110 protein-coding genes and 9 pseudogenes (1 of these 119 only partly in view) are annotated in these 112,797 nt (G+C 58.9%); 57 read left to right on the top strand and 62 right to left on the bottom strand.

Translation table 11 applies throughout. The features are described 5' to 3' along the window. From MKZ91_RS20875 to MKZ91_RS20865, 3 genes are all read right to left on the bottom strand, one after another. Positions 1-595 carry the 5' portion of a hypothetical protein gene (locus MKZ91_RS20875; protein WP_336172952.1) on the bottom strand. The gene continues 1,028 nt to the left of window position 1, outside the view, so only the first 595 of its 1,623 coding nucleotides appear in the window; the start codon lies at positions 593-595; the stop codon falls past the left edge of the window. Continuing rightward, a complete protein-coding gene (locus MKZ91_RS20870; protein WP_336172951.1) occupies positions 592-1,692 on the bottom strand; it encodes a protein kinase domain-containing protein in 1,101 nt (366 codons plus the stop codon). The genes MKZ91_RS20875 and MKZ91_RS20870 overlap by 4 nt, the downstream gene beginning before the upstream one ends. A 184-nt stretch (positions 1,693-1,876) precedes the next feature. Continuing rightward, positions 1,877-3,181 carry a PAN domain-containing protein gene (locus MKZ91_RS20865; protein WP_336172950.1) on the bottom strand — a complete coding sequence of 435 codons (1,305 nt, stop codon included), beginning with the start codon at positions 3,179-3,181 and terminating at the stop codon, positions 1,877-1,879. Between the two features lie 231 nt (positions 3,182-3,412). Between MKZ91_RS20865 and MKZ91_RS20860 the strand changes: the two genes are divergently transcribed. Continuing rightward, positions 3,413-4,111: an SH3 domain-containing protein gene (locus MKZ91_RS20860; protein WP_336172949.1), complete on the top strand. Its 699-nt coding sequence runs from the start codon at positions 3,413-3,415 to the stop codon at positions 4,109-4,111. A gap of 468 nt (positions 4,112-4,579) precedes the next feature. Here the strand turns inward: MKZ91_RS20860 and MKZ91_RS20855 are convergent. Then, positions 4,580-4,714: pseudogene (locus tag MKZ91_RS20855) on the bottom strand (integrase core domain-containing protein); the annotation flags it as partial. 279 nt (positions 4,715-4,993) lie between these two features. Here MKZ91_RS20855 and MKZ91_RS20850 point away from each other — a divergent pair. The 3 genes and pseudogenes from MKZ91_RS20850 to MKZ91_RS20840 form a co-directional block, all read left to right on the top strand. Then, complete coding sequence (locus MKZ91_RS20850; protein ID WP_336172948.1) at positions 4,994-5,362, top strand: YciI family protein; 369 nt, start codon at positions 4,994-4,996, stop codon at positions 5,360-5,362. Continuing rightward, positions 5,359-6,561 carry an RNA polymerase sigma factor gene (locus tag MKZ91_RS20845; protein WP_336172947.1) on the top strand — a complete coding sequence of 401 codons (1,203 nt, stop codon included), beginning with the start codon at positions 5,359-5,361 and terminating at the stop codon, positions 6,559-6,561. Before MKZ91_RS20850 ends, MKZ91_RS20845 begins: the two co-directional genes overlap by 4 nt. Before the next feature lie 103 nt (positions 6,562-6,664). Next, positions 6,665-6,899 (top strand): annotated as a pseudogene (locus MKZ91_RS20840) (IS6 family transposase); the annotation flags it as partial. Here MKZ91_RS20840 and MKZ91_RS20835 read toward each other — a convergent pair. From MKZ91_RS20835 to MKZ91_RS20810, 6 genes are all read right to left on the bottom strand, one after another. Continuing rightward, a complete protein-coding gene (locus MKZ91_RS20835) occupies positions 6,872-7,135 on the bottom strand; it encodes a helix-turn-helix domain-containing protein (RefSeq protein WP_336172946.1) in 264 nt (87 codons plus the stop codon). The pseudogene MKZ91_RS20840 and the gene MKZ91_RS20835 sit on opposite strands and share 28 nt — an antisense overlap. A 233-nt stretch (positions 7,136-7,368) precedes the next feature. After that, a complete protein-coding gene (locus tag MKZ91_RS20830) occupies positions 7,369-7,482 on the bottom strand; it encodes a DUF3095 family protein (protein ID WP_336172992.1) in 114 nt (37 codons plus the stop codon). Continuing rightward, complete coding sequence (locus tag MKZ91_RS20825) at positions 7,482-8,507, bottom strand: DUF3095 family protein (protein ID WP_336172945.1); 1,026 nt, start codon at positions 8,505-8,507, stop codon at positions 7,482-7,484. Before MKZ91_RS20825 ends, MKZ91_RS20830 begins: the two co-directional genes overlap by 1 nt. Positions 8,508-8,829: 322 nt before the next feature. Then, positions 8,830-9,606: an IS21-like element helper ATPase IstB gene (istB, locus tag MKZ91_RS20820; protein WP_060521043.1), complete on the bottom strand. Its 777-nt coding sequence runs from the start codon at positions 9,604-9,606 to the stop codon at positions 8,830-8,832. 18 nt (positions 9,607-9,624) lie between these two features. Then, the gene (istA, locus tag MKZ91_RS20815; protein ID WP_060521044.1) at positions 9,625-11,178 is read right to left on the bottom strand and encodes an IS21 family transposase; all 1,554 of its coding nucleotides are present in this window, start codon (positions 11,176-11,178) and stop codon (positions 9,625-9,627) included. Positions 11,179-11,420: 242 nt separating this feature from the next. Next, positions 11,421-12,323, bottom strand: coding sequence for a LysR family transcriptional regulator (locus MKZ91_RS20810; protein ID WP_336172944.1), 903 nt, complete (start codon positions 12,321-12,323; stop codon positions 11,421-11,423). 109 nt (positions 12,324-12,432) lie between these two features. On the opposite strand from MKZ91_RS20810, the gene MKZ91_RS20805 reads away from it, so the two are divergent. From MKZ91_RS20805 to MKZ91_RS20765, 9 genes are all read left to right on the top strand, one after another. After that, a complete protein-coding gene (locus tag MKZ91_RS20805; protein WP_113554843.1) occupies positions 12,433-13,455 on the top strand; it encodes a D-cysteine desulfhydrase in 1,023 nt (340 codons plus the stop codon). Between the two features lie 2 nt (positions 13,456-13,457). Next, positions 13,458-14,666: a DegT/DnrJ/EryC1/StrS family aminotransferase gene (locus MKZ91_RS20800; protein WP_113554844.1), complete on the top strand. Its 1,209-nt coding sequence runs from the start codon at positions 13,458-13,460 to the stop codon at positions 14,664-14,666. Continuing rightward, positions 14,663-15,388 (top strand): aspartate/glutamate racemase family protein, encoded by a 726-nt coding sequence (locus tag MKZ91_RS20795; RefSeq protein ID WP_336172943.1) that lies wholly within the window; start codon positions 14,663-14,665, stop codon positions 15,386-15,388. Before MKZ91_RS20800 ends, MKZ91_RS20795 begins: the two co-directional genes overlap by 4 nt. A 50-nt stretch (positions 15,389-15,438) precedes the next feature. Then, a complete protein-coding gene (gene tauA, locus MKZ91_RS20790) occupies positions 15,439-16,431 on the top strand; it encodes a taurine ABC transporter substrate-binding protein (protein WP_113554846.1) in 993 nt (330 codons plus the stop codon). Positions 16,432-16,492: 61 nt separating this feature from the next. After that, positions 16,493-17,284 (top strand): ATP-binding cassette domain-containing protein, encoded by a 792-nt coding sequence (locus MKZ91_RS20785; RefSeq protein ID WP_113554847.1) that lies wholly within the window; start codon positions 16,493-16,495, stop codon positions 17,282-17,284. A gap of 38 nt (positions 17,285-17,322) precedes the next feature. Next, on the top strand, positions 17,323-18,150 hold the full coding sequence (locus MKZ91_RS20780; RefSeq protein ID WP_336172991.1) for an ABC transporter permease subunit: 828 nt from the start codon (positions 17,323-17,325) through the stop codon (positions 18,148-18,150). Positions 18,151-18,165: 15 nt separating this feature from the next. Next, entirely contained in the window at positions 18,166-19,476 is a 1,311-nt protein-coding gene (hisD, locus tag MKZ91_RS20775) for a histidinol dehydrogenase (protein ID WP_113554849.1), read from the top strand. Beyond that, positions 19,476-20,312 (top strand): alpha/beta fold hydrolase, encoded by an 837-nt coding sequence (locus MKZ91_RS20770; protein WP_336172942.1) that lies wholly within the window; start codon positions 19,476-19,478, stop codon positions 20,310-20,312. The genes hisD and MKZ91_RS20770 overlap by 1 nt, the downstream gene beginning before the upstream one ends. A gap of 16 nt (positions 20,313-20,328) precedes the next feature. After that, positions 20,329-21,366, top strand: coding sequence for a YeiH family protein (locus tag MKZ91_RS20765; RefSeq protein WP_113554850.1), 1,038 nt, complete (start codon positions 20,329-20,331; stop codon positions 21,364-21,366). Between the two features lie 284 nt (positions 21,367-21,650). Here the strand turns inward: MKZ91_RS20765 and MKZ91_RS20760 are convergent. Further along, a pseudogene (locus tag MKZ91_RS20760) lies at positions 21,651-22,105 on the bottom strand (transposase); the annotation flags it as partial. Positions 22,106-22,993: 888 nt separating this feature from the next. On the opposite strand from MKZ91_RS20760, the pseudogene MKZ91_RS20755 reads away from it, so the two are divergent. After that, a pseudogene (locus MKZ91_RS20755) lies at positions 22,994-23,323 on the top strand (alpha/beta fold hydrolase); the annotation flags it as partial. A 213-nt stretch (positions 23,324-23,536) separates the two neighbouring features. On the opposite strand, the gene MKZ91_RS20750 reads toward MKZ91_RS20755, so the two are convergent. Further along, the gene (locus tag MKZ91_RS20750; protein ID WP_336172941.1) at positions 23,537-24,577 is read right to left on the bottom strand and encodes a LacI family DNA-binding transcriptional regulator; all 1,041 of its coding nucleotides are present in this window, start codon (positions 24,575-24,577) and stop codon (positions 23,537-23,539) included. 243 nt (positions 24,578-24,820) lie between these two features. Here MKZ91_RS20750 and MKZ91_RS20745 point away from each other — a divergent pair, with 243 nt between their 5' ends. From MKZ91_RS20745 to MKZ91_RS20685, 13 genes and pseudogenes are all read left to right on the top strand, one after another. After that, positions 24,821-25,897: an ABC transporter ATP-binding protein gene (locus tag MKZ91_RS20745; RefSeq protein WP_336172940.1), complete on the top strand. Its 1,077-nt coding sequence runs from the start codon at positions 24,821-24,823 to the stop codon at positions 25,895-25,897. A 40-nt stretch (positions 25,898-25,937) separates the two neighbouring features. After that, on the top strand, positions 25,938-27,173 hold the full coding sequence (locus tag MKZ91_RS20740; RefSeq protein ID WP_113554853.1) for an ABC transporter substrate-binding protein: 1,236 nt from the start codon (positions 25,938-25,940) through the stop codon (positions 27,171-27,173). A 64-nt stretch (positions 27,174-27,237) separates the two neighbouring features. Next, positions 27,238-28,173, top strand: coding sequence for a carbohydrate ABC transporter permease (locus MKZ91_RS20735; RefSeq protein WP_336172939.1), 936 nt, complete (start codon positions 27,238-27,240; stop codon positions 28,171-28,173). A 3-nt stretch (positions 28,174-28,176) separates the two neighbouring features. Further along, on the top strand, positions 28,177-29,031 hold the full coding sequence (locus MKZ91_RS20730; RefSeq protein ID WP_275027696.1) for a carbohydrate ABC transporter permease: 855 nt from the start codon (positions 28,177-28,179) through the stop codon (positions 29,029-29,031). After that, entirely contained in the window at positions 29,028-30,764 is a 1,737-nt protein-coding gene (gene araD / locus MKZ91_RS20725; RefSeq protein WP_336172938.1) for an L-arabinonate dehydratase, read from the top strand. Before MKZ91_RS20730 ends, araD begins: the two co-directional genes overlap by 4 nt. A gap of 11 nt (positions 30,765-30,775) precedes the next feature. After that, a complete protein-coding gene (locus tag MKZ91_RS20720) occupies positions 30,776-31,579 on the top strand; it encodes an HpcH/HpaI aldolase family protein (protein ID WP_113554856.1) in 804 nt (267 codons plus the stop codon). Between the two features lie 10 nt (positions 31,580-31,589). Next, complete coding sequence (locus MKZ91_RS20715) at positions 31,590-32,474, top strand: SMP-30/gluconolactonase/LRE family protein (protein WP_112977066.1); 885 nt, start codon at positions 31,590-31,592, stop codon at positions 32,472-32,474. A gap of 8 nt (positions 32,475-32,482) precedes the next feature. After that, positions 32,483-33,241, top strand: a complete 759-nt coding sequence (locus MKZ91_RS20710; RefSeq protein ID WP_112977067.1) for an SDR family NAD(P)-dependent oxidoreductase — start codon at positions 32,483-32,485, stop codon at positions 33,239-33,241. A gap of 11 nt (positions 33,242-33,252) precedes the next feature. Next, on the top strand, positions 33,253-35,244 hold the full coding sequence (locus tag MKZ91_RS20705; RefSeq protein WP_112977068.1) for an alpha-glucosidase: 1,992 nt from the start codon (positions 33,253-33,255) through the stop codon (positions 35,242-35,244). Between the two features lie 2 nt (positions 35,245-35,246). Beyond that, on the top strand, positions 35,247-36,017 hold the full coding sequence (locus tag MKZ91_RS20700) for a TSUP family transporter (RefSeq protein ID WP_112977069.1): 771 nt from the start codon (positions 35,247-35,249) through the stop codon (positions 36,015-36,017). Continuing rightward, entirely contained in the window at positions 36,014-37,483 is a 1,470-nt protein-coding gene (locus MKZ91_RS20695; protein WP_113554860.1) for an NAD-dependent succinate-semialdehyde dehydrogenase, read from the top strand. The genes MKZ91_RS20700 and MKZ91_RS20695 overlap by 4 nt, the downstream gene beginning before the upstream one ends. 2 nt (positions 37,484-37,485) lie before the next feature. Next, positions 37,486-37,698, top strand: a pseudogene (locus MKZ91_RS20690) (FAD-dependent oxidoreductase); the annotation flags it as partial. 115 nt (positions 37,699-37,813) lie between these two features. Then, positions 37,814-38,893, top strand: a complete 1,080-nt coding sequence (locus MKZ91_RS20685; protein ID WP_255381578.1) for an alcohol dehydrogenase family protein — start codon at positions 37,814-37,816, stop codon at positions 38,891-38,893. A gap of 240 nt (positions 38,894-39,133) precedes the next feature. On the opposite strand, the gene MKZ91_RS20680 is transcribed toward MKZ91_RS20685, so the two are convergent. Then, positions 39,134-40,012 (bottom strand): LysR family transcriptional regulator, encoded by an 879-nt coding sequence (locus MKZ91_RS20680; RefSeq protein ID WP_112977072.1) that lies wholly within the window; start codon positions 40,010-40,012, stop codon positions 39,134-39,136. Between MKZ91_RS20680 and MKZ91_RS20675 the strand changes: the two genes are divergently transcribed. The 6 genes and pseudogenes from MKZ91_RS20675 to MKZ91_RS31640 form a co-directional block, all read left to right on the top strand. Next, positions 39,995-41,743, top strand: coding sequence for a GMC family oxidoreductase (locus MKZ91_RS20675; protein ID WP_336172937.1), 1,749 nt, complete (start codon positions 39,995-39,997; stop codon positions 41,741-41,743). The two genes, MKZ91_RS20680 and MKZ91_RS20675, sit on opposite strands and share 18 nt — an antisense overlap. 18 nt (positions 41,744-41,761) lie before the next feature. Beyond that, positions 41,762-42,970: a mandelate racemase/muconate lactonizing enzyme family protein gene (locus MKZ91_RS20670; RefSeq protein ID WP_112977074.1), complete on the top strand. Its 1,209-nt coding sequence runs from the start codon at positions 41,762-41,764 to the stop codon at positions 42,968-42,970. Positions 42,971-42,997: 27 nt separating this feature from the next. Further along, positions 42,998-44,428, top strand: coding sequence for an aldehyde dehydrogenase family protein (locus tag MKZ91_RS20665; RefSeq protein WP_112977075.1), 1,431 nt, complete (start codon positions 42,998-43,000; stop codon positions 44,426-44,428). A gap of 94 nt (positions 44,429-44,522) precedes the next feature. Beyond that, positions 44,523-45,842 (top strand): MFS transporter, encoded by a 1,320-nt coding sequence (locus MKZ91_RS20660; protein ID WP_113554862.1) that lies wholly within the window; start codon positions 44,523-44,525, stop codon positions 45,840-45,842. Positions 45,843-45,937: 95 nt separating this feature from the next. Beyond that, complete coding sequence (locus tag MKZ91_RS20655; RefSeq protein WP_442892320.1) at positions 45,938-46,837, top strand: NAD(P)-dependent oxidoreductase; 900 nt, start codon at positions 45,938-45,940, stop codon at positions 46,835-46,837. Positions 46,838-46,998: 161 nt separating this feature from the next. Beyond that, a pseudogene (locus tag MKZ91_RS31640) lies at positions 46,999-47,148 on the top strand (IS6 family transposase); the annotation flags it as partial. Between the two features lie 83 nt (positions 47,149-47,231). On the opposite strand, the gene hydA reads toward MKZ91_RS31640, so the two are convergent. From hydA to MKZ91_RS20630, 5 genes are all read right to left on the bottom strand, one after another. Next, the gene (hydA, locus tag MKZ91_RS20650; RefSeq protein ID WP_336172935.1) at positions 47,232-48,668 is read right to left on the bottom strand and encodes a dihydropyrimidinase; all 1,437 of its coding nucleotides are present in this window, start codon (positions 48,666-48,668) and stop codon (positions 47,232-47,234) included. Between the two features lie 23 nt (positions 48,669-48,691). Next, complete coding sequence (locus MKZ91_RS20645; protein WP_336172934.1) at positions 48,692-49,963, bottom strand: cysteine desulfurase-like protein; 1,272 nt, start codon at positions 49,961-49,963, stop codon at positions 48,692-48,694. 29 nt (positions 49,964-49,992) lie between these two features. Then, positions 49,993-50,742, bottom strand: a complete 750-nt coding sequence (locus tag MKZ91_RS20640) for an amino acid ABC transporter ATP-binding protein (RefSeq protein ID WP_255381566.1) — start codon at positions 50,740-50,742, stop codon at positions 49,993-49,995. Next, positions 50,742-51,413: an amino acid ABC transporter permease gene (locus MKZ91_RS20635; RefSeq protein WP_112977457.1), complete on the bottom strand. Its 672-nt coding sequence runs from the start codon at positions 51,411-51,413 to the stop codon at positions 50,742-50,744. Before MKZ91_RS20635 ends, MKZ91_RS20640 begins: the two co-directional genes overlap by 1 nt. 63 nt (positions 51,414-51,476) lie before the next feature. Next, positions 51,477-52,274 carry an ABC transporter substrate-binding protein gene (locus MKZ91_RS20630; RefSeq protein ID WP_113554867.1) on the bottom strand — a complete coding sequence of 266 codons (798 nt, stop codon included), beginning with the start codon at positions 52,272-52,274 and terminating at the stop codon, positions 51,477-51,479. A gap of 155 nt (positions 52,275-52,429) precedes the next feature. On the opposite strand from MKZ91_RS20630, the gene MKZ91_RS20625 reads away from it, so the two are divergent. Continuing rightward, positions 52,430-53,155: a FadR/GntR family transcriptional regulator gene (locus tag MKZ91_RS20625; protein WP_113554868.1), complete on the top strand. Its 726-nt coding sequence runs from the start codon at positions 52,430-52,432 to the stop codon at positions 53,153-53,155. Positions 53,156-53,800: 645 nt separating this feature from the next. On the opposite strand, the pseudogene trpB reads toward MKZ91_RS20625, so the two are convergent. The 5 genes and pseudogenes from trpB to folE form a co-directional block, all read right to left on the bottom strand. Next, positions 53,801-55,019, bottom strand: a pseudogene (gene trpB, locus MKZ91_RS20620) (tryptophan synthase subunit beta). A gap of 363 nt (positions 55,020-55,382) precedes the next feature. Beyond that, positions 55,383-55,544 (bottom strand): DUF2256 domain-containing protein, encoded by a 162-nt coding sequence (locus MKZ91_RS20615; protein WP_306299910.1) that lies wholly within the window; start codon positions 55,542-55,544, stop codon positions 55,383-55,385. Positions 55,545-55,589: 45 nt separating this feature from the next. Next, positions 55,590-57,152 carry a cryptochrome/photolyase family protein gene (locus MKZ91_RS20610; RefSeq protein WP_112977383.1) on the bottom strand — a complete coding sequence of 521 codons (1,563 nt, stop codon included), beginning with the start codon at positions 57,150-57,152 and terminating at the stop codon, positions 55,590-55,592. A 41-nt stretch (positions 57,153-57,193) separates the two neighbouring features. Next, complete coding sequence (locus MKZ91_RS20605) at positions 57,194-57,901, bottom strand: SDR family NAD(P)-dependent oxidoreductase (RefSeq protein WP_226020871.1); 708 nt, start codon at positions 57,899-57,901, stop codon at positions 57,194-57,196. A 40-nt stretch (positions 57,902-57,941) separates the two neighbouring features. After that, positions 57,942-58,550: a GTP cyclohydrolase I FolE gene (gene folE / locus MKZ91_RS20600; protein ID WP_112977384.1), complete on the bottom strand. Its 609-nt coding sequence runs from the start codon at positions 58,548-58,550 to the stop codon at positions 57,942-57,944. 144 nt (positions 58,551-58,694) lie between these two features. On the opposite strand from folE, the gene MKZ91_RS20595 reads away from it, so the two are divergent. Next, a complete protein-coding gene (locus MKZ91_RS20595) occupies positions 58,695-59,303 on the top strand; it encodes a Urease operon accessory protein (protein ID WP_112977385.1) in 609 nt (202 codons plus the stop codon). Between the two features lie 150 nt (positions 59,304-59,453). Here the strand turns inward: MKZ91_RS20595 and MKZ91_RS20590 are convergent, their stop codons facing one another. Together MKZ91_RS20590 and MKZ91_RS20585 are read right to left on the bottom strand one after the other, a co-directional pair. After that, positions 59,454-60,026 carry a response regulator transcription factor gene (locus MKZ91_RS20590; RefSeq protein WP_162770801.1) on the bottom strand — a complete coding sequence of 191 codons (573 nt, stop codon included), beginning with the start codon at positions 60,024-60,026 and terminating at the stop codon, positions 59,454-59,456. Between the two features lie 57 nt (positions 60,027-60,083). Then, positions 60,084-60,302 (bottom strand): hypothetical protein, encoded by a 219-nt coding sequence (locus MKZ91_RS20585; protein WP_336172933.1) that lies wholly within the window; start codon positions 60,300-60,302, stop codon positions 60,084-60,086. On the opposite strand from MKZ91_RS20585, the gene hemH reads away from it, so the two are divergent. Next, positions 60,292-61,365: a ferrochelatase gene (gene hemH, locus MKZ91_RS20580; protein ID WP_255381555.1), complete on the top strand. Its 1,074-nt coding sequence runs from the start codon at positions 60,292-60,294 to the stop codon at positions 61,363-61,365. The two genes, MKZ91_RS20585 and hemH, sit on opposite strands and share 11 nt — an antisense overlap. A gap of 562 nt (positions 61,366-61,927) precedes the next feature. Here hemH and MKZ91_RS20575 read toward each other — a convergent pair. Next, positions 61,928-62,809: a LysR family transcriptional regulator gene (locus MKZ91_RS20575; RefSeq protein WP_112977419.1), complete on the bottom strand. Its 882-nt coding sequence runs from the start codon at positions 62,807-62,809 to the stop codon at positions 61,928-61,930. A gap of 156 nt (positions 62,810-62,965) precedes the next feature. Between MKZ91_RS20575 and MKZ91_RS20570 the strand changes: the two genes are divergently transcribed. Beyond that, positions 62,966-64,516 carry a proton-conducting transporter transmembrane domain-containing protein gene (locus tag MKZ91_RS20570; protein WP_336172990.1) on the top strand — a complete coding sequence of 517 codons (1,551 nt, stop codon included), beginning with the start codon at positions 62,966-62,968 and terminating at the stop codon, positions 64,514-64,516. Positions 64,517-64,520: 4 nt separating this feature from the next. Further along, positions 64,521-66,932 (top strand): YbcC family protein, encoded by a 2,412-nt coding sequence (locus tag MKZ91_RS20565; RefSeq protein ID WP_336172932.1) that lies wholly within the window; start codon positions 64,521-64,523, stop codon positions 66,930-66,932. 193 nt (positions 66,933-67,125) lie between these two features. On the opposite strand, the gene MKZ91_RS20560 is transcribed toward MKZ91_RS20565, so the two are convergent. From MKZ91_RS20560 to MKZ91_RS20550, 3 genes are read right to left on the bottom strand one after another with little or no spacing between them, the layout of a single operon-like run. Next, positions 67,126-67,386 (bottom strand): hypothetical protein, encoded by a 261-nt coding sequence (locus MKZ91_RS20560; protein WP_112977414.1) that lies wholly within the window; start codon positions 67,384-67,386, stop codon positions 67,126-67,128. 56 nt (positions 67,387-67,442) lie between these two features. Further along, positions 67,443-68,894, bottom strand: coding sequence for a cryptochrome/photolyase family protein (locus MKZ91_RS20555; protein ID WP_113554565.1), 1,452 nt, complete (start codon positions 68,892-68,894; stop codon positions 67,443-67,445). Between the two features lie 27 nt (positions 68,895-68,921). Then, positions 68,922-69,419 carry a TspO/MBR family protein gene (locus MKZ91_RS20550; protein WP_113554566.1) on the bottom strand — a complete coding sequence of 166 codons (498 nt, stop codon included), beginning with the start codon at positions 69,417-69,419 and terminating at the stop codon, positions 68,922-68,924. A gap of 358 nt (positions 69,420-69,777) precedes the next feature. Here MKZ91_RS20550 and MKZ91_RS20545 point away from each other — a divergent pair, with 358 nt between their 5' ends. Then, the gene (locus MKZ91_RS20545; protein WP_112977418.1) at positions 69,778-70,335 is read left to right on the top strand and encodes a fasciclin domain-containing protein; all 558 of its coding nucleotides are present in this window, start codon (positions 69,778-69,780) and stop codon (positions 70,333-70,335) included. Positions 70,336-70,951: 616 nt separating this feature from the next. On the opposite strand, the gene MKZ91_RS20540 is transcribed toward MKZ91_RS20545, so the two are convergent. The 4 genes from MKZ91_RS20540 to MKZ91_RS20525 all read right to left on the bottom strand — a co-directional run bounded on the left by MKZ91_RS20540 (position 70,952) and on the right by MKZ91_RS20525 (position 73,409). Continuing rightward, a complete protein-coding gene (locus MKZ91_RS20540; RefSeq protein ID WP_336172931.1) occupies positions 70,952-71,419 on the bottom strand; it encodes a GNAT family N-acetyltransferase in 468 nt (155 codons plus the stop codon). Positions 71,420-71,609: 190 nt separating this feature from the next. Beyond that, positions 71,610-72,014 (bottom strand): DUF2177 family protein, encoded by a 405-nt coding sequence (locus MKZ91_RS20535; RefSeq protein WP_336172930.1) that lies wholly within the window; start codon positions 72,012-72,014, stop codon positions 71,610-71,612. Between the two features lie 13 nt (positions 72,015-72,027). Then, positions 72,028-72,699 (bottom strand): ChrR family anti-sigma-E factor, encoded by a 672-nt coding sequence (locus MKZ91_RS20530; protein ID WP_060583120.1) that lies wholly within the window; start codon positions 72,697-72,699, stop codon positions 72,028-72,030. Continuing rightward, positions 72,696-73,409 carry a sigma-70 family RNA polymerase sigma factor gene (locus tag MKZ91_RS20525; RefSeq protein ID WP_336172929.1) on the bottom strand — a complete coding sequence of 238 codons (714 nt, stop codon included), beginning with the start codon at positions 73,407-73,409 and terminating at the stop codon, positions 72,696-72,698. Before MKZ91_RS20525 ends, MKZ91_RS20530 begins: the two co-directional genes overlap by 4 nt. 89 nt (positions 73,410-73,498) lie before the next feature. On the opposite strand from MKZ91_RS20525, the gene MKZ91_RS20520 reads away from it, so the two are divergent. From MKZ91_RS20520 to MKZ91_RS20510, 3 genes are read left to right on the top strand one after another with little or no spacing between them, the layout of a single operon-like run. Then, positions 73,499-74,857, top strand: a complete 1,359-nt coding sequence (locus MKZ91_RS20520) for an NAD(P)/FAD-dependent oxidoreductase (RefSeq protein WP_336172928.1) — start codon at positions 73,499-73,501, stop codon at positions 74,855-74,857. After that, the gene (locus MKZ91_RS20515; protein ID WP_336172927.1) at positions 74,854-75,663 is read left to right on the top strand and encodes a DUF1365 domain-containing protein; all 810 of its coding nucleotides are present in this window, start codon (positions 74,854-74,856) and stop codon (positions 75,661-75,663) included. The genes MKZ91_RS20520 and MKZ91_RS20515 overlap by 4 nt, the downstream gene beginning before the upstream one ends. Continuing rightward, positions 75,650-76,864 (top strand): cyclopropane-fatty-acyl-phospholipid synthase family protein, encoded by a 1,215-nt coding sequence (locus MKZ91_RS20510; RefSeq protein WP_336172926.1) that lies wholly within the window; start codon positions 75,650-75,652, stop codon positions 76,862-76,864. The genes MKZ91_RS20515 and MKZ91_RS20510 overlap by 14 nt, the downstream gene beginning before the upstream one ends. A 6-nt stretch (positions 76,865-76,870) precedes the next feature. On the opposite strand, the gene MKZ91_RS20505 is transcribed toward MKZ91_RS20510, so the two are convergent. The 4 genes from MKZ91_RS20505 to MKZ91_RS20490 all read right to left on the bottom strand — a co-directional run bounded on the left by MKZ91_RS20505 (position 76,871) and on the right by MKZ91_RS20490 (position 80,012). Next, positions 76,871-77,677 (bottom strand): SDR family NAD(P)-dependent oxidoreductase, encoded by an 807-nt coding sequence (locus MKZ91_RS20505; RefSeq protein WP_336172925.1) that lies wholly within the window; start codon positions 77,675-77,677, stop codon positions 76,871-76,873. Between the two features lie 71 nt (positions 77,678-77,748). Next, positions 77,749-79,056, bottom strand: coding sequence for an MFS transporter (locus MKZ91_RS20500; protein ID WP_336172924.1), 1,308 nt, complete (start codon positions 79,054-79,056; stop codon positions 77,749-77,751). Continuing rightward, the gene (locus MKZ91_RS20495) at positions 79,053-79,556 is read right to left on the bottom strand and encodes a DUF3833 family protein (RefSeq protein ID WP_336172923.1); all 504 of its coding nucleotides are present in this window, start codon (positions 79,554-79,556) and stop codon (positions 79,053-79,055) included. Before MKZ91_RS20495 ends, MKZ91_RS20500 begins: the two co-directional genes overlap by 4 nt. Positions 79,557-79,622: 66 nt before the next feature. Further along, a complete protein-coding gene (locus MKZ91_RS20490) occupies positions 79,623-80,012 on the bottom strand; it encodes a hypothetical protein (protein WP_336172922.1) in 390 nt (129 codons plus the stop codon). Between the two features lie 453 nt (positions 80,013-80,465). On the opposite strand from MKZ91_RS20490, the gene MKZ91_RS20485 reads away from it, so the two are divergent. The 3 genes from MKZ91_RS20485 to MKZ91_RS20475 all read left to right on the top strand — a co-directional run bounded on the left by MKZ91_RS20485 (position 80,466) and on the right by MKZ91_RS20475 (position 82,084). Then, positions 80,466-80,882, top strand: a complete 417-nt coding sequence (locus MKZ91_RS20485; RefSeq protein ID WP_336172921.1) for a SyrB-like regulator — start codon at positions 80,466-80,468, stop codon at positions 80,880-80,882. Between the two features lie 120 nt (positions 80,883-81,002). Then, entirely contained in the window at positions 81,003-81,512 is a 510-nt protein-coding gene (locus MKZ91_RS20480) for a hypothetical protein (protein WP_336172920.1), read from the top strand. Between the two features lie 32 nt (positions 81,513-81,544). Next, on the top strand, positions 81,545-82,084 hold the full coding sequence (locus MKZ91_RS20475) for a hypothetical protein (protein ID WP_336172994.1): 540 nt from the start codon (positions 81,545-81,547) through the stop codon (positions 82,082-82,084). Positions 82,085-82,138: 54 nt separating this feature from the next. Here MKZ91_RS20475 and MKZ91_RS20470 read toward each other — a convergent pair. From MKZ91_RS20470 to MKZ91_RS20455, 4 genes and pseudogenes are all read right to left on the bottom strand, one after another. Beyond that, positions 82,139-82,331: pseudogene (locus tag MKZ91_RS20470) on the bottom strand (cold-shock protein); the annotation flags it as partial. 22 nt (positions 82,332-82,353) lie between these two features. Further along, on the bottom strand, positions 82,354-82,827 hold the full coding sequence (locus tag MKZ91_RS20465) for a helix-turn-helix transcriptional regulator (RefSeq protein WP_336172989.1): 474 nt from the start codon (positions 82,825-82,827) through the stop codon (positions 82,354-82,356). A 594-nt stretch (positions 82,828-83,421) separates the two neighbouring features. Next, positions 83,422-83,856 (bottom strand): hypothetical protein, encoded by a 435-nt coding sequence (locus MKZ91_RS20460; RefSeq protein WP_336172919.1) that lies wholly within the window; start codon positions 83,854-83,856, stop codon positions 83,422-83,424. Continuing rightward, complete coding sequence (locus tag MKZ91_RS20455; RefSeq protein ID WP_336172918.1) at positions 83,849-84,562, bottom strand: ParA family protein; 714 nt, start codon at positions 84,560-84,562, stop codon at positions 83,849-83,851. The genes MKZ91_RS20460 and MKZ91_RS20455 overlap by 8 nt, the downstream gene beginning before the upstream one ends. Before the next feature lie 641 nt (positions 84,563-85,203). On the opposite strand from MKZ91_RS20455, the gene MKZ91_RS20450 reads away from it, so the two are divergent. Genes MKZ91_RS20450 through MKZ91_RS20440 form a run of 3 tightly spaced genes read left to right on the top strand, consistent with a single transcriptional unit; the run spans position 85,204 to position 88,227 of the window. Continuing rightward, complete coding sequence (locus MKZ91_RS20450; RefSeq protein WP_113399155.1) at positions 85,204-85,605, top strand: plasmid mobilization protein; 402 nt, start codon at positions 85,204-85,206, stop codon at positions 85,603-85,605. A 3-nt stretch (positions 85,606-85,608) separates the two neighbouring features. After that, a complete protein-coding gene (locus MKZ91_RS20445) occupies positions 85,609-88,008 on the top strand; it encodes a conjugal transfer protein TraA (protein ID WP_336172917.1) in 2,400 nt (799 codons plus the stop codon). Positions 88,009-88,014: 6 nt separating this feature from the next. Continuing rightward, entirely contained in the window at positions 88,015-88,227 is a 213-nt protein-coding gene (locus MKZ91_RS20440; RefSeq protein WP_113399153.1) for a hypothetical protein, read from the top strand. Positions 88,228-88,356: 129 nt separating this feature from the next. On the opposite strand, the gene MKZ91_RS20435 is transcribed toward MKZ91_RS20440, so the two are convergent. Together MKZ91_RS20435 and MKZ91_RS20430 are read right to left on the bottom strand one after the other, a co-directional pair. Beyond that, positions 88,357-89,109, bottom strand: a complete 753-nt coding sequence (locus MKZ91_RS20435) for a DUF4336 domain-containing protein (protein WP_336172916.1) — start codon at positions 89,107-89,109, stop codon at positions 88,357-88,359. Between the two features lie 128 nt (positions 89,110-89,237). Further along, a pseudogene (locus MKZ91_RS20430) lies at positions 89,238-89,429 on the bottom strand (sulfite exporter TauE/SafE family protein); the annotation flags it as partial. Between the two features lie 123 nt (positions 89,430-89,552). Between MKZ91_RS20430 and MKZ91_RS20425 the strand changes: the two are divergent. Beyond that, positions 89,553-89,846, top strand: coding sequence for a DUF982 domain-containing protein (locus tag MKZ91_RS20425; RefSeq protein ID WP_336172915.1), 294 nt, complete (start codon positions 89,553-89,555; stop codon positions 89,844-89,846). 51 nt (positions 89,847-89,897) lie between these two features. Here MKZ91_RS20425 and MKZ91_RS20420 read toward each other — a convergent pair whose 3' ends face one another. The 13 genes from MKZ91_RS20420 to MKZ91_RS20360 are packed head-to-tail and all read right to left on the bottom strand — an operon-like array spanning position 89,898 to position 102,886. Next, the gene (locus MKZ91_RS20420) at positions 89,898-91,997 is read right to left on the bottom strand and encodes a type IV secretory system conjugative DNA transfer family protein (protein WP_336172914.1); all 2,100 of its coding nucleotides are present in this window, start codon (positions 91,995-91,997) and stop codon (positions 89,898-89,900) included. Continuing rightward, positions 91,994-93,022: a P-type DNA transfer ATPase VirB11 gene (gene virB11 / locus MKZ91_RS20415; protein WP_336172913.1), complete on the bottom strand. Its 1,029-nt coding sequence runs from the start codon at positions 93,020-93,022 to the stop codon at positions 91,994-91,996. The genes MKZ91_RS20420 and virB11 overlap by 4 nt, the downstream gene beginning before the upstream one ends. After that, a complete protein-coding gene (gene virB10 / locus MKZ91_RS20410; protein ID WP_336172912.1) occupies positions 93,003-94,214 on the bottom strand; it encodes a type IV secretion system protein VirB10 in 1,212 nt (403 codons plus the stop codon). Before virB10 ends, virB11 begins: the two co-directional genes overlap by 20 nt. Further along, a complete protein-coding gene (gene virB9, locus MKZ91_RS20405) occupies positions 94,214-95,023 on the bottom strand; it encodes a P-type conjugative transfer protein VirB9 (RefSeq protein ID WP_336172911.1) in 810 nt (269 codons plus the stop codon). Before virB9 ends, virB10 begins: the two co-directional genes overlap by 1 nt. Then, positions 95,020-95,715, bottom strand: coding sequence for a virB8 family protein (locus MKZ91_RS20400; RefSeq protein ID WP_336172910.1), 696 nt, complete (start codon positions 95,713-95,715; stop codon positions 95,020-95,022). The genes virB9 and MKZ91_RS20400 overlap by 4 nt, the downstream gene beginning before the upstream one ends. Positions 95,716-95,740: 25 nt before the next feature. Then, entirely contained in the window at positions 95,741-96,769 is a 1,029-nt protein-coding gene (locus MKZ91_RS20395) for a type IV secretion system protein (RefSeq protein WP_336172909.1), read from the bottom strand. A gap of 16 nt (positions 96,770-96,785) precedes the next feature. Next, positions 96,786-97,013 (bottom strand): hypothetical protein, encoded by a 228-nt coding sequence (locus tag MKZ91_RS20390; protein WP_336172908.1) that lies wholly within the window; start codon positions 97,011-97,013, stop codon positions 96,786-96,788. Further along, positions 97,003-97,704 (bottom strand): type IV secretion system protein, encoded by a 702-nt coding sequence (locus MKZ91_RS20385; protein ID WP_336172988.1) that lies wholly within the window; start codon positions 97,702-97,704, stop codon positions 97,003-97,005. Before MKZ91_RS20385 ends, MKZ91_RS20390 begins: the two co-directional genes overlap by 11 nt. An 11-nt stretch (positions 97,705-97,715) precedes the next feature. Continuing rightward, positions 97,716-98,804 (bottom strand): lytic transglycosylase domain-containing protein, encoded by a 1,089-nt coding sequence (locus tag MKZ91_RS20380; protein WP_336172907.1) that lies wholly within the window; start codon positions 98,802-98,804, stop codon positions 97,716-97,718. Next, entirely contained in the window at positions 98,801-101,260 is a 2,460-nt protein-coding gene (locus MKZ91_RS20375) for a VirB4 family type IV secretion/conjugal transfer ATPase (protein ID WP_336172906.1), read from the bottom strand. The genes MKZ91_RS20380 and MKZ91_RS20375 overlap by 4 nt, the downstream gene beginning before the upstream one ends. 2 nt (positions 101,261-101,262) lie before the next feature. Beyond that, the gene (locus MKZ91_RS20370; RefSeq protein ID WP_336172905.1) at positions 101,263-101,562 is read right to left on the bottom strand and encodes a type IV secretion system protein VirB3; all 300 of its coding nucleotides are present in this window, start codon (positions 101,560-101,562) and stop codon (positions 101,263-101,265) included. A gap of 2 nt (positions 101,563-101,564) precedes the next feature. Beyond that, a complete protein-coding gene (locus tag MKZ91_RS20365) occupies positions 101,565-101,915 on the bottom strand; it encodes a TrbC/VirB2 family protein (RefSeq protein ID WP_336172904.1) in 351 nt (116 codons plus the stop codon). A gap of 11 nt (positions 101,916-101,926) precedes the next feature. Beyond that, the gene (locus MKZ91_RS20360; protein WP_336172903.1) at positions 101,927-102,886 is read right to left on the bottom strand and encodes a lytic transglycosylase domain-containing protein; all 960 of its coding nucleotides are present in this window, start codon (positions 102,884-102,886) and stop codon (positions 101,927-101,929) included. A gap of 159 nt (positions 102,887-103,045) precedes the next feature. Between MKZ91_RS20360 and MKZ91_RS20355 the strand changes: the two genes are divergently transcribed. From MKZ91_RS20355 to MKZ91_RS20335, 5 genes are all read left to right on the top strand, one after another. Further along, positions 103,046-103,654, top strand: coding sequence for a hypothetical protein (locus MKZ91_RS20355; protein ID WP_336172902.1), 609 nt, complete (start codon positions 103,046-103,048; stop codon positions 103,652-103,654). Next, positions 103,651-104,187 carry a thermonuclease family protein gene (locus MKZ91_RS20350; protein ID WP_336172901.1) on the top strand — a complete coding sequence of 179 codons (537 nt, stop codon included), beginning with the start codon at positions 103,651-103,653 and terminating at the stop codon, positions 104,185-104,187. The genes MKZ91_RS20355 and MKZ91_RS20350 overlap by 4 nt, the downstream gene beginning before the upstream one ends. After that, on the top strand, positions 104,184-104,876 hold the full coding sequence (locus MKZ91_RS20345; protein WP_336172900.1) for a thermonuclease family protein: 693 nt from the start codon (positions 104,184-104,186) through the stop codon (positions 104,874-104,876). Before MKZ91_RS20350 ends, MKZ91_RS20345 begins: the two co-directional genes overlap by 4 nt. 99 nt (positions 104,877-104,975) lie before the next feature. Next, on the top strand, positions 104,976-105,545 hold the full coding sequence (locus MKZ91_RS20340) for a hypothetical protein (protein ID WP_336172899.1): 570 nt from the start codon (positions 104,976-104,978) through the stop codon (positions 105,543-105,545). Between the two features lie 18 nt (positions 105,546-105,563). After that, on the top strand, positions 105,564-105,980 hold the full coding sequence (locus tag MKZ91_RS20335; protein WP_336172898.1) for a hypothetical protein: 417 nt from the start codon (positions 105,564-105,566) through the stop codon (positions 105,978-105,980). Positions 105,981-106,086: 106 nt separating this feature from the next. On the opposite strand, the gene MKZ91_RS20330 is transcribed toward MKZ91_RS20335, so the two are convergent. From MKZ91_RS20330 to MKZ91_RS20310, 5 genes are all read right to left on the bottom strand, one after another. Beyond that, positions 106,087-106,236: a hypothetical protein gene (locus tag MKZ91_RS20330; RefSeq protein WP_336172897.1), complete on the bottom strand. Its 150-nt coding sequence runs from the start codon at positions 106,234-106,236 to the stop codon at positions 106,087-106,089. A gap of 597 nt (positions 106,237-106,833) precedes the next feature. Beyond that, positions 106,834-107,592 (bottom strand): SOS response-associated peptidase, encoded by a 759-nt coding sequence (locus MKZ91_RS20325; RefSeq protein WP_336172896.1) that lies wholly within the window; start codon positions 107,590-107,592, stop codon positions 106,834-106,836. A 10-nt stretch (positions 107,593-107,602) separates the two neighbouring features. After that, entirely contained in the window at positions 107,603-107,926 is a 324-nt protein-coding gene (locus MKZ91_RS20320) for a hypothetical protein (protein WP_336172895.1), read from the bottom strand. Then, on the bottom strand, positions 107,905-108,342 hold the full coding sequence (locus MKZ91_RS20315; RefSeq protein WP_336172894.1) for a hypothetical protein: 438 nt from the start codon (positions 108,340-108,342) through the stop codon (positions 107,905-107,907). Before MKZ91_RS20315 ends, MKZ91_RS20320 begins: the two co-directional genes overlap by 22 nt. 84 nt (positions 108,343-108,426) lie before the next feature. Next, the gene (locus tag MKZ91_RS20310; RefSeq protein WP_336172893.1) at positions 108,427-108,603 is read right to left on the bottom strand and encodes a hypothetical protein; all 177 of its coding nucleotides are present in this window, start codon (positions 108,601-108,603) and stop codon (positions 108,427-108,429) included. A 166-nt stretch (positions 108,604-108,769) separates the two neighbouring features. Between MKZ91_RS20310 and MKZ91_RS20305 the strand changes: the two genes are divergently transcribed. The 3 genes from MKZ91_RS20305 to MKZ91_RS20295 all read left to right on the top strand — a co-directional run bounded on the left by MKZ91_RS20305 (position 108,770) and on the right by MKZ91_RS20295 (position 111,089). Next, entirely contained in the window at positions 108,770-109,093 is a 324-nt protein-coding gene (locus MKZ91_RS20305; protein WP_336172892.1) for a sunset domain-containing protein, read from the top strand. A gap of 36 nt (positions 109,094-109,129) precedes the next feature. After that, positions 109,130-110,143 (top strand): non-homologous end-joining DNA ligase, encoded by a 1,014-nt coding sequence (ligD, locus tag MKZ91_RS20300; RefSeq protein WP_336172891.1) that lies wholly within the window; start codon positions 109,130-109,132, stop codon positions 110,141-110,143. A gap of 646 nt (positions 110,144-110,789) precedes the next feature. Then, a complete protein-coding gene (locus MKZ91_RS20295) occupies positions 110,790-111,089 on the top strand; it encodes a thermonuclease family protein (protein WP_336172890.1) in 300 nt (99 codons plus the stop codon). A gap of 221 nt (positions 111,090-111,310) precedes the next feature. On the opposite strand, the gene MKZ91_RS20290 is transcribed toward MKZ91_RS20295, so the two are convergent. Then, the gene (locus tag MKZ91_RS20290) at positions 111,311-112,684 is read right to left on the bottom strand and encodes an ISNCY family transposase (RefSeq protein WP_060517155.1); all 1,374 of its coding nucleotides are present in this window, start codon (positions 112,682-112,684) and stop codon (positions 111,311-111,313) included. Positions 112,685-112,797: the final 113 nt, after the last annotated feature.

Here is a 112,797-nt window from a genome sequence, read left to right as displayed (position 1 = left end):
TTGCGTGAACAAAAAACCTTGCGGCTGACCTGAGGACATAACGATCATCGGGTGAGAGAATTAGTGCACGTTCGATGAGGGCTTCGCTGGGTTTGAGCTGCCCCAAGTTCGCATGTAGGAGCGCCGTTTCAGTAAGACGAAGAGCGTCTCGCGGATTCAGGCGAAGCAGTCTCTTGCGTTTCGCGATCTCCAGGCGCATCCCCGCTTCGCTGATTGGCAGCGCGGAAAGGCTCGGGACAAGCGCACCGTTTATGAAGCGCTGCGCGAACTTCTTAACTGACTCGTTTGAAACATCACTGCGCAGCAGGCTTTTCGCGGCTTCCAGAACAACTCCATCATTCCACGTGTTCGCCACTAGGGCCAAAGACACAAGCTCTTCGGCGTCATACCAGTCGCGCGTTTCGAGCCAAACAGTCTTCCGCTTTTCAAACTCGTTCTCCAGAAACGTATGAGCGTTCCTCAGCAAGTCCGCTTGAATCGGAACTTTCACTGCAGACGCAAACGACGTGAACTCGCCTGTTGCTATCGAGCCCTTGATCGACAGCCAGCGTGGTATCGTATGGCGTGATGCCAATTCGTCATCTGGGGTGATCATATTGCTGTATCTTGCCGAAAGAGTACTTCAGCCTTCTTTGCGAGTTTGTCAAACAAAGACACGTACCGGACAAGTGAGAACTGGTTACCGGAAGTGACTCTGTCAAGCGGGTGGCCGCGAAGCGTAGGGTTAGGATTGCATAGTTCCGAAGCGGCTTTGATTAGCTCTTCATGGAAGGGTCCCGGAAGGTTACCCTCCAACTCTGCTAACATGTCCGTAAAGCATGCCTGCAGCATTGGGAGTGCCATCTCGTAGTCACCTCTCCAAGTTCCCCGAACGCTGAGTGGCCTCTGTGCCACATCCAATCGAGTTAGGAGCTGCTGCGTGCACCCGAAGCCGGTGGCAAAGAAGAAAATCATGCTTCCAAGGAGGTAGAGGTCACAGCCGAGCCGGCGTCGCGCAAAATCTGGATCGATGTGGCCGTACAAGATCTCCGGTGGCGCATATCCCCAATCTCCGGAAAAAGTTAGGTCATCATGGGGACCCGCTGTCCCATCGCACACAGAGCGCCCTAGATCAGCGACACGGAAGTCCTCCTTCTGTCCGAAACTCAGGACGTTGGAGGGTTTTAAATCCTGATGGGCAATTCGTCGCGAATGAAGCTGACTGATACCTACTGCGGTGTGGTGCATGGCCCGAAGCCACCATGCCAAGCGGCCCGCGGAGTTGACCTTTTGAATGCGTCGTCTGACGTCCCCATCAGCCAGCTCGAATATAAGGTAGGGAGCAGCATCTTGAAGGTTCGGGCCGACCGAGACTTGGCCGCTTTCCAGTGCGACTACGACGCGATCCATGTGACCGCCTTGGCAGATCTGGAGCAAACGCGCCTCAAAATTATGAGCTGAAGTAATGTCGTGAAGCGCTTTCAGGACGTTTACTGCTCCCATCGCGGACGAAAGATCTATTGCCTTTAAGAAAGCGCGCTTTCCTTCCTTCTCGGCTATATATGCAACAGAGAAGTGGCCGCCTGTGCCATTGTAATGATCTGTCTTTTGACCATTTACTGGGTCCCAGCCCACCGGTTCGACTATCTCCCAGCCGCTCTCCAATCTTACGCCCAGGAGTCTCCAGGCGCCGGCAAGCATTTCAAGTCCCATGACCTCTCCCTCATCCCCAGAAAATGCAACCCTAGTTTTATATGGGAAGGTGCTCTTCCGCCAGACGGGCAGGAGGCGGGAATGCGTACAATTCACAGGCGTTGTTTAGTACGGTAAGCCGGCGAAAGGCGTGGTCAGCAGTTCTATTCTATTCAAGGTGCTAGATGGTCACTGCGGTCGGTCGTCACTCGAGTCCGACGACTTTTGCAGGTGCGAACGTTTGAAAGCTCTTCACTCCGGAAATCATGCCGGACTTGAAGAGAGGTGTGCCGACGGCGCCTTTCATCCAACACTCCCGCTTTTTCTTGATGTAAGTAAAGGCAACACACCGGTCATTGTCGATGCAGGCCAGTCGGCACTGAAGTGGCGTCGCGTTCGTGATCGACGCGCGAACGCCGAGGTCGCCTCCAGGCAGATCGACATCCTCGAACAGCGCCTTCTTGGGATCGATTGTGCCCATGCTAAATGGCGTTGGGTCTGGATCTGCGCTCGCGAGGAATTTCCCAGAGATAGCGACCGAATTTCCATCCGCGCGACCTTCGTTTGCTTTCAGAAAGCAATTCGGTCCGCGCACAATCTTCGGATTGGCATTGAAGGTGAACGCTTTACAGGTGCCATTCATTTGCAGGCAGGTTGAAGCACATTCAACGACGTCGACCGTCCTCTTCGAGGCGAGGTCATCGCCAAACAGGTCAAGGCCAGTGTAGACGGCGATCCGCGTCGGCTTACGAGCGAATTCTTCAATTGCCGACAGCTTGTCACTCTGACCGGGATCGATAGGCGATGGGTTAGTCGCGGCCACTTGTTGGTTGTTTGGTTCAGGAGTGGGGACTGCGGTTGAGTTTGCCGTCGAGGGTGGTGCGCCCTCGAGACCGACGGCCGGGGTTGTGGAGACCGGCTCGTTCGAGGCCGACGCGGCGCCCTTGCGGTTGAGCTTATAGCGACCGATTTCTTCGCTCGAGAACACATGCATCTGCGACGGAGGCGTCTTGAACATCGTTGTCATGACTTCCGCCGGCGTATCAAAACGAGCGAGCATGTCGATAATGTCGGAAATCGACAGCTGTGCGTTTACCAGGTCGTTCGTTTCACTGGAGATCTGGTGGACGCCAAGCTCACCGTCTACCTGGCGCTCGACACCCGCCATAAAAATAAAGGCGCAGGCCGAATAGCAACCTTTCCCTTTCGGGATAAAGGTGGAGAGGCGCCTCTCATGCACGTCGTCAGCAATCAGCAGTGCCATCTGGACAGCGCCGCCGACGCTGTCGAGCACCAGCAATCTGGCTTTCTGAGAAGCATGCAGCGCCCGCCTGAAATTCAAGGCGGAATAGAGGTCGATCTCGCCCGCGAGGGTGATGACGCTGGGGTCGCTCTCCTCGAATGAGAAGGGACCAAATTTCTTTGTGGCAGCGAGCGCTGGATCACCCACAAGCGAAAGGGCCAGGCAGAATGCCCATATGCGAATGAGGCCGAACGGAAAACTCGGCAAGATTGATACTCCCACGCTCTGTTGATATTCAGAGAACATTGATCAAATTGAAGTTGCAACACAAAAAAGCCGCAACGGTTAACAGAGCGACAGGTCAAGGATCTCGATCGCAGAGTTCCGTGCGTGTTTGAACGATAATGCGGATATCGGTCACGAGCCCGGCTACTATTTCGTGGGCTTGCCGTCTTCCAGAAAGCGTTAAATGATACAACCCAGGGGCGGGGAAGTATCATGCGACGATTTCTTGTTGGCGGGGGCGTAGCTGCAACATTGATCTATTGGCTCGGCACGAATAGCGGCGAGCGAGCGGCGGTCAATGAAACGCGGCTGCCTTCAGCAAGAATTGTCGTGCAAGAACAGAAACCTGGGGCGGCAGGCGGCACCCAAGTCTTCGCGTCTGCGCCTCAGCGAGACAAGTCCTCTGCAACGGTTCAAAGCGCCGACACGGAAGTGATCGCCACGGTTTTCGTGCGCGGCAAGCGTGTCGCCTTACGAGAGGGACCGGGGAAAAAATTCCCGATCCTCGATCGCTACGATGCAGGTCGGCCGGTCCGCTTACTATCTGTCGACGGCGAATGGTCGTATGTCCAAGACGATCTCACACGGCGGGAGGGGTGGATCGCATCACATCTCCTGAGTTCCGACACACCTCGATCGGAGCCAAAGCGCGACAACTCTGCATCCGGAGAGTCCTCCCGTGAAGAGCCAGGCAAAGTCCCGCGCATTTCCGATTCCGTGATCGTGCAGCGCATCATCGCTGAGTCGATCTCCGATTATAGTGGCTCGTGCCCATGCCCGGAGAGTCGCGACCGCGCTGGGCGGCGTTGCGGGCGCAGGAGCGCGTATTCAAAGCCGGGAGGTGCTGCTCCAATCTGCTATCCCAGCGACGTCTCAAGTGCGATGATCGATGCGTTTCGCTCGCGACTGTAGGCTCTGCTATGGACGGCGCTCCGGGGGCCGCCAGCACTCGACGTTCACCGAGGGCCACCGGAGTTCATGATCGATCGAACGCGGAAGTCCAGTGCGGTCAGCGCCTAAACTGCGAAGAAGACGTTAAGCCGCGGCAGCTGCGACTTCAACGAAGGGCTTGTTCATTTGATGTTCCCGCTTTGTGCGTCTAGGATCGCATAATGTATCGACTGGCACTTGCCAGCTTCCCCGGTTCTCGCCGCTCTTTTTGGTGACTGAGTGTTGGTCGTTAGCGCTCAGTATGGTGGTATGGTGGGCCCGGCAGGACTCGAACCTGCAACCAATCGGTTATGAGCCGACGGCTCTCGACGGCCATATTGCCTCATCGCTCCAGTGGGACAGGCAGCTTCACGGGAAAGATTGCGCCGCCGCGCCGCCGCAGTTCGGCTCATATCGCAACTTGCCGTCGTGAGCCTCGAGGATCGTGCGGCTCTCGTGGAATCGGGAATGATTGTAATGCTCGACGAAGGCCGCGATCTGGGCTTGGAGGTCCTCCTGGAAGCAGTGGTTTTCGAGTAGGATGCGGTTCTTGAGTGTCTGGTGCCAGCGTTCGATCTTGCCCTCTTGTTAAGTCGCTCCTTCAACTGCATCTAACCCGAAGTGCAGGCGGCTGCGCTGGTCTACGAGCGACTGGCCCGCGGCGAGCTGGTGGAGCCGTTCGGCAAGGCCGGCCGCCTGGGCGGCCCGTTAAGCTAGTGGCTCATCGTCGGGTCGAACGCGGCACACCGGCCCGAGGGGCGGCCGGTCGCGAAAATTTTTTGGCGCCGCTGTCGATCGGGCGCCCCGCCGCGCATCACCCTGTTAGGAACGCGCACGGTGCGCGGGCCGCCCAAGGAGAACCCCATGCAATACATGCTCATCTTCAACGAGACCACCGCCGAAACCGGCCGCCGCGACGACCCGGCGGCCGCGCCTGCCTACTGGGGCGCGTGGAATGCCTACGTCGGCGCCATGTGGGACAGTGGCATCGTCGTCAGCGGGAACGGACTGCAGTCGCCGCGCACCGCCACCCACGTGCGCGTGGAAGGCGGCAAGCGCCAGGTGCAGGACGGCCCCTTCGCCGACACCCACGAGCACCTGGGCGGCTACTTCATCGTCGAGACGGCCAGCCTCGACGACGCGCTGGAATGGGCCGCGCGGGCGCCTTGCGCATCGGCCGGCAGCGTCGAGGTGCGGCCGGTGCTGCCGCCGCCGACGAACGCGCCGGCATGAGCGACGGTGTAGCGGCGGCGGTCGAGTGCGTCGCTCGTGAGAGCTATGGCCGCCTCGTGGCGCGCCTGGCCTGGCAATGGCGCGACCTAGCCGCGGCCGAGGATGCGCTGGCCGACGCTTTTGCCGCCGCGCTGCGCCACTGGCCCGAGCAGGGCGTGCCGAACGCGCCCGAGGCCTGGCTGGCCGCGGCGGCCCAGCGCCGCCTGCTGCACCACGCCCGCCACGTCCGGCTGACGCTTGACCCGCGCGTCACCGCCCTGCTCGACGAAGCCGAACCCGAGGCGCCCGAGCGCCAAGCCGTGCCCGACGCACGGCTTCAGCTGATGTTCGTATGCGCGCATCCTGCCATCGCGGCCAACGTCCACGCGCCGCTGATGCTGCAGGCCGTGCTTGGGCTGGACGCCAAGGTCGTCGCCAGCGCCTTCCTCGTCTCGCCGGCGGCGATGGCCCAGCGCCTGGTGCGCGCCAAGGCGAGGATCCGCGAAGCCGGGCTGCGTTTCGAGACGCCGGAAGCCCGCGAGCTGCCGGCGCGCCTGGCCGCCGTGCTAGAGGCCATCTACGCCGCCTACACCCTGGGCCGGCACGCGCTGGACAGCCCCGCTGACGACCTGCGCAAGGAAGCCCTCTTCCTGGCCCGCCTCGCCGCGCAGCTGCTGCCGAGGCAGGCCGAGGCCTGGGGGCTGCTGGCCCTCCTGCTGCATGCCGAGTCGCGACGCGCCGCGCAGTTTGATGCCGAGGGCCGCTTTGTGCCCCTGCCGGCGCAGGACCCGGCCGGCTGGCGGGACGATCTCATCCGCGAGGCCGAGGCGGCGCTGTGGACCGCCGCCAGGCTGCGCCAGCCCGGGCCGTTCCAGATCGAGGCGGCCATCCAGTCGGCCCATGCACAGCGCCGCGCCACCGGACAGACACCCTGGCGCGCCATCTCACAGCTGTACGGCGTGCTGGTGCAGCACCACGCCAACCTCGGCGCGCGCGTCGGCCAGGCCGTGGCCCAGGCCGAGGCCGGCGAGCCGGCGGCCGCGGTGGCGCTGCTGGACGCACTGCCTCTTGAGGCCACCGGCTACGCGCCCTACTGGGTGGCGCGCGCCCATGTGCTCGGCTTGGCCGGCGCGCCCGGCCGGCAGGCCGCGCTGCAGCGCGCCATCGGCCTGACCGACGACCCGCGGCTGCGCGATTTCCTGGTCGCTCAGCTGGGCTGAAGCGCCTGCGCGATCGCGGAGCGGGTGAGAAGGGCCTGTCGCGAATTTTTGGGCTTAACTGTATGTTGATCATTTGCGTGCCGCTCCTAAGTTGGAGCGAGCCATGCTTTTGAATGCCATTGCCGAGAAGCTGAAGCGCCGAAGCGCCAATCGAAGGACGATTTCAAACGCAGGCATTTCGAGGCGTGGCTGATCTCACAGGCCGTCGCCTGGTGCTTGCGCTACCCACTCAGCTACCGTGACTCGGAAGAGATGTTTCGCGTACGGGGCTTCGAGGTCGAACATGCACGGTCAACCGCTGGGTTCTCGCCTATGCGCCGTTGATCGAGAAGCGGCTGTCAATGCCGCTCGAATTTTCCCCAAAAAGGGGCCAATTCTTCGATTCACTTGACACTTGCGACCTGGATAGACCGCCAAGCCCTTCCCAGAAGAACCAATCGACCGAAACGCCCAAGTTGTCGGCTATCGCCTGAAGCCGGCTCGACCCAACCCGATTTATGCCTTTGTCGTATTTATGAACCTGTTGGAAGCTTACACCCAGCCTCTCCGCGAGTGTCATCTGGCTCACGCCCATGATTGCGCGCTTAAGTGGAGGGGGCTGCCAAGTCGACAGATTACGTTGCGGGACATTCGCGCGGATCAGCCATGATCCGCTCTTGGGGGCTTTTGGCCACTCAAAGTTCCATTATTCCTCCGCGTCAACCTAGAACCGCTCTCCCGCAAGTGCGGCAAACGCCCACCTCGCCAATCACTAACCCGTAGCTTTGTCTCTGCCCACAAGACGTTCGAAATACTGAACGGACCACCTTAAGTGGAGAACCTTTCCTTCATTAGCCTCGCTGCCAACGTGTATCCACCGGCCGCCCCGTCGATGAAGTGAATATGACCTGGTGAATGGAGGTCCGGAGCGTAACAAGTCATCAAGGCCGAAGTTCTGCTCGTGCAATCCATATCGACAGATCCCATGCATAACGGCATCCTCCAATAGACTTAAGGCTGGCGACGACCGGCTCTGACAAATCTAATGTCATTTTCAAGCCGTCATCGAATTTTCGGAAATCGCAGTTGCGCGAGATTTCGACACGATAAGCCCTTGAGTTGAAACTTCCGAGGGACAGATTCAGGCGGTCTAAAACGATGACCAATATTGTCTGCAACAAGATGAACGTGGATGCCAAATTGCGATTTTGGCGCGCCGCACTTTCGTAAGCGATGCCCTTTGTGATCATGGTAACCGGCGGGCCGTCCGCCGGAAGCGGATGCGCCTCTTGGTCCTCGCTCGCGACAAGACGTATCACCTGCGCTACAAGGTCAGAGAAATCTTGAGACTGGTGCCCTTCGACCGGTGTGACGATCAGGGAGACGATCGAACCTTTACGGGCTCTCACCGGGTCCCAGCGACAGGACAGACCCGTTAGATCCGGTTTCGATCCAGCGAGCGTTCCACCAAGGTTAAATCGTCCGGCCTTCATCTGCGCCTCCGCCCAAGTCGTGCCTCCGCCGCTGAACATGGCGTACGTCACCGCCTCGCTTGGTCGGTAGAGACAGACACGGACGTCGAAGCCTGCCCTCCGGACGGCTATAATTGGAATGAGCGCAACCCTGAGGTCTAAGCGCAATGCCTCTTCGGTCCATGTGCGAAGTTCTGACAGTACCTGTCGAGCGGTGGTGGCATACCTACCTGGAAGGGCGGCGATAGCGCCGTCTCCACCGAAGGCATACGGCATGACCGTGTAGCTACAATGGTTCGAGAGCGCACAGACTACGCCTGCACCTGCCATGTTAACTGCCTTGTAGCGACCTTCTTCAATCGCGGACGTGGAATTGACGACGTCTGCAAGCGCCAAAATCCAATCGTCTGGAAGGGGATGGTAGTTGGACATATCCGCTACATCCGCGAAGGATGATACGGTCGGGATCGTTAAAGGTAATAACGCTCCGCTCATGTCTACTGGAACCTTAACAAAAAGAACAAAAGCGCAGCCGACTGAGGACCGGCTAATGGGTCGTTCGACTACATGCGCAATATATACGCATCATCTTGGAAATTAGTTTCGAAGCGGACGATTTTTTCGTTGGATTGGGAGAAGGGACAAGTCGAAAAGAACGTTCAGGATGCGCGTCATCGGTTCTTTCAACCGATCACTCGCTCGGCGCAGGCTGCGGATTTCGGATTAACGGGACAGCGATTCCGGTAAATCCCGGACAGTCGTTTCACTAAATCGCGGACAGTCTCGCGGGATCGACTTTCGTTCGCCTGGTTTGATGTCATTTGTTATTGATTTCGGCGTTTCGCGTTTCGGTCAAGAGCGAGGTTTGCTTTTGCTTCCTCATGCTATCGCCTTCGAGCGCAATTCGGTGAGAGTTGTGAACGATGCGATCGAGGATGGCGTCAGCGATGGTTGGTTCGCCGATCATCTCGTGCCACTGCGCCACGGGGAGTTGGGCGGTGATCAGAGTTGATTTCCTGCGGTAGCGCTCTTCGAAGATTTCCAGGAGATCCAGCCGCTGCTGATCGCTGAGCGCATGGGTTCCCCAGTCATCCAAGATGAGCAGTTGAACACGTGCGAGCTTGTCGACCAATCGAGGGAACCGACCGTCGAGGCGCGCCAGTGCCAAATCCTCGAAGAGACGAGGCATTCGGACATAGAGAACGGAATAATCGAGGCGGGCTGCTTGCCGTCCGATGGCACAGGCAAGCCAGGTTTTGCCGGTTCCCGTTTGTCCGGTCAGGATCAAGTGCTCATGGGCTTTGAGCCATTCGCCTTGTGCCAGGGAGAGAAGCTGTCTGCGGTCAAGGCCGCGATGGGCGGCGAAGTCGATGTTCTCGATGCAAGCGTCGGGGAAGCGCAATTTGGCGATTGCAAGCCGGTTGGTCAGGCGCTTGTCACCGCGCACGGCCATCTCCCGGTCGAGCATCAGACCCAGCCATTCGTCGCGGTTGAGATCGCTGCCCTCGGGCTGATTGGCCAGTTCACGATAAGCTGCTGCCATGCCGGATAGACCGAGTGCGTGCATCTGGTCGAGGGTTGGATGTGTGAGCATTCAAGTGTCTTCCTTTCTTCACTGGTAATAGGAACTGCCGCGGATGTTGCCATGCGGCGGGGCTGGCTTGACCGGCTCGGCGGCTGGTGGAGCTTGATCGAGGCCGGATTTGAGGATGGTGCTGACGGAGGAATAGCTGGTCGCATTGATCGTCAGCGCCCGATCGCACGCGGCTTCAAGACGCTCAGGTCCGTACCGGCGCGCGAGTGATAGAACGCCTTGAGCGGCGCGGTATCCCTGCTGGGGATGGGGCCTGTCGCGCATCAGCCGTTCGATCAGGATCGCAGCGTTGCGGCCAATCTTTGCGGCCTGCTTGATCAGGCTCGCCGGGGTGGTGTTGGCATAGTGCTGATGCGTCTTGGGCATGTGTTCGTTGACGGTGACGTGACCAGCCCGCTGCGACGTCCGGCGGTGACTGGCGACGCGTTGGTGATCATGGAAGACCTCGACGATCCGGCTTGTGAGCCGGACATCGACCTGGCGGCCAATCAGGCGGTGCGGCACGGAGTAGAAGGCCTTATCGACCTCGACATGATAGTCGGGATGAACCTTTGCCGATTTCCATTCGGAATATTCGAATGGCGTTGCTGGCAAGGGGGCGAGCGCGTCGCGTTCGATCGCTTCGAAGAGTTGATGTCGGGATTTGCCAACACGCCGCATCGGCCGGTTATTGAGATCGTCGAGGAGCTGGCTGATCCGCACATTGAGATCAACGAGGCTGAAGAAGCGCTCATTCCTCAGTCGCGCCAGGATCCAGCGCTCAACGATCAGAACGCTGCCTTCGACCTTGGCTTTGTCCTTCGGCCGTTTTGGGCGGGTCGGCAGGATCGTCGTGTCGTAATGTTCGGCGAATGCTGCAAAAGTGGCGTTGATGGTCGGCTCGAACCACAAGGGCTTGGCAACGCCGGCCTTGAGGTTGTCGCAGACGATCGCTTTCGTTACGCCACCGAAGAAGCTCAAAGCCCGTTGCTGACCCTCGATCCAGTCTGGCAGCCGTTGAGTGAAGCTCGCATAGGCGAAGGTGTACAAAGAGGCCGGCAGAACCGCGACGAAGATCTGCGCCGGCCGGATCTCGCCCGTCGCCGGATCAATGACGGGGACGGTGTGACCAGCATAGTCGGTCTGCATCGCCGCGCCGGCGGTGTGGCGATTGCGGAAAGTGGCGCTGGCGCGCTGTTCGAAAGCGGCGAAGCGCTCACAGAACCAAGTGTATCCATAACCGTTCGGGTGCCGCTCGCGATATTCCTGCCACAACAGCGTCAGCGTCACGCCCTTTCGCTTCAGTTCACTGGCGATCTGGCTCCAGTCAGGCGCGTGCATATCCTGGGGCGGGCGGCCGCGACGATGGAACAGGCGACGCTGCAACACAGCGTCCTCGTCAAGGCCAGGCGGCAACGGCCAGCCCGTCAGCCCGGCCTCACGCGCCCGCAGCAGGTAGGTCGAAATGGTCGTTTTGCTGATCTTCAGCCGTTCCGATATCGCACGAACCGAAAGCCCCTGTTCGTGCGTCAGTCGCAATATCGATCGAATGTCCTTCACGTCAGTAAGTCTCGCCTGCTTCCGTCTCGCCATTCCCCGCACCCCTCTCAAATCGGGGTCCAGAATGGCAAAACGGCGCGTGCGAAAGTCGATGTTTTAATCGCCGAAAGACTGTCCGGGATTTACCGGAATCGCTGTCCGGGAATTAGCGGAAATGCTGTCCCGGATTTAGTGAAATCGCTGTCCGGGATTTAATGGAAACCCTGTCCGCGAATTACCGAAACCCGCACGCAGGCTTCGATAGAGCCACGGATTGAGTGCAAAACGACAAGTGGCTAGGCCGACGCTTCGGCAGTGATCTCGGCCCAAACGGCATTGGTGACCGGTCCCGAGCTTCCCGACAATCTGACCGCCATGATATCAAGCGGAGTGGCTTGCAACATATCGGAAACATCCGCGAGCACGCCCTCACGTATCCGCGGTCTCGCCAACGATTCCGGCACCCAGGCGATGCCGATGCCGGCCGTTGCCATTTCCATCGCGGCAAGCGTCAACGCGGTTTCGGCTATAGGGATCGTCCTGATCGATCCTCCGAGGCGAGGCATGATTAGCCGTCCCATCACTCTTCCGAAGAACACGTCGCCGGGATAGGCAATATACGGAACATCGCCTTGCTCAGCCTGCTCCCGTAGCCAAGCGATTGCAGCTGCCTCGAACACCGGAAGTAGCTGGTCGACACCGATCAAGGCGGATTCGACGTATCCGGCGCTGACTGGGTGCTCCTCACCCGGTACGCGATAGACGATGGCCATGTCTGCCTGGCGTGAGAGAAGCAGCCCGAAACACTCGTCCAGATTGGCGGAGCGTAGGCGCGCATGGATCGCATCGTTCTGTTGTCGCAGCCTTTTGACCAGATACGGTGTCAGCGTCGTGGTAAGCGCGTGCTGGCTGGCAAGGACAACACGGTTGGAGGCGACGCGAGCATCGAGCCTCAGATCGACAACGAGCTGGCGAAGCTCTATTGCCAATCGTTGGATTTGATCATGCTTGTCAGCCATGGTTGGCCGCAACTGCACCGGTTTACGCGTCCGGTCGAACAATTCAATGCCGATATGGTCCTCGATATTCTGAATTCTGCGTGAAAAGGCCGACTGCGTTAGAAACCGACGTTCCGCGGCTTCATGAAACGAACCGGTTTCTGCGACAGCAAGCAAATCCTCAAGCCATTCCAGACGCACGAAATCCTCCTAAAATGCAATATCTGCATTATATGTGGAAAATTTCGAATTTGCATGTGGTATTTTTGCGTGCGACTGTCCGAATAATCAAGTTCTGGAGGTCTTTCGCATGCATCTCGCCCGGTTCCCCCGCGTCTTTCTGGCTCACCTGCCAACCCCCCTAGAAAAGCTCGACCGGCTGAGCCGGGAGCTCGGCGGGCCGGAAATCTGGATCAAGCGCGACGACTGCACCGGCCTTTCGACCGGTGGCAACAAGACGCGCAAGCTTGAATTCCTGATGGCCGAAGCCCAGGCCATGGGCGCGGACACGGTCATGACGCAAGGGGCGACGCAGTCCAACCATGCGCGTCAGACGGCCGCATTTGCCGCCAAGCTCGGTATGGGCTGCCATATCCTTCTCGAGGATCGAACCGGGTCCAACGACGCCAACTACAACGGCAACGGCAACGTCCTGCTCGACCATCTGCACGGTGCAACCACCTCGAAGCGCGCGGGTGGGCTCGATATGCAGGCGGAAATGGATAACGTCGCCGAAAAGCTGCGCGCCGAGGGACGTAAGGTTTACGTGATCCCGGGTGGCGGATCGAACGCGACGGGCGCACTCGGCTATGTCAACTGCGCCTTTGAGTTGGTGTCGCAGGCCAACGACAGAGGCCTTGTGATCGACCACATCGTCACGGCCACGGGCAGCGCAGGCACGCAGGCCGGCCTCGTCACGGGGCTGAAAGCGATTAGCGCCAATATTCCGCTCACCGGCATCGGTGTGCGTGCGCCGAAGGATAAGCAGGAAGAAAACGTCTACAAGCTGGCGCTCCTGACAGGCGAAAAGCTCGGTTGCCCCGGCGTCGTGGAAAGGTCCGATGTCGTCGCCGACAGCAATTATGTCGGGCCCGGCTATGGCATCCCGCGCGAGGATACTCTCGAAGCGATCCGCATGTTTGCCCAGCTCGAAGGTATTCTTCTCGACCCCGTCTATTCGGGCAAGGGTGCCGCGGGTCTGATCGATTATTGCCGCAAGGGCAAGTTCAAGAAGGGAGAGCGGGTCGTTTTCCTGCATACCGGTGGCTCCGCCGCGCTGTTCGGTTACGATGCCGTTTTCGCCCAAGAACAGACCGCAGTCTCGGTGCAATAGCCATGGCGAGACCGCGGTTCACTGGTAGTTTCACGCAGCAACTCCCGATCCCGGAGGAAGGGATCGCCGCTGCTGTTGCCGTCATGCGGTCGGGTCGGCTGCATCGTTACAATACCGGCGTCGGCGAAGAGAGCGAAGCCATGGCGCTGGAGCGGGAATACGCCAGCTGGCAGGGCGCGCGCTTTTGCCTTGCCGTAGCATCGGGCGGGCAGGCGATGCAGATCGCCCTGCGCGCGGCCGGCGTCAAAGCTGGCGAGGCCGTACTGACCAATGCGTTCACACTCGCCCCCGTGCCGGGTGCGATCGCAGGCGTCGGTGCCAGGCCGGTGCTGGTCGAGATCACCGAGAATCTGGTAATCGATCTTACCGACCTGGAAGCCAAAGCGAAGCTTAGCGGCGCGCGTTACCTTCTACTGTCGCACATGCGCGGACACCTTTGCGATATCGAGGCATTGACGGCACTAGCGGCTGAGCTTCGCCTCACGGTAATCGAGGACTGTGCCCATACGATGGGCGCGACGTGGAACGGGCGCCGCTCGGGATCGTTCGGGCATGCCGGTTGCTTCAGCACGCAGACCTACAAGCATTTGAATTCCGGCGAAGGCGGGCTTTTGACGTCGGACGATGCCGAGTTCATGGCCCGCGCCACGATCCTGTCGGGTTCGTATATGCTGTACGAGCGCCACGGCGCGGGACCTGATGCCGCCACCTATTCGGATATCCGGCTCGATACGCCCAACATGTCGGCGCGCATGGACAACCTGCGGGCCGCTCTCCTGCGCCCCCAATTGCGCGCAATCGAAGCCGATATCGACGCGTGGAACGCACGCCACGATCTGGTCGCCGAGAAGCTGGCCGCCAGCCCCGCAATCCGCGTCCCGCATCGACCGGCTGCGGAGCACTACGTCGGGTCTTCCATCCAGTTCCTGCTTCCCGGTATCTCGACTGACGCCGCGCGCAAACTGACGGCGTATCTGGCGGATGTCGGTGTCGAAGTGAAGTGGTTCGGCGCGAATTTGCCCGTCGGTTTTACGTCCGACCATCGTAGCTGGCGCTATATCGGCCAGCAGAAACTGCCCCGCACCGACGAAATTCTGGCAGGTCTGTTCGACATGCGCCTGCCATTGTCCTTCAGCCTCGATGACTGCGCGCTGATCGCCGACCACATACTCGATGCTGTAGCGAATGTGCTTCCGGAGGACAGGGCATGAAGCGTCGGGTCGGGATTCTCGGTGGGATGGGCCCGGAGGCCACGATCCTCGTCATGCAGAAAGTCCTCGCCGCGGTTGACGCCGACGACGATGCAGATCACGTTCCGCTGATCGTCGATCAGAACCCGCAGGTGCCTTCGCGTATCAAACATCTTATCGAAGGGACAGGCTCCGATCCCGCGCCGGTCTTGGCCGACATGGCCCGACGCCTTGCTGCAGGGGGCGCCGAGGCGGTCGCGATGCCGTGCAACACAGCTCATCACTACTCGACAGCAATCCGTGCTGCGGTCGAGGTGCCTTTCCTTGACATGATCGAGCTCTCCGCTGACCGGGCGGCGCAGCTGACTGGCGCAGGGGGACGTCTCGGCATTCTCGCCTCGCCGGCGGTGCAGAAAGTCGGACTGTTCGACGGACCCTTGACCAAACGCGGATTGACGCCGGTTTTTCCGGATTCCGAGGCGGCGGGACGCATGCTCTCGGCGATCCGTCTCATCAAGGCCGAGGGGCCGTGTTCGGCGGCGCGCGACGTTCTTCGCGCGGTCTCTGCTGAGCTGGCCTCACGGGGCGCGGCCGTCCAAATGATCGCCTGCACCGAATTTTCTCTCATTGCCGATGCGGTGGCAGAATCCGCGACCGTCTTTGACACGCTCGACTGCCTTGTCGAGGCAATCGTGCACTTTTCGGGTGCCAGGCCAGCGTCGGCGCCGCGCGATGCGACTTAGCCATGCCTGTAAGAAGCACCCGTCACTGAATCTAATGGAGGAGATATGACATGACTGGTACATTCAGAAAGATCGTTCTGACGACGACGGCCGCTCTGGCCTTGTCCGTCGCCGCCGTCAAGGCTGAAACCTTGACGATCGCCACATTTAGCGATCCCACCCCGATGAACGCTGCCCGCGCACAGAAAGAATTCGAGAAGGCCACCGGCTGGACGATCGACTGGCGCGTGTTCGATTCAGGGACCGACGTGATCGCAGCCATGGCTTCGGGGGACGTCAAAGTGGCCGAACTTGGCTCGTCGCCGCTCGCCATCGCGGCCACCCAAGGCGTGGACCTGAAGATGTTCATGCTGTCCTATGCAATCGGTGACTCCGAGAGCCTCATCGCGCGAAACGGCTCCGGCATCGAGACCCTTGCCGACATTAAGGGGAAGCGCATTGCCGTTCCGGTCGGTTCGACCGCGCACTTCTCGTTGATGGGCGCCATTGCCCATGCAGGATTGCAGCCGACGGACGTCACGGTGATGACGATGAAGCCCGATCAGATCGCGGCCGCCTGGACCCAGGAAACGATCGATGCCGCCTTCATCTGGCCGCCCGCCCAGACCGAAATTCTGAAAACGGGCAAGCGCATTGTTTCGGCCAAGGATACGGCGGAATGGGGCTACCCGACCTTCAATGCCTGGACGGTGGATTCCGCGTTTCTCGCCTCCCACGAAAAGGAGGTTGTCGCCTTCGCCAAGGCGATGGATGCCGCCAATATGGCCTACCTGAAGGATCCCGCCGCCTGGACGCCCGACAACGAGCAGGTCAAGGCGATCGCCAGTGTGACCGGCGCCACCGCCGAGCAGATTCCCGAGATTCTCAAGGGGTACACTTTCATTCCGCTGAAGGAGCAGGTGAGCGACAAGTGGTTGGGCAGTGCGCCGAAGTCGCTCAAATCCACCGCCGACTTCCTGAAATCGGTCGGCAGGATCGACGCCGTGACGGACGACTATTCGAAGTTCGTGACCACCGCGATCGCGCAAGAGGCACAGAAGTAATCCGACAGTCCCGCCCGGCCTCGGGTCGGGCGGGACCTTGCACCGGCCCGGGGAGGAGCCTATGCATTTGAACATCAACGACGTCTCCGTGGTCTACCCCTCGTCCGATGGGCGGCCGCCGGTCTCTGCACTGAGCAAGATCGAGCTGGAGATCGGAGATAACGAATTTGTCGTCGCGCTCGGCGCTTCGGGCTGTGGCAAGTCCACTCTACTCAATCTCATAGCGGGGTTTCTCGCGCCGACGTCCGGACGGCTGATGCTCGACGGGGTCCCGGTCTGCGGTCCGGGTGCCGATCGCGCGGTCGTGTTCCAGAAGCACGCGCTGCTGCCTTGGCTCAATGTCCTGGACAATGTCGCCTTCGGTCTTCAGATCCAGGGTGTCAGCACCGCCGGGCGCCACGAGACGGCCAACAGATTTATCGGCCTTCTGGGGTTGGACGGGTTCCAGAAGTCGCCAGTCTACAAACTATCGGGTGGCATGCAGCAGCGCGTCGGCATCGCACGCGCGCTGACCTGCGATCCCAAGATCCTGCTAATGGATGAACCGTTGGGTGCCCTTGACGCACTGACGCGCGAGAAGGCGCAGGAACTCATCCTGAATATCTGGAACGACACCCAGAAATCCGTGTTCTTCATCACGCACAGCGTCGAGGAGGCGCTGTTCATGGGCACGAAGCTCATCGTGATGTCGCCGCGGCCGGGACGGATCACCCATACATTCGACCTTCCTTTTTCGCGTCAATTCCTTGCCGGAACAGCGGCTCGGGCAGTCAAGGCCTCGCCCGAGTTCATCCGCCTGCGTGAGCAGGTTCTGAAGATCATCTTTGCAGACGAAGAGGCAGTGGCGAAATGACTGAACGAACGAAATCCCACGCACTCCGGCCGCCAGGTCTGGTCGCCCGCTTGTCGCGCGCCCGGCCTACACGACCGGGCGAGATCTATGGCGTGCCCGGACAGGGAAATACGCTTTGGCTGTCCGCGCTCTCGATCGCCTTCTTTTTCTTCGTTTGGTGGCTGGTCACGGCGATGGGGTGGGTCAGGCCGTTGTTCGTACCGTCTCCGGCTTCCATCGTCATGAAGTTCGTGGAGATTTGGAACAACGGTTTTACCGGAACGCCCTTCATCGAGCACGTTCTGATCTCCACCGCGCGCGTCTTTGGCGCCTTCCTTCTGGCCTGCCTCATCGGCCTGCCGCTCGGCCTCGCGATGGGGATGAGCCCTGTCATTCGCGGCATTTTCGATCCGCCGATCGAATTCTACCGCCCCATTCCGCCTCTGGCCTATCTGCCGCTCATGATCATCTGGTTTGGCATCGGCGAGATGTCGAAAATACTGCTGATCTTCCTATCGGTGTTCGCGCCTGTCGTGCTCGGGGCTCGCTCCGGCGTGCGTTCCGCAGCGATCGAGCAGATTCATGCCGCCTATTCCTTCGGGGCAACGCGCTGGCAGGTGATGCGGCATGTGATCATGCCGTCGGCATTGCCCGAGATTTTGACGGCCATGCGCATCGGCATCGGGTTCGGTTGGACCACGCTGGTCGCAGCTGAAATGGTCGCGGCCACCCAGGGCCTCGGTTACATGGTGCTCTCGGCAAGCCAGTTTCTGCAAACGCCTGTCGTCATCCTCGGCATCTTCATAATCGCCATCATCGCTTTCGCGTTCGACCTTCTCATGCGGTTCCTCGAAAGACGCCTCGTGCCCTGGAAGGGCAGAATGTAACGGGAAGTTAAAGCCATGAAATACCTGAAAAAAGCCGCTCGTACTGCCGAAACAGACCAGGCCGATGTCCACGCCGCCGTCACACAGATGCTGGCGGCCATCGAGGCGGGGGGTGAAGAAGCCGCCTGCCACTACGCCCGTGAGCTGGATCGATGGGACGGTGATATCGTCGTCTCGCACGAAGCGCGCAAAGCTGCCGCCGCCCTGGTGCCGGAAAAGCTCAAGGCCGATATCCGCTTCGCGCATGATAATGTGCGCCGTTTCGCAGAGGCACAGCGCGCCACCGCGACTGATATCGCGGTCGAGATCCTGCCTGGTCTCACGTTGGGACAGAAGCAAATTCCGGTTTCTGCCGCCGGCTGCTACGTTCCAGGCGGGCGCTACAGCCACGTGGCAAGCGCGATCATGACGATCACGACGGCAAAGGTCGCCGGCGTGTCCCATATCGCGGCATGTTCGCCGCCGCGCGCCGGCGTCGGCATTCCGCCGGCCATTCTCTACACGATGGATTTGTGTGGTGCCGACGTCATCCTGAACATGGGCGGTGTGCAGGGAGTCGCGGCCATTGCTAACGGCCTGTTCGGGGTCAAAAAGGCCGACATCCTCGTTGGGCCGGGGAACCAGTATGTTGCCGAGGCAAAACGCATCCTCTTCGGGCAGGTCGGCATCGACATGGTCGCCGGACCCACCGACAGCATGGTGGTCGCTGATGCGACCGCCGATCCCGAGTTCGTCGCGTCCGATCTGGTCGGCCAGGCGGAGCACGGCTGGAACTCGCCCGTTTGGCTCGTTACCTCCGATGAGATTCTTGCAAAACGCGTGATGGCGCGCGTGCCAGAGCTGATCGAGGGCCTGCCTGTCCCAAATCGTGACAGCGCCCGAGCCGCATGGGCCGATTTTGCCGAGGTTATTCTCTGCGATGACGCCGAGGAGATGGCTGCGGTCGCCGACGATTATGCGCCAGAACACCTGCATGTTCAGGCGAGCGATCTCGACTGGTGGCTGCAGCGCCTGCGCGCCTATGGCTCACTTTTCCTCGGTGAAGAAACCACGGTCGCATTCGGTGACAAAACGTCCGGTCCGAACCATGTCCTGCCGACCTCAAGGGCGGCGCGCTACACGGGCGGACTGTCGGTACACAAGTTCCTGAAGACTGTAACCTGGCAGCGCGCCACCCGCGCGGCAGCGCGGCCTTTGGCTGAGGCTACTGCCCGGATTTCGCGTCTGGAGGGGATGGAAGGGCACGCGAGGACGGCGGATATTCGGCTCGCGAAATTCTTTCCCGGTGAAGTCTTCGAATTGACGCCTGCGAGCGACGAAGCCTGATGGAACCGATGAGGCAAGGGGAACCCGATACGCCCACGCGGAGGCTTCCCTTCAGGCGCAAGGGCAAGGGGCTGCCTCTTGTCCTCGTGCATGGTTTCCTCGCAGGGAGCGTCATATGGCGGGAGCAGTTGCACGCCTTCTCTGCCGCGCATGATGTCATATGCCCCGACCTTGCTGGGTTTGGCGACAGCTCGGCCCTGACCGCGCTTGACACGATTGAGGGCCATGCCCGCGCCGTGCTGGGCTTAATGGATGATCTCGCGATATCACGCTTCGACCTCCTCGGGCACTCCATGGGCGGAATGGTCGTGCAGGAAATGGTGCGCCTCGCGCCGCAGCGTGTGCGCAATCTCATTCTCTACGGGACAGGACCGCAGGGTGTGCTTCCGGGCCGGTTCGAAACAATCGCGCAGTCGCGTGAACGTTTCCTGCGCGACGGCGTCGCTGAAACCGGCGCGCGGATCGCGGCTACTTGGTTTCTTGATGGGAAGAATGCGAAAGGTTACGAGCGTTGTCGATCAACGAGCAGCAGGGTGAGGATGCAAACTGCGCTGGCCAGTCTAACCGCTTGGGAGGGCTGGGACGGACGCGCCGCGTTGACGAATTTCCGCGCCAGAACACTTGTGCTCTGGGGTAGCCGGGATCGCTCATACGAATGGTCGCAGCCGGAACTACTCTGGCGCTCTATTCCCGGAGCCGATTTAGCGGTCGTACCTGGAGCTGCGCACATTGTGCATATGGAAAAGCCGCGTCTCTTCAATGCAATTGTCGCTGAATTCCTCACAATGGGTTCAATCGAGAGCAATTGTGACACGTCTAATAAGCCGGAATTGTAGGGGCCGGACCGAAGCCATGACATTCGCTACCTCCATCCACGAGCGCATCCGGAGCATACACCCCGGGTTTGCGACCTATTGGCCGGGCTTCGCCGTCACAGCGGCGGTGGCCGTCGCTGCCCAATTCCTTTCCGACCACTACGGCGCGCCGGCCATGCTCATGGCGCTGCTGCTCGGCATCGCCTTTCACTTTCTGTCTGAGGAAGGGCGGTGTGTCGCCGGCATCGATTTCTGTGCCAAGAAGGTGCTGCGCATCGGCGTGGCGCTGCTCGGCATGCGCATCAGCGTCGATCTGCTGATCGGGCTTGGCGCAAGCACGATCCTGCTCCTCATCTCAGCCATCGCTGCGACCATCGGTTTCGGTCTGCTTGCCGCAAAGCTTCTCGGTCGCGGTTGGCGGCTCGCGTTGATCACCAGCGGTTCGGTTGCCATCTGCGGCGCGTCTGCGGCCATGGCGATCGCAGCCGTTCTTCCGAAGAACGAATTCTCCGAGCGCAATCTGATCTTCACCGTGCTTTCGGTCACGGTGCTCTCGACGCTTGCGATGATCGCCTATCCGATTATCGCCCAGACCATGGGGCTCGACGCGCGCGCCACGGGCATCTTCTTCGGCGGCACCATCCATGACGTCGCGCAGGTCGTCGGCGCTGGCTTCTCGGTCTCGCCGGAGGCGGGCGAAACGGCGACGCTCGTCAAGCTGATCCGCGTCACCATGCTGGCGCCGGTCGTCCTCATCTTTTCGCTGTCACTGCGCAAAGTACCGCAGCCTGAGGGCGAGACCGGTAAGCGCCCGCCGCTTTTGCCCGGCTTCGTCGTCGCGTTCCTGATCTTTGCGGCACTCAATTCTTTCGGCTTCGTACCCGAGCTCGTCGCCAAAGCCGGAATGGAAACGTCGCGCTGGGCGCTGCTTGCCGGCATCGTCGCCGTGGGCATGCGGACATCGCTTCGCCGGGTGCTCGATGTCGGCGGCGATGCGGTGGCACTGGTCGTTGCAGAAACCGTCTTCATCGCCCTCTTCATCCTCGTCGGCATTCACTATCTGGGGCACGCCTGATGAAACCGCTCTGAAATATTCTCGGACGGGCTTTTCGCGGCTGGTTCCGCTCGACGCATGTCGTTTGGCACGTCTTTGGTTGCCGCCCCGTTTGGCAAGAAGTTTCTGACTTTTTTGACGTGTGATTAGTGCGGTCTTCTGTCAGGCCCTTCGTTGCGACGCTTGCAAAGGCCGCCGGTCGGTATAGTGCTCTGCGGAGCGGGTCCAAATCTTAAACTCGAGCTTGTAGGCTCAAAGTGCCAAACTGGTTTTCCCGTTCTCAACCGGTTCTATAATGCGCCCATTCAGGTCGTCGACTTTTCACAACCCCGTTGCCGGTCCTGGTTACCGCAGCAGTTTGCTTTCACACCCCGGCATTGCCAGGGCTGGGTCTCGATTTCCTGCCTCGTTAGCATGGCCACCTTGTCCGAGCCATCTTGTTCGCCAGTGCGATCGCCACCAGCATGCGCGGCTTCTCCGCGAGCATCCGCGAGCCACGATCCTTGTACTGGCGGTTTGCGGCCGGCTTAACTCAAGCGCGCCATTGTCCCGATGATCAGGAGCCTACGGATGTCGGCCTGACCAGCCTTCGACACCCGGCCAAGCCTTTCTTTCCCACGAGAAGAGAACTGTGCGGAACGAGGCCGAGCCAAGCAGCAAAGTCACGACCCCATCGGAAGCTCTGCATCACCGGTGCGAAAGCTTCGACGGCCAACGCGGTCAAAGGTCCTACACGCGGCATGGTCTGAAGCCGGCGCGCGGCTTAGCTTCGCCGAGACAGCTCTGTGAGCTTCCTGGCCTTATCTTCGATCCGGGCCGTCTTCTCGCCAATCTGGGCGAGAAGCTCCGGCACAATCTCGGGTAGGCCCAATTCAGTATTTATGGATTGCATATTGCGATGCCGTCGCGACATGCGGCAAAAGGAAAAGAGAGGAGAGGCCACCAGCCGATCGTATATGTGGGTGTCGTTTGGCAGCTAAACGTAAGAATGCGGCCGTTACTTTCTTGGTTGACATTTAATTTGAGATTCCGTGGGCTGGGAATCTCAGATTAAGTGCAGCTGCGAAGACCTCCGCGACTGGCGCTCGCAGTCCAACATCTCTTCTATAGAGCTGCCGAAGCGGGCTTTATTCTCACCCATCATATGGCCACGCAGCATGGAAAGCATCTCCGGCCCAGCTCGCTGGACGATGGCCACACCCGCTAAAAGAGCTGGCCGCAAGTGCAGCGGCAAAATCGGACTTGCTGGGGTAGGAAGTTCCCTCGTTTCCATCTTTAAGACGTCATCGAGATCAGGAATGATGACGCCGAGCACTCTGTAGCTTGACGGTTCGTAGCGATCGGGGAGCGACTTCGGAACGCGCCGCATCAGCAGGAGGCGGGCAATCTCACTTGGCGATAACCAGTTTTGGAACCATGCTCGGCCTCGTCGTTAAGCATCCCTTCTCCCATCAGCGCAGCATGGTGGTAGCCGCTGAAAGGAGAGGGGCGGTCACTCCCGTCAATGGTTTGAAGGCGACCTCCGCAAAGCGGGCAGGTGATCCGCCAGCCGAGATGTTGGCTTCGAAGAATGATGTGCGACCCGTCGACAATTCGGGGACAGCTGCTGCATGATTGCCGAGGCTCGCCGGCGATCAGCCGCCGTGACGGCGGTACCGACATTTCTATTGATCAGCACAAGTTCCATGATCAATTCACGCACGGCGTCAGCGTCGACGACGCTGCTCTCATGGCAGCCGGCCAGCGGCCGATCACTGAGGCTGCATGAACGGAGTAGTCTGGCAAACCGGCTTGGAAGGCGTTGCCCTCGTACTTCATCTACGGCGATGGCGACAAGAACATCCCAGCCAAGGCGCTCGGCTTTATGGCTGAGCGAGGCGGTTCTAAGCGCACGGTCGTCGTCGAAGGCGCATCTCACGTCGTCATGGTCTCGCAGCCCAAGGCCGTGGCCGAACTCATCGAAGAAGCTGCTAAGTAAGCAAGCGAGAATTGAGCAATAGACCGGTCAAGCAAGTGGCCGGTCTTTTCATCGCTTCGCGGCGGCTGTCCGCCAAGGAGCGACGCGTCGTCACGGTCGATGGCTGACTTTGAGCTGACGGGCATAATATGCGCAAGGAAATTTGGACCGGCGAACGTACGGGTCCGGTGATCCGTGACTGCCTCCGGGGGCGGAGCGGGGTGGTTTTCTAATCTAGCTACTGCGGCGATGTTGCAACGTGAACCGGGTATCGATTATGCGCGACTCGGTAAGCTTCTCGCCGTTGAGGTGGTCTTCGATCAACCGCGCGGCTTCACGGCCGATTAGATCGCCGGAGGGGCGAATCGTGGTGAGGGGCGGATTGCATGCAGCGCTGAAGCTGAGATCGCCGAAGCCGACCACGGCCAGCCGGTCCGGCACAGCGATTTTCAGCCGTTCGCACGCGAACAGTGCGCCGACCGCGATGTGATCGTTCGAACAAGCGATACCGTCGGTGTCGGGATGGAGCCGCAAGGCTTCCGCCAAAAGCATTGAGCCGATTTCAGCGGAGGCCGTATCTGGATGTTCGACGACCTTGGCGACCGCGCCCGCGGCGTGCGCAGCCCGAAGAAATCCGTCACAGCGTTGTTTGGCGCGTCGGTCCTGATGCATGCGAGCGCCGAGAAAGACGAGATTGCGGCGACCCTGTTGGATAAGGTGTTCCGCCACCGCGATGCCGACCTGATCGTGATGAAACCCGATGGCTGCGTCGATCTGCGGACCACCGAGCTCCCAGATTTCGATAACGGGAATGGTGACGTTGGCGAGCAGGCGGCGCGTTGCGGGACTGTGTGACAAGCCAGTCAGAACAATGGCTGCCGGTGCCCATGACAACGCCATGCGCACCAGTTCCTCCTCTTCTTGCTCATCGTACTCGGTGTGGCCGAGGATGAGTTGCAGGCGCTGTTTCTTGAGTGCTGTCTGCATAGACGCGACCGTCTCGGCAAAGAACGCGTTGCGCACAGACGGGACAAGGATGCTGACAGCGCGGGAAGACGCCGCAGCAAGTCCCCCGGCCATCAGGTTCGGCACGTAATTGAGTTTCTCGATCGCCCGACTGATTGCTTGGCTCGCCGTACCCGAAACCGCCTCCGGCTTGCGCAAGAAGAGCGACACCGTGGAGGGGGAGACGTTGGCGAGCTCGGCCACGTCGGACATGGTGACGGACTGCATCTTACGGCGATTGCGGGGTGGCTTTCGCATCCTGTCGTCCATGGGTTTCTCCGTAGCGCTATTATCGCACTATTAGCATACTTTTCAGCTGTCTTCAACAGCAATCGCAGTTAAGCGAACATTTAATTAACTGAAAATAAAGCGATTTTTCCTTGGTCTGTGTCGATATTTTCTCGCGATCTGCCGCCGTAAACATTTTTTCAAGTCCATCTTGCTTCGAAAAAATCGTAGCGCTATTATTGATCGTAGTTAAGCCGGATGCCCGGCCGCTGTTGGGAGGGAAGAATGGCTTCTGTCAGCCTGCGAAAGCTGGAAAAAAGTTACGGTTCGCTGCGCATCGTGAAAGGAGTCGACCTTGAGATCGCCGATGGCGAATTCGTCGTCTTCGTCGGTCCGTCGGGTTGTGGAAAGTCCACCACATTGCGCATGGTCGCCGGGCTCGAAAGCATCACTGGCGGCGAGATCCGCATCGGCGAAACGCTGGTCAATCGCCTCCCGCCGCGCGAGCGCGATATCGCCATGGTCTTCCAGGACTATGCCCTCTATCCGCACAAGACGGTGCGCGAGAACATGGGGTTCAGCCTAAAGGTGCACGGCGTTGCGTCGCGCGAGGCCGATCAGCGCGTCAATGAGGCTGCTGAAATGCTTGGCATCGGCCACCTGCTTGATCGCCGTCCAGGTCAGCTTTCAGGCGGTCAGCGCCAGCGTGTCGCCATGGGGCGCGCCATCGTGCGGCGCCCGAAGGTTTTCCTGTTTGATGAGCCGTTGTCCAATCTCGACGCAAAGCTACGCGGTCAAGTGCGCACCGAGATCAAACGCCTGCATCAGCAGATCGGGACAACGATCATCTATGTTACGCACGATCAGGTCGAGGCCATGACGCTCGCCGATCGTATCGTCATTCTCAAGGGCGGCGACATCGAACAGGTTGGCACGCCGGACGAAGTTTACAATCGGCCGCAAAGCGTTTTCGTCGGCGGCTTCGTCGGGTCGCCGGCGATGAACTTCGCCAAAGCGAGAATCCAATCTGGCTTTCTCACTTTTGCCGACGGCAACAAGCTGGCGCTATCTGCCGTTCGGGCGGGACGTGAGGCTGGTCTCGAGGGCCGCGATGTCATCGTCGGCATCAGGCCGGAACATTTCGGTGTGGCCCCGGATCCGGCGGCGACGCTTGCAGCGCGTGTTCAGGTTGTCGAACCGCTTGGTTCTGACACCCTGGTGCATTTTTCGGTTGGCGGCGATGTGCTGACCGCCCGCATGCCGCCCGACACGCGGCCCGAGCCGGGCGCCGAAATCCGCATGGGCGTCGATCCATCGAAAATCAATCTTTTCGATGCCGCGAGCGAACGCGTCATCAACTGAGCGCCAGGCGTTTTGCGTCACCAATCAACGGGAGGATAGAATGAACATCAGGACCATGGCGAGCGTGTTCGCCGCGACCAGCGTGCTTGCATTTTCCATGCCGGCCTTTGCCGACACGGATCTTAAAATCTTCGTTTCCAGTCAGCACCAGCCGGATGTCTGGCGCAAGGTGCTCGACAAATACGAGGCGGCCAATCCGGGCGTCAAGGTGGCGATCGAGACCGGCGGCAACACCTCCGAGGCGCAGGCGCAGTATCTCAACACCGTCATGTCCGCCAAGGACACCAACCTCGACGTGCTGATGCTCGACGTCATCCGCCCTGCGCAATATGCCGCCGCCGGCTGGACCTCTGCCTTCGAGAACAAGGACATGTCGGTCTACCTCCCGGCCTATGCCGGAGCCAATACGGTTGATGGCAAGGTCGTTGCGCTCCCGGCCTTCGCGGACGCGATGTTCCTCTACTACCGCAAGGATCTGCTCGAAAAGTACGGCATCGCTCCTCCCAAGACTTGGGAAGAGTTGGCCGCAGCCGCAAAAAAGGTGGCGGAGGGCGAGAAGAATCCCGATCTCCAGGGCCTCTCCTTCCAGGGCAAGGCCATCGAGGGTGCGGTCTGCACCTTTCTGCTGCCCTATTGGAGCCAAGGGAAGAATCTCGTTGAAAACGGGAAGCTCACCTTTGACCACGATGCGGCCGTGACGGCGCTGAAGCTCTGGAAGGATTTTGTCGATACGGGCGTCGCCAAGAAGAACATTGCGGAAGTTGCCACCGACGACACGCGCAAGGAGTTCCAGGCCGGCAGCGCCGTGTTCGCGGTCAACTGGTCCTATGCCTGGACGCATTTCCAGGGCGCTGAATCGGCTGTAACCGGCAAGGTCGGTGTCACGCGCCTGCCGGCACTCGGCGGTGGCGAGCAGGCGAGCTGCCTTGGCGGCTGGGAATGGGGCGTTTCGGCCTACTCCACCCATCAGGACGAAGCGAAGAAACTGGTCGAATATCTCTCGAGCGAGGACGTCTCGGTGTTCATGGCCGCCAACGGTTCGCTCCTGCCCACCTATGCAGCCGCCTATGGCAATAACGAAGTGCTGAAAGCCGTGCCGTGGTTCGCCGATGCCCTGCAGGTGGTCGAGACCGCCAAGCCACGCCCGGTGACGCCGCGATACAACGAGGTGAGCGAGGTCATCCGCACCACAGTCAACGCGGTGCTCGCGGGCGTCACGACACCGGAGGACGGTGCCAGTCAGATCGAAGCCCGCCTGAAGCGCATCCTGCGCTGATCGCAATCGCCGGAAGGGATTTTCCCTTTCGGCTCCCCAACCTGAATTGTCGGGAGTTGCACCGGTGACGACGACCTCCATCCTCAATGCGGCAAGCAATGCTGACCGCGGACCGCCAGCCTGGACGCGCTGGCTCGACCTTGGCGACCGGGCGCTTGGCGTGGTCTTGCTTGCCCCAGCGGCGATCCTTCTCGCGCTGATCATTGTCTATCCGGTGCTGCGCCTCGGCTACACCAGCTTTTTCAGTCTGTCGCTGACGTCGGGTCTACCCGCGGAATTCGTGGGCCTGGAAAACTACAGCCTTATGCTGGAAGACCCGGTCTTCTGGGAAACGACGTGGAATACCGTCCTGATCACCCTCATCACTGTGCCCGGCGCCCTCCTGGTCGGGCTTGCACTGGCCCTGCTTGCCAATCTCCCTTTCGGCGTGCAGTGGCCAGTGCGCCTTTCTCTGCTGATCCCCTGGGCGCTGCCGCTCTCATTCGCCGGCCTGATCTTTGCCTGGTTCTTCCATTCGGAATACGGCGTCGTCAACGACGTGCTGGTCCGCCTGGGGTTCGAGGGTATCATCTGGTTCAACTCGCCGAATTGGGCCTTCGCCGCGATCTGTCTGACCATCGTCTGGAAGACCTCGTCGTTTATGGCGCTGATCATTCTTGCCGGTCTGCAGACGATCCCGCGCTCCCTGTATGAGGCGGCCGACGTCGACGGCGCCGGCCGGGTTCGCCAGTTCTTCGAGATCACGCTGCCGCTCCTGAAGCCATCGATCGTTGTCGCGCTGATTTTCCGCACCATCACGGCGCTGCAGACCTTCGACATCCCCTACATGATGACGGGAGGCGGTCCCGGCACCTCGACCTCGACGCTCGCCATGTACATCCACCAGAACACGGTCTCTTTCCTCGATCTCGGCTACGGCTCGGCGCTTGCCGTCGTCATGTTTGCCCTGTCGATGTGCGTGACCGCCGTCTATCTGCGCGCCATCCGGACCAAGGAGTAAGCCATGAGTGCCGTCGCCGCCCCCGGACTTTCCGGACTTCTTTCCGGCCGCCCGCTGCGCTTCCTCGCCGGAGCCGTGCTGATCGTCAACGGCATGTTCCCGGCGCTCTGGATACTCTTCACCTCACTGAAGACGGAAGCGGAGCTCACTGCCAAGCCCATCACCTGGGTTCCACACGCTCCGACGCTGGCGAACTACATGCAGGCCTTTTCCGACCAGCCGCTGCATCTGTTCCTTTTCAACAGCTTCATGGTCGCACTGCTGTCCACCTGCCTTACGCTGCTCGTGTCGGTGCTGGCAGCCTATGCACTGGCTCGGCTGGATCTCCGTTACCGTGGCCTCATCCTGTCGCTGATCATCGCCGTGTCGACCTTCCCTCTGGTCACGCTCCTTGTGCCGCTCTTTGAGATCATGCGCACGCTGAACCTCCTCAACACCTGGGTTGCGCTGGTGCTGCCCTATACGGTCCTGTCGCTGCCGGTTTGCACGCTCATGCTCGTCTCCTTCTTCGAAGGAATTCCGCGAGACCTTGAAAACGCGGCGATGATCGACGGCTGCACGCGGCTGGGGGCGCTTTTCAAGGTGGTCGTACCGCTCTGTGCGCCGGGTGTGTTCACCGCCGGAATCCTCGCCTTCGTCAATGCTTGGGACGAGTTCCTGCTGGCGTTGTCCTTCAATTCCAATCCGGCTTTGCGCACGCTTCCGGTCGGCATTCAGCTTTATCAAGGCGAGTTCGCCTTCCCTTGGCCCGTCATCTCGGCCGCGCTGGTTGTCGGCATCGTGCCCGTCGCGGTGCTGATCGTCATCTTCCAGGAGCGCGTCGTCTCGGGCCTCACCGCCGGGGGTATCAAGGGATGACTAGGAGGCTCGACATTTCCGAACTGCGTAGTCAGCGCTGGTTCGCTACCGACGATATGCGCGCCTTCGCGCACCGCCAACGCACGCAACAGATGGGCATGCGGCGCGAGGAGTTCTTGGGGCGGCCCGTTATCGGCATCATCAACACCTGGAGCGAGATGAGCCCCTGCCATGCGCATCTGCGCGATCGGGCCGACGCTGTGAAGCGCGGCGTCTGGCAGATGGGCGGCTATCCCGTCGAGCTGCCAGCGATCTCGGTCGGCGAGGTCATGGTGAAGCCGACCACCATGCTCTACCGCAACTTCCTCGCGATGGAATGCGAAGAACTGTTGCGCTGCCACCCGATCGACGGTGCAGTACTGCTCGGTGGTTGCGACAAGTCGACCCCAGCGCTGCTGATGGGCGCCTTCTCGATGGATATCCCGGTCATCTTCTGCCCGGCTGGACCGATGTCTAACGGCCAGTGGCGCGGTGTTAAGACAGGTGCCGGTACCCATACCAAGAAGTACTGGGACGAGCTTCGAGCAGGCAACATCACCCGCGACGACTGGGTGGATCTCGAGAGCCGCATGACGCGGTCGCCGGGTACCTGCAACACGATCGGCACAGCCTCGACCATGACCTCTATCGTGGATGCCATGGGCATGACGCTGTCCGGCGCTTCCTCCATCCCCGCCGTCGACTCCGGTCATACGCGCATGGCGTCGGCTTGCGGCTCACGCATCGTCGAGATGGTCTGGGAAGATCTGAAACCGTCGAGTATTCTCAACCGCGATAGCTTTCTCAACGGCCTTGTCGCTTACATGGCGCTCGGCGGCTCGACCAACGCGGCCGTGCATCTCATTGCAATGGCCAAGCGCGTCGGCGTCGATCTGACGTTGGACGATATGGCGGCGATGGCCGGCAAGGTGCCGGTCGTTGCCAACGTCTTTCCCTCTGGCGAATACCTGATGGAGGACTTTTACTTCGCCGGCGGCATCAATGCGCTTTTGAAGAAGCTGTCGCGCCACTTGACGCTCGACCGGCCGACCGTCAACGGGCGCACTCTCGGCGAGAACATTGCGGCGGCCGACTGCTGGAACGATGACGTGATCCGCGGCGAGGATGATCCCATCGTGCCGCTCGCCCGTGGCAAGACACTCGAAGTGCTGCGTGGCAATCTCGCCCCGAACGGCGCGGTCATGAAATCGTCCGCCGCCAACCCGAAATTCCTGAAACATGTAGGTCCGGCAATCGTCTTTGACGATCCCCGTACCATGAACCGAACGCTCGATGATCCTGACCTCGACATTACCGAGGATACCGTGATCGTGCTGCGCAATGCCGGCCCGGTCGGCGCGCCGGGCATGCCAGAATGGGGCAACCTGCCGATCCCGAAGAAGCTCTTGAAACAGGGGGTGCGCGACATGGTGCGCGTCTGCGACGGGCGCATGAGCGGCACCCACTATGGGACCTGCGTTCTGCATGTCTCGCCGGAAGCGGCGATCGGCGGCCCTCTCGCTTTGGTCCGGACCGGCGACCTCATCGAACTCGATGTTGCCGCCGGAACGATCAACATGCGTGTCTCCGAGGAGGAGCTTGCTCGGCGCAGGGCTGAATGGAGGCCGTCAGCGCCGGTCTACGAGCGCTCCTTCGCCGCCCTCTATCAACGCCACGTCAGCCAGGCGCATGAGGGATGCGACTTCGATTTCCTGACCGGCACGCAAGCCGTGCCCGAACCGCCGATCTATTAAGGGACGATCCAATGAACAGTAACAATCCCTTCAAGTCCTGGCTGAGCGACAAGTCGCGCGCCACCCCGCTCGGCACCTGGCTGATGGCTGCCGCACCCGCGACGGCCGAAGCGCTTGGTTACGGTGGTTTCGATTTCCTCGTCGTCGACATGGAGCACGTGCCTGTCGAATTCACCGATCTGGCCCATATCTTGCGCGCCATCGGCTGCACGCCCGCGGACGCGGTGGTGCGGCTTGCCTGGAACGATCAGGTGCTTGTCAAGCGCGCGCTCGATGCCGGTGCACGCACCGTTATGCTGCCCTTCGTGCAAAATGCGGAGGAGGCGAAGGCGGCCGCTGCTTATACCCGCTATCCGCCGCTTGGCGTCCGTGGTGTTGCCGCCGTGCATCGCGGATCATGCTTCGGCACGATCCCGAACTACCTAAAATGTGCAAACGACGACATCTGCACCATCGTGCAGCTCGAGACTCCAGAGGCGATCGCGCGCCTGCCGGAGATCGCCGCGGTCGCGGGGATCGACGCGCTCTTTGTGGGGCCGGGCGATCTTTCCGCCGCGATGGGGCATATCGGCAATATCGCCCACCCGGAGGTCCAGGCCCTGATCGAGAAGGCGGCGAAGGACGCGCATGCGGTCGGCAAGCCGGTCGGCATCGTCGGTCCCAACCCTGACATGGTGAAGCGCTTTATCGGTTACGGTTACGATTTCGCGGCCATAGCCTCCGACATCGCCATGATGACCGGCCGTGCAAACGAATGGCTCGCACAGTTGAAGGGCGCGACCGAAGCGCCTGCGACACCAGCGGCGGCTTACTGAGGGCGAGGCTGTGGAACAGGTGTTTGCCCCAGTTCTCGATTTCCAGGCGGCGCTCGGTGAATGCCCGCTTTGGTCGGTTGCCGACCAAATGCTTTACTTCGTCGATATCAAGCGCTGCCGCATCCACCGCTTCGAACCGGCGACGGGCGCGCTTGCGACAATGGAGCTTCCAGAGGAGGTTGGCTGCATCGGTCTGGTCGAAGGCGGCGGCTTCATCGCCGGATTGCGCTCCGGTCTCTGGATGCTTGAAGCCGATGGCACGCCGCGCAGGATGATTGCCGCAAATCCCGAGGACCAGGAAATCAGCCGCTTCAACGACGGGAGCGTCGATCCGGCTGGTCGCTTTGTCGCTGGTACGGTGGACGAAACGCGGCAGAAGGGCTTTGCAAGCCTCTACCGTTACGATGCCAGCGGCCTCACCCGCCTTGCCGAAGGGTTGCTCACGTCGAACGGCGTCGCGTTTTCGCCGGACGGCCGACGGCTCTACCATTCCGACACGCTGCGCTACACGCTCTACACCTATGACTACGACCCGGCGAGAGGTGCGGCGACAAACCGACAGGTCTTCGCCCGCTTCGGCTCCGATAAGGACAAGGGCCGCCCGGATGGTGGCGCCGTCGATACCGAAGGCTGCTACTGGGCGGCTCTTTTCGAAGGTGGTCGCGTGCAGCGCTACGCGCCCGATGGCCGGTTGCTTGCCGAGTACCCTGTTCCCGCCAAGTGTCCAACCATGGTCGCTTTCGGGGGGCCGGATCTGAAGACGCTCTACTGCACCAGCGCGAGCGTTGGCCGGCCGGAAGAAGAGCTCGCCGCCTATCCACTCTCCGGAGCGCTCTTCGCCATGCGCACCGAGGTTGCCGGCCTTGCCCGGCCTCTATTCAACCCAAGCTGCTGAGATCCGCCATGACCTATGACACAGTTCGCTATCGTTCGCTCGAAGGTCGCAACGTCCTGATAACCGGCGGCGCTTCGGGTATCGGAGAGGCCATGGTGGCGGCGTTCCGCAGTCAGGGTTCGCGCGTATCCTTCCTCGATATTGATGAGGACGCCGGCAAGGCGACTGCAGCGAAAACGGGCGCGGATTTCTATGGCTGCGACCTGACGGACATTGCGGCCCTGCGAGACGCGGTGGCGAAGGTCGAGGTGCGAAATGGGACGGTGGACGTGCTTGTCAACAATGCCGGCAAGGACGACCGCCACCGCATGGACGAGGTTGAGCCGGACTATTGGCGACGTATGTTGGCGCTCAATCTCGACCACCAATTCTTCGCCACGCAGGCCGTTTCAAAAGGTATGCGGGAGAAGGGCGGCGGCTCCATCGTCATGATGGGGTCGGTCTCGTGGATGCGCGGCAATCCGGTCATGGTTGGTTACACGACGGCCAAAGCGGCGATCAATGGAATGACGCGTACACTCGCTCGCGACCTCGGACCCTCCGGCATACGTGTCAACTGCATCGTGCCGGGCGCGATTGTTACAGAACGCCAGAAGGCGCTCTGGGCCGGTCCGGAGGAGGACCAGAAATTCATTGATCTGCAATCGCTGAAGTTCCGCCTCGACGCCGGCCATGTTGCTCGCTTGGCGCTGTTCCTCGGCTCGGAAGAAAGCAGCGGCTGCACTGGCGCGAACTTCATCGTCGATGCCGGACTGACCCAGAATTGAGTACGAAACCCATGAAACTTGAGACCACCCCAACCGGCTTCACTCTATCGATCGATGGCCGGGCCATCCTTCGCCATAGCGCGTCTTCCCCTTGCATCTATGCCGGCCATGGCGAAGAACGCATGGAAATGTACCGCGGCAACTTCGAAATCGAGGATTACGTCGTTGAGCGGAGCCCGCTCGCGCACGCCGAAATCGACGGCTGCCGCATAATGCTTTCCGAGGCCGAGGGCCAAAAAATACGTTTGGCCCTGACAGTCCTCGACGGTTCCATCGAACTCACGGCGGTGGATCCATCGGTGAACAGGCTTTGGATCCGTGTCGTTGCCGATCACGACGAACACGTGTGGGGCGGCGGCGAGCAGATGTCCTATTTCGACATGCGCGGTCGTCGCTTTCCGCTCTGGACATCGGAACCGGGCGTGGGCCGTGACAAGACGAGCGAAATTACCTTCAAATCGAATGTCAAGGATCGTGCCGGAGGCGACTACTTTAACACAAATTATCCGCAGCCGACCTTCATCTCCTCGGCTCGCTACGCTTTGCATGTGGAAACGTCGGCCTATTCCGTCTTCGATTTTCGCCGCAAGACGTTCCATGAGATCGAGACCTGGGCGGTTCCGGAACGCATCGAGATCTTCAGCGGAAACACATTCGTCGAGTTGGTCGAAAAGCTTTCGATGCGGTTTGGACGCCAGCCGACGCTTCCCGACTGGCTCTATAACGGCGCGATCGTCGGATTGAAGGACGGGGTGAATTCCTTTGCGCGCCTTCAGAAAATGAAGGAGGCGGGCGTTCGCGTTTCCGGACTGTGGTGCGAGGATTGGGTCGGCTTGCGGCAGACGTCTTTCGGCGCCCGGCTTTTTTGGGATTGGCAAGCAAACGAAGAAAGATACCCAGGACTGAGGCAGCGCATAGCGCAATTGAATGATGAGGGCGTTCGTTTCCTGGGTTACGTAAATCCCTATCTCTGCGTCGACGGCCCACTGTTTGCGGAAGCTGAGACCGCAGGTTACTTCGCCAAAGACGAGTTCGGCCGCACGGCACTGGTTGATTTCGGCGAGTTCGACTGCGGCGTCGTCGACTTCACCAATCCGCAGGCGTCGGAGTGGTTCGCTGACGAGATCATTGGTGGCAAGATGCTCGACTACGGCCTTTCCGGCTGGATGGCCGATTTCGGGGAATATCTTCCGATCGACGTACAGCTTGCGAACGGCATCGACGCCAAGCTGATGCATAACCAGTGGCCGACTCTATGGGCCGAAGTGAATGCCAAGGCTGTCGCCAGCCGCGGCAAGACCGGGGAAGCCTTGTTCTTCATGCGTGCCGGCTTCACTGGGGTTCAGAAGCACTGCCCACTGCTATGGGGGGGCGACCAGTCAGTCGATTTTTCCCGTCATGATGGACTGGTGACGGTCATCTGCGCTGCGTTGTCGTCGGGGCTCTTAGGCAATGCCTATCATCACTCGGATATCGGCGGGTACACGAGCCTGTTCGGGAATGTTCGCACCCCGGAACTGCTCATGCGTTGGGCGGAAATGGCCGCCTTCACCCCCGTCATGCGCAGCCACGAGGGCAATCGCCCCAGCGAAAACATTCAGATTGACCAGGATCCGGACGTGCTTGCTCACTTCGCGAGGATGACCGGTATATACGTACATCTGGCGCCCTATCTGAAGGCACTTTCGAACGAGGCGTCGACCCGGGGTCTACCGGTTCAAAGGCCGCTGTTCATGCACCACGAGGATGACCGCAACACGTACGGGATACAGGACAGCTATCTCTACGGTTCGGAGTTGCTTGTCGCGCCCGTCTGGCAAGCGGGTGAAGCGGAGCGCATCGTCTACCTGCCGAAGGAGGCGCGCTGGGTGCATGTGTGGAGCGGCGCCGTATACGAGGGCGGTCGCGAGGTGACCGTGGCTGCGCCACTCGGCAAGCCGGCTGTTTTCTATCGTGAGGACGCGGTGCAGGCAGATCTTTTTGCTGGCATCGGGGCCTTCTGATTATGGATTCGGCGAGCCTTGCCGTCCTGCTGCTGCTTGCGGCGGGCGCTTCCTATGTGCAGACGCTGACCGGTTTCGCGCTCGGCCTTCTGTTCATGGGCGGGGTGGGGCTGACAGGCGTCGTGCCGCTGCCCGATGCCGCCGTGCTCGTCGGTGTGTTCGTTATCTTGAACGCGGCGCAGGTGCTGGCCAAGGGCTGGCGCGATATCGCAGGGCGGGAGTTCCTGCTGGTGATCTTCGTAAGCCTCGCCTTCCTCGTTATCGGCTATTGGCTCCTTGGGCTTTTGGTTTCCTCCTCGCTCGACTGGCTGAAGTTGGTGCTCGGCGCGATCATCGTCCTGTCCAGCATTCAACTTCTCTTGCGGCCCGCACCGCTTAAGAAGCCCTCGGGACCGGCGTCCTTCGCCTTTTTTGGAGCCATTGCCGGCGTCATGGGCGGGCTCTTTTCCACTGCCGGGCCGCCGCTCGTCTACCATTTCTATCGCCAGCCGCTACGTCCGGCCGCCATTCGAGAGACGCTCGTCGCCGTCTTCGCTGTAAATGCGGTGCTTCGCCTGTTGCTCGTCGCCGGAGCGGGTGCCATGCCGTCGGCTTCCTTCTGGTGGGGCCTGCTGTGCATTCCGGTCGTGATGGCCTTCACCGCGCTCGCCCGCCGCTATCCGCCGCCGCTGACCCCGACGGGCCTGCGCCGCGTCGCCTTCTGCCTGCTGTTCCTGTCCGGCATTTCGCTTGCCGCTCCCGCCTTCCTCAAGCTTTTCGGAGATCTTTCATGACGCACTCGCTCAAGTCAGCACTCAAGGATGCAAGCCTGCTCATCGACAAGGCCTTCGTCGGAGGGCAGTGGGTTTCGGCCGCCGATGGGCGCACTTTCGCCGTTACCGATCCCTTCGACGGTTCGGTGATCATCGACGTTCCGTCGCTCTCGCGCGAGGAAGTCGCCACCGCCATCGACGCCGCCGAGACAGCACAGAAACTCTGGGCCAAGCGCACCGCCAAAGAGCGCGCCAAGGTGCTGAACACCTGGTTCCAACTCATCCTCGAGAATGCCGATGATCTGGCGCTAATCCTAACCTCGGAACAGGGCAAACCGCTTGCCGAGGCCAGGGGCGAGGTGATCTCCAACGCTGCCTACCTCGAATGGTTCGCCGAAGAGGCCAAACGCATCGACGGCGATATCATCCCCGGTGCCAATGCGGGCCAGCGCATCATGGTGCTGAAGCAGCCCGTCGGCGTCTGCGCCGCCATCACACCGTGGAATTTCCCGAACGGCATGATCACTCGCAAAGCCGGGCCGGCGCTGGCTGCCGGCTGCTCCATGCTCCTAAAGCCCGCCTCGCAGACGCCGCTCTCGGCGTTGGCGCTCGCCGTGCTCGCCGAGCGGGCGGGCGTACCAGCGGGCGTGTTTTCCGTCGTCACCGGCGAGGCGCGGCCGATCGGCGCGGAGTTCTGCCATAACCCGAAGATCGCCAAGATCACCTTCACTGGCTCAACCGGCGTTGGACGTTGGCTGATGAAGGAAGCCGCGGACAGCATCAAGCGCCTGTCACTGGAGCTTGGTGGCAACGCGCCGTTCATTGTCTTCGACGACGCCGATCTCGACGCGGCCGTGGAAGGCGCCATGATCTCGAAGTTCCGCAATGCAGGGCAGACCTGCGTCTGCGCCAACCGCATCTATGTGCAGGAAAGCGTTGTCGAAGCTTTCACGGAAAGGCTTCTGGCCAAGGTCGCGACACTGACGCTGGGCCGAGGCACCGACGCCGGCACGAGCCAGGGCCCGCTGATCGACGATAAGGCCGTCGCAAAGATGGAGGAGCATGTGGCTGATGCGCTCGAAAAGGGCGGGCGGCTGCTCGCAGGCGGCAAGCGCAGCGCACTCGGCGGTAGCTTCTACGAGCCAACCGTCATTGCTGGCGTCACCCAGTCGATGAAAGTTGCCAGCGAAGAAACCTTCGCTCCGCTTGCGCCCATCATCGCCTTCAAGGATGAAGCCGATGTGATCTCCATGGCGAACGACAGCGAGTTTGGCCTCGCCTCCTATTTCTATGCAAAGGACATGGCGCGTGTCTTCCGTGTCGCTGAGGCGCTGGAGGCCGGAATGGTTGGCGTCAACACCGGCATGATCGCAAACGAGATGGCGCCGTTCGGCGGCATCAAGCAGTCAGGTCTTGGGCGCGAGGGTTCGAAGTACGGCATCGAGGGCTTCCTCGAGCTGAAGTATGTCTGTGTCGCCGGGCTGTGAACATGGCTTTCGACTACGGCATTCTCGTCATCGGCGGCTGCATTAACGGCTGCGGCATCACGCGTGACGCGGCCGGCCGCGGTCACAAGGTACTGCTCGCCAAAATGAACGACCTCGCGAGCGGCACATCCACGGCGGCGCCCCACATCATCTCCTTGCGTGCATGGGCTGAAAAAAATCGCATAATGTATCGTGGGGAGAGAGCGCTACGGCATCGCGCTCAGTCGAATGGTACGGTTGAAATCGACGCCGACTCGCGTGTCGCTATCCGTCGACGTGGAGACGGAACTCTCGCATTGTCTTATCACTTCATTTGACGATGATGGCCCAATGCAGCTCGAACACAGCCAAGTACCTTGCGAAATGAAGGCGGTCGTGACCACTGGTATTGGAGGTTACGATAAGCTTGAACTCATGAGGGTAAGTGTCCCCGTTCCCGGCCCCGGTGAAGTGGTGCTAAAAGTTCTCGCCGCGGGAGTGAATAACACCGATATCAACACGCGCCTCGGCTGGTATTCACATTCGGTCACACAGGGTACCGGAGGCACAGTCGTAGCCGAACGCAATGACGGCGGCTGGCAGGGAGCAACACCCTTTCCAATTATACAAGGTGCTGATTGCTGCGGGCAAATCGTCTCTATGGGCGCAAACTGTGATAAAAACCGCCTCGGTCAACGTGTTCTGGTACGGCCCTGCATGCGCAAGGACGGTTTCAACCGGATGGATCACATGTGGATGGGATCTGACTTCGACGGTTCCTTCGCGCAATATGTGAAGGTTCCTGAAAATGAAACCTTTACAGTGCGTTCTGCTTGGAGTGATGCTCAACTCGCGACGATACCGTGCGCTTATGGCACGGCCGAGAACATGGTTCACCGTGCAGGCGTAGAGGCGGGGATGCGTATCCTCGTGCCGGGAGCATCGGGCGGAGTTGGATCGGCACTCGTGCAACTCTGTAGTCGCCGCGGGGCGGAGATATTCGCGGTGACCGCTGCCTCAAAGCGCGATGCGATTTCGCGAATTGGCGCACACCACGTCCTATCACGCGAGGATGATCTGCTGGGGTTGCTGGGGCCGGAAAGTATTGACGTGGTCATCGATAACGTTGCTGGGCGTGCGTTTGACATGATGCTGAAGCTGCTTCGGCGCGGTGGTCGGTATGTTTCATCCGGCGCGATTGCGGGGCCGATCGTTAGCCTCGACATGCGGGTTATGTATCTGAAGGACATCACGCTGATCGGCTGCACGGCATGGGACGAGCCGGTGTTTCGAAATCTCATTGGGTATGTTGAGAGGGATGAAATCAGGCCACTTCTGGCTAAAACCTACCCGCTCGATCAGATCATCCGGGCGCAGAAGGATTTTCAGGAGAAGCGCCACATCGGAAAGTTCGTGCTAATCCCGTTATAGCGACACCCGTTGAGACGGGACGGGCCTTTTGGGTAACCTCACATCACCGAACCACGTCCTGCCGACCTCGAAATTAATTCTTGAAGGCGGTAACATGGCAGTCCGCCAACCGCGCCGCCGCACCGCCTTTGGCTGAGACCGCCGCGCAGATCTGCCGGATCTCGGGGTTTTGAGGGGACGGATGGGCATCCGAGAACGGCGTATCTCCGGCTCCCGAAGTTTTTTCATGGTGAAGTTTTCTTACAAAGCTGTCATTAGCCAGTCGCAGAAAATCTGAACTTCTTCGCCAGGGATAGATTTGCCGCTGCGCACTAAGAAATGGGCCAATCTGATCGGAAGCCGATAGTCGAAGGGAGCGATTAGAATACCCTGCTTGAGGTAATGGTCCGCGAAACGTTTTAGCACCATCACGGAACCAGCCCGAGCGATCGCCGATTGCAGTGCAATAAACGAGGAGTCCACCTTGAACCAGTCACCGGTTGTTTGAAGGTTCAATCCGTGCTGTTCGGACAATTGAGCCCAGTCGGATTCAGAGCCCATTATGCTGATAATCCTTCCCGCAGCCAATGCTTGAATGGTCAGCGGCTGCGGGAACGATGCAGCATAGTCCGGGTGGCAAACCGGGATTGCGTATTCATGGCCGAGATGCTGCACGGTGCCATCGTCCCAGTCCCCTGTACCATAACGAATATCGATGTCGGCGGGATCGTCGTCAAACTTGTCCGCCCAGACAAAGGACGTCAACTGGACCGAAATGTCGGGATGTAACGCATAGAATTCAGCAATACGCGGCGCAATGACAAGCCCTGCAAAGGAGATGGAAGCGCGCACGCGCACTGTTCGCATCGTTGAATTTCGAAACAAGCTGTTCGTGGCCGACATCATGTCCGCAAAAGATCGCCGGATGGGCTGTGCGTATGCTTTGCCAGTGTCCGTCAGGGTCACACCCCGCGGAAGCCTCACGAACAATTCTGTGCCGAGCTTGCGCTCCAAAAGTCGAATTTGCTGGCTAACTGCTGCAGGGGTTATCCCCAACTCTTCTGCTGCTGCCGAGAAACTAGCATGTCGGGCCGCTGCTTCGAAACTGTGGAGCCACGTGACATGGGGCAGCCTAGCCATATTCTACCTGCAATGAAAATTATGCCTTTGCTTAAGAAAGCATTGTTTGTGTTGCAAGTCCAGGCCTGCGATAGACCACCCCATAACCGCGAATGTCGACATGTCAGTTGGGAGGCCGATCGGGCGATGAATGAAGTTCTATTTGACTACATCATCGTAGGCGCTGGATCCGCGGGCTGCGTCTTGGCGAACAAGCTGAGTGAAAACCCTCGTCACAAGGTGTTGCTGATCGAAGCTGGAGGCAGCGACGCGCGATTTTGGATCAAGGTCCCGTTGGGATATGCGAAGACCTTTGCCGATCGGGCCGTGAACTGGGCTTACAAGACCGAGTCCGACCCCGGCCTGAATGGGCGGCAGGCATATTGGCCACGTGGCCGGGTGATCGGGGGGTCAAGCTCAATCAATGCGATGGCCTATTTGCGGGGCTTGCCACATGACTTTGACGATTGGGAACGCGCAGGTGCGACCGGATGGAACTGGGAGGCCGTCCGCAAAACCTATGAAGCGCTAGAATGTCAGGTCGAGGGTGCTATCAAAAAGGGTAGCGGGCCTTTGGTGGTGAGCGACGTCAGTGCGGAGATGCACCCTTTTGTGCAGAACTTCCTGGATGCTGCTGGTGAAATGGGTTGGACGGTCGCCCGCAACCTGAACGGTGAGGATGCCGAAGGCCTCATGCGCATGCGCAGCACGGTTCGCAACGGTCGACGCTGGTCGGCTGCGGACGCATTCCTTCGGCCTGCAATGAAGCGATCAAACCTGCGCGTCACCTCGCGGGCATTCGTCGAAAAGCTCGTCGTTGAAAATGGGCGCGCAGCCGGCGTCCAGTTCCGCTCAGGCGGGGTCCAACATATTGTCGGGGCGAAAAAGGAAGTAATCTTATCCGCGGGCGCTATTAATTCTCCCCAGATTCTTCAATTGTCAGGAATTGGCCCGGCGGCACTGCTGGAGGCGCATGGCATTAAGGTTTTGCATGAACTGCCCGAAGTCGGCAAAGGCCTGCAAGATCATTTGGCCGTTTCACAATACTATCGCGCGACTGAGCCTACATTGAACAATACTTTGGGCACCGGCCTGGGCAGGATGTTGGCCGGGCTCCGCTACATCCTGACGCGCAAGGGACCGCTGAGTATACCTGTAAATCAGATTAGCGGGTACGTCCGCTCATCGCCGGAATCGGAAGTTCCCGATGTGCAGGTGTACTGCAATCCGATGTCTTACATTACACACACTTCAGGCGTGGTGGCCGTGGATCCTGCTCCGGGATTTCTCCTGTGCGTCCAACCCAGCCGCCCAACCAGCCGGGGTCAAGTGACAATTGCCTCGGCCAATCCCGCGGACCCGCCGCTGATCCAGCCCAATTCGCTCGCTAACTCTGAGGATTGCGAAACGGTGATCAAGGCCAGCCGACTTCTTAAAAAATTGGCTCAGACAAAAGCTATCCGCGCAGTGACCGAGGCGCCACTTCAGCCCGACATCTCCACCATGGACGATGCTGCGCTACTGGAGAACTTTCGTAGTCGCGCGGGCACAGTTTTCCATCCAAGTTGCACTTGCCGGATGGGCCAGGATGCGAGCGATTCCGTGTTGGACGCACGCTTGCGTGTTCATGGAATGAAGGGGCTTCGCGTTGTCGATGCGTCGGCCTTTCCCAATGTCACGTCCGGCAACACCAACGGTCCAACCATCATGTTGGCTGCGCGAGCTGCCGAGCTGATTTTAGAAGATGCGTGATCGCAAAGGGCCCAGTTCATGAAGCTTGATCGGATAGAGACTTTCGTTGTCGCCAACCCGCCGCCGCGACACGGCGGCCGGTATTTCATCTTCGTCCGCCTGACCACCGCCTGTGGTATCAGCGGGGTTGGCGAAATTTACAACGCCACCTTCGGCCCGGACCTTTGCGCGGCGATGGCCGTCGACATGTTTACCCGCCAGTTCGAAGGCAGCGATCCACATCATATCGAGAGGATGTGGCGCAGATGCTATGGCGCCGGCTTCACGATGCGCCCCGACGTGACTGTGATGGGCGTCCTGAGTGGCCTCGAAATGGCCTGCTGGGATATCGTAGGCAAGGCCGCCGACCAGCCTGTCTACCAATTGCTTGGCGGCAAGGTTCACGAGCGGCTGCGCAGCTACACCTATCTCTATCCCCCGCATGGTGACGTTTATCCCGATCCGAGCCTTCCCAACGTCTATAACGATCCGGATATTGCCGCCGAAGTCGCAGCCTCCGCCGTTGAAGAGGGCTTCACGGCCGTCAAGTTCGATCCGGCCGGCCCTTATACGATCTATGACGGTCATCAGCCGCGCATGGAAGATTTGTGGCGATCTGAAGCGTTCTGCAGACGCATCCGGCAAGCCGTCGGCAACAGGGCCGACCTTCTGTTCGGCACCCATGGGCAGTTCACCGTTTCTGGCGCCAAACGCCTGGCACGGCGACTGGAAGCCTACGATCCGCTCTGGTTCGAGGAGCCCATCCCGCCGGAAAATCCCGCCGACATGGCCGAGGTGGCACGCTTTACCTCGATCCCCGTCGCAGCAGGAGAGCGGTTGACGACGAAGCACGAATTTGCTCGCCTGCTCGAGGCGGGTGCGGCCTCAATCCTGCAAATGAATCTCGGCCGTGTCGGCGGCATGCTGGAAGCCAAAAAGATCGCCGGGATGGCGGAGACGCGATCGGCGCAGATCGCTCCGCATCTCTACTGCGGGCCGGTTGTGGCAGCCGCCAACATCCAGATCGCGACATGCAGCCCGAATTTTCTGATCCTGGAATCGATCGGCCGCTTCGACGGTCCTTTCATGCGGTTTCTAAACGAGCCGATCGTTTGGGAAAACGGCTTCGTTATCCCGCCCACGGCACCGGGTCTCGGCGTGACGCTGAACGACGAGGCGATCGCCCAAAGCCCCTATACGGGGCCCGAACTGCACCTCAACCTAGTCACCGAACCGGTCGCGCCCTGACCTGCATCCAAACGGAATGAGAGACCTATGAAGAAGTTGGACAAATTCTATATTGGTGGCGCCTGGGTCGCGCCCGTATCAGGCACACCGCTTGCCATCACAAACCCCGCTAACAGCGAAGTTGTTGGTCAGGTGATTTTAGGCGACAGCCGGGACGTCGACGCAGCAGTGGCAGCGGCAAAGCTTGCGTTCGACACTTTTTCGAAGACAAGCAAAGAAGAACGGATTGCTCTGCTGGAGCGGCTGAAAGCGGTATTTTCCTCTCGGGTGGAGGAAATGGCGCAGGCGATAAGCACGGAAATGGGCGCACCGATCAGCATGGCGCGAGAACAGCAGGCTTTTTGCGGCGTCGAACATATCGAGGCGTTTATCGCCGCACTGAAAGGCCAGGCCGAGCGCGAGATCTTAGCCAATGGCGATACGCTGCTTCGTGAACCAATCGGGGTTTGCGGGCTGATTACACCTTGGAACTGGCCGATCAGCCAAATAGCGCTGAAAGTCGTACCCGCCTTTGCCACGGGGGCGACCTGTGTGCTCAAGCCGTCAGAATATGCGCCCCTGTCAGCGGCGCTGTTCGCGGAGATCGTGCACGAGGCAGGCTATCCGGCGGGAGTGTTCAATCTCGTCTTCGGCGATGGACAAGAGGTGGGCAGTGCGATGTCGCGCCATCGTGATATCGCGATGATATCATTCACGGGATCCACACGCGCAGGCGTCTCAGTTTCAAAGGACGCCGCCGATACGGTCAAGCGAGTAACGCTGGAACTGGGCGGCAAATCCCCGAACTTGGTCTTTGCCGACGCCGATTTGGAAACCCGTGTTGCCGCATCGGTTGCCCATTGTTTTTATAATACGGGGCAGTCTTGCAACGCACCCACTCGGATGCTGGTCGAACGAAGCGTCTACGATCGCGTTCTCGAAATTGCAAAAAAGGTTGCAGAGACGCAAATGGTCGACGATCCCGCCAAGCCCGGCGACCATATTGGTCCCTTGTTCAACCAACTGCAGTTCGACCGTGTGCAGACCATGATCAAGATGGGTATCGATGAAGGTGCTCGCCTTCTGGCGGGGGGGACTGGCAAGCCCGAAGGGCTGGAGAAGGGGTGCTTTGTCAAACCCACAGTCTTTGCAGACGTAACCAACGAGATGCGGATTGCGCGCGAAGAAATCTTCGGTCCGGTTCTGGTCATCATTCCCTTCGATACCGAAGTCGAGGCTATCGCCATCGCAAACGACAGCGATTTTGGCCTAGCCGCTTATCTGCAAACCGGGGACGTGGCTCGGGCTGAGCGCGTTGCTGACGCCCTTCGCGCGGGCACCGTGAAAATAAATGGGCAGGCCACGAACTACGGCTCTCCCTTTGGCGGCTACAAACAATCGGGCAATGGCCGCGAAGGTGGGATCTTCGGGCTCGAGGACTACCAGGAACTGAAGGTTCGTAGCTCCATCCGCGTTTAAGCCTAAGCCCGCCTTGGCGGGCGATTTGGCATTTCACCCCACCTCACTAACCGCACGGTTTCACAGCTTCATACTCTTGGGAGGAGTTAAGGCGATGGCTAAATTAAGTCCGGCCACAGGCATCGGCAAGGCGCAACCGCACCAGTCTGGCCTCCAGCGCTATTTTCAGTTCTTCATTCTTCTGCTCGCGGCGGGCTCAATCTATCCGCTGATTTATCTTCGCCAGAACTTCGAAACGACAATTCTCGAAACCTTCCACATCTCCAGTTCCGAACTTGGCACCTATTATTCGATGCTCGGGACGATGTTTCTGCTCACCTATCTGCCGAGCGGCTGGTTGGCGGACCGCGTATCACCGCGCCTGCTCTTGACCTTCTCGATGATGGCCACCGGCATTCTGGGGCTTTGGTATGCCAGCATTCCAGATAAGTCGGCCCTGTATTGGATATTTCTTGGCTGGGGCATCTCATCCGGTCTGACTTTCTGGGCGGCCCTCCTCAAGGGCGTCAAGATGCTGGCTCGACCACATGAACAGGGACGATTCTTTGGCGGCCTGGAAGGGATGCGCGGCCTTGTGGAAGCTATCCTGGCTACCGCCGCGGTCGCTCTATTTAGCTACTACGTTGATCGTAAAGGCCTCGCTGCGGCAGAGACCTTGCCATCGGTCATCATGCTTTATGTCTACAACAGCTTCGCAGTAGGGGTCTTGTGTTTCCTATTCCTGCGTTTGAAGGATGACACCCCGGTCAAGACCTCTGCAAGCAAGAACAATCTTCTGGCTGATCTCAGGTTCCTCCTGGCAGTGCCCGAGCTTTGGCTTATCGCCATTATCATTCTTTGTGGCTATCAGTTGTTTTGGGCGACCTATTCCTTCTCCGCTTTTCTGCAGGAAAAATACACGATGTCGGCAAGCGCCGCCGCGTTTATCACTGTGGCAAAATTGTGGATGCGTCCAATCGGTGGTCTGGGGGCTGGCTTTCTGGGCGACAAGATCGGCCGGGAAAATGTACTGGCGATCACGATGACATTGAGCATTCTCGGGCTGCTGGCGCTGCTGTTTCTGCCATCGACGGCTGGCAGTTTCATCCTGCTGTTTGTCGTATTGCTGATCGGGATTATGACCTACGCCACTCGAGGCTTGTATTGGTCGATCCTTGAAAGTCGCAATATACCGACTCGGGTGACCGGGCTCGCCATCGGCGTGATTTCCTTGATCGCATATACACCTGACATTTATCTCCCTAAACTGAATGGGTACCTTGCTGATCACTATACGGGGCTCGCAGTTTATCAGATGTACTTCGGCTTCATCGCCGCGTCGGGTATCCTTGGTCTGCTTGCCATAGGTCTTCTGAAGTCACGGACGAAAATTAGAGCGGCGGCACAAATACCGACCACGGTGGCCGCGGAATAGTAAGGCTGCGGGTGGAGTAAATTCCGGCTCTGCTAAGTGGCCGTTTCGCCTCCGCTTATGATTTCACCTATCGGTTTAACAAGGATCGAATGCCAATGATCTATGGCTATATCGGGCTAGGAAATCTCGGAGGGCGCCTTGCTGCCAGCCTGCTCAAGGCCGGCTTCAAGGTGGTCGTGCATGATCGCCACAAACATCTTTCAGATCGCCTCGTTGCAGAAGGGGCGACCTGGGCGGATTCTCCGGAAGCGATGGCGCGGCAGTGCGATGCTGTAATCACCTGCCTACCCTCACCATCTGTTTCCGAGCTGGTTCTTACCCAGTTACTTTCGGGCCTGAGACCCGGATCGACCTGGATTGAGATGTCGACGCTGAGCCGTGATGAAATTCTTCGTCTCGCTGCTGTTGCGGCGAGGCATGGCGTGCGAGCGATGGAGCTGCCGGTGACGGGCGGCGTGCATCTTGCCGCGCACGGAAAGATCACCATGCTTGCCGGCGGCGACAAGGACCTCTTTGACGCCCATTTGCCGGCGCTCGAAGCCATGGGCAACAAGATTTTCCACATGGGTACGCTTGGCAATGCTGCGATCATCAAGGTGATCACCAACATGCTGGCCTTCATCCACCTCAAGGCATGCAGCGAAGCGTTAATGCTTGCCCGGCGCGGCGGCCTGGATCTCGGTCAGGCCTGGCATGCCATCAAGGCTTCCTCGGGCAACTCCTTTGTCCATGAGACGGAGGGCGCGCTCATCCTCAACGGATCGTACGATGTTGCCTTCAACATTGACCTGGCGCTGAAGGATCTCGGATTTGCCATGGCGTTCGGCCGTGAATTCGGCGTCCCGCTCGACCTTGCGGGGGTAACCCAGCAAACTTACGTTGCCGCCAAGGCGGCCTATGGAGGCAACGCCGAATCGCCGATGATCGCCAAGCTTCTGGAAGACCTGCTCAAGACCGACCTGCGCGCACCGGGCTTTCCGGCTCGGCTGGAGTGATGAGCCGCAGCATTGCGACGGGAGCCGAGGGGACGCTGCGACTCGCTCGCCGAAGGCTGTGTGCCGAAATAGTCCCCGGATCATGTTGCCTCTGCTCGAGGCGTGGCGCGGGCACCGTCAGGTAACGGCATTTGGAATTTGATGTGCAAGTAAGGGCTACGATGAACCGTGGCCCGCGCTACCGCCGCCATCGTTTCCCGGTTGAGAACATTTCCCACGCCGTCTGGCTCTAATCGCTTCCTCTCAGCCTGCGGAAGGTCGAGGACATGCTGGCTGCTCCTCGGATCATTTTTTCACATCAGATGGTCCGGTGATGAGCGGCGCGTTTCTGGCAGCCTTTGCCTAAGACATCCACCGTCGTTCTTTTAATTAGCGATTGCAAAAAAGAGCGCATCTACGCATCGAATGGTTCATCGGCTATCAAAGCAGAGGCGGCAATAATGTTCGACCTTTTGCGACTCTGATATTGTCCTCTTCCACCGTGCAGGATTGATCTATATTCCACGACAGTCTTGCCCCGAACAAGCAGTCGCACGGGCCATCCCTGAACATTAAGGCCTTCATAGGGGGTGTAGTCGGCGCCGTGTTGCAGGATCTCGTTGGTTAGAGTCACCCGTTCGGCCGGATCCCAGAGTGCGATGTCGGCGTCGGATCCGATCGCGATCGTTCCCTTCTGCGGGTACATTCCGTAAAGCTTGGCGTGGTTGGTTGAGGTGATCGCGACGAAGTGGTTGAGGTCGATCCGACCTTTCATCACGCCTTCGGAAAAGAGGATCGGCAGGCGCGTCGCCACGCCCGGGATGCCGTTCGGAATCCAGCGGAAATGGCGTTTTCCCTTATCGTTCAGCTTGCCTTCCGGATCGTCGAAGCGGAAGGGGCAGTGGTCGGAGGAGAAGAGGTCGAAGACGCCCTGCTCGATCCCCTCCCAGCACGCATCCTGGCTTGCCTTGTCGCGCGGCGGCGGCGAGCAGACATATTTCGCCCCATCCAGACCTCCGAGGTCGAGATCATCTGCCGTCAGCATCAGATATTGCGGGCAGGTCTCGCCGGCGATCTTCTGGCCACGCTGGCGGGCGCGGCGGATTTCCTCCATCGCCTCGCGGTTAGAGACATGGACGATAACCATCGGCACATCGACGATTTCGGCGAACGAGAGGGCGCGATGCGTTGCTTCGCGTTCTGCCGCGACCGGCCGGGTCGTGGCATGATATTTGGGCGCGAGTTTCTCCTCTTCTTCATGCCGGCCGATCAGGTAGCGGATCGCGTCTTCGTTTTCGCAATGGACCATGACCAGCGCGCCGGTGCGACGCGCGGTATCGAGGGTTGCCAGGATCTCGTCGTCCCGCAGGCGAAGTCCCTCATAGGTCATGAAGACTTTGAGAGAGGTGTAGCCGTCTTCGACGAGAGCCGGCAGTTCCTGGCCGAGCACCTCGGCCGTCGGGTCGGTGATCACGAGGTGGAACGAGACGTCGACATGGCAATTGCCGTCCGCCTTGGCGTGATAGACCTTCAGCGCCTCGCGCAGCGACTGACCCTTTTCCTGCATGCAGAAGGCGAGCACCGTGCTGTTGCCACCGATCGCGGCCGAGCGGGTACCGCTGTCGAAGTCGTCAGCCATGACGATGCCCTCGCCGGAGGGCTGGTCGAGATGCACATGGCTGTCGATGCCACCGGGAAGGACGAAGAGGCCGGCGGCGTCGATTACCTCGTCTGCATCCGTCAGCTCTGCCGCCAGCGCCACGATCCGGCCGTCCCTGATGCCGACATCGCTCACAAATGTGTCGCTTGCCGTTACCACCGTTCCGTTGCGGATCACCGTATCGAAGCGCATCAGTCAGTCCTTTTCGTTGATTTTCAGCTCGCCCTGGCGAGGCCGGCTTCGCCGGCGAGGATCCGGTCGAGGGCCGCGGTGAAGCGATCGACTTCCTCGATCGTGTTGTAATGCACCATCGAGACACGCAGCATGCCGCCATGGTCGGTCAGTCCAAGATATTCAGCAAGCCGACGTGAATGGAAGTCTCCGAAGCGCATGGCGATCTTCTCGGCGTCCATGGCCTTGCAGAGGTCTGCCGCCTCGCGTCCATCGAAGCGGAAGGCAATGGTGGGCACACGTTGGCTGTCGGGGTTCGCCGACTGCCCGATGATCCGGCAGTCGTTGCGCGAACGAAGATAGGTCAGAAGCCGCTCGGTGAGCGCGTCTTCCTGAGCGGTGATCGCGCCATAGGCAGCTTCGATCTTCTGCCTGACAGTTCCGGTTTCGCCGGCCTGTTCGCCGAGTGAAACGAGATAGTCGACGATGCCACAGGTCGAATAGGCGAGTTCGTAATTGGGATTGCCCGGCTCCAGTTTGCCCGGCACTTTGTCCCGGCCGTAGAAGTAGTGGTAGAGCGTGTCGAGCTCGAGCAGCAGGTCGTATTTGCCGTACATCAGCGCGTAATGCGGACCATAGGTCTTGTAGAGGCTGAAGACGTAATAGTCGACGTCGAAGGCCTGCACGTCGACCGCCCGGTGCGGGGCATAGGCGACGGCATCAACGCAGATCTTGGCGCCACGGGCATGGACGAAATCGGCGATCTCGCGGATCGGATTGATGGAGCCGAGGATGTTCGAGCAATGAGTCACACAGACGAGCTTCGTGCGCTCGCTCATCAAGGGGGCGAGATCGGCGAGGTCGAGTGACAAAGTTTCCTTGTTCAGCGGCCAGATCTTCAAGATGACGCCGCGTTCCTGCAACCGGTCCCAGGGACCGATGTTGGATTCGTGATCCGATACAGTGATGATGATCTCGTCGCCGGCCGTCAGCTGGCTGTGCATGGCGCGGGCGAGGTTTTGCAGCAGTGCGGTGGTCGAGTTGCCGAAAACGATCTCTTCCGGACGCTGTGCATGGACGAGATGCATGGCGGCGGTACGCGCCTCGTAGAGGGCTGCCGCCGCGGCCTGCGAGACTTCGTATGAACCGCCGATCTGGACGTTCTTCTCATAGAGGAAGGTGTTGATCCGCTCGACGGCAATTTTGAGGATCTGGGAGCCTCCCGCATTGTCGAAGAAGGTCCAGCCGCGGGCCAGGCCCGGGAACTGGCTGCGCACATAGTCGAGATCGAGCGACTTGGTGGAAGGTGTTGCCATTGCGGGTGTCCTCCGATGTTTTTTCTTGTTTAATGGTTGAGGACTGCGCGGAGGAAACCGCGCGTCCGCTCATGCTTGGGGGCGTCGAAGATGTCTGCCGGGGTGCCGCTTTCGACCAGCCTTCCGCCATCCATGAAGATCACCCGGTCAGCGACCTGGCGGGCAAAGCCCATTTCATGGGTGACCACGACCATGGTGACGCCTGATCCGGCAAGCTTGCGCATGACATCAAGCACTTCGCCGACCATTTCTGGATCAAGCGCCGAGGTCGGCTCGTCGAAGAGCAGGACGCGCGGCTCCATGGCCAGCGCCCTGGCGATCGCCACGCGCTGCTGCTGGCCGCCGGAGAGCTGACCTGGGAACTTCTCCGCTTGCTCGGAGATGCCGACGCGGGCGAGCAGTTCGCGCGCTTTGCGCTCGGCTTCCGCTTCCGAAGTGCCGCGGACCCGCATCGGGGCGAGCATGACGTTCTTGAGCACTGTCATGTGCGGGAAGAGATTGAAGGACTGGAAGACCATGCCGACTTCGGCGCGGACCTTTGCGAGGGCCGGGCCGGGCTCGACGCGGATGCCGTCGACGGTGATCCGGCTTTCCGGCGCGAAAGCTTCGAGATGGTTGATGCAGCGGATCAGCGTGGACTTGCCCGAGCCCGACGGGCCGATGACGCAGACGACTTCGCCTTCGGCGATGTCGAGGTCGATACCGTGCAGGACGGTGAAGGCGCCATAGGCCTTGGTGAGCCCGCGGATAGAAATGAGAGGAGCGGTCGTTGCGGTCATCAGCGCTTCCCCCGGCTGAAGTGTTTTTCGAGACGCGAGACGACGGCGACCATCGGCCAGAGCAGGGCGATATAGATGAGCGCCGCGCCGATCAGCGGTGTCGGATTGGCGGCGAGCGCCTGGGCCTGGGTCGCCTGCTTGAGGAGATCCGGCATGGCGACGACGGAGGCGAGCGCCGTATCCTTCATGACGTTAATGCAGTTGTTGGTGAGCGGCGGAATGACGATGCGGATCGCCTGGGGCAGGATCACGTCGATCATGGTGTGGCGGTTCGACAGACCGAGCGCTGCGGAGGCCTCGAACTGGCCGTGCGGGATCGCCTCGATGCCGGCGCGGAAGATTTCCGCCGTATAAGCCGCCGAGACCAGCGACAGTGCAGTGACGGCCGAGAGGAAGGGTGAAAGGCGAATGCCGATGAAGGGCAGGGCATAATACACGATGATCAGCAGCACCAGCAGCGGGATCGAGCGGAAGATGTCGATGTATATGCGGATGAGGATCTTGATGAGGCTCGGTGCATAGAGGCGCGTGACCGCCAGGAAAAGGCCGCCGGCAAGACCGACGAGAATGCTCGTCACCCCGATCTGCAGGGTCACGATCAGCCCCCACAGTAAGACTGGAAGGCTGTTAGCCAGGACATCGAGGTTGAAGAAGGTATTGATGAGTGTCATGCCGCATCGGCTCCCATGGCAGGCCGGCGGAACGAGACCGTCCCGCCGGCCGCGTTTCGAGCGTTACTTGCCCTTGGGCATGTCGAGCACAGCGACGGTCGAGGTCGTGTCCTCGGCCTCCGCGCCGAACCAGGTCTCGTGCAGCTTGGCGATGAAGCCTTCCTGCTTGAGCTTAGTGATGACGCCATTCACTTCGGTCGCCAGCGGATCGTTCTTGTTGAACATGATCGAGTATTTCTCGCCGGTCGGAATACGCTCGACTACCTTCAGCTCGGGCTTGTCCTTCACGTAGTAGAGAAGTGCGGGAATGTCAGAGATGTAGCCGTCGACGCGACCGGCGACGAGGTCGAGCATGGCTGGCTGCAAGCCTTCGAAGCGGCGGATCTCGCCGAGCTTGTATTCATCCCTGTGGCCTTCGGCCCACATGTCGCCGGTCGAGCCAGTGTCGACGCCGACGACCTTGCCGCCCATGTCCTTGAGGCCGGTGATGCCGGAAGCGGCGGTCACCGTCAGCGACTGGTCGCTGTCATAGTAGGGCTGGGCGAAGGAAACCGATTCCAGGCGCTTCTCGGTGATGGTGATCGAGGAGATTGCCATGTTGATGCGGCCGGACTGAACGGCCGGGAAGAGGCCGTTGAAGGGCGTGTTGACAAATTCGACGGTCTTGCCAAGACGCTTGGCGATCTCGTTGACGAGGTCGACCTCGAAGCCGGTGACCTTGCCGCTGGCGTCTTCGAATTCCCACGGCACGTTACCGATGTTGGCGCCGACCGTGAGGTCTGCGGCATGGGCGGAGGTGCCGAGGGCTGCGGCAAACAGGCCGGCCAAGAGCGTTGACTTGAAGATGGTTGAACGTGTCATGAGAGTTCCCCTTGTTTTTTGAACGTGACTCAATCTACATTGGTCTAACTGGTCAGACCAGTCAGGCCAAAAAAAGCATGCCGCTTTCCGCTTGGCAAGGGGATGCCTGAAAAAATAGATTGCACGACGAAGCACGCTGCCGGAGAAGGAACCGCATGTTCAACAAGACGCTCGTTCCGCAATCGGTGGCACGCGAGATCCAAAGCATGATCCAGTCCGGCCAGTTGAAGCCGGGGGAAAAGATCCCGTCGCAGCGGGAGTTTTCCCAGAAATTCGGTATCAGCCGGGCCTCTCTGCGGGAAGCGTTGCTGACATTGGAAACGCTCGGGCTTTTGAAGACCGAGGCTGGGCGGGGCACCTTCGTTGCGAGCCCGTCTGCGCCCAGCTCGGGTGCAGCTGGTCACATGGCACCCTGGCGCTATTCCGACAGCTATTCGGTGTTCGACGTCTTCCAGACGCGCATCCTGCTGGAAGGCGAGATCGCCCGGCTGGCCGCGGGGCGTCTCACCCAGTTGCAGCTCGACCAGATGGAGCAGGCGACCCGCACCATGGAAGAGTGCTGGGCGAGCCAGGATCTTCTGGCCAATGTCGAGGCGGATCTCGAGTTTCACGGCACCATCGTCTCCGCCTGCTCGAATGCCATGCTCAAGGCGCTGTACCAGACGGTGCGGGATCAGGTGACGGAGACTCAACGTCAGCCGATCCCGATCACCGACCCCGAACGCATGCAGGAATCGATCGGCGAACATCGGAAGATCATCATGGCTCTTAGGTCCAATGACGGTGCGCGGGCGAAGCTTGAGATGGAAACTCATATTCGCAACACCGCCCGTTGCGCCGGGTTGGAGCCGAAATCGTTGTCTGCAGATGCAACGCTTTAGACGGACTGATCGCCGCGTCGACCCCAACAGAAGCAAGCTCTCGACGAACGGTTACGCGCACAAGAGATTCACGCAAAGTGCGGTACAGAAGTTCGGACAATGTATCGACGGCAATGTAGTCTATGTCAAAAGCGCGGTCTTACGAATTACGGCGTGGCTTGTTTTTTCATCAATAGACGCTGCGCTCTAGCATGGAGAGATGGACGATATGGCGATGGAGCGATACCGGCGGCTGTGACGGTCGCGCTGGCCATGTCTGGGGTCCGAGCGCGGATTGAATCCGAAGACATGAAAGTTAATCGAGCAAAGTCGAGTTCGAATATTGCCTCGTCCGTTTCTGCCTCAATTATAGCCCGGCGATCTCGATTGCCGCCGTGCACTCAATCGTTTGTACGCAATCTAACCCTCGCTAGCAGCCTACGGGCGCGGAGTTCCGCAACGGGCCAGGACGCGCGTTGAGTCATTGGTGTGCACTATTTACTGACGCCGTGTCGTTTGGGAGTTAAACGGGTTGTTCTTCAATTTCTGGGGTTAACAGAGTGTCAGCCCAGCGACTACTTCGTTAATTTTCTGGCTGCTCTCGATCGACAGGCCGAGGTCAGCATCACAAAACCGCTCCCCCCGGCGCTCACATTTCGTGCGCAACTAGCTATCAGTCTCATCCAGTTCCATAAGGTTGGACACAGTAAAGATGTCCTTATCTCCGCGGCCGCAGAGGTTGACGATAATGACTTTATCCGGCTCCATAAGCGGAGCGCTCTTCATGACCTCGGCGATGGCATGCGACGGCTCCAAAGCGGGGATGATGCCTTCAACGGTCGATAACAACTGAAAAGCTTGCAGGGCCTCTTCGTCAGTGGCTGAGGAATAGGCGACGCGTCCACTATCCTTGAGCCAAGAGTGCTCAGGGCCGACGCCAGGATAGTCGAGACCCGCGGAAATCGAGTGGCCCTCGTTGATCTGACCGTTACCGTCTTGCAGCAGGTACGTTCTGTTGCCGTGTAGGACCCCTGGAGTGCCTGCTGTGAGAGAGGCACAGTGTTCTGGTGTGTCCAGACCCTTTCCGGCAGGCTCGACACCGACCATCGCAACTTCGCTATCGGACAGAAACGGGTGAAAGAGACCTATCGCGTTCGAGCCGCCACCGACGGCTGCGACAAGAAGGTCAGGGAGGCGGTTCTCATGCCGGACTATCTGTTCTCGCGCCTCACGGCCAATCACAGACTGCAAAGTTCTCACCATCTCCGGATAGGGGTGGGGCCCCGCTGCGGTTCCAATGAGGTAGTAGGTATCTTCAACATTTGAGACCCAGTCGCGAAGCGCTTCGTTCATGGCGTCCTTAAGAGTGCCGTTTCCGGAGCTAACGGCGCGGACTTCCGCTCCCAGTAACTTCATGCGGAAGACGTTAGGAGCCTGCCGTTCGATATCGGTCGATCCCATATAAATCACGCAGTCCAGCCCGAACCGCGCGGCCATCGTCGCTGTCGCAACCCCGTGTTGACCCCCCCCCTTTCTCGGCAATGATGCGGGTCTTACCCATGCGACGGGCGATCAGGATCTGGCCCAGGCAGTTGTTTATCTTGTGAGAACCGGTGTGATTCAGTTCGTCCCGTTTCAAATAGATCCGCGCGCCGCCTAAGTGGGCCGTCAGTCTTTCCGCAAAATAGAGCGGACTGGGTCTGCCGACATAATGTCGAGACAACTCGTCGAGTTCTTCCCAAAAGCACTGATCCGTCTTAGCGGCCTGCCATTCCTTGGTCACCGCGATAAGCAACGGCATGAGCGTTTCGGCTACAAATCGGCCGCCAAACTTTCCGAAGAAACCCTTGTCGTCGGGCAATGCATTTAATGACATCAGTGACATGTCGTATCTCCTCGCTTCGCGTTATACGATGCTCGCAAAATTTAGATCAAATATCTGAGTATCAAATCTGCACCCGTCACGGGCGTTCCGGTGGTGCTCTTGGCAGAGAAGTTGCAGATTGGCGAAATACCCGGTGCTTTTGCCGCGGTGGCCGCCTGACCCAAAGCAGGTTCGGCTTCCGACTTGCGCATCTTCCCAATAGAGGCGGCAGCGACGGGTATCATATTGTATCTGGCCAAGCTTCATGGCTGTAGGCGAGCAGTGCGGGTCTCATAAACTAAGAGATCGTCATTAGGTTCTAGCCGCTTTAGGGACGCGGCATCACAGCCTTTTCGCAGATGTGGCAGATATCGGCCGATACGATCACATGCTGATGACCTTGGTGGGTGTTGACCCTTTCGATCGGCGGCAGCGTTCCGAGCAAAATTTGACCCGGTTCCAATCCTTTGCCCACTTTCGACGCCATTCGAAGGCAAGCCCACAGCTTGGGCAGATCTTCTTGGGCAAATCCGCCTTCTTGATCATCCTAGCCAAGTTAAGCTCCGCCAATATCTTGTGTGTTGCGCGAGATCACACGCGTTTACCAGCATCAAGATCTGCAAGAAATGCCCGTGCACTTTGGCGGTAGAGCTCCTGTTTGTCGGCAGACATTCGCTTCCACGAAGAGTACGTCTGGCCGAGGCGATGATTGTTAAAAAGCGTGTCAGCGTTTCGATCGAGGAAGTCCCAGTAAAGAGCATTGAAGGGGCAGGCGTCCGTACCTGTCTTCTTCTCGACATTGTACCGACATCCTTCGCAGTAGTCCGACATCCGGGAAATGTAGGCGCCGCTTGCGGCATAGGGTTTTGAGGCCATGAATCCGCCATCCGCGTATTGGCTCATGCCGATGACGTTCGGCAATTCCACCCATTCGAACGCGTCCGCATATACGGAGAGATACCAGAGATGAACAGCATGAGGGTCGAGCCCCGCCAGCATCGAAAAGTTTCCAACCACCATTAGGCGCTGGATATGGTGGGCGTATGCGTAATTGATCGTTTGAGTAATGACAGATGACACGCAGGCCATATCCGTTTCGCCGCTCCAAAAGAATTCGGGAAGCGACCTATGCGCGTTAAAAGCGTTTGAGTTTTCATAGCCTGGCATTTTCAGCCAGTAGATGCCGCGGATATATTCGCGCCATCCGATAATCTGGCGGATGAAGCCTTCGACGCTGTTGAGTGGCGCATGGCCTTCCATGTAAGCGCGCTCGGCCGCGCGGCAGATTTCCAGGGGATCAAGGAGCCCGATGTTTATGTAGAATGAGAGCAGGGCATGGTTGAGGAACGGTCGCTCTCTCAACATCGCATCCTGCGTTTCGCCAAAATTCGGGAGGAACTGATCGATGAAATCATCAGCCGCCTCTTCGGCTTGGGCGCGAGTGACTGCAAACCCAAAATCGCTGGTGGAGCCCATGTTTTCGGGGAACTTTCGTTCTACAAGCCGAACAACTTCTCTCGTGATAGTGTCCGGACTGAACCGACGATGCCTGGGTTGGAAAAGATCAGGCTGCGCTGGCCTACGGTTCTCGGCATCGAAGTTCCATCGCCCCCCCTCAGGGTCATTCCTGTTCATCAATAGACCGGTGCGACGCCGCATATCGCGATAAAAATATTCCATCGTCAAAGTTTTGCGGCCCTGGGCCCAGTCTTGAAACTCACTTTTGGAGCAGAGGAAGCGCGTGTCTGGCCTTATATCGACAGGCAGACGAAGCAACGTCTCCCATTCTTTCATAGCCTCAAGAACCCGCCACTCTGAGGCCTCGCATACGACCACTCGTCGGGGCTTGGCTTTAGCGACCTGGCGCGCGAGCTCTCCGATGAACGAACCACTGTTTTCTGGATCGTCGAGCGTTGTGTAATGAACATCAAATCCAAGTTCACGAAGTTCAGCTGCAAAATGTCGCATCGCAGAAAATATGAAGGCGATTTTCAGCTTGTGATGACTAACGTAGGTGGCCTCTTCCATTACCTCGCACATCATCACGATGTCCTGTCCGGGATCAAAATTCTCCATGCTCGAAACTGATCTGGAGAGTTGATCGCCGAGTATGAGAACCAGATTTCGAATCTTACCTGCAGGAACATCCGGCATTGGTCACCCGAACGTGACGAAAAACAGCTTCGAACGGTCGGCTACCAAGGGATAGGACTACCGTCATACGCGAAAAAGCCGCCTGTGTCCGATGGTTGAAGCTCATCAAGCACCGCTAGTATTCTTTGCGCGACGTCCACGGGCTCCATTCGCTCGTGTCCCGATGCAAAAGGCTCTGAAAGGGTTGTCTTAACGCTTCCTGGATGTATCGAGACAACAACCGATTGAGGGTTGATCCTGCCAAGTTCAATCGCACCGGTGCGAACAATCTGGTTGAGCGCAGCTTTCGAGGAACGGTAAGAAATCCATCCACCGAGTGCATTATCGCCGATGGATCCTACCCGAGCCGATAGGAATGCGAAGATCGTCCTCTCCTTGCGAGCAAGGAGCGGGGTGAAATGCTTGAGGGTGAGGGCGGGCCCTACAGCATTCAAGGCGAACTGCGCCATCATCGCTGACTGCGAGATTTGTCGGATGGATCGTTCCGGGCCGACCCCATCGATGGTGAGCGCGCCTGTCGCACAGAGGATCAAATCGTACGCACCGGGCTCAAGCGCGTCGGCAGCCCTCTTGATGCTTGCCTCGTCGGATATGTCAAAACCATCGGAACTACGAGAAAGAGGAACTGCCGCAAAACAGTTGGGATCAGATTTCAAGGCCGCACTGATGGCGCCACCGATCCCGCCACTAGCTCCGATTATAACAGCGGAGTATCCCGCTTTCAGCGATTTCATCGAGTATTCGGCCATTTACGATTCTTTCAGCGATGGTGGAGTCGGTTCATGTTTCCTAACCGCGCACGAATTGGATGAATCTTGTCTGGTCTCTGGCCGATCGTTCGAACTTTCCAACGAACGTCGTCGTGATTGTCTTGGCACCTTGTTTCTGGATGCCGCGCATTGCCATGCACATGTGCTCGGCTTCGAGCATCACCGCAACACCTTTCGGCCTCAAGCTTTCGTCGAGAGCTTTGGCGATCTGGGATGTCATCGTTTCCTGGGTCTGCAGCCGGCGCGCATAAAGGTCAACCAGACGGGCCATCTTGGAGAGACCAAGAACCCCGCCCTCGGGGATATAGGCGATGTGGGCAACGCCATGGAAGGGCACCATGTGGTGCTCGCAATGAGAATGGAACTCGATGTCTTTAACGATGACCATATCGCTATAGCCGGCGACGTCGGAAAATGTCGTCGCCAAAATGTCTTCCGGCGTCGCCTCGTATCCCGCAAAAAGCTCACGATATGCTTTCGCTACCCGTCTGGGTGTCTCGAGGAGGCCTTCGCGCGACGGGTCATCGCCGGCCCAACGTATCAAGGTCCGCACGGCTGACTCCGCTTCCGCCTGAGTCGGAACATCTGATGCGAACAAAAGATCGCTGTCCGTCACAATCGCGTCCATCAAAAACTCTCCTTATTTGGTCAGCCACACCACTACGATTATTTCCTTCGATTGGATCAAATCGGCCATAGGGACGGATCGCATATTTTTTGATCTGTTTCTAAAAAGGTGTCGTATTGCCGCATTTTGATGGAGTAACAGAAAATGGCGCGAAGTATCGTGGTTGTTGGCAATGGCTCGTTCGCTGACGCTGATGCGCTTGTAATTGACAGTTGTGACCTTGTCATTCGCTTCAATGACTGCAGATCCGTCGGAGATGGAGGGAAGCGCACGGATGTCGTCGCAGTCTGCAATACGGGCCGCCCTGCGGCTGCGATGATAGGACAGCCCGCGTGGCGGAACAACTCGGCGGTCAAAAATGCCGGAACAATATTGTGCGTACGCGAGGGGTCGAAATTTGCCGAGCTAAAGCAACAGCTCGCAATACAACACCCTTCGCTTGATGATTTTTGTGACGACTATACGGGGGAGTTTGCAGACTTCGCTCTTAATAACGGGAAGAACTTTACGGTGATTCCGCGCCGATTTCATGACCATACTGACCTGGAGCTTCGAACACTGACCCCAGGTAGTTACATCGTGCCAAGTTCGGGCCTCATCACGATAGCTTATGTGGTTGGTGAAGTTGCTGGGCCTGACGACACGGTTTTGCTATCAGGTTTCTCGCATCGCGGATGGAACGGACATCCATTTGATGCCGAGCGTAAACTCGTCGAAAGGCTTATCGACCAGGGACACGTGCGCCGCCTCTGAGATTTGGGAGTAGTCGATCACATTGACACAAAAGTTGGCAAGGCGGATGTCGCGCGAGTATTGCCGAAGGCAACGAATTGCCATTGCCGGCGCGTGCAGGACGTCCATTAAGCAGCCAGATCGATTTCAGGAATGGCGGAGTAAGTGAGTTCATCGTTGTGGCGGTCCGCGAGACAGCAGTCTCTGCAAGCTTCGTCTGTGCATCCGAAGTAGACGCGCGGTCGCAGAAACATTATTTCCAGTTTCGGCATACACGCTGGTTATATGCTCCCAGCGAACGTAATCGGCTGACGTGATCCTCGCCTCCGCATCCTGTGAATTGATCCCAAGTACTTCCAAGATTTCGCCTGCGTCGGCCGGCTTGCTCAGAACTTCGGTGGCCCCGTGTTTCACCGCGGCCACAACTGCATTGATATGACCATAACCCGTGAGGACAAGCGATTTTGTGGCCGGAGAGATTTCACGCGCCAAGGAAACGATTTCGATACCACTGCCTTCGCCGATACGGAGCTCCGTAACGACAATATCAAAATGGCGGGTTCTGAGCGCAATGATTGCGTCATCCACGGTCGTGCAGATTTCAACGGACAGCCCGCGATGAACAAATTCGTTGCAAAGCCTTTGCACGATCTTGATGTCATCGTCGACGAGAAGCGCTGTCAGCAACGACCGCGTTCCCTCGGGCGACACGTTCGTAGAATCCAGATCAGGTGTTCGGTTCATCTCCTTCTCCATCGTGCGCGTACGTTGCAGCCGCTCAAAGGCGTCAATAGACCGCGTTTAGGTTCTACGTACTTTGGAGTTGGTCAGATCAAAGCTCGCGGGATCGGGAGGCAATGCTTGTGCGCCAGCACGACGCTTCAGAACCGTCAGAATGCGGTCGAGATCGATTGTTGAGATCGATTGTTGACTGTCGGCCGGCACGGACTGATCCAAACCGCGCGAGAAACGTATTGGAACAAAAATCTCAATTGAAGGAGTGCGGTTGATGGTGGACAAACTTGCCAATCATCCCGTCATCAAACGCGGCAACATCGGAGTTCTCCTCGTCAATCTCGGCACGCCCGATGGCACCGACTACACCTCGATGCGTCGGTACCTGAAGGAGTTTCTGACCGACCGCCGGGTGATCGAATGGTCGCGGTTCTTCTGGTATCCGATCCTGTTCGGCATCGTGCTCAACACCCGCCCGGGCAAAGTCGGGAAGGCCTACGACATGATTTGGAACAGGCGATTGAACGAAAGTTACCTGCGGACCTACACCCGCAATCAGGCGAACCTGATGGCCGAAACGTTTAACGAATGCCCTAACGTCATCGTCGACTGGGGCATGCGCTACGGCCAGCCGTCGATCGCCTCGCGCATGGACGCACTGCAGAAGGCCGGCTGTGAACGCATTCTCGTCTTCCCGCTCTATCCGCAATATGCCGCCGCCACCACCGCCACCGTTAATGACAAGGCCTTCGAGGCGCTTCTGAAGATGCGCTGGCAGCCGGCACTGCGCACCGTTCCGCCCTACCACGACGATCCCGTCTACATCGACGCTCTGGCAACCTCGATCGAGCGTCACCTGGCGACGCTCGACTGGGAGCCGGAGGTGGTTCTGACCTCCTTCCACGGCATTCCGAAGAGCTATTTCGACAAGGGCGATCCCTACTACTGCCAGTGCCAGAAGACCGCGCGGCTTTTGCGCGAAAAGCTCGGCTGGTCGAAGGAGAAGCTGCAGGTCACCTTCCAGTCGCGCTTCGGGCCTGAGGAATGGCTGCAGCCCTATACCGACAAGACGGTCGAAAAACTTGCGCAGGACGGTGTCAAGCGCATTGCCGTCCTCAACCCGGGCTTCGTCTCCGACTGTCTGGAAACGTTGGAAGAGATCGCCGAGCAGGCGGCCGAAAGCTTCCATCACAATGGCGGCGAGAAGTTCACCCACATCCCCTGTCTGAACGACAGCGCCGAAGGCATGGCCGTGCTCGAACACGTCGTGCGCCGGGAGCTTGCCGGCTGGCTCTCCGAAGCAAACTCGGAAGATACGATGCGGCAAATGGTTGCTATCGCCCATTGAGGAAGTAAGTGAGGGCTTTGAGAATGACTGAAGAGCGAGAACTCACAATCATCTACGACGTTGTGAAGAAGGCAGTTTTTGTCGAATTTCGCGGAAACCCGTATTATCTTGAGGGACCGTTTGCAAGCCGGAAAGACGGGGTCAGGGCGGCTGAAGAGCTCTGTCGATCGCTCGGGTGGAAGCCCAGATCATGAAGGTAGCGGCATTAAGAGCAACACGGTGTCTCGTCGGAATCCCGAAGTCGTCCTACGCGAAGCCTGATCCAGAGCTGTTTTGGACTTGCAAAGTTTATCTTGAACGTCAGCTTACCTCAAACCCTGTCGAGTGGCGGAGCTCCGTTGCATCAGGTTACGACCAAAAACCCGGATGTATCAATTGCAACTTTACTGGTCGAAGCAAATGCTGGAGTCATGTAGGCTTCGTCAGGACCGCCAATTGCTTCAGCAGGAAACAAGTTCGTTGCGCACTGCAGATCTTGGATCATTATATTGGAGAGGACCGACACTGGAACTTGAGGTTGCGAGAACTCTGAAGTTTCGATCGGTGCGAAGGGCGGATCGTCTTAGATGATACTGTGTGCATCGAGTAGGGGACGAACGAGTGGGTTTGGGAACCGCCGCTTTACGGTGATGGCATAGAATGACTCCACGACGCCAGGCAGCGCGTCAAACTCTACAAGCCCGCCGGCCGCCAGTTCACCTTTAACGACAATTGGCGGCAGGACCGCAAGACCTGCACCTTCCCGAGCGAGTAGTCTCAACATTGCCATGTCGTCGACCTCCGCCGCGATCTGAGGCGTGATACCGAGCCGGGTGACGAGCGCGTCGAACTGCGAACGCACGCCGCTTTCAAGTGTCGGCAAGATCACCGGGTGCTCGCCGAGGAGCTCCGCAAGCCTTGTACCATTGTTGCCATGGGATGGCTTGCCGATGAGGCTTACCCGCTGCTGATAGAGGTGCTGGGTTATGAGAGGCGTGACAGCATCTGGCATCGGCGCCTTGTTCAGGAGCACGATGTCAAGGTTCAGGGACTGCAGCGCCCCGAGCAGTTCGCTCGTGCTGCCCGAGCGCAGGATCAGATCGACATCAGATCTTCCGAGAAGTGGCCGCAGGAATTCTATCTGAAAGTTGCGCGACAAAGTAGCCAGTGCCCCCACGCGTATCGGCCTGCGGGTTCTACCGGTTTCTTTGAGTGTTTCGATCAGTTCTTCGCCTGTCGAGAAGATGGTGTCGGCATGGTCGAGAGCGATCCGGCCAGCCTCCGTGAGAAAGAGTTGGCGGCCACGCCGCTCGAAAAGAGCGTGGCCGAGGCGCTGCTCTAATTGCTTGACCTGCGTTGATAGGGCCGATTGCGACAGGTTCAGACGTTCGGCCGTGCGCGTCAGGTTGCCGTCGTGCGCGACGGCACGGAAATAGCGGAGGTGATGATAGTTGAGATCGGTCATCATTCTATTTTAAAGAACGGATTAAATGAAACAATGAATTTTTATTAGGTTCATGCGGCTGATATCAGGTCCGTGAGTTTGTTGCTGCATCCCCCAAGCAGTGGCCCTGACCGGAGAATTTGCGTGATCCATGCTTTGCCGCTTCTCGCACCGCTGATGCTCGCCGGTGCCTCGTTCTATGCTTTCCGGGCGCCGGGGCTGCGCCCACGGCGTGCTATCCGTATCGTCGAATTGTCGGCTCTCGCCTCGATTGTCGTTGCTGTTGTGTCTGGTATCGGCCTCGCCCTCCAAGGACCGGGGACGAGCCCGCCGCTGGGTTTCGGCTATTTCGCGCTCGCCGCCCGGCTCGACATGGTCAGTCTGGTAATGCTGCTCCTGGTTTCGTTTATCGGATGGGCGGTGCTGCGTTACGCCGGCACCTTCCTCGACGGAGAAGAGCGGCAAGGGCCGTTCATCGGCTGGATGACGGCGACGCTGGCCGCCGTCCTGCTGCTGGTCCAGTCCGGCACGCTGCTGCAGCTCGTTGTTGGATGGGTCGCGAGCAGCCTGCTCTTGCATCGGCTCCTGCTCTTCTACCCGGAGCGGATCGCAGCGCAGCGGGCAGCGCGCAAGAAGTTTCTCGTCTCGCGCACCGGTGATGCCGCCCTGATCAGCGCGGTGGTGCTGATCGCCGTCTCCTTTGAAACCGGCGACATCGCGACCATACTTGCCGCTGCACGTGAGGGCGGAGCGCTGCCGCTGACGATCGCTGCCGCAGCCCTCTTTGCAATTGCGGCTCTTCTAAAGTCGGCACAGTTTCCGACCCATGGTTGGCTGACGGAGGTGATGGAAACACCGACCCCGGTTTCGGCACTCCTACATGCCGGTGTCGTCAATGCCGGCGGCTTCCTGCTCATTCGCTTTGCCGATGTCATGGTGCACGCGCAGGTGGTACTCGCGGTGTTGGTCATGGTCGGAGGCTTTACCGCGCTTTTCGGCAGTCTTGTGATGCTCACCCAGTCAGCAGTCAAGACGTCGCTTTCCTGGTCGACTGTCGCGCAGATGGGCTTCATGATCCTACAATGTGGCCTGGCACTCTTCCCGATAGCTTTACTGCACATCGTTGCCCACTCGCTCTACAAGGCGCATGCCTTCCTTGCCTCAGGCTCGGCCGTCGAAACGGTTGCCTCCATCAGCCGCCCTGGTCCAGTTGCGATCCCGAACGCCAAGGCGGTGGGGCAGGCCTTCCTGCTGGCGCTCACCATCTATGCGGTGATTGGAGTGCTCTTCGGACTTGCCGACAAGCCGCCGCAGGCGCTTGCGCTGGGTGCGATCCTGATTTTCGGCGTTGCCTATCTTATCGCGCAGGGGCTGGCGGATGCCGCTCCCTGGGCGCTCACCTGGCGGACCTCGCTCTATTCGATCTCGGCGGCGGCCGCATACTTCGCGCTCCAGCGCATTTCGGACAAGCTGATGCGCGACACGCTGCCGATCACGCCGCTGCCCGGGCCGCTGGAATGGACGCTTATGCTGCTTGCCGTCGTTACCTTCGGCGCGGTGGCGGTTGCCCAGTCGCTCTTCCCGCTCTGGGCTTATCATCCAGCGGCAGCCGGCCTTAGGGTCCACCTCGCCAACGGCCTGTACGCGAACGCCCTCTTCGATCGCCTGCTCGGTGGCTGGATGCTTCCCCGCACCGCCTCTGCACCCCCAGCTTCCGCAAAGGAGTGAACCCATGACCGAGATGACAACAGTCGAGATTTTGCATGGCGAAGCGCTCTCGCGGGCGGCAGATAAGGCGGTGCGGGCGATCCCGCCGGCTTGGCCGCTAACAGCGACCGTCGCCGTGAACCCCTTCCTCGATCAGGTGAACGAGACGCTCGATCAGACGGCGGCCCGGCTTGCCCGCATCGGCGGCGTCAGGCTTGCACTGCCACGCAAGCATTATGCCTATAAGATCGCCGCAGGCGAGATCACGGATGAGGATCTGATGGCCGCACTCCAGTCGAACGCGCTCTCAAATCGTATCGACCTGCCGGCGCTGAAGACTGCCGTCGCTGAGGAGCCACAGCCGGTTGTCGCGCTGCCGACCGTTGCGGAGCTCGCGGCGGGAGGCACGGGCACGGACTGGCCGGGGCTCGTGTCCGAACGGATCGGGACCTTCGCTGCGGGTTTCTTCGATCAGGGCCAGGCCCTGTGGGCAGCTTCCCGCCGCAACGGGCTCTACGCCGCCTGGCGCGCCTTTGCGACTCACGATCTCACGCCGGAAATCTTCGGGCTGAAGGGCTTCAGCATCCATGTCGACGACACGCCGGAGAACCCGCATGCGGCCATCGAGCAGGCCGCCCTCTCGCTTGGCCTCGGCGCCGAGCCCGGCACCTATTTCCACCAGCTCTTGCTGAGCGTCGGCGGCTGGGCGCAGTACGCCCGCCACATCCAGTTCAAGGCGGAGATCGAGGGCCGGACGGATACGACGGCGCTCGAACTACTGGCGATCCGACTTGTCTTCGAAGAAGCGCTCTATGAACAGCACAAGGCGGCAATCGAAAGCGAATGGCAGCAGGTGCGACGGGCCCATGTCGAACCGATCAGCCCGCACTTCGACACTGTCATCGACGGCTTGCTGCAGGTCGCCGCCGAGCGTGCGTCGCAGCGGAAGCTTGCTGCCACCCTTGCTGCGCCCTCGGCGATCAAGGTTGCCGAGTTGCGGCCTTTCCTGCAGGCAGCCTTCTGCATCGACGTGCGCTCGGAAGTCTTCCGCCGGTCGCTCGAAAGCGTCGATCCGGGCGTTCGGACGGTCGGCTTTGCGGGCTTCTTCGGTCTCGGTGCCAGCCATAAGGGCTTCGCCTCAGACGTTGCCGAGCATCGTCTCCCGGTCCTGTTGAAGCCGTCCGTCTTCAGCTGCAGTGCTGTGGATCACGACGCGGCTGCCGACCAGCAGGCGCGGTTCAGGGCGCGCGCCGTTCGCGCCTGGGGCCGCTTCAAGCTGGCAGCCGTCTCCTCCTTCGCCTTTGTCGAGGCCATGGGCCCTGTTTATGCCGGCAAGCTCCTGCGCGATGGTCTCGGTTTTGGGACGGGGAAAGGGCCGGACGCGGCCAAGCCACGCTTTGACCCCAGTCTTGATCTCGACGCACGGGCCGTACTTGCCGAGACGGTGCTGAAGGCGATGTCGCTGACCGAAGGTTTCGGCCGCTTCGTGCTGATCTCCGGCCATGGCGCCAATGTGGTCAACAATCCCTATGCCAGCGCGCTTCACTGCGGCGCATGTGGGGGGTACGCGGGCGACGTCAACGCGCGCCTGCTGGCTGACCTGCTGAACGACCGCGGCGTGCGGGAGAAGCTTGTAGCCAACGAGATCAAGATCCCGGCCGATACTGTCTTCCTCGGTGGCCTGCATGACACAACGACCGATGTGGTGACACTGTTCGAAGGCGACCTAGAAAATGACATTGCGCCTGACAACATCAACCGCATTCGGCATTGGCTCGCCCAGGCCGGCAGCCTGGCGCGAGCGGAGCGGGCGCGGCGCCTGCCGCGGGCTGCGGCAGGCAGTGTCATCGAGCGCAGCCGGGATTGGGCGGAAGTCCGGCCCGAGCTCGGGCTGGCGGGGTGCCGCGCCTTTATCGCTGCGCCGCGCGCACGAACTGCCGGCAGGTCACTAGAAGGCCAGGCCTTCCTGCACGACTATGTCTGGCGCAAGGATGAGGGTTTCAGGGTCCTTGAGCTCATCCTGACCGCCCCCGTCGTCGTCGCGAGCTGGATCAGTCTGCAGTATTTCGCCTCATCGGTCGCGCCTTCGCTCTTCGGCGCCGGCAACAAGCTGTTGCACAATGTTGTCGGAGGCATCGGCGTTGTGGAGGGCAATGGCGGAAACATGCGCGCTGGTCTTCCTTGGCAATCGGTGCACGACGGAGTCGATTTCATGCACGAGCCGCTCCGGCTCACTGTGGCTGTAGAGGCTCCTCAGGAGGCGATCATCGACATTCTGCGGCGGCATGCACAAATTCGTGCACTCTTCGACAATGAATGGTTGACCTTGTTTGCGATCAACGATCATGGGCAGATAGCTTGGCGATATGAAAACGGGTTGCGCTGGAGGCCGCAGAAAGGCCTTGATTTAGTCGAGCCAACTAAAATCGCAGTATGAGCGGGACATCGAGACTGATGCGCCTACAAAATTTCGCTCGAGATGAGACTGGTAACCCATATGCGGTACTCACGAGTTAGTAGTGGTGGTTGGGCCAAGATTTGGAGCGATCCTGGAGAATGAGCGTGGTCAGCCCAATTTCTCGGTTCCGAATGTTAGGCGTGCTGAAAGCTAGCGGATTATATCTTACAGATCAGTGCGATTGTCGGTTCAACCGGTAGAGTATCAACGCGATGTCTTCCTGGATGTCGAGGCATATTTCGCGATAGCCGCTCACAAGGTCATGGTGAGGGGAATGAGTCTTCAACAATTCTTCAACTCTCGCCGCCGCGAGCGCGTAGGTTTCGAAAAGAATGTCGAAATCTTCCCCTTCCAACCCGTGTAACTTTTCGCGATGACGCGGCAAGGCAAGCGCGACGCGTGCTCGACCGATCTTTGCCAAAGAGGTTTTCATCGGATTTTCACCGTGCAGAACAGGCCTTCATCTGTGAGTTGTAGATGCTTTGTTCGCTACGCAAGTTTTTTCACGGCCTCGAGCGCTCGCGCTCTGCCATACCCATGGTCGACGATTGGCCGTGGATACGTCTGACCGAGCACCACACCGGCGGCTGCCATTTGTGAAGTCGAGGCTTCCCAGGGCTTATTGATAAGGCTCGCCGGGAGACCCGCCAACTCGGGCAACCAGCGCTTTACGTAAGTGCCGTCAGGGTCAAATTTTTCACCCTGCAACATCGGGTTGAAAATCCTAAAATACGGCGCCGCATCTGCACCGCTACCCGCCACCCACTGCCAGCTCGCGCTGTTGCTGGCTGGATCCGCGTCCACGAGGGTATCCCAAAACCATTCCTCGCCTTTTCTCCAGTCTATAAGGAGATGCTTCGTCAGGAAGGACGCGACAACCATGCGCACGCGATTGTGGATCCAACCCGTGTGCCACAGCTCTCGCATGCCCGCGTCGACCAGCGGATAACCGGTGCGGCCTTTACGCCACGCGTTTAGATCAGCAACGTCATACCGCCACGGCATCTCCTCGAACGCCGGCCTATAACTCCGATAGGCCAAGTCCGGAAAATGATAGAGTAGGTGGTAGGAAAACTCGCGCCAACCAAGCTCCGACAGAAATTTTTCCAGGCTTCGCTCCACTCCTGAAACGGAAGACATGAGCGCCGCATGCCACACCACCCTGACCGAAATATTTCCGAACCGCAGATAAGGAGACAACTGCGAGGTCACCGAACGATCAGGCCGATCACGCTCCGTGGCATATGTGTCGAAGCCACACTCGAGGAAACGCTCCAGCGTGGCCTGCGCGCCGGTCTCCCCCCGTGACCACCTTTGTCTCAGGCCGGAAGCCCAATCCGGCTGGGAAACCTCTAGTCCAAGTTCGTCAAGCTCAACACGCCCGACCGCTAATCCTCTGAACCCACGATGCGGCCCCAGCCTGCGCGGCGGCGGCAGCGGGCGAGGCGGTGTACCTATTGTCTGGACGGCGCGCCAGTAGGCGGAGAAAACGCGAAACGGGCCGCCGTCGGTCGTTTGAAGGGTCCAGGGCTCGTTCACTAGATTTCCGCTGAAGCTCTTCGCGGTTTTCCCTTGGCCACGCAGTGTGGCCTTAATTTCCGCGTCAATACGGCGCTCAGCAGCTCCATATCGACGGTTCCAAAATACGGCCGATGCCCCGCATTCTTGGGCGATGCGCGGTATAAGCTCGCTTGCCTTACCGCAAAAGATCGCCAAGCCATTTCCGAGACCGAGAAGTTTCTCATCCAACTCCCTCAACGCGCCATGAAGCCACCAGAGCGCGGCTCCGCCGAGCGGGCGGATACCAGGGCTTTCGTGATCATGCACGTAAACGCACACAACCGGCCTTTCGCTGCTGGCCGCTTCCCAGAGCGCCTCGTTATCGCAGATCCGCAGATCGTCGCGGAACCAGACAATGATTGGCTGTTGTTCTTCAGTCATGAACGTTTTCGCCTCCTTGAAAGGCGGTCAATTGAGGAACCAGATTGCAAAATTCAGTGCGGCCGCAAAGGAGACCCACGCCGCCAGCGGCACGAGGCAAAGCGCAGCTGTCTTGTCGACGTTCCAAGCCTGCGCGATCGTTGCGAGGATAAACCCGATTTGCACGATGATGTTCACCAGGCCGGCGACCGGACTTTGCATGGCGAAAAACATCCATGACCACAACGCATTGAGAGCGAGTTGAACATAAAATAGGGTCAGTGTCGCCAACCTGCCGGGTGTCCTGATAGGCAGTCTTATCACCCGCCAGGCAGCGTAAGCCATGAGGATGTAAAGCGTCGTCCAGACCGGCGCAAACACCCAGTTTGGAGGATTGAAACTCGGCTTCTCCAGCGTCGCATACCAACTTTCGATGTTCGGGTAGGTCGCCATTTGCCCGAGAATGGATGTCGCGACAACGGGCAAAATCGTAAGCAGAAGTGCCTGGAACCATCTACGGTTTTGGTTCGCAGTTCTCTGTAGCATCCCTGTATCCTCAATTCCGTCCACCGCTGACAAAACATCGTCATTTTGGAGTTCTGACACCCGGGGCCGCGAGAGTTTTACCGTGCGTGGCTACGCTGCATTTCTCCCTATACGAACGAGCGTGGTCATTGGATCAGCAAGTTGAAGATTGATACCTTGGGCGGGGCGGCAATCGCCAATCCCGTTCGCGCTCGTTCACTGAGGGCAGCCGTTCTTGAGTGGCTTGCCGCGACGGCGGTCAAAATCACGTTGGGCGCAGCGGTGATCCAATTCGGCCAGGATGCCGTAACGATTGTGCTGGACAACATCCGGCTGGGAACGCCCGCATGGTGCGGGCCTGCAAGGAGGAATGAACGAAATGAAACGGTCCCTCAAACGTACCGCCGCGATTGCATCGATTTTCGCTCTCGTTGCCTTCACCGCGAATGCCGACAATCCTATGGTCGGTGGCGCGGCCATGTCCGAAAGCAAGAACATCGTCGAAAACGCCGCGAACTCAAAGGACCACACGACACTCGTTGCAGCAGTAAAGGCCGCAGGTCTGGTGGAAACGCTTTCAGGTGATGGTCCGTTCACGGTGTTTGCGCCGACGAACGCAGCCTTCGAAGCCTTGCCTGCCGGCACTGTCGACACTCTGCTGAAACCGGAAAACAAAGAAAAGCTGGCCAAAGTCCTGACGTGTCATGTGGTTGCCGCCAATGCGCTTTCCGATGCGGTCGGCAAGATGATTGCCGACGACGGAGGGAACCATCCGGTCAAGACCGTCGGCGGTTGTACGCTCTCGGCAAAGATGGATGGCGATAAGATCACCCTCACCGATGAAACAGGTGGCACGGCCACCGTGACGATCGCCGACGTCAAGCAATCGAACGGTGTCATTCACGTGATCGACAAGGTCCTGCTTCCGAAAGCGTGACAAAACTGCCGCGTCACTCCGCGCCTTTGCCGCCGACCATGTCGGCGGCAAACCGGTTAGATTGCTCCCTGCGACGTTCAGCATTACAACGACGCTTGAAGTCAAACCCGACGTTTTCGCCGTGCATTCAAGATCTAAGTTCGACGCCGCGTAACAACTCTCACCACTCAACGGGCATCCCGTCAAAGGCGAAGAACCCTCCGGTTTTTTCCGGGGTCAACTGATCAATCACCTGGAGCATTGCACATGCGCTCTCGCTCGGATCCATTCGGCGGTGATGGGTAGCATAGTCGGCCGTCATGTTTGTCGCGACGGTTCCTGGGTGTAGTGCGACGACCACTGCGCGAGGATGGGTGCTGTTCACTTCGGCAGCGGCTGTGCGGACAATCTGGTTGAGCGCGGCCTTCGACGCTGTCCGGCGCCAGCTCACATTATCCCAAGTTGCCTGCGAACCGCTCTGGCGAGCTCTTTCGCGTTAGAGGGCGCACGTAAAATATCCCTATGTAAATGATGTTCCGTGGTCAGCGGGCTGGTTTCGAGAGAATTGAGAATGCGGGACGACAAGTCTCGGACAAAGCGAAATGGCGCGATCAGGACAGCGCGCCACTTTCTGACTTCAGAGCCGCTTCCAGAAAATGACTTTATCGTCGCCTTCACCCCAGAAGTCCCGAATACGAGCTTCCTCGGTATAGCCGTTCTTGCGATAGAATTCTCGCGTCTGACGGAATGGATCCGTTCCAGAGGTGTCGGCAATCAAGACTCGATGGCCGCGCTCACGAAGAACAGATTCCAACTTTTCGACGATAGCAGCCCCGACCCCCGCACCCTGTTTCGGCGGCGAAACAGCGATGGCCAGCATATTCCATGTTCCTTCTGCAAGCGGCTCGGGCGCAGCGTAGCAAAAGCCGATAGCCGTTCTGTCATCTTCGCAAGTAAGCCAAATATCCTTGCTTTCTTCTGCTGAAAGGAAGCTGCTCAACATGTCGGGAAGCATTTCGCTTGGGAAAAGCTCGGTTTTCTCCACTATCATTTTAAGGGCTGGAATGTCTTCGGACTTCGTTGATCCTATTTTCATGGTGGTCATCCAAGGTCGCGCTCAGGTTAGTTGCGAACTTCTGCGTCCGGCATTGCAGGTTTCTGCCGGAGCGGCAGTGACAGATGCTGACGCCTGCCAGAGCGTAGCACCGCCTCACTGTTCCAAGCCGCACATCGGATAACCATTCTTCGCCGCTCTGGTGGCCCCATATACGTCGTGGCTCACGCAAGTTCGAGGGTTAAGTAAACTTCTGAAGCGACACAACAGCAACATATCCGGCGAGAGCGGACGCCGTGGTGATGAAGACACCCCATACCATGTCCACCAAGCTTACCTGCAACGACCACCCCTTGATCGTTGCCAGATTTGTCATGTCGTAGGTGCCGAAAGCGACAAGGCCGAGCAGAGCTCCCGATACCAGTGCTGTCGTCCAACGTCCGGAGCTGAGCGCAGGTATGACGGCAAAATATGAAACACCGGTTACATAAATGACGTAAAATGCAGCTGCGGCAATGAGATTTGGCTGGTCGAGCAGAAGCTCTCCAATTCGGCTGCGATAGAATTTCGACGACCCAGTCAGCCACAAAAAGTCCAAGCCGAGAAAGACGATCGCTGTCGCCACGTAGGATATCGCGTAGGTCATCCGTCGCCTCCGATCAGATCCGAAGGACAGGTTGAAGCAAACGCATAAACCAGCTCCGGAACCTGAGCGGCGCGTCGGTTACCGCCAGACAGATACAATCTTGCTCAGGCGTTGCCAGGGGCTGATGTTCAACGCTCGTGTCTGCCTCCTCTATATCTCCGCGGGCGAACAAGAGTTCTCCGTCATTGAAGCTTCCGCTGAGCACGAGCGTCAATTCGCGCCCTCCATGGCTGTGTTCCGGCACGGGTTTTCCGGCCGGTATGCGAAGCAGACGCGCCGTTGTCGAACGATCGGCGAGCTTTATCGGAATATGATAGGCGCCACGTCCCAGAGACTTCCATTTCAGCTCCGCCAGATCTCCTCCAAGATAGGATCGCAACGGTTCCGGGATGGTTGGCGGCGAAACGGCTTTCACTACTCTCGCGGGTTGCTTCGGCGAGGCGCTTGGGGGAGATTCCGCGGTTCGTAGGCGCTCTTTCAACCGATCGAAGGACGAGACTTCTATTGGCACTGGCTCCATGCTCTCGAGCAGCTCTCCGGCCGTATTCTCCATCAAAGTCAGTCTTGTCCGGCAGTTCGGGCACAACGCAAGATGCGTAGCAACAGCAAGCCGCCAACCCTCTTCAAGCGTGCCGGATGCATATCCCACCAGCAATTCGTCGCTCACATGATGACGGATATTCATTTTCCGTCCTCCAGCGCAGTCCGAAGCCTCGCAAAGGCAAGTCGGATTCTCGACTTCACCGTTCCGAGCGGCAGGTTCAGCTTGGTGGCAATCGCACTGTGAGAACAATCGTCGAAGAACGACAGCTTCAGCAATTGGATCTGTTCCTGAGGCAAGTCCTTCATGGCGTCCTTCAACCGGGTCGCATCCTGGCGTTCCGCCAGCTCGTTCTCCGCGCTTTTTGCATCGTCTGCCACAAATGCGGGGTCATTGACGTCGAAATCCGGCCTCCGGTTCTTGCGGTAGGCGTCAATACGAAGGTTGCGGGCAATCGTGAAGATCCACGTACCTGCGTTACCGCGTGTCGCTTCGAACTGGCCCGCCTTGTTCCAAACGGTGATCATCACTTCCTGCATCAATTCCTCGGCGATGTTTGGATCACGCGTAAGGCGCGCCATATAGGCCTTTACGCGCGGAGCGTAGTAGCGGAACAGCGCCTCGAAAGATTCGATATCTCGCTTGCGACCGACTGCCTCGAGCAGTGAGCAGGCTTCATCTTTAGTCAGTTCCCCGGCCGGCTCTACCATGCGTCCACGCTTCTTATGCCTCCCAAGGTCGACCAGCGGCTCATGCCCAGATCGAACAAATGGGATATCTGGAACAGCGGTAGCGGAAATCGCAAGAATTGTCTCCATGGCACCAGTTACGGTGCCTTCGGCTTCTTGGATCATTGTTGTCCAAAATTTTGCAAGGTGATCAATCCGATCGGGAGATTTTTTCGTAGTGCGTTCGTAATTGTTCGTCAGATTGAGGGGATAACATGCGGTTTGATCGGGGTATGAGGGGTGAATTCGGGCAACGGCGTGTCGCTGTGATTGGCGCCGGTATTTCGGGGATGTCCGCGGCCTGGCTACTCGGTAAAAGCTTGGAGGTGGTGCTATACGAGTCCGGCGACAAGCCCGGAGGTCACGCCAATACAGTTGTCGCCCCTACGGCTTCTGGGCCGGTTCCCGTCGACACCGGGTTCATTGTGTACAACGATCGCAACTATCCAAACCTTGTAGCGCTGTTTGACCACCTTGACGTCCCGACCCAAGCTTCGAATATGTCGTTCGCCGCTTCGTTGGATGGCGGGGCATTCGAATACTCGGGCTCTGGATTGACAGGCTTGTTCGCTCAACCGTTAAACGCACTTCGTCCGCGCTTCTGGAGAATATTGTCCGACATTTTGCGCTTCTATCGAGAAGCTCCCAAAGCGCTTAATCGGCCTAATCTCGCTAGCAAGACGCTGGGGGAGTATCTCGACGAGAATGGCTACAGCAATGCCTTTGTTACCGATCATCTCCTTCCCATGGGCGCTGCGATCTGGTCCACAACGACCAAACGCATGCGGGATTATCCGCTGCATGCCTTCATTCGATTCTGCGACAGTCATGGTTTGCTTGCATTGACGGACAGACCTCGTTGGCGAACCGTAACCGGCGGAAGCCGAGAATATGTCAGCAGGCTGATGTCGGACTATTGCGGTGAGCTTCGAACAAGAAGGGCAGTCCGGGAGATCCGCCGCGAGGTGGGGACGGTGGTCATAACAGATCGTGATGGCAATCGTGACACTTTCACGGATGTGGTCATCGCGACTCACGCAGATCTAGCGCTGGCGATGCTTGCCGAGCCTGACGCACGTGAAAGACAGCTGTTGTCGGCAATCGGTTACACGAGCAATAAGGCGGTTCTGCACACGGATGCGTCATTGATGCCCAAGCGGCGAAATGTGTGGTCGAGCTGGAACTACATTGGCGCGTCGGATGACTGCGGTGAACGCCAGCTGTGTGTGACCTACTGGATGAACCGGTTGCAAGGCATCGATCCGGCAACGCCACTTTTTGTGACGCTCAACCCGCATCAAAAGATAGCCAGTGAGCGGATAATCGCGACGTTCGACTATGACCACCCACTGTTCGATCAGCGAGCCTTGGCGTCTCAGAAGGAGCTTTGGCGTCTCCAGGGACGGGGCGGTGTCTGGTTTTGCGGGGCGCACTTCGGGAGCGGATTCCATGAGGACGGTTTGCAGTCCGGGCTTGCGGTTGCCGAGGCCATCTCCGGCATGCGACGTCCGTGGGCGGTCCGTGACGATTCTGGCCGCATCCCCTCCGAGATCGGTTACGCGGCGGCTCAATGATGTCGAGGTCGGCTCTTTACAGCGGGCACGTGTGGCACGTTCGGTTTCGGCCCCACCGGCATCGGCTTTGCTACAGGGTCTTCTCGCTGCTACTCGATCTGGAAGAGGTGGCTTCGCTGGACAGCAAGCTGCGCCTGTTCGGCCATAATCGCTGGGCTCTGTTCAGTTTTCGCGACAGCGATCACGGGAACGGGGAAGTCGGCGCCCTTCGCAGTTGGGTCGAACGGCAGCTTTCCGAGGCTGGAGTGGACGCGCAGCAGCTGCGGATCCGTGTGCTATGTTACCCCCGCATACTCGGCTACGTCTTCAACCCTTTGACCGTCTTTTACTGCGAAACAGACGATGGCCAAGTCCGGGCCGTTCTCTATGAGGTCTGCAACACGTTCCACGAACGTCACACCTATGTCATTCCGGTGACAGACGACCACGGCGGAGCGATCCGGCAGTCGTGCGTCAAAGAACTCTACGTTTCTCCGTTTGTACCCATGGATTGCCGCTACGAGTTCAACCTCAGGCCGCCGGGGGAAAGTTTGCTCGTCGACATAACCGAAAACGATCGTGACGGACGACTTCTCACGGCGGCGTTTTCCGGAAAAAGGGAAGAGATCTCGGACGCGAGGCTTCTTCTGACCTTCCTCAAACACCCCCTCATGACTGTGAAAGTAATGGGTGCGATCCACTGGGAGGCGCTCAAAATCTGGCTAAAGGGCATGCCGGTGCATCGTCATCGACCGGCGGACCTGCGGGTCGCCACAACGATTGTCTCCCGTTCGGAAGAGAAAGACCTGATGCATGAGCGAGCTTGACCGGGGTGCGGCGTTGCCAATGCCGGGCCGCCCGCTGTGGCAGAAAATAGTATGCGGTTGGCTTGCCCGTATCAACCGCGGGCAGCTGCGCGCGGAGTTCCCCTGCGGGGCAGTGCATCTGGTCAAAGGCAACGTCCCCGGTCCGACTGCAGCGATCGTCTTTACGAATGCAAGGCCGGTCTGGCGTATGCTCACGAGCGGCAGCCTTGGGTTTTCGCGATCCTATCTCGATGGGGACTGGGAGACGCCAGACTTGGGTGCGCTCATGGATTTGGCGCTTGCCAACGAAGAGACCCTCAAGCCTGCGCTCGCCGCTCGCCCGTTGCTAAGCCGCCTCGCTTATTTCCGGCATCTGTTCAGACGAAACTCCCGTGCCGGGAGCCGGCGAAACATCGCGTTCCATTACGACCTTGGAAACGCTTTCTACCGCACATGGCTCGACGAGACGATGACGTACTCTGCCGCCCTCTTTGAGCGGCAAGGGCAGTCACTCGGTGAGGCCCAACAAGCCAAGTACGACAGGATCCTAAGAGAGCTTCGAATCGGTCCGCTGGATCATGTTCTTGAGATCGGTTGCGGCTGGGGCGGGTTTATGGAGTATGCTGCCTCGCGCACGGGGTGTCGCATTACCGGGCTGACTTTGTCGAAAGAGCAGGCAGAATTTGCGAGAGCTCGGCTGGCAAACAAGGGATTGTCTCCATTGGCCGAGGTGCGGCTGCAGGACTATAGAGATTGCGAGGGACGTTTCACCAAGATCGTCTCGATAGAGATGTTCGAAGCAGTCGGAGAGGAGAATTGGCCGGTATACTTCGAGAAGCTGCGGACGAACCTCGCTCCTGGCGGACAAGCGCTGGTCCAGGTGATTACGATCGATGAGACGCGGTTTGAGCGGTATCGGCAAAACGCCGATTTTATCCAGACGTACGTGTTTCCCGGCGGCATGCTGCCTTCTGCGGCAGTTTTCAGGCAGAAGGCTGTCACCTCCGGATTGATGGTGCTGGACGCATTTTCATTTGGCCGTGACTACGAGAAAACCCTGCTCTTGTGGGAAGGTGCTTTCCTCAAAAGTTGGCACAAGATTGAATCCGCTGCATTCGACGAACGGTTCAAGCGCTTGTGGCGCTACTACCTTCACTACTGCGCCGCCGGCTTTCGCAACGGGACCATCGATGTCTACCAGTTCCGGCTCGAACCAACGTGACGGAGGTCAGGTCTGGTCCTCACGCAACATGCGGCGCGTCAAGGCGAACCGCAGGCTCGCAGGAAGCGCCTTCAATAGCTTCAAGGCCACTTTCATTCTCCACGGGAAGGCTATCTCAAATCGCCCTCGCTCAAGCCCGCGCATGATGTATTCCGCCGCAATTTCCGCCGAGATCAGGAAGGGCATTGGAAAGTCATTCTGACGGGTCAAAGGCGTATCGACAAATCCTGGATTGATGATTGTCATCTGAACGCCCTGCCTTTCGAGTTCGGGATAGAGGGCTTCGCACATGTTGATCAACGCGGCTTTCGTCGCGCCGTAGCCCGCGGCCCCAGGAAGGCCCGTGTAGCCCGCAACGGACGCCATTACTGCGATCCGTCCCGACCTGCGCGCGGTCATTGCCGGCATGATTGCCTGCAAACAGTTCACGGTTCCCATGATGTTGAGCCCGACCATATCTCCGATCGCCGCGGCGTCGAAGGTCGACAGGCTATCGCGCCGGTACGTTCCTGCGCCGAAAACCGCCAAGGAAATTGGACCCAGGCGCATTTCAATGTCGCGTACGGCGATTTCTGTCGCTTCGCGGTCGGTCACGTCGAGGGGAAAGGCGTGGATCTTATTTTCCGCCGATTGTGCGAGCATCTCAAGCTCAAGGGTGTTCCGCGCGCTTGCGGCGACGGTCCAGCCGTCAAGTGCCAAACGGATTGCAAGCGATTTTCCGATGCCGGAGCTGGCGCCGGTAACCCATGCTACCTTTCGCCAATCGGTCTCGCGGAGGACGTGATTGTTGATCAAATCTCGAGCGATAGTCATCGAAACCTACCTCAGTGGGCGATGGGGAAAACGTGTCATCAACCTGGCAGCCGTAGACGAGCGCGATAGCGTCAAATCCGGCCAATGAGCTCTCTTTGGGCCACACGATCGATCGGAAAGCCCCACATGAGGCCGATTGCCGCGAGCTTCGGGACGATCGGTGCCCAGGCGTAAAGCATCGAAAGACCCTTAAGAGCGTCGGGCGACGAACGATCTTGAGCCGGATCGAAGCCAAGCAGACTGAGCATGGGAAACGTCACCCCTAAGGCTGCCGCGAGCGAAAGCTTTGTTGCCAGCGCCCACGCAGCGAAATACATGCCGGAACGCTGAGAGCCTGAGACTGCTGTGTCGTTGTCGATGACGTCTGCCTGCATGGAGGGAGGCAGGACAAGATCGAAGGAGAGCAGAATACCGGTGCACACGCATATCGCGCCAAAGGCGACCAGGTCTCCGTCGCCGAGAAATCCTGATACCGCAAAGATCGAGCACGTCGCCAGCATAGCCCCACTCCAGGCCCTGTGCTTGCTCCAGCGCCTTGCGGCCTTTACAGCGAGCGGTACGCCAAGAACTGCGCATGCGAAATAGAGTAGGAGAAACGGACCGCGCCAATCCGCTGCGCCGAGACGATCGGAGACAAAGTACAGAAAAAGGGTAGCCGGCACTGCATTGGCGAATCCATTCAAAAGAAAAGCGGCAATGAGACGCAGGAAGGCCCGGTTCTTCGTCATGAGAAGCAGGCTTTGAACGATGTTAACGTCGCGGGTTGATCGGTTGACCGGTTCGGGAACGAAAACGAAGGCCGCAAGACCTGTAATCGGAAGGAGGAGCGCGACCAGGACGGCTATCGTCTTTAGCCCCTCAACGCCTACGGTCACAGTCGACCCAACAACGAAGGGGAGGCTGATTGCCGTTAACGTCCCGAATAGTGTCGACCCCTCGCGGAAAGCGGCAATACGTGTTCGCTCGACATAGTCGTTTGAAAGTTCTGCGCCCCAGGCTGTGTAGGGGAGCGAGGACCAGGTAAAGCCAAATGACAAAAGCCCACCCCATAGGACCAGGTAGCCAAGTCCGGCCGTTTGCGGTGGCCAGAAGAGCATAAATGCGGCGCAGGCAGTGAGCGGGATCGATGCGAGAAAAAAGCCGCGCCGGCGACCGCCGAAGGCATTCCACCGGTCGGCAAGCCAGCCGAACATCGGATCGCTCGCCGCATCAAGAATACGAATGGCAAAAAGTACACCGCCAACGGCCGCGACTGGTAGGCCCAGGACCTCGGAATAAAAGGTTGGAACGACAACGAAAAGCGGCAAAGCCAGCGCCGCCAACGGAAGCGCAGGTAGCGCATAGATTACGAGTGTCGCGGCGCGCGTTCTCACATTCATCGCCTCGAGAACTCGACGCGTGTCCACGCGACGGGCAATCCGAACTTCGTCACATAGGCGGAATTGAGGAGTCGACCATCAGCGTTTAACGTCATGGTGTCGTGAAAGCGCACCTTGTTTCTGCGGTTTTCTGGATCCAGCAACACCAAGTAGCTGAAGCGCGCGACGTTACTTTTAATTGACACCTCGGTCTCTCCAATCACGTCCTCCCGCGTACCCCTGTATTTGCCGGGTCCATCCTTGATGAACCGCCATGTCTTGCGATCTCGCGTGCCGTCATCGAACGTGAAATCTTCCCTGAGCGTCAGCGTGCGGCCGTCCCATTTCCCCAGCAACTTAACCTTGAAGGTCTTCTTGACCCCGGTGATGCTGCGAAAGCTACCTTCGGCGCTAGACCTGCCTGTGAAGAACCCCTCAAGCGAAAAAGATCCGGCGGCCACGGGTGTAATCAACGCGAGGTTCATGGCGATGACCGTGAGAAGAACATTGAAGGTGCGCATGCTTGTCCTCCGTCAAATCGACTGCGCGGCATAAACATCAATTCCATTCCCCTTCCCGGTGCCACTTCAAAGCTCGGGACCTATTCGGGCGATGCCGGTCTTTCCGTCGTCGCGGATCCACTTCAATCTCCCTTCATCGACGCGATAAAGCTCGAAGCACATCGGGCGACCGGCGTACCAGGTGCGAAATCGCTGGCAAAGGAGGTCAGACTGTATCCACCAAGTGCCAGTGTCTTTGGGTTTGACGAACCGGCCGAGGCCCAAAGCTTCGCCGTCACCGTCGACCCCGCCACTTCTTCGATAGTTGAGCGGGAATTCCCCACCCAGTGGAGCTTCAAGAAAGATACGCCTGCCGACGATCTCCCCCTCGATCTCGTTTGCTTTGTATCGCTCCGCAGCAGCCCCTGAAGCTGTAGCCGCGAACAAAGCTGCGATTGCTATTGCAGTTCGGAACATGGCTCGTTCGTCTGCTCTCGTTGTTTTCCATTGAAGAGAATTACGAGAAGCGGGCGCGGTTGGATCATTCCGGGTGAGCCAGGTAAAGGTTCTTGTAGGCGCCAAGATGCCTCATTCTATTCTGCAAAATTGAAAATTAGGCCAACAGGATGTGATGGGCGGGATGATTCTAATGCCCGGTCAGCCGTCTTTTGAGGGTATGCTTCCATGGTTTTCGCAGCCCTCCAGGCTTTGGTGGGGAGCGGGTAAGTGACTGGAGCTCTGCGCGGGCGCAGCGTTGCAGCGTGAACTGCTGCATTCGCGGCTGGCGCCTGTTCCGCCTTCGCCTTCGGTTCCCGTATTGACCGGCAACGGTGTCATGCGCCAACTGATAGATGATGTCGCGATGCGCAGTTGTTGACTCTGCGATCCACCCAATGGAAAAAGATGATCGGTTCGAGAGGGGAAACATTCATGGCAGACGAGAGCAATACCGAAATCGTGGAGACAGCGCCGCCGGCCGAAGTGGCGCCGCCCAAGAAGCGTCGGGGGCCGCGGCCCAAGAATGTCGTCGCGGAGGCGAGTGCAGAGTTACCCACGGCAACTACTGCCCAGCCGGTGAAGGGACGCAGGAAGCGTGCAGACAAGTCGGCGGACGGGAACCTCTCGGCGGAGGCGCTGGCCACTGGCAAGGCCAGCGCAAGGAAGGTCGCCAAGGGCGCTGCGAAAACCCGTGCGGCACAGCAGCCGACGGTGACTCCAGCTCCAGTCCTCGACGACATTGCAGATCTTCTCCAGCTCGAAGAAGAAAACGCGCGGCTACGCAAGGCGCTTGCCGAAAAGCTGCGGGCCGAGAACGCCGACCTGCGCAAGCGGTTGGGCCTTGCCTGATCAATTGATAGAGGGCTGATCGGATAGCCTGATTGGCCCTTGTCATCGCATTCTGGCTGGAGTTCCTTTTAGGGCTGCGGCCAAGGATGCCGGTGCGATTTGATCGGTTGGCGGCTCACTATGAAAGCACCATGGAAATATCTGGTTCAGCTGGCGTCCCTGGGACGAACGGTCAAGGCGCCGCAGACCCCTCCTGAAGTCGACACCGAGGACCCGACAGTTGCAGTTGCTGACCCGGTTGTGGAAGCCTCGAACGAGGCGGCAAGCAGTCTCGACGCTTTGAACATCGATGCTGCGGCTGACCAAAATGACGGGACGCTTGCTACAATAGTCGACCGGTCACCTGCCGACGCTCAAGGGATGCTTCCGGAGCCCGCCGGGTCACCACAGCCACTGCCGACCAAAAGGCGAAGGCGCAGCCGGAAAACGAGCGCTGGCGATGTTGCAGTGGCCGAAGTCGTCGAGTATGGAGATCGCAGTTCCGGTGCCCCACAGCCGCCGATGACCTTCGTCGATGAGATGACCGCACTGGACGAGGACGTCAGGCAACTAAGACGCCGGCTTGCAGAAAAGTTGCGGTTGCAGAATACGCAGCTCAAAAGAATGCTTGGGCGGTATGACACGCCGTAAACTGATATCGCACCCTTAAACGTTGGAGCCGCATGAAACCGCAGCAGCGAAAATTTATCGTCGAAGTCAAATCGGCTCGCCGGCGGTCGACTACCAGCCAGTCTTCAATTTGGGGCGACACGGACCTCAAGGCCCTGGTGCGCGCGGCGGAGACAGAAGCACCGCATCTGTTTGAACCGGCCCAGCCCAGGGAGCTGCCGTCTCCAGAGACCACTGCAGAAGTGTTGCCAAACGAGGACGCCGTAATCGAGGCTGCTGCGCCAATCGCAGATCTGGCGGCACCTACAGAAGGCGGCCGTGGTGTTGAAGATGCTGCTGGGCCTGTTCCGATCCTGCCCTTGGAAGTGGATCGCCCGAAGGCTATCCCACAAAAAACGAAGCCGAAGCGCCGGGGCTCGGCGCGCCGTGGTCGGCCTATTGGCAACCGGACGGATATCGCTACTACCCAAGCAATTGACGACGTTGCCGCACTCGAAGAAGAGAACCGCCGTCTGAAAGCGCTGCTCGCGCAACGGCTTCGGCAGGAAAACTTCCTGCTTCAAGAAATGCTTGAACGCTTCAAGACAAACTGAACGGTGGCTTGCTGACCTTCGCTTCGAAGGCCAGCGAGTCCTTCGTTGAACCGCAGCTCGCGATTTTCCTGTCTTACGGTCCTGGCCAATGTCGTAGCTGACCTTTTGGCCGTCTCGAAGCGGACTGCCGCCTTCAACCGCGCACACATTGACAAACACGTCCGTTCCACCGTTCTCAGGTGGAGATGAAGCCGTAACCCTTGTCTTGATTGAAAAAAACGCCGTGATAGCTGCAACTATTGTCCAAGTGCAGGAAGCAACCAGGATGCTTAGCGGCCTTCCCCCGTGCTCGTAGTCACAGTATCCGCCGCCGGTTCCGCCGGCGTCATGCGCTTCAGGAGCCCGATCAGATCGCGCATGGTATCATGCGGTAAGCGTTCAATGAGCCTGGTTAGCGTCCGGCGATCCTCTGCCTCTTCCGGTGTCTTGCCCCACAGGTGGGGGGCGGTTTCGAAAATCATGTCGATCGGCATGAAGCCCATCAATTCACAGAGATGAATAAGGCGAGGAACCGTCATGCGCGATTCGGAACGCTCGTACCTTCCATAAACGGACACGGAAAGTCCAAGCAGCTGCGCCATCTCGGCGCGGGAAAGCCCCTTATCCTCACGCGTTTTCTTGAGAAAAGCGGATATGCGCTCGTCCATCTCGCGCGATGTTTGAATGCCGTCGAAACCAGTCTTGCGATAGACGGGCCTCTCCAGTTCAGGATCGTTTGTTTCCACTAAATCCCGCGCGCCCATATAGCTGCTTAAATCACTCACCGGTCATACCCTCTTAAGCCGCTCCCAGCAGCTACTCCGCACCAAATTGCATCGACTTGCCTTGCTCCATCTCAGATGAGCGCCTCGGAGTCCACTATCTTTTTGGGGGTTATTTTCGATGGTGCGTTTCCTTCAGGCGGTGAACCGAAATGCTTCAACATTGCCCCGAGCTTCGAGCCTATTTGCATCTAAGAGAGAGCAAACAGGAGAAAAACGCAATTAGCGATTCTTAGCGGCTACCCCTCCAGCCTTCGGTATTTTCATTGAAAACAGTTGCAATTTCTCTCTCGCTGTCAGGGTGAGTCGCGCCGCCAGCTCGCAAGCGAGTTCTTCGTCGGAAACTCGAAAGCAACGTCTGACGTTCAACTCAGAGCCAATACGATGCTCAATGACGTCCGATTTCGCCCATGCGAGCAGCTGCGGTCTCGCTTCAACGTCCGTTGGCCACGCAACGTCTCGGACATGGCGTCAGCAGGATCCTCTTGAGGCAATATGCTCTCGGTGAGGCTTTCATTCATGTCGTCGGGCGGCCGGGATGATGCGCCTCGAGGACCTACGGCGGTCGACCTTCTATCAATAGCCGTTATCTTTGAGGTACTGATCGATTGCCGCCTGCATGATCTTGGTCATCTTCACGTCGTTCTCGAAGGACGCTCTTTCCAGCCGTTTCTTCGTTTCATAGTTCAATGGGCAGTTGACGTAATGTTTAGATTCGCGATCGTGCGCCCTCTTCAGGTCACGCAGCCGAACTCTCGAATCTTCTCGTTGTAGGGCTTTGCTCACCGACCGCTCGCGCCGGGCTTCCTCTGTCGGCGCTATCAAGCGGCTTGGCCTTTGTTCAGCATCAACATGGGATGCAGGTGCGTGAGGCTGGTTTTCAGCGCCAGCTTCCTCTGACGCCCGCTCCGAGCTCAGGGGAGCATCATCCCGTTTCGCAGCTGGGTCCCCTGTACGGCTGCGACGCGGTGCGACCGCAAAGTCTGAAACCGTTGTTTGACCTTTAGCCATTGGCCGTTACCTCTTTCTGTCCGGAGAGAAGGTCTTCGATGTTCTGAACCAGGCTCATCACTTCGGCTCTCGCTTTTTTCACCGGATCCGTGAGGTCCAGCATCTGCAAAGTACCGTAGCCATTTCGGATCTCACGATAGCAATTGCGCTCCATGAGTTCGGTCTCGAGCAGATAGGAGTCGTAGCCACCTTCCCGAAGGTTCTCCACAAAAGGTCTGATCAGCCGATACGCTTCAAGCGCTCTGGCCGGCAACGTTATCCTGGTGACTAAATTGGCGTGGGGGATCAGTCGTCCGACTTTGTCTGAGATATCCGCCGTGTCAGCCGCGGCCTGTCCTGCCGCTTTGATCTCGTCCTGGTTCGGCTGGATTGGCGTGAGCACGATATGTGATCCGGCGATGATCGCATCTCTCAGAACGGTGTCCTGGCCGGGAGAGTCTATCAGGACGACATCGAACCTGTGCGCGTCATTTTCCAGAAGCTGTTCGACGGCGGTCTGGCGGGCCGCGGTGACCAGTTCAATGTTTTCAGGGAGGTTGTCTTTCGCCTCGCTGCGTTTCCACCATTCCTGCAGGTTTTGACGGCCGTCGGCATCGACGAGAAGAACGCGCTTTCCCTGAAGGGCGTATTCCCCGGCGATCAGAATTGCCGCTGTCGTCTTTCCGGCTCCGCCTTTGCCGCTCACCGCTGAAATGCATAGAGGCATATGTGGCAACTCCTCTTGGCAACCGATACATATCTCGGCCGCTAGTTGGGTGTCCGGCGCGGCTGTTCAGGGCCGAGAACGCACACATGATGTGAGCAATCGCTCACACGATATCGCAACATGCTACTACCATGCGGTGTAGCCCATCTCTGCCATTAAACCAAGTCCGCACCATGTGAATAATCATCCCCATGATGTGTCGGTATGTTTATGTGACCACATCGTGTGAAATCTTCGTGGTGCTAACTCGTGTGGAGTTTTCACACGAAGCCCCTGCAGGCGCCGTCAGATCAGTGAACCCCGGAGCCGCGTGAGGCCGGCTTTGACGCTCGCACGGAAGCGGCAAGGGCGAAGAGCGGAGCGTCCCTTGCGGCTGAGTACGAGGGGCAGACAAAGGCCTTCAGAAGCGGATTTCGGAGGTGAACCCTGGTGAGCGTTTCCACGATTGAACGACCGGGCGAAGTCCCGGTCTGAAGGAATTGAATGGGCGAGCGAAGCAAGTGCGGCTCGAAGTTGCTACGTTGAATTTCTATATGGTGAGAGTGGCAGGATACGGAAAAATGTGCTACGCAATTTCCCTGCAATCGAGGGACGAGCCCTCGATCATCTGTCGCAAGCGCCAGTAGGGGGCCAACGGCCAAATGGATGAGGGGAAGTTCAACGCTCTTCTTGAGCCGCCGAAGAAGGATCGCACTCTGCACGTGCGTGTCACGGATGACGAACATGCGGCGATCGAGACGGCTGCGGCCGCCGCCGGCATGACAGTCTCCAGCTTTTTCCGTTCCTTGAATCTGGAAGGGGCGGGCGTTCGGCCAATCCTGACCGGCGATGATCGCCTGGTTATGGCGGCGCTGCTTGAAGACATGCGGATGATCGGCATTAACCTGAACCAGGTCGCGAGGTCGCTCAACAGCGGTCGGGGCGTCCACCCGAGTGAGTTGGACATCAACCTCGAGAACGTGCAGCGGGTTCAGGCCGCTGTCATGAGCGAGCTCCGTGCTCTGACCCGGCGAGCTGGTTATCAGCGCCGAGGGGAGAAGTAGCGTTTGGAATTCTTCTTCGGCGCATTCACCAGTGAGTGGGAGCAGCGGCGCGCAGCGCTGTTGCATGAAATGTCGTCTGGTGGGCGTCGTGCTTCGGCCGAGGAAGAGATGCGGAAGCGCCTGAAGAAGATGGCGGAGCTTGGCTCGGCTGGTGGCGGTGGAGGCTCCGGCACTTCTGGTGGTCGAGGGGGTACGGGGAAGGGGCGGAGTGCGCCTCGATTACAAGCGGCGCCGGCGAGCGTAGCTGGCCGTCCGATCGAGGTCAGGTTGGCGGCAGTCGCGAAGGGCAGCCAACCAGCCGTCGTGAAAATGGCGTCCTATGGCGGCGGCGCTCGCGTCGGTGCCATGTTGAATTACGTGTCCCGGGCAGGGGAGCTTAAGGTCGAGGATGAGAGTGGCCGAATCCTGGAGGGTCGCGAGGATCTCGCCCGTGTCCGGGGAGATTGGGATCACCTTTTTCAGAACCGGGCCGAAAGTCGAGACATCGGGAGTTTTACGATCGAGATCGCGACTTCGGCCTTCGCATCCGACGAGGCAATGCACGAGCTGGTGCGAAGCTCGTTGACGCGCGGCTTTGGCGATCGCCGCTATGCCTATGCCGTGGAAAAGAACGGCGACGGCTCTCTGACGGTTCAAGGGCTCGTAGTGCTCAGAAGCGGGCAGGGGGAGCGGCTGACGGGCGACGCCAAGGCTGCAGCAATCATCCAGAGCCGATACGACACCAGCGCGGCCGCTCGCGACGCGGATGCCAAATTCTCGTTTCAAGGTTATGGCAATGGCGTCGAGTTCGGCGCCAGCCGTTTGCGCGACATGGTAGACCGAACCCAGGACGTTCGCGACGATCGCGGCCGGCAAATCGCTGACGAGAAGACAGCGGGTGGTCTGGTACAGAAAGAATGGCGCGGCGAGCTGCACAGCCGAAAGAGCCGAGATGTGATGCATGTCATCATGTCGGCGCGGGCCGGAACAGACGTTGCGGCATTCGAGGGGGCAGTGCGCGAGTTCCTGGCGCACCAGTTTGCTGGACATCGATATGTCTTTTCCATGCACGATCCGGAGAGCGACCCGAAGGAGAAAGGAGAGGGGGGCAAGCGTCCGCATGTTCATGCTCATGCGATCGTCGCCATGAAATCAGATTCCGGCGACCGCATCGAAACGACGCCGGCCGTGTTTAGGGAATGGCGATCAGTCATGGCCGAGAAGGCGCGAGACCATGGCATTGAGATGGAAATGACAGATCGGCGCGAGTTTGCCAGCCCACCGGCATTCACGCGCACTCAGGTTCAGCCGGTGAACCGGGAAGGCCGCACGGAGCATGTCGGGACCAGCGAGGCGGCGCAGGCACGGTATGACGCAAAGCGCAGCGGCCGACGAACGGTCGCTAAGAGCGACAGGAGTCGGCAATACATCATAAAGGCGCAGGACTCATGGCAGAAGATCGCTTTGGTGAGTGGGGACCGGCGAACCGTTGCCTATGCCGTAAGGCATGGAGAATACTTGCAGTCTGGGCTTTCTGAAACGCAAGCGGAAACCAAAGCCGCCGTAATTCATGCTGATTTTGGATCGAATTTCCGCACCAATTTGGTTACATTGGAGGAAATGGTTTTGGAGGGTCAGGAATTGCGCGAAACGTCACGAGCAGAATTTGAGGTTTACGAGAAAAAGGTGGAGACGGCCTTGTTCAAGCTCGAACGCTCTGTCGCGCCAGAGGATCGGGCTGACTTTGATGAAGTCGCGGGCCTGGCCCGTGATTTCGTCAACCAGAAGCGTGAGTTGGTAGAACTCTACGAGCAGCGCAAAGAGGCGTTGGCGGAGCAGGGCGTCGAAGAACTGGGTCGTGACCCGCGTGATCCAACCAATGCCGAATGGGATGCGGCGGTCGCGAAACACGGTCAAGCTGTCGTCGACGCCGGCAACGATGCCCTCGTCGACATTGATCACTACCGCGACGGTCTCGATCGGATCGAGTCAGGCGAATTTTCGGCCGACCGCAGGGAGGCGATGCAGGCTGGTCTTGATCAGGCGATTGAGAAAGCTGCTCATTTGGCTGTCGAAGGTAACAGCTACGTTCGCGAAGTGGCTGAGCATAATGCCGATCTGCAGCGAGCGATCGGCCAGGCGGAGACCAACATCGGTAGATCGACGGAAGCGCCACCTTCGACCCCGGATGTTACCGTCGAGCAAGAGCGCGGTTTGCGCGGCGAGGAGGAAGATCGGTCGCCGCTCGACAATGACGCCCGAGAAGCCCACGACCTCGCTGCGGCTGTCGAGGCTACTAATCGCCTCCAGGATCGCCTAAATAAGGATCGGGAAGCCTCGCGGCAACACATCCCTCGTCTCGAGGAGCTCGAGCGGGAACAGATCGAACAGAAGGAACGCGACCGCGACGATCGGGACCGTTAAACGGACATGTTGAACGACAACCGCCAACAATACGTCGTCCAGAGCAACGATCCCAAAGGTGACGAGGGGTTCGGTAAGTTCTTCGGCGCGGTTATTGTGTTTGTGATGTTTCTAGGTTTCGTCCAGGTTGCCTATGAATCGGTCATGGCCTGGTATCATGACACGATGGTTTGGCTGAACGATACGGCGACCTATCTTGCCGGCTTCTGGCCGCTCTAAGGCTCAGCTCTTTTTTACGACATCGGCGTTTGTGCCGATCCGGTCGCAGGACTTGACCGCTTAGGGGGTGAGCGGAAGTTCGGAAGCCGCTTTGGCTCCAGGTCTGGTGTGGGGGAAAGCGAACCGCACTTATCTCGTGGCTGGTGCTCCGAATATCCTTTGGACGACCTTGTGAGCGTCCGCATCAAAGTAGCGGCCATGACTGAGCACGATCCGCTGCGGTCGCCAGGATTGGATCTTCCCGATCGCCGCGTTCGCCTTCCGTCGCTGAGCGAGTAGCGGCAGGCGCATGCCGAAGAATATTTGGCCGTGGGGATGATGCATCCCGGTAAGCCTGGTGACTGTTCGCCATGGCTCGGCAATCTTTTCCAATTCGATGTTGATGATCGTGTCGGTGAGTATCAGCGTTCTTGAGTCCTTGTGGAAGAAAATGAACTCCTTGAAATAGCCGCCAGGAAAGAGAAACTGATCGATATCCCGACGCCATTCTTCCGGCGCCGTGACGTCGAGGTCTCTCGTAAATTCGACATCCACGTGCCGGGCCCGTGCCCGCCGGCGCACGCGTGGCGATGCCCAGGCGATCGTTTCGGGAAACGCTCTCGCCCATTCCCCGATGTGCGCATAATGGAACTGGTTGGGCGACACGAGATGACGAACCCTACCCAAGCCGCGCAGCTCCTTGGCCAGGTTCTCATCGAACTTGATCGGCGAATGAAGGAAGAGGTCGCCGTTCGAGAGACGCACCACCGTCATTCGGGTCGTGAAGGGAAGCGGCAACCTGATGCCGCCGACAGTCAAATACTCTAATGGGCCATCGACGATGCCGATGTCCGGCGCCAGCGCCTTATAGACGTTGATGGGTTCGTAGAGGGAGGCACCCATGTGCTGTCGGCCGCAAACATGCTGGGAAATACCTAAATTACTGCGCGGAGCGCAGGCTGGCTAGCAGGCGATTGTTCCTTGGGTCGGAACTTGCCCTGGACGTCTTCGATTGCCGGAAAGCGGTCACGCTACTGGTGCCTCCAGACCTTCCACGCGGAAATCAGAAGGATCGCGGCCAATGCCGGCGACAGTACTGCATCGGGCGCAATTCCGAGCAACCTGCCTCCAATGAACGTCCCAGCGACTGAGCCAGCGGCCATGATGATCAGGAACGTCCGATTGCGTCTAAGCACGGCAAAGCTCTGATCTCTACTGGCCCGGTAGACTTGAAGGGCATTTTTGCGCGTAGCGCGAGCGTGACCCAGCCAAAAGAATCATTGTAGCCTACGGAACGAAGCTGGCGGTCTGGCGGTTCTCAGTACGACCTTTGAGGAGGTCCGAAAATGAAAGAAGCACCGTGGCGCGTTCCACTGTGGGTGACGCTACAAAACGGTATGCCGCGCCAGTTCTGCGGCCCCTACGATGCCTTGGATTTCTTGGAAAACGAATGGCCAAGCCATGGAGTGCAGCAGGCACGAGCAATCGAGGCTTGTCGCGCTGCATTGCGCCACTCAGAGTATACGAATTCCGCGAAAAACTCCTTCGTAGCAGCATGTATCGAAGCGTCGCTAGAATGCAGCGACGCGGTGAAATTTGGCTATCAGGTCAGGTTCAAAGGAGCGACCCGGCATCGATAGGCCGACGCTACATCGGGCGGCCGCAAGGGGTCGGAAGCCGCCTACTGACAGCTATTCGGCCGCCACGCCAACTTCGACGGGATCAGGTACAGTCGCGTCGAAGATATCCATGAAGTTGCGACGCGTGATGGGTGACCTCTCGCCGAGCTTTTCGACTTTTGTTTCGACCGTTGCCTTGAGCTGCACGGCCCGCGGCTTCAAACCCTCTTCAATCGCCTTAATCCGGGCTTCGATGGCAACCAGGTTAGCGGGCGCTTCCGCGTCGGTCCTAGCAGCCGTCGCCTTTGCCTTCGGCCGCAGCGCCTTTTTGTTGACGGTTCGCTTGGCGGGTACCTCATCCTTCGCATCTACTGGATGATCTTGCTTTTCGACCGCGTGCTCGATGGGCGCGACAGCGGCGGCCGGCTTCTCTTCCTTTACAAGCGGAGGAGGGGCCATTTCGGCGGACGGGTCTCCGCCTTTGGCGTACTCCGGAGTCGTCGCCGGCACGGGCTTCGGCGCCAGATATTCGACGTCCGGCACTTGCGGAATGTTTGCTTGAGAGAACGCCTCTGCCGCTTTGAAAGGCTGCGTTTGGAAGAACCGAAGCTTTTCCCCGAAGATCGGCCTTTGTCCCTCAACGAGCAGGATCATCCTGTTCTCCGGCATTTGCCGGACCTCCTGCGGCATCATCAGGTCGCGCTCCCGAATCTGTTCGACTTTCGTGCGGCGAGGAAGGCCCAGCAATTCGATCGTGCGCGATTCCGACTGGTAGCGGATCGTGCGCTTCCCGAGCGCCCGTGACGCATATTCGGCGGTGGCCTGGTCATTGGCGCCGAGGACGAGCTGATAGCCGCAATTGCCGAGCAGAGAATGCCTCGAGGTCTCGCCGTAGATCTCATCCAGGTTCTTGAGGTCCTGGATGATGAAAGCGAGCTTGATATTATAGCCGGCCACATAGGGCAGCTTCGTCATGATCTCATCCATCCGCTTTAGCTGCCGAAACTCATCCAACAGAAAGTAGACGGGGAGAGAATTTGGATCGTGCTCGAGCGTGAGAATATCCATCACTTGCTGCACGAACAACGTCAGGAGCGGGCGCAGCAGGGTAATATCAGTGATATTTGGCGCCAGGTAGATCGAGGTCGGCCGGCGCTTCATTGCCCGCAAATCCATGTCGGTAACGTTTGTCGCCGCAACGATCCGCTCGTTCTTGAAAGGCCGCATCGCCTTTTGAATGTCCAACAGGGCTGAGGCGGCGGCCCGCTCAGATAGAGCGATGTAGGAATTGAAGCTCTCGACGGTGAACTTCGACAGGTAGGGCTCTTTTTCCTTGATGTACTTCATGAGCGCCTGCAGATCGACGCCGCTGTTGAAGAAGGAGTTGACCTCGCCGAGATTTCGCCGGTCCTTATAGAAGGGGCTTTCCGTGATGTAGCTGATCACGCCGGCAAGGACTTGCTGTGCGGTCGCTTGCCAGACTGAGTTTTCCGACTGCGTATTTTCGGGCACCAGGATGCTGGCGATGTTTTGTAGGTCGGTCGTCCGATTTCCGCGCTCGGAGCGCACGAAATCGAGCGGGTTGTAACGGTTGGTCGTTTCCGAGCCCGGTGCGAACAGGAAGACCTGGCTTCCATTCCGGCGCCGGTAACCCGCGGTTGCTTTAAATACCTCGCCCTTGAGATCGGTTACGATCATCGAACCTTCATGCATGAGCGCGTTCGGAATCACATATCCGGCACCCTTGCCGGAGCGCGTCGGGCCGATGATCAGGTGATGCCGGTCGTCCTTCGTGCGAAGAATGCTGCGCCCGATGCGGCCGAAGATATGGCCCTGCTTGCGGAACCATTTCCCTCGTCGAAGCGAGGCCATGTCCTGAAAAGCAGCATCTCCAAGCGGGTTGGTGATTGGCTTGAGACCCACATAAGCGACGAGGCCGGAAACCAGCAGGGCCGGCGCGATCGAGCCAAGCGCGACTTTCTGCAGGGAAGGGTTCGTCCGGTAGAGCCAGAACTGTTGGATTGGAGCAAAAGGATTGCTGGTGATGGTCGTTTCGAGAATTCGCCCATCTTTATAGAAGAGCTGAAGCCCCAGGCCGTACCCAAGCATCCAGACAACAAACGCTATCCCGACGCAAAAGAGAAGATAGAAGGCCTGCAGCCCCTTGGTCATGTTTCATCCCGGGCAAAGAAAATCTCAGAAACGCCGCGCTTGCCGCCCTCCCGACGGAGTTGGATGACGATCGGGATCACCATCTGGATGTACGACATGAGATCCTGCTTGGAGAAACCGGCCGACATACCGGCTTGCTGCATCATCATGGCGAGCTGCTCATAGGCACCCATCGGCGTGTCCGCGTGGACCGTGGACATGCTGCCCGGATGGCCGGTGTTGATCGCTCGGAGGAAGGAGAAGGCCTCCGAGCCGCGGATTTCGCCGACGAACAGGCGGTCCGGGCGCATGCGCAACGACGACTCGAGCAGGTTTTGAATGGTCACGTCTGCGGTGCCCTGATCACCCTTCGACGCAATCATGTGAACCGCGTTTGCTTGCGGCGGGAGCAGCTCACGTGTGTCTTCGAGCGTGATGATGCGTTCATGCGGATTCACGCTCATCAGGCAGGCATTAAGGAAGGTCGTCTTACCAGAGGAAGTACCGCCACTAATCAGGATGGAGACCCGCTTGGTGATGGCGGTATGGATGAATTCATAGATCCGATTTGCGCGCAGATGTCCGATCAGCTCCCGGTCAATGTCGCTGAGACCCCCAACGGCCACCGATACCTTTTCGAGTGAGCCGTTTTCGCGATACTCCTCGAGTGTGAAGTTGTTGACCACCTGCTTGCGGATCGAGATCGAGCCACCTTCGGGTGCCGCCGGCGGCAGGACAATCTGAATACGCTCACCAGTGGGAAGCGCGGCGCTGAGGATTGGCTTGGAACGGCTGATAAACTGGTTGGTTGCCGCAGCAACGCGCTCACCGATGTTCTGGATTTCATCGACCGTCAGCGTTTCGATCAGATGATGCTCCATATGATCGGCGCCGAACCGCTCCACGTAGACGTGCCCCGGCTTGTTGACAGCGATTTCCACCACCCTCGGATCGTCAAGAAATTGCTTGATCGGCTCGAGGGCGCGATTGAGGAAGTAATGCGGATCGCGCCTGATGGTGCTGGCGTTACCTGCCGCGACGTTCACGCTGAATCTCCTTCATCGCTTCGGTGACCGGATCATCGTACATGGCGCCGAAATCGAGGTCCTGACGCACGTAGACAAAAACGCGCTCGCCTTGGCTGACGCTGATGGTGGGAGGAATGCGGAGGTTTTCGCCCAAGACCTGGTTCGCCATGTCGGAGAAGGTCTCGGCGATCGTTTCGCGGGCCAGTTCTTCGCCGCGCTGTGCGTCGCTATCGTCGTCATCGAACGCCTGGTCGCTTCCATATCCCGTCAGGAAGCTGGCGCCAGCGCCGACGACCGAAAGCATGATCGCCGAGCCAAACCGCTCGCGCCATTTGTTGTCGACATGGCCGGTCAAACCGGAGCGACCCAAGCTGTCTGCACCGATTGAATTGAGCCGCACTGAGACGCCGTCGTCACGAAGAAGCCGGGTCCAGATGACAAAGATGCGTTTCTGCCCGCGCGTCACTTCGGACTGGTATTCGCCGATGAGACGCGTCCCGGTCGGGATCAAAACGCGCCGGCCGTCGAACGAATAAACGTCCTGCGACGTGATCGCACGAATCTGACCGGGTAGGTCGCTGTTGATAGCGGTTTCGAGAATCCCGGGAATCAAAGTTCCTTCCGGTATCATCGCGTCGATCCGCTCGATCTGCCGAGCCTTCGCAGTTCGGTCCGAAAGGCTCGAGGCGGCTGCCAGGTACTTGCTGTTGCGGTCCTCGCCGGCAACAGTCAGTCCGGAATCCGCTTCGCCCGACAAGCTTCCGCTGCCGGTCCCGTTTCCTTTTTGATCAAGCGAGATCAGGCCGGACTTATATCGTTCGGGAAATACCTCGACAGGTGCAATCTCAGCCGCTTGTTCAACGACCTCAGGGGGGGCTGGAACCTTGAACTCGGTCGTATCGACGGGCACTTCTTCGACCGCCTCAGGGGGCTCAGGGAGCTTGATAACTTCCTGCTCGGGCTGCGGCTGCGGCTTTTCTTCTTCTCGCACAAATGACGGTGGTCGGAAGGTCGTGGTTTGAAACTCCTCGTCGCTATCAGAGACGTCACGAGGCTTTTCGTTGGTAGCGGCAAGGACGAAGTAGGCGGCCACAACTCCACCCACAATGAGGCCAGCCATGCTCAGGGATTGGTTGCGGCCGACACGACGATTGCTGACGGCCGTCTCGTCGGCAGCCGTCATGGCTTCAAGTTCGGGGCTGATTTTCATTAATTGCCGCTCCTTCTACGTTTCGCCGCCTTTGTGTCGTGGGCTGGACCGAGAATGTCAGGGTCCGGAGCGCCGAAGTCGGGCTTGCGAAGGTTGAAGATGCAGGTCCATTGGTTGCCGTCGCGCAGTGTGTACTGCGTCGCAACACCATCGACGACGATGTATTCGCCCTCTTTCCTGAAATTTCGCAGTGTCTCGGAAAAGTCGGTCTGGACGGCAAAGATCGCCGGAACCCGGCTGCCGAATTTGAAGAAGGTTTTCTTGCCGTCGTCGAAGATCATTGCCGGCTTCAGCGCCGGGTCGCCAGAAAACGAATAGTCGATGTTGACGTTCGCCTTGTCGATGTTCGACATGTTCGGGTTTGCCGCCCGGTACTCGGCCTCCTTGCGGAGGGATGCGTTCAGGTCCTTCTCGGGGTACACGAAACGGATCCCGAACACCTGCTTGCCGTCAGTCGGAGCATGGTCGTTGAGCTCGAGAAAGTAGATCCTCTTGCTGGTCACAACGTTCATGTTGGTGGCGACATTCTTCGCGATCGGCTTCACGAACAGGATGTTGCCCTTCTCAGACGGGGCAACCTGCCAACTGTCGGTGTCGCCAAGCGAGATCGTCTCGAACTTTTCGTCCTCGTCAAAGATGATCATGGTGGAAATGCCGTAGGTCGCCGAAACCTTCACCACGTTGTTGGACTGGTAGACGACGCTGGTTACGCGTGAGTCGAGAGAGCCGGGACGGGGCGCTTGCGCCGCATAGACGTGAGTCATCATCGCGGCCGCGCTCGCGGCCGAAAGCAGGAAGCGTTTCATCACTCACCGCCCCCTTGTGTCACCGTCTCCTGGTCGCGGCGATAGTTGTAGACCTGGAAGCCCAAGGGGTTCTCGAAGCGCCATTCATTCGTTGCCGGCGTGTCCGTATAGCGATAGCGGACGACGGAAATGTAATGCCGGACGATGGAGTCCGTGTCCGATTTTTCCGTTGTCGAAAACCGAACCAAGGCCGTGCTCGCATTCGAGAAGGTGACGGATTTGATATCAACGGTCACCTTCTTGTTCTTGCCCAGGATCCTTGCCGGATTGTTGGGATTTGCTGCGCTGTAGAGCTCCTGCAGCTCGCGGGCTGCATCGCCAGTCGACAGCAGGGCGGCAATGCCGAAGTTCTGCTCGATGGCGAAGGGGTCGTAGCCTTCACGCGATCGAATGTAGCGAACAACATACGCCTGACTTACGGCCTGTTGGTCGGTGAGGTTCGCCGTGCGCGTGAGACCGGCCTTGACTTCCATGTAGCCTGTGTTTTTGTCGACCTCGACGATATAGGGTTCAAAGCTCTTCAGCGGGACGAGCATCACCAAAGCTGTCAATGACAGCAGGGTTATCGCTCCGAAAATCGTCGTGACCATCCACGCGAGCGTGCGCGATCGCTTGGCTTTCTTCACGATCTCCTGTTCCCAGCGATCGCCATCCTGAAAATAACTCCGAAGAGCTGTTTCGTTCGTTTCCGCCATTCGTTCTAGCCCTTACGTTCGCCCCTCAGCGAGGCATGCTGTTGTTGCTGATGCGGTTCTGCATCGCCTCAGCACTGGCATTTCTAATGTTGGCTTTCATGCCTTCGTGGGTTCGCGCCCTGGCCCGCATCCCAGCATTACCGACGGCACCCGCCAGCTTTTGCCCTCCCGACAAGGCGGACATTGGTGCTGAGATTCCCGCAAACCGGCCGACCGCCCGAGCAACATTGCCGAGGCCAGCCGCTACGCCGCCGGTAATGCCTTGGGCGAGCACCTGAATGTTGAAGAGGACGAACGCGCCGGCGGCGCAGAGCAGTAGGAAAGCGGAGATGTCGCTGAGTTGAAGGCGCCTTTGGTTCGCGGCGGTGCTGACCTTTGTCAGTTCCGGGTCCATTGCTGCGATCAGGAACGCGGCCACGACGTAAACGAATAGCGGGATCAACGCGTACATCAGCACCTGTTGGAACCAGGCGACGCCCAGGCCTCTTGTCTGGTCGAACAGCATGCAGCCGATGAAAATCGGCGCGGTCCCGATCAGGACCCACATCATGACTTTTGCGAGCAGTAGGATCGCCAATGCCACGGCGATGAAAACCGCGACGGCAAACATGATCAGGAAGCCGACCATCGACGGCAGCACCGAAAAATATCCCGACTGCTCCGCAAACGCGGAAGCGGCCTCGTTGGCCGTTCTCCAGATCATCGACAGGCCGTTTGTCGGTTCGGTGATCCCGGTCCCTGTCGCGGTTAGGATCGCCCGACCGACGTCTTCCGGCGTGTCGTTCAGCCAGGAATAGAATAGCGTGTTAAAGTAGTCCCACTCTCTCACGAGCGTGAGGATGATCAACATGCGGGTCACGCGCCCGATGATTTCGCTCACGCTGACGCGGGCGGTCCCCATGAAGAGTTGCAGCCCGTAATAGCCCACATAGGCGATGAACATGAGGGTAAGCAGCGGCACGATCTCGTCGCCGACGATCACGTATGCTCTTGCCGAGAAATTCGCGCCAGTCTGTTCGATTCGATCCAGCAGCGCGCCGAGAAAATCGTTCATCGGTGGGAGCCCATCCTCATTCAGTCGCCAGCGCGTCGATCGCTGCGAAAGCTTCCGTCGCCTCGCCGTTCACACTCATCATCGGGCCGCATTCCTGGCGAGGATCCGGCGCGTAAGAGGTCAGGTTGGCAGGCCTTTTGCAGGGCGCGGATTTCTCCTTCGCCGCCGTGCCGCAGCCGGCGAGGCCGGCCGCGATCAAGACGGGAAGGAGAGCCTTTGCTGTCAGGATGATTTTACTGGTCACTGTAGGTGAGTGCCTTCTTTGAGTTGGAGATGTCCGTCAGGCGTCGCTGGTTATCGGCCTGGAGGGAAGACACGGCGCCGTTCATCACGCCGATCAATTCGTTGACCGTCAGGCCGGCTTGCACCTGCAGCTGTGTATTCTGGTCAATTGAACCCTTGATATCCTTGGCTTGACCGATGTTCGCGCCCGCTTGCTCGAAAGATGTGCGGCGGGTCTGGACGGCCTTTTGCGAGCCGGTGACGAGGGCGGCGACACCGAGAACTGTGTTGACCATTTCCTCGTACGACTTGTCGCCCGAGAACGAGCTGCCTGCCTGGCCGGATAGGTTTTTCACGAGTTGCAGGCCGTTGATGAAGGTCGTGGCGACCTTGCCAATGTCACCGCCCATGCTGCCGAAATTCGGCACCCCGCCCGACATCAGGCTGTCGAAGGACGGAATTTGGGAAACGCTGAATCCATTGCCAACGGCAAGGTTCTGCATCTGGTTGGCGTCGCTGCCGCGATCGCCGGTCACCGCCTGAAGGGTCTCCTGGACCGTTTTCAGGACTTCCTTGTTGGTGCCAAGAATCTTGTCGGTCGTCGTCGACGTTTGCTGCGCAATCTTAAGATTGGCGCCGTCGATGACCGGTACTTGGGCGAGAGCTGTGGATGCAAAGGCCAGCGAATACGCCGTCAAAATTAAACGTCTCATCGCAGTTCTCCTCATTGAGCGTTCAACATCAGTTCTACGTTGGCCTCACGTTCACGCTTCTGGACGCAAGCCTTCTCCGCCGGGCTCCATTCAAGCCCTTCCCGAGGGTCGCAAAGACCAGTCGTTTCGCGGTCCTCCTCGTCATCGTCGGCTCTGAAATCGCTTGTGCGCGACGATCCGGACAGGCCGCCAACATCGACGGCGCTACGAGAGTTCATGAGGTCCGCCATCGACGTGCCAAGACGAATGACCTGGTTCATCATTTCAAGGTTGGCATTGCGAGCGCCGGAGTTGTGGTCCCAACTGTCCTGGACCGTGCCGCTGTACATTCCGCCCAATTGCTGCAGCCACGACGCGACGTTTCCGCTGCTCTCGCCGACCGCCTGAGAGGTCGCCATGGAATTAATCGTGGAGTCGCGCATGCCGGTGAAGCCCGTCGCGCCACCGCCGTAGTTCATCGGGATAGTGGCAACATCGGAACCGCCGAAGGCCGGCAACCACTTTTGGGTGATGTTCGCGACGTACCCTTGCGTTTCCTTGAAAGGAGGGATCCCGCCATACTTCTGCACGTTTCCAGGACCGGCGTTATAGGCGGCTAGCGCCAGATTGGTGTTGCCGTTGAAGCGGCGGAGTTGCTGTTTTAGATACCTCGCACCACCCCGAAGATTGTCTTCGATGTTGTGGGGATCGACTCCGAGGTCCTTTGCCGTGCCCGGCATAAGCTGAGAGAGCCCGATCGCACCGACGGGCGATTTCGCACAAGGATTGAAGCGGCTCTCCTGGTAGACAAGCGCCATGAAGAGCTTTTCATCGACACCTTCCTCCTGAGCAACACGCTTCACGAGTCCGGTAATTTCGGGATTGGCGGTCGCTGCCGAGGCTGGATCGCCGCCTCTCCCAGGTCGATAAATCGAGCAGGTCATCCCTTTGCTGACGGCATACCGATCATTGTCGGTCTTCTCAATTTCAGTCGTCGTCTGGTCACGCGCGGTGTCGGTCTTGAGAACCTTGTCGTCGATTACGGGCACCTGAGAGAGCGCCGGTGCGGTTTCGACAAGCGACAGTGCAGAAATTACCCACAAAGCAGGACGTTTTCTCATTCGGCCTTCTCCCATCCGCAGAATTCAGCCAGCCAGTTTTCCGGCTCGTCGCCATGTCGTTCCCGAAGCGCTGCGCATTCCTCGATCGTCTCCTTGCGCCCTGAGAGCACTTTCACGAGATCGGGCATGGTGGAGAGATCGAGCCGGGCAATGACCGAGTCATTGCCGTGTTTGATGAGGAAGGTTCGCTTTTCGGGTGGGGTATTCTTGATGAAATTAAATTCCTTCACCGTCAGGCCAAAACGCTTGATGTAGCTCTCTTCGTCGGCACGAGGGTTCGGGAAGTGGATGTTGGTTGCGGACTGCTCGATCAACGTGTGTGAGGCTTTTGCCTTGGCGATATCCGCCGCGGACTGAGTTCCGAAACCAACAATGCCATTGAGCTTGCGGATGGTCTTCATCTTGTCGACGATGAACGCCGAAAAAGTCTCGTCCATGAGGAGCTGCCAACCTTCGTCCATGAAGAACATGACGGGGTTTCCGTCCAGCAGCTCATCCAACCGATGATATAAATACATCAGTGCCGGAGTGCGCAGGTCCTCGTTTCCGAGAATGTTCGTCATGTCAAAGCCGAACACACTCCGGCCCGAGAAGGAGAGGACGTCATGCGCGGCGTTAAAGAGCCAGGCCTTTTCGCCGTCGATCCAAGGCCTGAGGCGCGAATGAAGATCGTTGGCATCCGCCCGCGACCGACCGACCAGCAACCCGGCCAGGTTCGGCAGATTCCGCTCCGCGGCAGGCTCCTGCATCAAACGGACGATTGCCCGTTCAAGAGTGTCCTCGTCTTCCTGGTTGAATTCGCTCCGATCTCCGGAGCGCAGCATTGCCTTCAGCAGCCGAAGCAGGAATTCGCGGTTTGGGCCGGTATTCTCGAGCTGCAACGGGTTGAAGCCCGTCGGCGTTCCCGGCGACAATACCTCGTACGAGCCTCCAATGGCCCTTACAAAGATCTCGGCGCCACGGTCCTTGTCGAAAAACACGGCCTTTGGTGTCGGCGAAACGCGCATCGCCTGCGCTAGCAGGAATGTAAGTGCGACGGTCTTGCCGGAGCCTGTCGGCCCGGTGACAAGGAAGTGGCCGATGTCACGACGGTGGAAGTTGAACCAGTATGGCGTTTGCGAAGTGGTTTCAAGAATCGTGATCGGCAGTCCCCAATGAGTGCGATCAGCCTGCCCCGTTGCGAAATTGTGCAGCGACGAGAGGCCGGAGAAATTCGCGCTCGACAGCATTGCCTTGCGGGCAACGTAGCTGTGGTTGCCGGGCAATTGCGCCCAAAAGCCCGCTTCGAGGTTCAGGTCCTCGCGAAGCCAATTGATGTTCATGTCAGTCAGGCAGGCGCCGAGTTCAGACACGGTGCGGCTGACGCCGGCGAGGTCGCGGGACAGGCAGAGCAGCGAAAGATGGTGGAAGCCGAACACGGCTTCCTGGTTCATTAGGCTATTGAGCGCATAGTCGATGTCCTGTTCGACCGCGCTGCCGGATTCATCCGATGCCCTGATTTGCCGTTGCAGACGACTTATTCGCTCTTGCGCAATCGGCTTGTCGGCGACGGTGAAAGATTGCGTCAGAATGAACTCATGGTTCACCTGCAGCAGGCCGTCCAACATTCCCGGTCCCGTAAAGGGCGGATATTCTTTAATCGATAACAGTGCGCCAAAACGGGTATCTTCGTCGACTGCCGCCTGAGCCTGCATTGTCCGCTTACTGAAATGCAGCCGCGACGTGCCGACAAAGTTGCGGATGCCCATGCGCGGCAGGCGCATTTTGCGCGGCACACCACAGGTCAGGATCGCATTGATGAATTCGCAGGGCTCGGAATAGGGTTCGCCCTGTTCCTTCTTTTCATGCCCCTCGATCGTCGCCTCGTCGTCATTTCTGCGACGATAGGTGATTCCAAGTGCTCGGGCGCCGTACTTATGCAGGTCCCGCACGATGTTGCCGATCAACTCTTCAAGCTCGGAAACATCTTCACGGGTTTGTTGGACCCGTGCGTCTTTGCTGGCCTTGTCGAAGAGCTTCTTTAGCGAGTCGCCAACGCCGAGAGCACCCCGCATTCCAGACCGCACGATGGTCAGATAGATTTCGTTCGTGAACATGCGCTTGTGACGCAGTTGCTCAACGTAACGCCTATTCAGCAGATCGCAGAATGGCTCGTCGAACGCGCCACCGATCTCGGTTTCGACTTCGCGGCGGATTACAGTGGACCAAAGGGAATAGCGGCTCGACCCCAAGGCGCGGATCATCGTGTTTTGCACGACGGATCGCATGTTCAGTTCAGCCTGGTCTTCTGTTTGGAAAAATAGCCCATCCAGTTTGATGACGCTCAAGAGTGAACCGTTTTCCAACCCGATCACAGTGTCGGAGACCTGTCTGAGGTAGGGTATATGGGTCGACATGGGCCGCTCGTTGCTAGCGACCCGTCCAAATCCAAGCTCTTCTTTCACGACTTTCAGCATGATCACGGTCCGTAAGAGTTGGTGCCCCAAAAACGCTTGTTGGGCGTGCGGGGCGTCTTGCGAGACGTCACCTGCAGCACGTCGAGGATTTTGTTGTCCCAGGTGCAAAGCGAGAACAGAACGATGTAAGCGACCGGCGCGATGAGCAGCGCGAGGAAGTGGTTCGTCGCCAGCCAGCCGATAATGGTGACCCCGACGATCAGCACCACCGCCATGTATGGCACGCCCCAAAGGGTAGGAGATCGAGTTAACCCGATCACCAACGGAGAAAGAGCCGGCTTTTCGTCGGAGAACTCGCTCATGCTCAGTTGCTGCCGACGGACGAAATCATCTGGTCGACGATCGCCGGCGCTCCGAACACAAGACCAATACCGATAACAACCGCACCCGCTGTGAACCACGAGAGACGTCCGGCGAAGGCGAGGAAGCCAAGGCCGATGACAGCAATGATCGCCATCAGTCGCCCAAACGGGCCGGTGATGAAGTCAACGATCATCTGGACGGCCGTTTGAAGCGGCGCAAAGGCGCCTCCGGCTCCGCCGCCTGTCTGCGCAAAAGCAATATCGGCGCCAACAACCTGAATGGCAGCTACCATGCCGAACATCGCCACAAGCTTCAGCGCTTGGGATTTGTCCCTCTGTACACCCGTCTGCATGTATCTCTCCTTTAGAAGTGCATTACGCCACCGACAAACGTGCCGGTTTTCTTTACTGCGATGACGCCGGCATCGCCGCTGTCACCCGCATCTAAGACCGCTTGCGAAGCGGCTATTCTCGCCTTGCCTTTTGCCGACGGCATCGGCAGCCCGAGCTGGTAGTTGACCACCTTGGCGACGTAGCCGACGGTTTCCTTGAACGGCGGGACGCCGCCGTGCTCATAAATCCGCTGTTCGCCGCTGTTGTAGGCGGCCGCAACAAGAAGGGGGTTTTGGAACTCGTCGAGGAGTGCCCGCAGGTACTTCACCCCGCCCTCGATATTCTGAGCAGGATCACAGATATCCTCGACGCCAAAGCGTGCAGCCGTCGCCGGCATGAGCTGCATCGGCCCGCGCGCGCCCTTTGGTGAATTGCGGCTCTGGTCAAAACCACTTTCTGCCCAGGTGATCGCCGTCGCAAAACGCTCGTCCACCCTGTATTTCCGTGCCGTCCGGACAACCAATGATTTGATTTCGTCTGTGCCCAGCGGAGAGGGACCGCAGGTTTGTGCTTCGGATTGGCCGCCCTCAGTCGGCTCTAATGCATCAATTTGCTCTAAGTTTCCGGTCGGAGTTTGCGAAATTCTATGCTGAAAGGTGTCGTCATTTGCCGATGGTGCGTGGCCTATTTGTGCATCAATTTGATTCGAGCCCCCAAGATTATGGAGGTCCTCTTGCGCTTCGGTCGCCGGTTTCACAACGCCTTCGGCGCCAAAGACGAACTCTTTCTCGGATCCAGACCAGCGCTCCTCGAAATTCGTCGCGAGGGAGGGCTCGCCGTGATTTTGCCAAGTGCTTTGATTGCTTACGATATTTTGATTTATATTATCGTTTTTGGCGTGAGCGGTCCCGCCCCAAACCAGTGACAAAAGGGCGGCGCTGGCAAAAGTACACCTGCCCGAAATGCCTGCTTTTCTAGCCCTTTTTTCCATCGTCCTCCGCCTAACATGCGGTGTTGTGATTGAAACAAAATCTGTTTAAGTTGGTGCGTGCATTACATCGATTTGGTTCAGAGATACAACTTTTTGCAGATCACTGAAACCCCCTTTTGCCGGGGGATCGACAGAAGCAATTTGGATAAGGGCTAGAAAATGAAACGGACCATCATTGCCGCACTCGTAGGTGGTGTAATGACAACACCCGCTTTGTCTGCCTCGGACATCGACAAGAACTACATCAAGTCACTGGCAGCGCCGGGTAAGACCGTGCTGGTAATCGAGTACTACGACGGAAGTGGCAAAGTCGCCGATCGCAAGGGTTACGCGACCACGGTCGGGTTCAAGGCCGTATCGCCCACGGACTTCCTCGTTGACGACAAGACGACGCTTCGCCTCTACGGGCTCGAGCCCTGCAAAGGTGAAATGGTCAACCGTAGTGAAGACTTCGCCGGGAGCTGCGACGACTTTGCACAGAAGCAGCTCCAAATCATGCTGCAAAACCCAAAGGTTGTCTTTTGCCGCGCGTTCGTGAGCGAACAAGGCGCACCCCTTCAGAACGCGACTTGCTACGGCTACTACAATTTCCCTGGCAGTCTCGATTCCGTCGATATGTTCGAGGAGCAGCTGCTATCGCTGGGCGCGCTACGCCTATCGCAGAGACCTGACGGAACGCCCGTTCGCTCGGATCTCACCAAAGCCGAGGAGATCGGGCAAAAAGGCTCTTTCGGGATGTGGGCCGATCCAAGGGTAAAGGGGCAATGAGAGAGGTTCTCATTCTTCTACTGGCCCTCTTCCCGACATCCGTCGCCGCCGCGCCAGATGGATATTTCGATCTGCTGCCTGGCGTCACCTTGGAAACCGGCGATACGTGGACGTCGGATGGCAAGCGCTACCGGCTCTATGGCGCTCAATCCTGCCTGCGCGGCACCTCTTACAAGGACAATCACGGGCAGAAGCGCGATTGCGGCGAGGCCTCCCTTGCCGTACTCGCGGCATACATCAAAGACACCAAGCCTGTTTGCGCGCCGATCGTTAAAAAGGACGGTATCGCCTACGTGGTCTGCTATGCGACCGTTGGAAAAGACCGGCTCGATCTGGCGAATGTGCTGATCACGAGCGGCTACGCCTTCGCGGCCCTCAACGGTGAGGGCCTGCCCTATCACGTTCCCTATGCCGTGGCCGAGCAGCTTGCCCGCGATAAGCGCGCCGGCCTTTGGCAGTTCGAAGACGTTCAGCACCCGGCCATTCTTCTGAGCCGCGAGGTCAATGCGCGAAACAAGAAAGCGGATCAATGAAGCGATGCCTAGCCGCTACCGCGGTTCTCACTGCGATCATTCTGCCAGCTACCGCGGCTGACCTCGTCGGGAATCCCGATGCAACCCGACGGCGGCAGGCCGACGCTCCGGCCCACGCGTATCCGGTCTTCAACGGTCGCGTCGCGGTCATGGATGGCCGGACGCTCTGGTATCCGCAATACCCCCAGCGTGTCCGCCTCGCCGATATAGACGCCTGCGAGCTGCCACAATGGGCGCTCGACCCTAAGTGGCTGGACCGCCAGCGACAAAAAGCACCTTCGCCCGTTCCATGCGGCCCACTCGCAAAGTCCTGGCTCAAAAGGACCATCGGCAGCAAACCGGTCGAGTGTAGCGTCATCGCCTATGGTCATGATGGCATCCCGCAGGCCCGCTGCACGACGAGCGGGCAAGATGTTGCGGTAGAGATGCTTCGGGTTGGTTGGGCGCGCGTGGCCTCGCCGTATTCGCACAACACTCAGTACTTGGCCTATCAGCGGTACGCCATGGCTGCCCGCTATGGCATGTGGGCTACCTACGTCCTCGACATGAACGAGTGGCGGCGCAAAGCCGTAGACAAGACGCTCGGCCGCCAGCCGATCGCGGACGCCAATCTTCTCGCGGATCGCGAGAGCGAAATCTCGCCACCCTTTATCGATGCTCGGCGGAAGCCAAGGAGGACTGACCGATAGGTGACGGATTTCGCTCAAATTGCGCACCGGCCAGCGCACGATCGACACGGCTCGTCGTCGATCGGCTGTTTCCCGCCGCAACCATCGAGGACCACCTGAATGAAGCGTCTGTTTTTCGCCACAGTCGGTCTCGCCGCGTTTGCCCTTGCTCCCCAAGGCGCCAAGGCACAAGACGCCACCTGGGGCTGCCAAGTACTCCTCTGCGCCGCCTCCCAAAGTCCGTCTTGGCAAGGCGTGTCCTATTGCGTAACGCCGATGACGAAGCTCATCAACGCGATGAAGAAGCCTGGCTTCTCTTGGCCTATCTGCCACGAGGCGAAGGCGGGTAAACCGGGTCGCGAGCAATATGAGGATTGCCCGGCCGGCACGAACATTGGCTACAGTGAAAGCGGCCGCGATGGAGTGAAGCGGACTCCCAACAAATGTGTTCAGGTCGTCGACCGGTGCGAGAACCGCAGTGACTTCCACGCCCGGTACGGCAACGCGGACGCCAACGATCGAGCAAATATCGAATTGCGTACTCTCTATAACGATCGGGACAATCTGAGCAAAAACGGATGCAAGGTCCAGGTCACCATGCCTCGACCCCAGCGTTCAAATCCCTATTTCTTCGACATTCCGAATGACAGGGGCGTCAAGGAACGCTTCTGGTTCAACCTCAGAACCTAATCTGTGTGGAAGGCTGCAATGAACCAGAACATGCTTTTGCTGATCGCCGCCAGTGTCGGTCTCGCAGCCGGTGCTGGCGGCACATATCTCGCCACGTCCGGACCCGATGTGAACTCTCAGTCAAAATCCAAGGCCGAGTTGGTAGCGGCTATCTCCGCTGATCCGTCACTTTGCCCTGTGCCGATGGTCGAAATGCCCTCAGAGGAGCAAGCTCTTGCAGCGTTCCGCAAAGCCCACGCCGCTTCGCCACTCGTTTGGGATCGAAACAACATGCCCGAGATTTCCTTGAAGCTCGGACAGTGTGACAAAAGCGACGCCGGTCCCGGTGTGGCCTGCATGACGTCTGTAAAGATGTCACCAGAAGCTCAGCCTTTAGATCGTGTCGTAGGCTTCTCGAAGTCCACCACGGGTGAATGGGTAGCAACAATCAACTAGCCACTGCCGGACCGGTCTTGGTCGGGAAAAAAGAGGGGGTGGCCGCAGGCGCCGCTCTAATCCGCTCGATCAGCCATATGCAAGATCGCGTCCAATTCATGGGCATTCAAAGTGCCCGTATGGCCATCAGATAAGCTGCGATAAAGGTCAGTTTGAGCCTCGATTCCCGATCGTCGCGCGGCTCATAGTTCACGATCGCTGCCCTTGCGGTTTCTTCCTCATGCGCAGCGCCTAGCGACTCATTCGTATAGCCCATGCACGAAACACCTTCGGCAGCTCCGCTGGATCTCTCGACTTGCACGGCATCGGCAACAGTCCGTTGCGCAGCAATATGCCTCTCCATTTGGTCAGCCAAGGAAGCTGGAGCTTCCGGCTTCAAATTCCGTCATCGTAACCCTCAATCCCAGGCTCAGCGTACCCCTCGGCTTCCAAATCGAAGGGGAGGGCGGGAGCCCCGCTCCTGCTCCCCGAGCTCGCGCGGAGTAGCGGAAGAGAGGGGGACAAGCGCTAAACCGGAGGGGGATCACGCACCCGCAGGGCCGGTCGGCATAGCCGACTGGTGCTGCAGGCCGAAGGCCGAAGCATGGGGAGACCGGTTTAGTGCTTGTGGGGGAGAGAGGACAGCGGGCACTCTCCCCCTCTCAGTGAGTTGAAAAGAAGCGGCCTTCCTTCGGTGCTCGATAAATGGAAGTCAGGCGAATCGGGAGCGGAGAGGCGAAAGACCTTTCGCTTGAACAGAAGGTCGAGTGCCTTCTTGACCAAAAAGCTAGCGCCTTGCGGAATGTGCTAGATTGGGCTTTTCCCCTCGTCATCCACTCAAATGAAATGGCCGGTGTCGCCATCATCCCTTTCGTCACAATAGCAGCGGCTCTTGAGCGGTAGCTAGCGCGGGCTTGTCCGCCACTTGGACCACCCGCAGCATGCCATCTGGAAGCGGGCGCTGCAAAGACTTGGCTTCTTCCCATGGTGCTGTCAGCCAGGCTTCCACCTCATCTTTGGACGTCAGGACTACGGGCATCGCCTTTGGGTGAATGGGTTTGACGATGGTGTTTGGCTCCGTCGTCAGGAAGGCAAACAGGTCGATCGTGACCAAGCCCTCCTTGATCTTGCGAACGCTCGTCCAATCCTTGATCCAGATGCCGGCGAAGAACATCAGTGGCTCTTCCGGCGTTCTCGCGAACCAGGCGTTCGGCGTCCGGCCGCCCTCGACCTTGCTCGCAGGATCTGGTTCGGCGAAGCGGGTGAGGGGAACGACGCATCGGTTCTCGACCCCGAGCCAACGCTTCCAGTGCTTGCTTGATGTGTTGCGGACGTTGGTTGTGCCGCCGTCCGGTTCCATTTTCAGAAGCTCATCGAAATCGACTTCCTTGCCTTTGGCCCGAAGTTTGTCGGCTCGCTTCTTGGCCGCCTCGAACAGAGCTTGGCTGGATGACGGCATACCCCAGCGCACAGAGGCCAGTTCGCGGCGACCCTCATTGTTCCGGACGATTGGTGCGGACTGGTCGGGATAGACGTCGATCGACGGCTGAAGGTTACCGACCAGGTCGTTCGTGATGGAAACGAAATCGCGGATCGCCTGCTGGTTTGTCGTCAGATTATAGAGATTGCACACACTCATCTCCTCAGAGAACATCGTCCTTCCAAACTGGTTTTCGCAGCAACTTCACCTTGACCAGCTTTCGGACGCGGAGCTTCCCAATGTCGTGGCCCCAGGGCAACTCGAAAATCGCTCGCAGGTAGTCTTTATTTCCGCATTTCTCGCATCGGAAGTTTGGCGCAATCTCGTCAATCGCCACGTCGCCACAGAGCTCCAGCAGGTCCCGGCATCGATAGCGGTGAGCAATCCGGCAGTGCATGCAGTCAATCTTGACGATCTGTCCGGTTTCCTCGGCCTTGGAAAGGGTGTGCATGCGCTGCTGGCGCGTCAGTCCATTTTGCTCTGGCATTGCATTAGTTCGTTGTTGTTTGCGGTCGACGCTCCCATGCCGCGATAGGCCGGCATGAAGAATGTGCATTCGTATCTGGTGGTCAGGGCCGCCAGCAACACGTCGGTGATCGTTCGCTTGGCGTTGTCCCGCTTGTTGGCATCAATTCCTACAAGGTTTTTGGCTATAACCTCGGGTACGTTCCAAAGCTCCTCGGCCAGCAGGTCAATAACCTCGGCATCCGGCACGTTTACGCCGTGTCGCTCGATCCTGTGATTGATGCGGATCGCCTTCACAATTTCGGTCGCGATGCGATGCGCGCTCGGTCGCTCGCGTCTTCGCGATTGACCAGTGCCCGCGAGTGCGCGCTTTGAAGGGCCGCCAGCGATGGTGAGGTGGATGTAGATGGCTTGATCGAGCCTGTCGTGATCGGACACAGGTTTTCTCCCTGGCAGCAATGCTGCCGGTTGGTGTTGTGCCGCACTATTGGATGAAAGGGTCCCTGCCTGACGCCCTGGTGGTTATGCCTGCTTCGATGGAGGCCAGATCGCCGGTCGATGTACGACGCAGAACCAGTTGGGAGCGGCCTTGCCGATGGCAAAGCCAAATCCGCCCCACTTCTGGCAGCTTGGATGCTCACAGAGGTGCGTGACAGGGCCGTTGTCGGTCTTTTTCGCTGCGCCGCCTTCGTCGCTCATGTTCGGTACCTCTTTTGAATGTTCTTATTATGTTCTCATGGTCGCGAGAGTCAATGAGGCGCTTCCGCGGAACTGTGCGTAGAGGCAAATCTGTATTTTAGCGATTACTTTGACAAAGATGCGACTTTGACGTTCAATCTTCTATGCAAGGGGCATAGGGGGAGATATGCGCCATCAGTATCGCAGAGTTCCGCGCAAAAGGTCGATGTTGCGTGAAGCGCCGGCCATAATGGTCCTCATCGGGGTCACGGGCATCGCTGGGGTAACTTCGATCGAGGAGTGGGTCGCAGAGCCTTCGACGCTCCTCTCCGCCATCGATCCAAGCTGCAACATCAAGGGTAATGTCAGCATCAACACCGGGGAGCGGATCTACCACGTTCCGGGTCAGACCTTTTACTCGGAGACGGTGATCAATTCGCGGTATGGCGAGCGCTGGTTCTGCAGTGAGGCCGAGGCGCGGGCCGCTGGGTGGCGACGGGCACGGCGATAGAGCAGACCTTTTCGCGGCTTTGTGCGTTAATGCGGCATGGCTAAAACAGCGAAGAAAGCGCCGCCTACTGCGCCGCCTCCCGCACCGCCGGCCGATCCGATGCCGAGTTGGGTCGGTCCTTGCGTTGCAACCCTTGTCGACAAGCCACCACCCGGGGCGGCTTGGTCCTATGAAGTGAAGTGGGACGGCTATAGGGTTGAATTGCATATCGAGCCCGGCCGGGTGCGGGTCCTAACGCGCAATGGTCACGACTGGACCAATCGTTTCCCCTCCATTGCAGCGGAGGCGCCGCAGCTCGGCGTCAATAATGCGATCATCGACGGCGAGGCTGTCGTGCTCGACGATAAGGGCCGATCGGACTTCGGCTTGCTTCAGCGCGCCCTCGGGCGCCGGCCGGGCTTACATGGCCCCGGCGAAATCCTCCTTATGGCTTTCGATATCCTTTACCTCGACGGTCGCGACCTGCGGAGGCAACCGCAGGCCGAGCGCCGGCAGTTTCTCAAGCAGCTTCTCGCCAGCCGCGACGGCTCTATCCTTCTTTCCGAAGAGGTCGATGCGGACGGGGCAGAATTCTTCCGTGCCGCCTGCGAGCTCGGTCTAGAGGGCATCATCGCAAAGCGGCGGGACAAGCCCTACCACTCAGGCCGCCGGCCGGAATGGCTCAAGATCAAATGCGCTCGGCGCGACTGGTTCGTGATCGTCGGCTATGAGCCGTCGACTATGCCAGGCGCGATCGGCCGGCTGCTCCTGGCTGCGAGGAAGGTTGATGAACTCGTCTACGTCGGAGGGTGCGGCACTGGGTGGAGCAATCAGGAATCCGTCGCGCTGCGCGAATTACTCAACGCAATCCCGGCTGAGAAGCCGCCGGTAGGATTGAAGCGCAAGGGGGCGGTTTTCGCCCGTCCGCTCTTGATAGCCGAAGTCGAGTATCGCGCGTGGACGCAAGATGGAAAGCTTCGGCATCCTTCCTTCAAAGGCGTGCGAGAGATGGAAGGACCATCCGATGTCTACGAGATCAATGCGCAGCCAATGCGAACTGCAGTGCAGTGAGCCTGCATCTTTGCAGCTTTCCAAACCAATTGCCGATCGCGCGTGCGGCGAAAGAGGCAGACCCGCCCTCAGCTTTTGCTCTCACAGCGCAGGTTGTAGTCTAGGCTTATTTAGTCTTTTCTAAATTTTAACGTGTGCTATCGTCCGGCGCAGGGGTATACAAAAAGCGAGGATCTGCAGTTTTGGTTTGAGGGGACCAGATGTGCGCGAGCCATACCAGTTAAGTCGCCGAGCTTTGGTGCTCGGCCCACTTCTGCTTCTACTTCCAAATGACGCCGAGGCGCGCCGTCGTGGCGGCCTATGGGGAGGTGGAGGCGGTGGCAGAAGTCGCTCGCCTTTCGCGCTGCTGATAGGTGGCGTGCTAGTTTGCGCGATACTTGTCGCCAATTCCGTGTTTGGTAAAAGCCTGCCTTCAAAAGGAACAGGCAAGCCGCGAGCGTCGCGTGAGGCCGTAGGGAGGTCCGCCAAATTCAATCCGACCAAACGCACGGTGGCGCCGAGAAGGGGGTTATCGCCCTGGGTGCTTGTGTTGCCTCTCGCTGGCGTCGTGATAGGCGGGGCCTACGGCTGGGCAACCGTGCCGCCGGAAGATACCATTTCCGCATCCTTCCCCATATGCACATCGAGCGTGCGAACAACGTGCGTCGTGGATGGTGATACGTTCTGGCTCGACGGCATCAAGTACCGGATCTCGGACATAGACACCCCAGAAATCAGTGAGCCGCGTTGCGCCGAAGAGAAGGCGCTGGGTGAGCAGGCCACGATCCGTCTGCAAACGCTTCTCAATGCCGGCGCATTCGGTCTCAAAGCGGGGATGCGTGACGAGGATAAATACGGGCGCAAGCTACGGGACGTCTACCGGAGCGGTAAATCGCTCGGCGCTCAGCTTGTTGACGAAGGATTGGCGCATCGATGGGTTGGCTTCAAGCAGTCGTGGTGCGGATAGAGATCTTCGGACAACACCTGCTCGGATGAGGTGTCGTTATGTTATAACTGTGGCAGCCAAGTTGAACTGTCCGCTTTGGCGCAAAGTTAAAATGTCACTTTGGGCTGCCCTACGGCACGACGACCAGCCCCGATCTGACCGGCTGATCCGGTTGCAAGATCAGATCGGGGTGGGTGGTGGCCACCTCTTCGGCTTTAGCTTTGAGATGTTGCGATGACGGATCATTCCGCAGCATCAAGTCGGGAAAGGGCCTTCTCACGTCGCGCGATCACCACCGGATCGTTCGTGAAGTCCGTCCGCTTGCCCGGCTTGCGGCCACGCGGTTTGTAGCCATTCTTGTCGCTGTTCGTCTTCACGGCCGGCTGCGTCTGCTGGTCCTGACGTTCCTTGATGTAAGCCAGGACATCGGAAAGCCGCTTGTTCTCGGTGATCGCCGCATGCGTCACCCGCTGGTCCTTGTCGAACACCCTGTAGGACAGGGAATGGCCTTTCCACCGCACATCCAATCGGCCATCCGCATAGGCATAGGTTTCGACATAGCGACCAGCCAAACCGCGCGTCACCTCGGTCTCCTCGAGCATGATCCGCTGGCGCTCAAACGAAAACGTCAGTTGCGCTCCGACATAGCGCTGCTCGCGTTTGCACAGGATCTCGGCCAGCCGATCCGGTGCAAGGTTCATCGGCCGGTGCAGGTCATCGGGTCGGGCAGGGACAATGGCAAACCGCGCGTTGTAGTGCTCTATGAAGCCAGGCAAAAATGCATTGCCAGCCTCCATGTCGTCGATACCCGCCAGCCTTAATTCCTTGACCAAGCGATCTTGCAGCGTCCGGTTCATCCGTTCGACGCGACCTTTGGCCTGACTGGAGTTTGCGCAAAGAATCTCGATGTTTAACTCGCAAAGCGCTCGCCCGAACTGCGTCATGCCCTGGCCACCCTTGGCATCCTTCTTCGCCACCCGGAACACCGAATGCTTGTCGGAGTAAAAGGCGACCGGTGCCCCGTGATGCTTGAGATACAGCGCCAGCGCTTCAAAGTAGGTGAAGGCGCTTTCCGAACGCACAAACCGCACCTGCATCAACTTGCCCGTCGCATCATCGACGAACACCAGCAGCGAGCATGACGGCCCACGATCCTCAAACCAGCGATGCTCCGACCCGTCGATCTGCACCAGCTCGCCATAGGCCTCGCGTCGCAAGCGTGGCTGATGAAACGTCCGCCGCTGCTTGCGCGACAGCCAGAGGCCGTCGTCCGACATCCATTGGCGCAGCGTCTCGCGCGATACCGTCAGTCCATCGCGTTCGGCTAGCTTCTCGGCCGCCAACGTCGGTCCGAAGTCCGCATAGCGTTCGCGAACGAGCGTCACCGCATAATCCCGAACACCGTCGCTGATCCGGTTGTTCGAGGGTCGGCCGATCGCCTTATGCCGGATTGAAGCCGCGCCGCCAGTGTTGATCCGCTCCAGCAGACGACGGACCTGACGGGTGCTCAGTTCAAGCACGCGCGCCGCCGACGCCAACGTCATGCGTCCGGCGATCACTTTCGACAAAACCTCAATCCGTTGCAGATCGCGTTCGCTCATCGCAATCAATCCCATCCGCAATCTCCCAGGTCATCAAAACCCGGGGAGAGTGACATTCCAACTTTGCAGGATCAGGACACTTTAACTTTGCGGGGGAGAATCTAATCCAAGTGCAACATTGACGGGTG

This window comes from Ensifer sp. MJa1, from assembly GCF_037026475.1.
In the GTDB taxonomy this organism is placed as follows: domain Bacteria; phylum Pseudomonadota; class Alphaproteobacteria; order Rhizobiales; family Rhizobiaceae; genus Ensifer.
The sequence above is the reverse complement of the archived record's forward strand: the minus strand, read 5'-3'. Positions and strand labels throughout refer to the sequence as shown.

Coding starts and splice junctions, on each gene's coding strand:
- MKZ91_RS20310 (WP_336172893.1), bottom strand. CDS start 108,603: ATGAGCGACGAAGGCGGCGCAGCGAAAAAGACCGACAACGGCCCTGTC.
- MKZ91_RS20860 (WP_336172949.1), top strand. CDS start 3,413: ATGCGACGATTTCTTGTTGGCGGGGGCGTAGCTGCAACATTGATCTAT.
- MKZ91_RS20640 (WP_255381566.1), bottom strand. CDS start 50,742: ATGACCGCAACGACCGCTCCTCTCATTTCTATCCGCGGGCTCACCAAG.
- folE (WP_112977384.1), bottom strand. CDS start 58,550: ATGGACGCGATTGTGACGGACAGCGATCTTTTGTTCGCATCAGATGTT.
- MKZ91_RS20575 (WP_112977419.1), bottom strand. CDS start 62,809: ATGACCGATCTCAACTATCATCACCTCCGCTATTTCCGTGCCGTCGCG.
- hisD (WP_113554849.1), top strand. CDS start 18,166: ATGAAATACCTGAAAAAAGCCGCTCGTACTGCCGAAACAGACCAGGCC.
- MKZ91_RS20550 (WP_113554566.1), bottom strand. CDS start 69,419: ATGCTACAGAGAACTGCGAACCAAAACCGTAGATGGTTCCAGGCACTT.
- MKZ91_RS20590 (WP_162770801.1), bottom strand. CDS start 60,026: ATGAACCGAACACCTGATCTGGATTCTACGAACGTGTCGCCCGAGGGA.
- hemH (WP_255381555.1), top strand. CDS start 60,292: ATGGTGGACAAACTTGCCAATCATCCCGTCATCAAACGCGGCAACATC.
- MKZ91_RS20610 (WP_112977383.1), bottom strand. CDS start 57,152: ATGCCGGATGTTCCTGCAGGTAAGATTCGAAATCTGGTTCTCATACTC.
- MKZ91_RS20825 (WP_336172945.1), bottom strand. CDS start 8,507: ATGAGCGGAGCGTTATTACCTTTAACGATCCCGACCGTATCATCCTTC.
- MKZ91_RS20605 (WP_226020871.1), bottom strand. CDS start 57,901: ATGGCCGAATACTCGATGAAATCGCTGAAAGCGGGATACTCCGCTGTT.
- MKZ91_RS20435 (WP_336172916.1), bottom strand. CDS start 89,109: ATGGGTGCCTCCCTCTACGAACCCATCAACGTCTATAAGGCGCTGGCG.
- MKZ91_RS20490 (WP_336172922.1), bottom strand. CDS start 80,012: ATGTTCCGAACTGCAATAGCAATCGCAGCTTTGTTCGCGGCTACAGCT.
- MKZ91_RS20375 (WP_336172906.1), bottom strand. CDS start 101,260: ATGCTGAAAGTCGTGAAAGAAGAGCTTGGATTTGGACGGGTCGCTAGC.
- MKZ91_RS20460 (WP_336172919.1), bottom strand. CDS start 83,856: ATGGCTAAAGGTCAAACAACGGTTTCAGACTTTGCGGTCGCACCGCGT.
- hydA (WP_336172935.1), bottom strand. CDS start 48,668: ATGCGCTTCGATACGGTGATCCGCAACGGAACGGTGGTAACGGCAAGC.
- MKZ91_RS20660 (WP_113554862.1), top strand. CDS start 44,523: ATGGCTAAATTAAGTCCGGCCACAGGCATCGGCAAGGCGCAACCGCAC.
- MKZ91_RS20485 (WP_336172921.1), top strand. CDS start 80,466: ATGGCAGACGAGAGCAATACCGAAATCGTGGAGACAGCGCCGCCGGCC.
- MKZ91_RS20530 (WP_060583120.1), bottom strand. CDS start 72,699: ATGAATATCCGTCATCATGTGAGCGACGAATTGCTGGTGGGATATGCA.
- MKZ91_RS20785 (WP_113554847.1), top strand. CDS start 16,493: ATGCATTTGAACATCAACGACGTCTCCGTGGTCTACCCCTCGTCCGAT.
- MKZ91_RS20560 (WP_112977414.1), bottom strand. CDS start 67,386: ATGAAAACCTCTTTGGCAAAGATCGGTCGAGCACGCGTCGCGCTTGCC.
- MKZ91_RS20565 (WP_336172932.1), top strand. CDS start 64,521: ATGACCGAGATGACAACAGTCGAGATTTTGCATGGCGAAGCGCTCTCG.
- MKZ91_RS20615 (WP_306299910.1), bottom strand. CDS start 55,544: ATGATCAAGAAGGCGGATTTGCCCAAGAAGATCTGCCCAAGCTGTGGG.
- MKZ91_RS20805 (WP_113554843.1), top strand. CDS start 12,433: ATGCATCTCGCCCGGTTCCCCCGCGTCTTTCTGGCTCACCTGCCAACC.
- MKZ91_RS20515 (WP_336172927.1), top strand. CDS start 74,854: ATGATGTCGAGGTCGGCTCTTTACAGCGGGCACGTGTGGCACGTTCGG.
- MKZ91_RS20440 (WP_113399153.1), top strand. CDS start 88,015: ATGTTGAACGACAACCGCCAACAATACGTCGTCCAGAGCAACGATCCC.
- tauA (WP_113554846.1), top strand. CDS start 15,439: ATGACTGGTACATTCAGAAAGATCGTTCTGACGACGACGGCCGCTCTG.
- MKZ91_RS20455 (WP_336172918.1), bottom strand. CDS start 84,562: ATGCCTCTATGCATTTCAGCGGTGAGCGGCAAAGGCGGAGCCGGAAAG.
- MKZ91_RS20655 (WP_442892320.1), top strand. CDS start 45,938: ATGATCTATGGCTATATCGGGCTAGGAAATCTCGGAGGGCGCCTTGCT.
- MKZ91_RS20770 (WP_336172942.1), top strand. CDS start 19,476: ATGGAACCGATGAGGCAAGGGGAACCCGATACGCCCACGCGGAGGCTT.
- MKZ91_RS20350 (WP_336172901.1), top strand. CDS start 103,651: ATGAGAGAGGTTCTCATTCTTCTACTGGCCCTCTTCCCGACATCCGTC.
- MKZ91_RS20665 (WP_112977075.1), top strand. CDS start 42,998: ATGAAGAAGTTGGACAAATTCTATATTGGTGGCGCCTGGGTCGCGCCC.
- MKZ91_RS20700 (WP_112977069.1), top strand. CDS start 35,247: ATGGATTCGGCGAGCCTTGCCGTCCTGCTGCTGCTTGCGGCGGGCGCT.
- MKZ91_RS20730 (WP_275027696.1), top strand. CDS start 28,177: ATGAGTGCCGTCGCCGCCCCCGGACTTTCCGGACTTCTTTCCGGCCGC.
- MKZ91_RS20505 (WP_336172925.1), bottom strand. CDS start 77,677: ATGACTATCGCTCGAGATTTGATCAACAATCACGTCCTCCGCGAGACC.
- ligD (WP_336172891.1), top strand. CDS start 109,130: ATGGCTAAAACAGCGAAGAAAGCGCCGCCTACTGCGCCGCCTCCCGCA.
- MKZ91_RS20625 (WP_113554868.1), top strand. CDS start 52,430: ATGTTCAACAAGACGCTCGTTCCGCAATCGGTGGCACGCGAGATCCAA.
- MKZ91_RS20800 (WP_113554844.1), top strand. CDS start 13,458: ATGGCGAGACCGCGGTTCACTGGTAGTTTCACGCAGCAACTCCCGATC.
- MKZ91_RS20645 (WP_336172934.1), bottom strand. CDS start 49,963: ATGGCAACACCTTCCACCAAGTCGCTCGATCTCGACTATGTGCGCAGC.
- MKZ91_RS20320 (WP_336172895.1), bottom strand. CDS start 107,926: ATGCCAGAGCAAAATGGACTGACGCGCCAGCAGCGCATGCACACCCTT.
- MKZ91_RS20835 (WP_336172946.1), bottom strand. CDS start 7,135: ATGGGCGTGAGCCAGATGACACTCGCGGAGAGGCTGGGTGTAAGCTTC.
- MKZ91_RS20340 (WP_336172899.1), top strand. CDS start 104,976: ATGAAGCGTCTGTTTTTCGCCACAGTCGGTCTCGCCGCGTTTGCCCTT.
- MKZ91_RS20680 (WP_112977072.1), bottom strand. CDS start 40,012: ATGGCTAGGCTGCCCCATGTCACGTGGCTCCACAGTTTCGAAGCAGCG.
- MKZ91_RS20400 (WP_336172910.1), bottom strand. CDS start 95,715: ATGGCGGAAACGAACGAAACAGCTCTTCGGAGTTATTTTCAGGATGGC.
- MKZ91_RS20675 (WP_336172937.1), top strand. CDS start 39,995: ATGGGGCAGCCTAGCCATATTCTACCTGCAATGAAAATTATGCCTTTG.
- MKZ91_RS20705 (WP_112977068.1), top strand. CDS start 33,253: ATGAAACTTGAGACCACCCCAACCGGCTTCACTCTATCGATCGATGGC.
- MKZ91_RS20380 (WP_336172907.1), bottom strand. CDS start 98,804: ATGAGAAAACGTCCTGCTTTGTGGGTAATTTCTGCACTGTCGCTTGTC.
- virB10 (WP_336172912.1), bottom strand. CDS start 94,214: ATGAAAATCAGCCCCGAACTTGAAGCCATGACGGCTGCCGACGAGACG.
- MKZ91_RS20850 (WP_336172948.1), top strand. CDS start 4,994: ATGCAATACATGCTCATCTTCAACGAGACCACCGCCGAAACCGGCCGC.
- MKZ91_RS20695 (WP_113554860.1), top strand. CDS start 36,014: ATGACGCACTCGCTCAAGTCAGCACTCAAGGATGCAAGCCTGCTCATC.
- MKZ91_RS20480 (WP_336172920.1), top strand. CDS start 81,003: ATGAAAGCACCATGGAAATATCTGGTTCAGCTGGCGTCCCTGGGACGA.
- MKZ91_RS20465 (WP_336172989.1), bottom strand. CDS start 82,827: ATGGGCGCGCGGGATTTAGTGGAAACAAACGATCCTGAACTGGAGAGG.
- MKZ91_RS20495 (WP_336172923.1), bottom strand. CDS start 79,556: ATGCGCACCTTCAATGTTCTTCTCACGGTCATCGCCATGAACCTCGCG.
- araD (WP_336172938.1), top strand. CDS start 29,028: ATGACTAGGAGGCTCGACATTTCCGAACTGCGTAGTCAGCGCTGGTTC.
- MKZ91_RS20475 (WP_336172994.1), top strand. CDS start 81,545: ATGAAACCGCAGCAGCGAAAATTTATCGTCGAAGTCAAATCGGCTCGC.
- MKZ91_RS20395 (WP_336172909.1), bottom strand. CDS start 96,769: ATGAACGATTTTCTCGGCGCGCTGCTGGATCGAATCGAACAGACTGGC.
- MKZ91_RS20555 (WP_113554565.1), bottom strand. CDS start 68,894: ATGACTGAAGAACAACAGCCAATCATTGTCTGGTTCCGCGACGATCTG.
- MKZ91_RS20845 (WP_336172947.1), top strand. CDS start 5,359: ATGAGCGACGGTGTAGCGGCGGCGGTCGAGTGCGTCGCTCGTGAGAGC.
- MKZ91_RS20335 (WP_336172898.1), top strand. CDS start 105,564: ATGAACCAGAACATGCTTTTGCTGATCGCCGCCAGTGTCGGTCTCGCA.
- MKZ91_RS20670 (WP_112977074.1), top strand. CDS start 41,762: ATGAAGCTTGATCGGATAGAGACTTTCGTTGTCGCCAACCCGCCGCCG.
- MKZ91_RS20540 (WP_336172931.1), bottom strand. CDS start 71,419: ATGACCACCATGAAAATAGGATCAACGAAGTCCGAAGACATTCCAGCC.
- MKZ91_RS20360 (WP_336172903.1), bottom strand. CDS start 102,886: ATGGAAAAAAGGGCTAGAAAAGCAGGCATTTCGGGCAGGTGTACTTTT.
- MKZ91_RS20570 (WP_336172990.1), top strand. CDS start 62,966: ATGCTCGCCGGTGCCTCGTTCTATGCTTTCCGGGCGCCGGGGCTGCGC.
- MKZ91_RS20355 (WP_336172902.1), top strand. CDS start 103,046: ATGAAACGGACCATCATTGCCGCACTCGTAGGTGGTGTAATGACAACA.
- MKZ91_RS20870 (WP_336172951.1), bottom strand. CDS start 1,692: ATGGGACTTGAAATGCTTGCCGGCGCCTGGAGACTCCTGGGCGTAAGA.
- MKZ91_RS20290 (WP_060517155.1), bottom strand. CDS start 112,684: ATGGGATTGATTGCGATGAGCGAACGCGATCTGCAACGGATTGAGGTT.
- MKZ91_RS20710 (WP_112977067.1), top strand. CDS start 32,483: ATGACCTATGACACAGTTCGCTATCGTTCGCTCGAAGGTCGCAACGTC.
- MKZ91_RS20510 (WP_336172926.1), top strand. CDS start 75,650: ATGAGCGAGCTTGACCGGGGTGCGGCGTTGCCAATGCCGGGCCGCCCG.
- MKZ91_RS20765 (WP_113554850.1), top strand. CDS start 20,329: ATGACATTCGCTACCTCCATCCACGAGCGCATCCGGAGCATACACCCC.
- MKZ91_RS20385 (WP_336172988.1), bottom strand. CDS start 97,704: ATGAGACGTTTAATTTTGACGGCGTATTCGCTGGCCTTTGCATCCACA.
- MKZ91_RS20370 (WP_336172905.1), bottom strand. CDS start 101,562: ATGAGCGAGTTCTCCGACGAAAAGCCGGCTCTTTCTCCGTTGGTGATC.
- MKZ91_RS20750 (WP_336172941.1), bottom strand. CDS start 24,577: ATGGACGACAGGATGCGAAAGCCACCCCGCAATCGCCGTAAGATGCAG.
- MKZ91_RS20425 (WP_336172915.1), top strand. CDS start 89,553: ATGAAAGAAGCACCGTGGCGCGTTCCACTGTGGGTGACGCTACAAAAC.
- MKZ91_RS20525 (WP_336172929.1), bottom strand. CDS start 73,409: ATGATCCAAGAAGCCGAAGGCACCGTAACTGGTGCCATGGAGACAATT.
- istB (WP_060521043.1), bottom strand. CDS start 9,606: ATGCTCACACATCCAACCCTCGACCAGATGCACGCACTCGGTCTATCC.
- MKZ91_RS20795 (WP_336172943.1), top strand. CDS start 14,663: ATGAAGCGTCGGGTCGGGATTCTCGGTGGGATGGGCCCGGAGGCCACG.
- MKZ91_RS20500 (WP_336172924.1), bottom strand. CDS start 79,056: ATGAATGTGAGAACGCGCGCCGCGACACTCGTAATCTATGCGCTACCT.
- MKZ91_RS20520 (WP_336172928.1), top strand. CDS start 73,499: ATGCGGTTTGATCGGGGTATGAGGGGTGAATTCGGGCAACGGCGTGTC.
- istA (WP_060521044.1), bottom strand. CDS start 11,178: ATGGCGAGACGGAAGCAGGCGAGACTTACTGACGTGAAGGACATTCGA.
- MKZ91_RS20830 (WP_336172992.1), bottom strand. CDS start 7,482: ATGACTTGTTACGCTCCGGACCTCCATTCACCAGGTCATATTCACTTC.
- MKZ91_RS20685 (WP_255381578.1), top strand. CDS start 37,814: ATGCAGCTCGAACACAGCCAAGTACCTTGCGAAATGAAGGCGGTCGTG.
- MKZ91_RS20535 (WP_336172930.1), bottom strand. CDS start 72,014: ATGACCTACGCGATATCCTACGTGGCGACAGCGATCGTCTTTCTCGGC.
- MKZ91_RS20630 (WP_113554867.1), bottom strand. CDS start 52,274: ATGACACGTTCAACCATCTTCAAGTCAACGCTCTTGGCCGGCCTGTTT.
- MKZ91_RS20720 (WP_113554856.1), top strand. CDS start 30,776: ATGAACAGTAACAATCCCTTCAAGTCCTGGCTGAGCGACAAGTCGCGC.
- MKZ91_RS20745 (WP_336172940.1), top strand. CDS start 24,821: ATGGCTTCTGTCAGCCTGCGAAAGCTGGAAAAAAGTTACGGTTCGCTG.
- MKZ91_RS20545 (WP_112977418.1), top strand. CDS start 69,778: ATGAAACGGTCCCTCAAACGTACCGCCGCGATTGCATCGATTTTCGCT.
- MKZ91_RS20635 (WP_112977457.1), bottom strand. CDS start 51,413: ATGACACTCATCAATACCTTCTTCAACCTCGATGTCCTGGCTAACAGC.
- MKZ91_RS20330 (WP_336172897.1), bottom strand. CDS start 106,236: ATGGGCTATACGAATGAGTCGCTAGGCGCTGCGCATGAGGAAGAAACC.
- MKZ91_RS20450 (WP_113399155.1), top strand. CDS start 85,204: ATGGATGAGGGGAAGTTCAACGCTCTTCTTGAGCCGCCGAAGAAGGAT.
- MKZ91_RS20345 (WP_336172900.1), top strand. CDS start 104,184: ATGAAGCGATGCCTAGCCGCTACCGCGGTTCTCACTGCGATCATTCTG.
- MKZ91_RS20305 (WP_336172892.1), top strand. CDS start 108,770: ATGCGCCATCAGTATCGCAGAGTTCCGCGCAAAAGGTCGATGTTGCGT.
- MKZ91_RS20740 (WP_113554853.1), top strand. CDS start 25,938: ATGAACATCAGGACCATGGCGAGCGTGTTCGCCGCGACCAGCGTGCTT.
- MKZ91_RS20595 (WP_112977385.1), top strand. CDS start 58,695: ATGGCGCGAAGTATCGTGGTTGTTGGCAATGGCTCGTTCGCTGACGCT.
- MKZ91_RS20365 (WP_336172904.1), bottom strand. CDS start 101,915: ATGCAGACGGGTGTACAGAGGGACAAATCCCAAGCGCTGAAGCTTGTG.
- MKZ91_RS20420 (WP_336172914.1), bottom strand. CDS start 91,997: ATGACCAAGGGGCTGCAGGCCTTCTATCTTCTCTTTTGCGTCGGGATA.